Source organism: Streptomyces sp. SirexAA-E, from assembly GCF_000177195.2.
In the GTDB taxonomy this organism is placed as follows: Bacteria; Actinomycetota; Actinomycetes; order Streptomycetales; family Streptomycetaceae; genus Streptomyces; species Streptomyces flavovirens.
This window is the reverse complement of record NC_015953.1, coordinates 4,795,336-4,910,108: the sequence shown is the minus strand read 5'-3', so window position 1 is coordinate 4,910,108 and position 114,773 is coordinate 4,795,336. Positions and strand designations below refer to the sequence as shown.

Sequence of the window (114,773 nt, the reverse complement as noted above, 5' to 3'; positions counted from 1 at the left end):
CTCTGAGAGTCCCCCCACTTGTGAAATTGTGAATCGGCTCACGAAGAGCCGGTCCATGACTCGCGCCCCCGCAGGAGGTGGCTTCCTTCATGCTTGTCCGCGACGCCATGAGCACGGTGGTCCTCACCATCGGCCCCGCCCACACCCTCCGCCAGGCGGCCCGGCTGATGTCGGCCCGCCGCATCGGAGCCGCCGTCGTCCACGACCCGGACACCTGCGGCCTCGGGATCCTCACCGAGCGCGACATCCTCGTCGCGGTCGGCTGCGGGCAGGACCCGGACATCGAGACCGCCGGCGCCCACACCACCACCGACGTCGTCTTCGCCTCTCCCGTGTGGACCCTCGACGAGGCCGCCGGGGCCATGACGCACGGGGGCTTCCGGCACCTGATCGTGCTGGACGACGACGGCCCGGTGGGCATCGTCTCGGTACGCGACATCATCCGGTGCTGGACGCCCGCCCGGCAGAGGCCGGCCGAACTGGTCTGATCCGCCCGGCCTCCCGGGCCGGGGTCCGCACGCGACCGCGGGCCGGATCCCCCGGGAAGTCCCGGGGGATCCGGCCCGCCGCCTACGGCAAGCGCCCGTGTCAGCCGCGCAGGGCCTGGACCGCGACCTCCAGCCGCTTGCCGAAGTCCGCGTCGGCCTGACGGAAGTTGTTGATCGCGCGATCGGCGATGTCGTCGCGCGACACCTTCGCGATGAACCCGGCCAGGTTGTCGATCAGCCGGCCCTTCTCGTCCTCCGACATCAGCCGGTAGAGATTGCCGGCCTGCACGAAGTCGTTGTCCTCCGCGTGGACGGCGGCCTCGTGGTTGCCCGTACCGCCGGTGACGGAGACGGGCTGCCAGAGCGGCCTGTCGGTCTGGACCGGGCCGCCGAAGCTGTTCGGCTCGTAGTTCTTCGTGCCCTTGTGCCGGCCGTCGTACAGGTAGCCGTCACGGCTGTTGGTACGCGCCTCGGTGGCGTGCGGACGGTTCACCGGCAGGTGGTCGGCGTTGATGCCGACGCGGTAGCGGTGGGCGTCGCCGTACGCGAACAGGCGGCCCTGGAGCATCTTGTCCGGGGACGGGCCGATGCCGGGTACGAAGTGCGCCGGGCTGAAGATCGACTGCTCGACCTCGGCGAAGATGTTCTCCGGGTTGCGGTTGAGCTCCAGCTTGCCGATCTCGATCGGCGGGTAGTCCTCGTGCGGCCACACCTTGGTCAGGTCGAACGGGTTGAAGCGGTACGTGGCCGCCTCGGCCGCCGGCATGATCTGGACCTGCACCGTCCAGGTCGGGAAGTCACCGCGCTCGATGGACTCACGCAGATCGCGCTGGTGGCTGTCCGGGTCGACGCCGGAGAGGCGGACGGCCTCCTCGGTGGTGAGGTTCTTGATGCCCTGGTCGGTCTTGAAGTGGTACTTGACCCAGAAGACCTCGCCGGCCTCGTTGTTCCACTGGAACGTGTGCGAGCCGTAGCCGTTCATGTGACGGAACGAGGCCGGGATGCCGCGGTCACCGAAGAGCCAGGTCACCTGGTGGGTGGATTCCGGCGACAGGCCCCAGAAGTCCCAGACGTTGTCCGCCTCCTGGGAGCCCGTGTACGGGTCGCGCTTCTGGGTGTGGATGAAGTCGGGGAACTTGATGGCGTCCTTGATGAAGAACACCGGGGTGTTGTTGCCGACGAGGTCGTAGTTGCCCTCTTCGGTGTAGAACTTCAGCGCCCAGCCGCGCGGGTCACGCGCCGCGTCGGCCGAGCCGAGGTTGCCCGCGACGGTGGAGAAGCGCAGGAAGGTCTCGGTCTCCTTGCCGACCTCCGAGAGGAACTTCGCACGCGTCCACTGCGAGACGTCACGGGTCAGCGTGAACGTGCCGTACGCGCCGGCTCCCCGGGCATGCACGACGCGCTCCGGGATGCGCTCCCGGTTGAAGTGGGCCAGCTTCTCCAGAAGCGCCTGGTCCTGAACGAGAACCGGTCCACCGGGGCCTGCGGTCTCACTGTTCTGGTTGTCGGCTACCGGCGCGCCGGCCTCCGTGGTGAGCGGTCCCTGCGTCACGTGCGCCTCCTGCGTCATGTCCTGCGCGGTGGTGTCCTGCGCAGCCTGTCCCTTGGCCAATGCCGTTAACGATCCTACAATGGACTTTGTCCAAGTCAAGCGAACATCCAAAGTCACACCCATTCGGGACTCGGTCCCCTCACTGTTAGGCTGGATCCCATGAGTGACCTCCTTGAACGACTTCGCGGGCGCGGCTGGCGCATGACCGCACAGCGGCGCGTCGTCGCCGAGGTGCTCGACGGGGAGCATGTGCATCTGACCGCGGACGAGGTGCACGCGAGGGCCGTCGACCGGCTTCCGGAGATCTCCCGCGCCACCGTGTACAACACGCTGGGCGAGATGGTGTCCCTCGGCGAGGTCATCGAGGTCTCCACCGACCACCGGGCGAAGCGGTACGACCCGAACGCCCACCGGCCGCACCACCACCTGGTGTGCGCGCGCTGCGGCGCCATCCGCGACGTACACCCGTCGGGGAACCCGCTGGCGGACCTGCCGGCCGACGAGCGCTTCGGCTTCACCGTCTCCGACGTCGAGGTGACCTACCGGGGCATCTGTCCGAACTGCGCCGCGACCGCCTGACGCGCCCTCGCGGGGAAACCGGCCCGCCCGCGACGGCGGCCCTCCGCACGCCTCCCACGGGTCGCCGCATCACCGAGGGCATACGACAGAGGCCCGGATCCTTGGAAGGATCCGGGCCTCTGTCTTCAGTAGCGGGGACAGGATTTGAACCTGCGACCTCTGGGTTATGAGCCCAGCGAGCTACCGAGCTGCTCCACCCCGCGTCGTTGTGTTGGTAACTCTACGACACCCCGTGGACCAGCGCAAATTCATTCGGCGGACGTCTGAGCCCACCGGGAGAACGCCTCACGCGGTGAGCTCCTGGTGAAGCGCCTCCCGCAGCCGGGCGGCCCGCTCGGCCACCTCTTCCGGCCCGAGCTCGACGGCCCTCGCGCACCAGCGCTGCCCCTCCGTGAGCTCACCCCGGCGGGCGGCGAGCAGCGCGAGACGCAGGGCCGCCCGGCCATGGCCGTCGTTGGCGGCGCGACTCCACCACAGGGCGGCCTCCCGCTCGCTGCCCTCACGGGCGAGGAGCAGGCCGAGGTTGAACGCCCCGTTGCGGCTCCCCGACTCGGCGGCCTCGCGGTACCAGCGGGCGGCCTCGGCCAGGTCGCCCCGGGCGGCGGCGAGCATGCCGGCCCTGACCTGGGCGCGGCGGTGGCCCTGCTCGGCGGCCCGCTCGTACCACTCCTCGCACTCGGTCTTCTCGGGCATGGGCTCTCCCAGCGCGGGGCGGCCGGACGGCGGGCGGCGCAGGTCCAGCACCCCGGCCAGCCGGAAGGCCGCCTCGGCACTGCCACCTCCGGCGGCGCAGCGCAGGTGGCGCTCGGCCTCGTGCTCCTCACCGTCGCGGAGCAGGGCCATCCCGACCTGGAGGGCGGCGTCGGTGTGCCCGGCCGCCGCCGCACGCTGGTACCAGTCCAGCGCCGCGCCGTCCTCGTCCCGTCCCGCGTGCAGGATGCCGAGGTTGAAGGCGGCGTCCACGCTGCCCGCCTCGGCCGCCTTGGAGAACCACGGCTCGGCTCCGGAGGCGTCCCCGGCCTGGAGTAGCAGCACGGCGAGCGCGTTGGCCGCCTCGCGGTGTCCGGCGTAGGCGGCACGGCGGTACCACTGCTCGGCCTGGGCCACACGGTCCTGCGCCGCGCAGAGCAGCCCGAGGTTGTAGGCGCCGTTGACGTCGCCCGCGTCCATGGCCGTGCGGTACCAGCGCTCGGCCGTCTGCTGCTCGCCACGGGCCGCGTGGAGTGCGCCGAGCGCGTTGGCCGCGTTGCCGTCGCCGTCCTGGGCCGCCCGCAGCCACCACACGGCCGCGCTCTCCTCGTCCCCGGCGTCGCGCAGCAGGAAGCCGAGCGCGCACGCGGCGCGCGGCTCGCCCTCCTTGGCCGCCGTGAGGTACCAGCGGCCGGCCTCCTTGAGCTCTCCGCGCCGTTCCAGGATGGCGCCGAGGTGCAGGGCGGCACGCCGGTGACCGCGCGCGGCGGCCTGCCGGTACCACTGCTCGGCCTCGCCCCGGCCCGGCGCGGCCTCCTCCCGCTTCCTGGGCACGCCGGGACCGAGGTCGCCCAGCTCGGCCGCGTCGCCCTGGCCGGGCCTGCGGCCGGGTCCGAAGGCGTCGGAGGTGTCTCCGGTGGCACGGCGGTCCAAGGCGCGTGCCAGCCGGTACGCGGCCTCCCGGTGCCCCTGCTCGGCGGCGGCCCGCAGCCAGCGCTCGGCCCCGGCGTCACCTCGGTGCTCCAGCAGATCGGCCAGCGCGTACGCGCCGAGCGCGTGCCCCTGCTCCGCGGACTGGCGCAGCCAGTACTCGGCGCCGGGCTCGTCCCCGCGCTCCCGGAAGTGGCGCCCCAGGGCGTGCGCCGCCGCGGCGGATCCGGCGACGGCGGCGATGCGCCACCATCCGGCCGCCTCCTCGGCGTATCCGCGCTGATGGAGCAGGACGCCCAGGTTGTTGGCGGCCGCGCGGTCCCCCTCGGCAGTGGCCGCGCGCAGATAGGCCTCGGCGCCGTCCAGCTCGCCACGACGCAGCAGAAGGGCGCCCAGGACGCTCATGGAAGCGGTGTCACCGGCGTCCGCCGCCCGGCGGTGCCGCGCCTCGGCCTCGGCGTGGTCCGTGGGCTCCGTCGCGTCGGCGGTCCCGTCGCCGGACTCGGCTCCGGCGCGCGGCACCACGGCGCGCGAGCCCGTCACGTACGGATCCGGGGCGTCCGGCACTCCGGGACGCGACTCCCCGCCACCCGGTTCCTCCGCGGCCGACGGGGACCGCGGAGCGACCACGGACCGGCCGGTGGAGCCGGTGCGAGGTGCGTCGAGGCGGTTTCCGTCAAGGGTTACGGCCGCCTCCTCGACCTCGGCGACGGCAGCGGCGAACACCGCATCTGCCACGTTTTCCGCCGTCCGGCCGCGTCGCTGCACAAACCGCCCTGTCTCCAACAGAGTTGCCCTGTCCCCCATAAATACCATCGTCCCACCACCCGTGACCCGCGTACACCTGGTATACCGCGCCCAGTGAGGTCACTACAGCGTTTTGTCGACATGCCCACAGAGAGACAAGTGAAACACGTTCGGCCTGAACTCGTGCCCCGCGAACCGCACTTCACACCGACTACTTGAGAAAGCCGCGCCGCACACGACGAAGGCCCGGATCCGTGAAAGGATCCGGGCCTTCGTCTTCAGTAGCGGGGACAGGATTTGAACCTGCGACCTCTGGGTTATGAGCCCAGCGAGCTACCGAGCTGCTCCACCCCGCGTCGTTGTGTCCAAACCGTACCACGACGCGGGGTGGTGCTTTCTCAGTCGCCCTGGTCGCCGGCCTCCCCGTCGGCCTTGTCCGCCGGATCCGTCTTGGCCGGGGCGCCGGCCTTGTCCGCCGGATCGGCCTTGTCCGGCTTGTCGGCATCGGACGCACCCGGGCTGCCGCCACCTCCGCCGGACGCCTTGGGCTGGGCCGCCGCAGCACGCTGGAGCGCTTCCTCCAGGGCCGCCTGGGCCTCGCCGTAGGCCTTCCAGTCCTGCTCCTTGAGCGCCGTCTCACCGTCCGTGTACGCCTTCTGGGCGTCCGCGATGGCCTTCTTCAGCGCCGCGTCCCCGGTGGCCGGGGGCTCCGTGGTGTCGCCCGGTGGCTCGGTCGGCGGTGTCGTCGTATCGGACTCCTCGACCCCGAAGACCTCGTTGAGCGCCTCGCCGAGGCTGTTCTCGAAGACGATCTTCGATCCGTACGACGCGGCGACCTTGCGCAGCAGCGGGTAGTTCTGCGTGCCACCGCGCGTGTACACCGGTTCGATGTAGAGGAATCCTCCGTCGAGCGGCACCGTCAGCAGGTTGCCGTACTCGATGTCCGAGTCGGTGCCCTTGAGGTTTCTCACGAACTCGGCGACGTCGTCGTTGCCGTTGAGCTCACTCTGCACCTGGCCCGGGCCCTTGACCGTACTGGTGACTCTCAGCAGTCTGATCGTGCCGTAGTCCTTGCTGGCCGCGTCCGCGTCCACCGCCATGAACGCCCCCAGGTTGGGGCGCCCCTTCGGGGTGAAGGTCGTGGTCAGGGAGAACTTCTGCGAGTCCTGTCCCGGCATCTTCATGCTCAGGTAGTACGGCGGGACGGAGCCCGGTTCCTTGTTGGTCGGGTCGTCCGGCACCTGCCAGGCGTCACTGCCGCTGTAGAACTGGGCCGGGTTCTCGACGTGGTAGCGGGTCAGCAGCTCGCGCTGGACCTTGAACAGGTCCTGCGGGTAGCGCAGGTGGTCCATGAGCTGCTGCGGGATGTCCGCCCGGGACTTCACCGTGCCGGGGAACGCCTTGCGCCACGTCTTGAGCACCGGGTCCTCGGTGTCCCACTCGTAGAGCTTGACCTTGCCGTCGTACGCGTCGACGGTGGCCTTCACCGAGTTCCGGATGTAGTTGACCTGGTTCTGCTGGGCGACGACCGCGCGCTGGTTGGTGGTCAGCGAGTCGGCCGTGGTGTCCCCGAGCGTCGTACGCGAGGCGTACGGATAGCCGTTGGTCGTGGTGTACGCGTCGACGATCCACTGGATCCGGCCGTCGACGACCGCCGGATAGGCGTCGCCGTCGATGGTCAGCCAGGGCGCGACCGCCTCGACGCGCTCCTTCGGGGTGCGGTTGTAGAGGATCCGCGAACCGTCGCCGATGGCTCCGGAGTACAGGATCTGCGGCTCGCTGAACGACACCGCGTAGGCCGCCCGGTTGAAGGCGTTGGAGAGGCTGACGCCGCTGTCGCCCTGGTAACTGGTGGTCTTCTCGCCGTCCTCCTCGTAGTCGAGCTCCTTCTGGGGCCCGCCGACGATGGAGTACTGCTCGGTCTTCTCGCCGTAGTAGACGCGCTGCTCGTACTTGCCCAGGTCACCCGTGGTGGGCAGACCCGACTCCGTGAAGTCCGGGGAGCCCGTCGGGTTGGTGCCCGTCGTGGTGCCCCGGGCCGCGATGACACCGTAGCCATGGGTGTACGTGAAGTGGTCGTTGATCCAGTTCCGCTTGGGGAGGCCCTGGAGGTTCAGCTCGCGCAGGCCGATGACGGTGTCCTGCTCCTTGCCGTCGGCCCCCTTGTAGCGGTCGACGTCCAGCGTCTTGGGGAACTGGTAGTAGTTCCTCTTCTGCTGGAGCTGCTGGAACGCGGGCGAGACGACGTTCGGGTCCATCACGCGGTAGCTGGCGGCGGAGTCGGCGCTCGCCCTCAGCTTGCTGCTGTCATCGGTCGTGCTGGTGCCCGCGTAGTCGTCGACCTGTGCGTCGTCGATGTCGTAGGCGTCCCGCGTGGCGTCGATGTTCTTCTGGATGAACGGGGCTTCCTTGGCCTGCTCGTTCGGCTGGACCTGGAACTTCTGCACGATCGCCGGGTAGAGGCCGCCGATCAGGATCGCCGAGAGCACCATCAGGCCGAAGCCGATCACCGGCAGCTGCCAGGTGCGCCGCCAGAGCGTCGCGAAGAACAGCACGGCGCAGATCACGGCGATGCAGAAGAGGATCGTCTTCGCCGGAAGATAGGCGTTGGCGTCGACGTACCGCAGACCCGTCCAGTTGTCCGTGGCCTTGAAGTCACTGCTCTTCACGGCCAGGCCGTACCGGTCGAGCCAGTACGCCACCGCCTTCAGCGAGACGAAGACGCCGAGGAGCACGGAGAGGTGGCCGGTGGCCGCCCCCGTGGCCCGGGCGCCGGGACTGGTGACCCGCAGCCCGCCGTAGAGGTAGTGGGTCAGCGCCGCCGCGATCAGCGACAGCACCGTCGCGGCGAAGCCGAAGCCGAGCAGGAAGCGGTAGAACGGCAGGTCGAACGCGTAGAAGGAGACGTCCAGCTTGAACTGGGGGTCCTTCTGACCGAACGACACGCCGTTGACGTACATCAGCCACGTACGCCACTGACCCGACGCGGACGCGCCGGCGATCAGTCCGACGAGCGCGGTGATCGCGAGCAGCACCCACTTCTTGTAGGGGGCGACGCTCATCCGGTAGCGGTCCAGGCTCTGCTGCTCCAAGGACATCGCGCTCAGCGGCGGCCGGAGCCGGTGCGCGAGCCAGATGTTCAGACCGACGGCGAGCGCCATCAGCAGTCCGAAGACGAGGAACAGGCCGATCTTGGTCCACAGGGTGGTGGTGAAGACGGATGAATACGCGACCGACCTGTACCAGAGCCAGTCCGTCCAGAACCCGGCGAACATGACGAAGGCCATGGCGAGAACCACCAGGACGCCCAATGTCATGAGCAGGGTACGGACGCGCCGGGACGGGCGGCCGACTCTGATCCGTGGCCCGGTCGGGCCTCCGCCGCGGTCCGGCATCTGGAAAGCCAACGTGCGCACCTCGAAGTTCGCGGTCGTGTGAAGCGGGCCCAGCGATCGTAGAGCCCACCTATGCAACTTACTGAGGCTTTACCTAGTTCCCGTTCCCGGGGCGGAAGGAGGCAGGATATTGGGCATGCCCAATGTTTCCCCCTCAGGCCCCCCGATGGCGTCGAGTCCTCTGACCGTCGCCGTCCTCGAAATCGACGCCTACGCCGCGACCCTCGGCTGGGACCAGCCCGCTCGTCTGTTCGCCCTCGTCGACACCGCCCGGCTGCGTGCCCAGGAGCCGGGTCTCGCCGCCCAACTGGGGCTCGACGACCCGTCCTCGTCGGGCGCCGCCCTCACCCCCGTGGAGCAGGAGGAGCTTCCCGCCGGGACGGCGCTGGACGAGTTCCTCGCCACGATCGCCTGGCCCGACGCCGTGGCCGGCTGCGCGCTCACCGTGGAGCGGCTGATGCTGCCGCCGTCCGCGGAGGCCTCCGTGCCGGAGGGGCTGAGCGACGCCCGGCTGACCGAGTGGGTGGCCGCGCACCCCGACCGGCAGGAGGTGCGGATGACCGTGGCCGTGCTGCGGGACGGGGCACGCGACTCGGCGGTGCGGCTGCGCGAGAAGGACTCCCCGACCGAGGTACTGACCGGTTCCGGCCTCGTGCCGGGGCTGGCCGAGGCGCTCGCCGCGACGTTCGAGTCCTGATCCGCGGGTCCGGGCTGCCCGGCCGGGCTCAGCCCGCCGAGCAGCTCGGCAGGCCGGCCGGATCCCCGGAGCGGATCGTGTCCAGGGACTTCTTGGCGTCGGCGAGGGTCTTCACCCGGACCAGGGTGAGTCCGCTCGGGGTGTCGGCGGCCGCCGCGGCGCAGTTGTCGTCGGGGGTCAGGAAGTAGCGGGCGCCCGCGTTGCGGGCCCCGACCAGCTTCATGTTGATGCCGCCGATCGGCCCGACCTTCCCGGCGTCGTCGATGGTGCCCGTACCGGCGACGAACTCACCGCCCGTCAGGTCGCCGGGCGTCAGCTTGTCGATGATGCCCAGGGAGAACATCAGCCCGGCGCTCGGCCCCCCGACGTCGGCGAGCTTGATGTCGACCTCGAACGGGAAGGTGTGGTCGGTCCCCGCCTGGATGCCGACGATCGCCCGGTCCTCCGACGGGTTCGCCGGGTCCTCGGAGGGCGCCTTCCGTGTGGTGAGGGTGATCTCCTCGGAGCCCTGGGGCTCCTTGCCCGCCTTCGCGGCCGCGGCCGCCGTCTTCGCGGGCACGATCGTGAAGACGACGTTCTCACCGGGCTTGCGCAGGGTGACGAGCTTCGCGACGTCCTCGGGCTTCGTGACCGCGGTCCCGTCGACCGCCTCGATCACGTCGCCGGCGTGCAGCTTGCCCTGGGCGGCGCTGTCCTTGACCACCGTGGAGACCACGACCCGGGAGGTGACGGGGATCTTCAGCTCCTTCAGGGCGGCGACCTTGGCGCTCTCCTGGGACTGGCTGAACTCCTCGGCGTTCTCCTGGGTGGACTCCTCCTCCGTCTTGCCGTCCGGATAGAGGGTGTCGTGCGGCACGATCACGCTGTCGTGGGCCAGCCAGCCGTAGACGGCCTCGACGATGTTCATGTCGTAGTCGGCGCCGGTGACCCGGACGGTCGTCATGTTGAGGTGCCCGGACGTCGGGTAGGTCTTGTGACCCTTGATCTGCAGCACCGGCTCGCCACGCGCGTCACCGAGCGTGTTCACCGTGGGTCCCGGGGACATCTCCGAGTACGGCACGGGGATCAGCACGCCCGCGCAGAGCAGCGCGATCAGGATCAGTGTGGAGGCGAGCATCGTCGCGGTGCGGCGTGGCATGGAACGACAGTACGGGAAGGGCCTGTCCGTGCACCGTCGGGGCCGGTCCGAACGGAGCGGCGGGAGGGCCGCTCTGCGCGCGGAGAGCGCCGGGACAGAGCGGGCGAAACGCGGGATCGGCAACCGCTGAAAGCTGCCGCCGTCTCAGACAGCTTCGGAACCGGAGTGCGACTTCTCCATCGCTTCACGGAACCGGGCGTAGCCGGCGAGTTCGGTGACATCGCCTGTCGTGCGGTTACGGGCCGCCCACCCGCCCCATATCGCCGCGCCGAGAGCAGCGATAAGCGGAATCAGAAGCCATGCGAGTGCTGCCATTACGACCTCCCTGTCCATGAGCGACCGCAACTGACGATCAGAAGATTAACCAGGTGCAGGGACAACGCTCGTGGCAGGGGTGGGGTTACGCAAATCGGGGCTGATCTCGCCGCGGACGGTTTGCGATCAGCAGGCGCCGACCCATTCCTCCGTGCCGTCCGAGAAACGCTGGTGCTTCCAGATCGGCACCTCGCGCTTGAGGTCGTCGATGAGCGTGCGACAGGCCTCGAACGCCTCACCCCGATGGGCGCAGGACACCGCGACGACCACCGCCAGATCGCCTACCGCCAGCTCACCCACGCGGTGGACGGCGGCGAGACCCCGTACCGGGAAGTTCGCCACGACCTTCTCGGCCACGCGGCGCAGCTCCTCGACGGCCGTCGGATGGCAGGAGTAGCCGAGCGCGCCGACGTCCTGGCCGCCGTCGTGGTCACGCACCGTACCGACGAAGAGCGCGGTGCCCCCGGCCGCGTCGTCGCCCACCGCCCGGAAGACCTCGTCGACCGAGAGCGGTGTCTCCCGGATGTCCAGAAGCCGGATGGGGTCCGGGGCGGCCTGCTCGCCGGGATGGTCGTCGTGGGTGCGTGCCATGCACCCATCGTGCCGTACGGCACCGGCATCCCGGAATTGCGCTTTCGACCGGGGAGGCACCGGTCGCCTTGGAGCGTCCTACAGGAGCGCGCGGTCGGACCCCTGCGGAACCGGACGCTCAGAAGCGACGGCGTGCCTTGCGGGCCCGCCTGACCAGCGCGGCCGTGCCCAGCAGGGCGACGGTCGCCCCCGCCGCGCCCGCGGCTGTGGCGTCCTTGCGGCCGAGCCGTCGGCCGGCGACGGTGTGGCGCCCCTCGACCTCTTCCAGAAGTGCGGCGAGCACCTCTTCGTTGCTCCAGCGCGGCCGCCACCCCGCGTCGTGCAGCCGGCTCACGCTGACGACCCAGGGGTGCATCGTGTAGGCGAGGTCTCCGGCCGGGGACGGGGTGAGACCGATGCGGTGCAGCCGGGCCGCGGCCCCCAGGGCGACGGCGGACGGCAGCTCCATGCGGCGCACCCCGGAGAGCTCCTCCACCTCCTCCTGCTCGAGCCAGCCGTCGCAGCCCACCGCGAACTCCCCGTCGATCTTCCCCAGCGCGGCGTACTCCAGGGCCGTCACCAGGTCGTCCACGTGGCAGAACTGCCAGGCCGGGCGTGAGCCCGCCACGACCAGGAGCCTGGGCGACTCGAAGTAGCGGGTCAGGGCGGTGTCCGTGCCGCCGACCAGGACCGTGGGGCGTACGACCGTGACGTCGAGCCCGGGGTGGGCTCGGGGGGCGCGGCGGCCGAGCCGCTCGATCTCCAGGAGGTCGCCGACGCCGGTCGCCTCCGCGGTGGCCCGCAGCTCGGCGTCCTCCGCGAGTGGGATGTCGTTGTCGGGCAGGGCGCCGTAGACCATCGCCGAGGTGCAGAGCACGACCCGGTGCACCCCCACGGCAGCCGCGGCCGTGAGCACGGTCTGGGTGCCGCGTACGTTGTACGCCGTCCGTGCCGCAGGGTCGGTCTCCAGGTCGAGGTCGAGCGCCAGGTGCACGACGACGTCGGCGCCGCGCAGCTTCTCGGCGATGGCGGGGTCGCGGACGTCCAGGATGTGCCAGGTCGCCTCGGAGACGTCGCCGCGGCGCTCGTCGAGGGCGATGACGTGCTTGATCTCGTCACTGGCGGCGAGGTGCGCGGTGAGGAGGGCACCGACGCCGGTCGCGGCGCCGGTGACCGCGACGACGGGGCCCCGGTTCCCGGGGCGGTTTTTCTCGGGCGTGCTTTCGGCCGAGGGGTCGGTCAGGTTTCGCGCTGCGCGAACCTGCGGATCTGGGGAACTCACCGGGCGTCTCCAGCGGTTGTCTTCAGTACGTACCGGAAAGACGCGTACGTACCAGGTGGCGTCCATCCTGCCGCAGGCCGGGAGCCGGCGGAGCACTGAGGCCTCGAGCGGTCTCAGGTGTCTACGCTGGATGGTGATGTCGGGCAGCCGCCGTCGGTTCCAGCCGGCGGCCCTACGAGCCGAGGAAACCCGTGAGTGACACCCCATTCGGATTCGGCCTTCCGCCGGAGGAGCCGGAAGACGGCGACGAGGGCAAGAAGAAGGACCCCACCGGAGGTGGGCAGGGCTCGGGCGGGCCGGCGAACCCGTTCGGTATCGGGCCGGGGGCGGGCGGGGACAACCCGTTCGCCGCGATGTTCGGCTCGATGAACCCGAACGACCTGGGAGCGGCCTTCCAGCAGCTCGGCCAGATGCTGAGCTACGAGGGCGGCCCGGTCAACTGGGACATGGCCAAGCAGATCGCCCGCCAGACCGTGTCGCAGGGCACTCCGGACGGCAGCAAGGACGCCAGCGTCGGCCCGTCGGAGCGGTCCGCGGTCGACGAGGCGCTGCGTCTCGCGGATCTCTGGCTGGACGGCGTGACCTCGCTGCCCTCCGGTTCGGTCTCGACGGTGGCGTGGAGCCGTGCGGAGTGGGTCGAGGCGTCGCTGCCGGCCTGGCAGCAGTTGGTGGACCCGGTGGCGGAGCGCGTCGGCCTGGCCATGGGCGATGTGCTGCCCGAGGAGATGCAGGCCATGGCGGGCCCGCTGATCGGCATGATGCGGTCGATGGGCGGTGCCATGTTCGGTCAGCAGATCGGGCAGGCCGTGGGTGTGCTCGCCGGGGAGGTCGTGGGCTCGACCGACATCGGCCTTCCGCTGGGGCCGGCCGGCAAGGCCGCGCTGCTCCCGCTGAACGTCGAGCGGTTCGGCAAGGACCTGAGCGTGTCGCAGGACGAGGTGCGGCTGTACCTCGCGCTGCGTGAGGCGGCCCACCAGCGGCTCTTCGCCCATGTTCCCTGGCTGCGCTCGCACCTGTTCGGCGCGGTCGAGGCCTATGCGCGCGGCATCAAGGTCGACACGAGCAAGCTCGAGGACGTCGTCGGTCAGTTCGACCCGTCGCAGCCGGAGCAGTTGCAGGAGGCGCTCCAGCAGGGCATGTTCCAGCCGGAGGACACTCCGGAGCAGAAGGCGTCGCTGGCCCGTCTGGAGACGGCCCTCGCCCTCGTCGAGGGCTGGGTGGACGCGGTGGTGCACGAGGCCGCCAAGCCCCGGCTGACCTCGGCGGACGCGCTGCGAGAGACCATGCGCAGGCGCCGGGCGTCCGGTGGCCCCGCCGAGCAGACCTTCGCCACCCTGATCGGTCTCCAGCTCCGTCCGCGCCGGCTTCGCGACGCCTCCCGGCTGTGGGCCTCGCTCACGGACGCCCGGGGTGTGGACGGCCGGGACGGGCTCTGGGAGCACCCGGACATGCTGCCGACCGCGGCTGACCTGGACGACCCGGACGGTTTCGTGCACCACGAGCAGCTGGACTTCTCCGAGCTGGACAAGATGCTCGGGGAGGCGGCGAAGGGCCCCCAGAAGCCGCCCGCCGGGAAACCGGACGAGGACGGCCAGGACGGACCCGAGGACGAGGGCCCGCGTGACGAGGGCAAGGACGACACCGACCGGTGAGCCTGCACGACGACGCGCACACCGTCCTCGAGAAGTACGACGCGCACGACCCGGAGCAGTCCCCACTGCGGCAGGCGTATCTGGACCACCTCGCCGCCCACCCGGACGGCATGTGGAAGGCCTGCGGTGCCGGGCACCTCACCGCCAGCGCGCTGGTGATCGATCCGGACCGCGGCCGGGTGCTGCTGACCCTGCACAGGAAGCTGCGGATGTGGCTGCAGATGGGCGGGCACTGCGAACCGCGGGACGCCACCCTGGCGGCGGCCGCCCTGCGGGAGGCCACGGAGGAGTCGGGGATCACCGGGCTGGTCCTGCTGCCCGGTGGGCCGGTGCGGCTGGACCGCCATCCGATCCCCGCGCCCTGCCACTGGCATCTCGACGTGCAGTACGCGGCGACGGTGCCGTCCGGGGCCGTGGAGCGGATCAGCGACGAGTCACTGGACCTGCGCTGGTTCCGCTACGACGAGGTGGCCGCCGTGGCCGACGCCTCGGTCGTACGGCTGCTGAAGCACTCCCGCGCCCGGCTGGAGGGCCGCGGCTAGGGCGGTGCCCGAGGAGGTGGTCCCCGCCCGGGACCACCCCCCTCCCTCGTGTGTGGGCCCTGCCGCGTCAGTTCCAGGCGTTGTTCTGGTTCTGGCCGTGCGCGCCGTGCGGGCCCATGCCGAACTGAGCCGCCGCGCCCTGTCCGATCTGAGCGTTCTGCGGGGGCAGGACCTCGCTCGGCTGGACGAGGGCGAAGCCCTGGCCCAGGAAGCTCAGTTCCCAGCCCTCACCCGTGTCGCCACGGCGCCGGAAGACGCCCGAGGAGTGGGTCTGGGCCTGCATCTGCACCCGTAGCGCGCTCGACCAGGCGACGATCGCGTCGGCGTCGGCGCTGACGTACTTGTCCGGCGTGACCTGCATCATCAGCGGCCGGCCCGAGGTCATCAGGGCGACCTTGCCGTTCCCGGAGATGTTCAGCTGGTACTTCCCGGTGCCTGAGATCCCGTACTGGCTGTCCACCGCGATGACCTCGGTGTGCAGCGAGGAGTCCAGGGCGAGCACATAGGCGCTGTCGACCGTGATGCCCTCGTGGTCGACGTCGACCACGTGGACGTACTGGGCGAGGTTGGCCAGGAAGACCGTGCCCTGGCCCGAGCAGCGCATCAGGTCCAGCCCCTCGCCGGTGCGGCGCCGGGCGTTGCGCTGCCCGTGCGACTGGTACTCACCGTCGAACTCCATGAGCCCCTGGTAGGCGACCATGGCGCCCTTACGGGCGAGGACGTCGTCGTGACCGGTCAGCGAGACCCGCAGGAGCTGCGGGTTCTGGACCGTGTAGCGGTCCTGCGACTGCTGTTCCGTGTGGTTGAAAAGTGGGCTCTGCATGGTGCGTTCTCCCCCGCTCAGTTCCGGATCCGCAGGCGGTCGGTACTGTCCTCGCTCGGCTGGACGACGACGATGCCCTGGCCCGAGAAGGCCATCTGGTACGCCTCACCGCTCCCCCGCCCGATCAGGGAGCCCGCCTTGAAGCTGCGCTTGCCCTTCACCTTGAGGTTCGGGGACCAGGCGACGAGCGCGTCGGGGTCGACGTACGTCTCGTCCTCGCCCCGGCCGCAGTCGACGACGACCGGGGTGCCACGTGAGGTGATGGCCACCCAGCCGGTGCCCTGGACCGCGACGTTCCACAGCCCCTGCCCGGCGAACTTCGCCAGGCCCTTGACCCGCTCGACGCCCCAGGAGAGGTGGCTGTCGAACGCCAGGAGATTGGTTCCGTTGACCGACAGCGCCTCGTTGTCGAGGTGGATGACGACGACGTCCGCGCCGTAGTCGGCGAGGTAGAGGAGCCCGTCACCGGAGCACTTCATGAGGGGCGCGCCCTCGCCGGTGATCCACTGCGAGGCGATCTGCCGTACGGCGGGCGGGTTGGGCTCGTACTGGATGAAGCCCTCGTAGGCCACCATCGAACCGGTCCGTGCGTAGAGGTCCTGGCCGGTGGCCATGGCGACCTTGAGCATCGTGTGGCCGTGGTTCTCCATCCGGGCCGTGACGGGGGTCGGGGCGTAGCCCGCGAGTTGGTGCTGGTTCATGACGGGCTCCCTCAGACCTCGTAGGGCTGGACGACGATGAAGTTCCCGGGGGCGCCCCGGAACTGGAGGTTCACGGTCTCTCCGCTGTGCCCGGGATAGGCGTTGCGGCGGAGCCGGACCTGGCTGGAGACAATCACCTGGGAGGCGGACGACCACGCCACGACGGCGTTGCAGTCGGCGAAGGTGGTGGGGGTGACCGGCAGGACCACCGGGACCCCGTGCGTCTTGACGACGACGGTGCCGGTGCCTTGGAACTGCATGGTGAACAGGGCGCCGCCGGGGATCCCGTGCCCTTCGATCCTGCGGACCTCGTACTGCAGCGACTCGTCGAAGGCGAGGACGTTCTCCGCGGAGACGCAGATGCCGTCGCCCTGCAGCTCGATCGGGTGCAGATGTGATCCGTCCTCGGCGAAGAAGACCTGGCCGCGGCCGGTGCAGCGCATGAGCTGCATCTCCTGGCCCGTCGCGTTCCCGACCACGCGGCCGGCGAAGCCCGCACCCTTGTAGCCGAAGTCGACCTTGCCCTGGTACATCACCATGCTGCCCTGGCGTGCCAGGACGGGCATGTCGCCCAGGGTCAGGTCGGCCCGCATGAGCTGCTGGTTCTGCGACGTCCAACGCTGCCCGGTGGCCGCCTCCTTGTAGGGCTGGAGCGCGGCCTGGAGGCCTCCACCGGTCTGCGGCGCACCGCCCTGCGGTACGGGAGGCTGCTGGCCGAACGGGGCGGGCGGGTGCTGTCCGAACGGCGGAGCGGGTGGCGGGACGCCCTGCCCCGGGATGTGACCGGGGACCTGGCCGAACTGCGGCGGCTGGGGCGGCTGTCCGTAGGGGCCTGTGGCCTGGGGCGCCATGGGTGCCTGAGGCGGCATCGGCGCCTGAGGCGGCATCGGCGCCTGAGGGGGCTGAGGTGCGGTCGGTGCGTGCGGGGGCCGGGGCGCGAGCGGCGCCACTATGGTCGGTGCCGCGTGTACGGGCTGGTGCTGCGGGGCGGGAGCCGGCGGGGCGGGCGGGGCACCGAAGGCCGGTGCGGGCTGCGGGGCCTGGGGTGCGGCCGGAACACCGAAGGCCGGGGGCGCGGAGGTCTCGGCCGGCGGGGCGAAGCCCGGAGCGGCCCCCTGCGCCGGAGCGGGCGGTTCCTCTTCGGCGACCTCGCCGCCGAAGTTCCTCAGCAGTGCGTCCAGCCCGCCGTCGAACCCCTGGCCGACCGCGGCGAACCGCCAGACGTCCTTGAGGTAGAAGTCGCCGAGCATGACCGCGCGTTCGGTGGTGAACTCGGTCCCGTCGAAGGCGTATCTCACCACTTCCTCGCCGCCCGCGACGACCCGTATGTAGCCGGGCCCGATCTGCGACATCTGCCCCGCGCCGTCGATCGTGGCGGTGAAGGAAAGCTTGTGGATGTTCGCCGGAATACGGTCGAGGGTGACGCGGAAGGACTCGGTGTCACCGGCCTGGGCGCCAAGGAGCTGAATGGACTCCTCCGGCGACTTCGGTTGATTGAAGAAGATGAAATACCGGTCGTCCGAGAGCTGCTCATCGGCGTCGAGACCGAAGCAGCTGATGTCGAACGCCAGGCCTGGGGCCGCGATCCGCACACCTACGTACAGATCCGTCCCTGCTGTCAGATCACTGATCTTGGCCTTGTGGCCCCGTTGGAATTCCCTGGCCATGCGTAACGACCGTCCCCCATCCCGAAGGTGAATACGTCGCGTCAGGCTAGCCGCAAACCGCTCCATCGAGCCAAGCCGGTACAGACCCGGTACAGAACCGCCGAATGTCACGCCTCCCGCGCGGCGGGCAGGTGGGGCAGCCGCTCGGCCGCCACGACTCCTTCGAGGTAGCCGCGGGCCCGCTCGGTACGGGGGTACGCCTCCAGCAGGCGCCAGAACCGCGGGCCGTGGCCGGGCACCAGGAGATGGGCCAGTTCGTGGAGGAGGACGTAGTCGACGACGTACTCCGGCATGCCCTGCAGACGGTGGGAGAGACGGATGCTGCCCTCGGCCGGGGTGCAGGACCCCCAGCGGGTGTTCTGGTTGGTGACCCAGCGCACCGAGGCGGGCCGGGCCCTGCCGCCGAAGTACTGGCCGGACAGCCGCTCGGCCCGTTCCGACAACTCGCTGTCCCCGATCACCTTCTTGCTCTCCTGGGCGGCGAGCTTGTCGAGCATCACCCCGATCCACCGCCGCTCCTCGGCCTCGGACATCCGGGCGGGAATGAGCACGATGGTGCGGTCACCCTCGCGGTAGGCGGAAACCGTGCGGCTGCGCCGGGAGCTCCGGCGGACCTCCACCGCGCTCGTCACCGACGCGGGAGGCCGGCGGGCTGCCGCGCTGTGCTGTGGGCTTCCGGCACTGCGCGCGGGGGTCTCCCCGGCGGGGCCGAACGTGGAGTCGGCGGACACGCCACGACGTTACCCTCTGCGAGCACGGGAAGTCCCGTCCCACCTCCGGTTCGAGATGATCGTCTTCATGGCGCGCACCATTTGAACGACTAATACCGCGCCCTGTGGATAACTTTCGGCACGTATCTCCCCCACATTGCATTCTGACAACGGATCTGAAGTCCGACCGGGGAGAAGTCATGCATCCGATGTTGAAGCCCGCACTGCGCAGGGCCTGGCGTGGAAGGAACACCGTGCAATTCGGAGTGACTCCCGCACACGCGGTGATGCTGGGGCCGATGGATATCGCCACGGGAAGCTTTCTCGAACTGCTCGACGGGACACGGGGGCTTTCCATGCTGCGGGAAGAGGCCAGAGCACTGGACCTGTCCGACCGCCACGTGGACGTGCTGGTGGCCCGGCTGACGGCGGCCGGGCTGCTCGACGACCCCAAGGCGGGTGGCCCGGAGGCCGACGCGTTACGTCAGCGGGCCGAGACCCTGGACCGGCAGCGTCCCGACGCGGCGTCCCTGTCGGTCGTCCACCCGGCGCCGGGGAGCGGGCTGCGCAGGCTGGCGGCCCGGCAGGGGATGCGGGTCCAGGTGAGGGGAGCCGGCCGCGTGGGGGCCACGATCGCGGCCGTGCTCTCCGCCTCGGGTGTCGGCAGGGTCGATGTGCTCGACGGTGGCCGCGCCGAGCCGTGGGACGTGGCCCCCGGCGGCCTTCCGGCCGCGGCGGTCGGGGAGCGGAGGGACACGGCGGCCCGCCAGTTGGTCCGCCGGTCCGCCGTCGGCGGCGCGCCCCGGGCGCCCGAGCAGGACAGGGGCGCCGTGGGAGGCGGACCGGCGCTGTCCCTCGTTGTGGTGGCACCCCGGGACGGCCTCTCCGTGTACGCCCCCGACCCGGACACGGCGGCGTCCTGGATCGCCTCGGGCACACCGCATCTCTACGCGGGGGTGATCGAGGCCACCGGGGTGGTCGGCCCGCTGGTGCTGCCCGGGGGCACCGGATGCGCGGGGTGCCTGGCGCTTCACCGGACCGAGCGGGACCCGCAATGGCCCCGCATGCTCGCCCAGTGGAGGTCGGGGCGGCGGACCACGGTGCCCGCCTGCGACCTGGGGCTGGCGACGGCCGTGGCCGGGCTGGCGGCGGCCCACGCGCTGTCGTTCCTCGACGGCGAGTTGCCCGCCAGTACGGGCGCCCGGTGGGAGGCCGCCCTGCCGCTGCTGGACTGGCGCTCGGACCGGCTCGATCCGCACGCCGGCTGCTCCTGTGGTGCCGCCGGGCAGACTGAGGGGGAGCTCACCTCCGCGACAGGGGCGGCTCAGGACACAATGGCGGGGTGACCGCTGCCGGTGGAGCAGGGCCGACATGCTCACGCGGCACGGCAGTCTGTGAACTGGAGGGGCACATGTCTGATCTTCCCCGCAAGGCGGTCACCCGCACCGCGAAGCTGGCCGCGCTGCCGATCGGGTTCGCCGGCCGGGCCACCTGGGGCCTGGGCAAGCGGATCGGCGGGCGGTCCGCGGAGATCGTGGCCCGTGAGGTCCAGCAGCGCACCGCAGAGCAACTCTTCAAGGTTCTCGGTGAGTTGAAAGGAGGCGCGATGAAGCTCGGGCAAGCTCTGTCCGTCTTCGAGTCCGCTCTCCCCGAGGATGTCGCCGGCCCCTACCGGGCGGCGCTGACCAAGCTGCAGGAAGCCGCGCCCCCCATGCCCACCCGCACCGTGCACGCCGTGCTGGCGGAGCGGCTCGGGGAGCACTGGCAGGAGCTCTTCCTCACCTTCGAGGACCAGCCGGCCGCCGCCGCGTCGATCGGCCAGGTCCACCGCGCGGTGTGGCACGACGGACGCGATGTCGCCGTGAAGGTGCAGTACCCGGGGGCGGGTGAGGCACTGCTTTCCGACCTCACCCAACTCGGTCGCTTCGCCCGCCTGTTCGGCCCGCTCGTCCCCGGGATGGACATCAAGCCGCTCATCACGGAGCTGCGCGACCGGGTCTCCGAGGAGCTGGACTACGCGCTGGAGGCACAGGCGCAGCAGGAGCACGCGGCGGAGTTCGCGGACGACCCCGATGTGGTGATCCCCGGGGTGGTGCACCAGTCCGAGCAGGTGCTGGTGACGGAGTGGATCGGCGGAACGCCCCTGTCGGAGGTGATCGCCGACGGCACACCAGAGCAACGGGACCGGGCGGGCCAGCTGCTCGCGCGTTTCCTCTTCTCGGGTCCGGCGCGCACCGGCCTGCTCCACGCCGACCCGCACCCGGGCAACTTCCGGCTGCTTCCCCCGGACGAGTCCACCGGGGAGGTCGGGGAAGCCGTCGACGGGGAGGCCTCTCGATGGCGGCTGGGCGTCCTTGACTTCGGCACCGTGGACCGGCTGCCCGACGGGCTGCCCGGCACCATCGGTGACGCTCTCAGGATGACGCTGGACGGCGATGCGGAAGCGGTCTACGACATGCTCCGGGAGGAAGGCTTCGTCAAGGACTCGATCGATCTCCCCCCGGATGCCGTGCTCGACTATCTGCTTCCGATCATCGAGCCCGCACAGGTGGAGGAGTTCACGTTCACCCGGTCCTGGCTGCGGACCCAGGCCGCCCGGATCGCAGATCCCCGCTCACCCGCCCACCAGTTGGGCAAGCAGCTGAACCTCCCTCCCTCCTATCTGCTGATACACCGCGTCACGCTGAGCACGATCGGTGTGCTGTGCCAGCTGGGCGCGACCGTGCGCCTTCGGGACGAACTGGAGTCCTGGCTTCCGGGCTTCGTTCTCGACGACGCGTCCGAACCGGCGGAGGGCGCGGTGCACGAGGAGGGCGCGGTGGTCGAGGCCTGACCTCACGGGACGCCGTACTCCCGGCGTCGGACATGTGCCCGGGCCTGCGAACCCGTGAGTCGGGGCAGGCAGGGCAGGCGGGCCGTCACCACCGGTCGGAGTCGAGCCGGCCTTCGATCGCCCTGATGTGGGCGCGGGCGCAGCCCTCGCAGAGGTACTGACGTCTGCCGCCCTCGACGGAGCATACCCAGGTCGCGGGCGCGGTGTCGTTGTCGGCCGCCCTGCCGCAATGGACGCACAACGGGCGCTCGTCGTTCGCGCCACTGTCCGAGACGGCACTGCCCAGGACGCCGCTGTCCAGGACGTCGCTGTCCGCGTCGCCGTGCGCATCGCCGACGTCCGAGCCGGTGGGGTTCCGCGTCTGCTCGTCCACCCTGGTGACGATAGCCCTGGCGTCCCCGCGGGGCACGGCCGATTACACCGCACAACGCCCTGCGGGGCCGGGTCCGTCGGACCGGCCCCGCAGGGGTGGGTGGCCCGCGGGACGGAGCGGTCGCCCCGCGGACGGTGCTACATGTGCCGGCGGTGGTTCGGGTGCCGGTGGTGGTTCGGGTGCCGGTGGTGCCTCAGTGCATGACCGCCATGGCGAGCGCACGACGGGCACGCATCGAAGCGCGCTCCGCCCGGCGCTGCATCCGCCGGGCCGCCACCAGGCGCACGGCCTGGCGGTCCGCCTCGGCTTCCCTCAGGCGGTCGTGCATATGCGCACGGGCCAGGGCTTCTGGGATGAGTTGCATTTCGCGGGTCCTGTTCTGACGCGAGTCGTTCGCGCCGATGATGGTGACGTCCGGGGTCGCGGAGCCGACGGGCTCCCTCGTGGGCGTGGTCATGGGTGCTCGATTTCGGGGGTCATGAGTCTGGGGACGGTCGATCGTTCCGAGGCGCTTCATCGTTCCGAGGCGCTTGACAGCTGTGGGGGGCATGACGTCCAGGCCGGTGATCACGCTGCGACCGGGTTCTTGCGAGGACGGCCACGCGGCCGCTTGCGAGCGACGACGACGCCCTGGACGAAGAGCTCGCCACCCCAGACGCCCCACGGCTCACGCCGCTCCTTGGCGCCCGCGAGGCAGGCTTCGACGAGCGGGCAGGTCCGGCAGAGCGACTTGGCGTACTCGACGTCGGCCGGCGACTCGGCGAAGAAGACCTCCGGGTCGTAGGCACGGCAGGGTACGGGCACGCCGAGGTTCTCGATGGCGTCGTCGAGCGCGGTGAGCGCGGTGAGGGGGAGCAAGGTGGAGTCCTCCGTGAGGCCGGGCGGGGAGATCGTGTCGGAAGGCGGTACGGACGGGGCGTGCGTCTCGATGGGCACGGTGTTGTTGTCCTCGTCTGGTCGTGCCGGCCTGTTGGCCGGTTGGCGGCTGGTACCAGGTCCTGCTGTCCCGAGGCTCCTTCGTCTCGTCTCGTCCGTTCGGACAAAACAAAAGGGCCGCGGATCCCGAGTGGGGTTCCGCGGCCCTGAAGGCGCCGGCCTGATTCAGAATCAGGCTGGATCACTCCAGGGTTCAGGCCCACGGAAGGCCCACATCGTGTGGTGGTGCTGCGTCGTCTGCTTCTCGGCTCCGGCACCGGCTGCCGCAAAGGCATAGGCCTGGGCCTGTGCCTTCGCTACTGCTGCCGCCGGTGCCTCGGTCGGTCGCTCATTGCGCTCCCGCACGGGGAGGGAGGCCAGGGACAGCGGGCTGACGGCAGAGCTGCCGGACATACCGGTGCCACGGAGCGAGAGTTCCGAAGAGGCGATGACGCCGAGCGAGCAGGCGGAGACGACCGAGAGATCGGTCATTTTGATGGTGTTGATGATGCTGATCACTGCAATCGCCTCCTCTCGGCGTCTCGGGGGACCGGCCGGGGCCGGTCCTTCGGTATTCGGATAAGTACAGCACGGAGTCAGGGCTTCAGAGAAGTCGCTGTTCCCGTGGTTAAGAACCTATGGTGACGACTGCTGCGGGCGCAAACTATTTTTCCGACGAGTTTCGCTCACACACCCCAGCTGTCCTCGGCGGAGTCTTCCTCCACCGTCTGACCTGCGCAGATGGCCAGAACGTCGGCGCCGAACCTGGTCAACTTCCGGTTCCCGACACCGGCGATGACGACCAGCTCCGACTCGCTGCCCGGCACCGTCTCCGCGATCGCCATCAGCGTCTTGTCGGTGAAGACGCAGTAGGCGGGCTGGCTGATCTCCTTCGCCCGGGCCGCCCGCCACGCGCGGAGTCGCTCGTACAGGGCCTCGTCCATGTCCGACGGGCAGTCCTCGCAGCGCATCAGCTTCATCTCGCCGGCGTCCGTGAGGGTCCTGCCGCAGACACGGCACCGCACCGGCCCGCGACGCCGGGGGCGGACCTCGGCCTGGGTGCCGGTACGGGCCGCGCCCGCACCGGCACCGGAGCCGCGGTCGATGCCGGCTCCGCCTCCGGCGCCGCTCCGTACGCCGTGCGCGGTGGAGCCGGGCCGCAGTCCGTTGAGGAAGCGCGTCGGCCGGCGGCTCGCGCGTCCCCCGGGCGATCGGGCCAGGGCCCATGACAGCGAGAGGTGGAAACGCGCCCGGGTGACCCCGACGTACAGCAGCCGGCGCTCCTCCTCGACCTGTTCGTCGGTCTTGGCGTAGGCGATCGGCATCATGCCTTCGGTCATCCCGACGAGGAACGCCGCGTCCCATTCCAGGCCCTTCGCCGAGTGCAGGGAGGCCAGCGTGACGCCCTGGACCGTCGGGGCGTGCTGTGCGGCGGCCCGCTCGTCCAGCTCCGCGACCAGGTCGGAGAGGGTGGCACCCGGCCGGGCCTGCTCGAAGTCCTCGGCGAGCCGCACCAGCGCGGCCAGGGACTCCCAGCGGTCCCGCACGGCCCCGGAGCCGGCGGGCGGCGTGGTCGTCCAGCCCTTCGTGGACAGCACCGCCCGCACCTCGGCCGGCAGGTCGTCCGCTCCGTCGAGCAATGGGTCGTTGCCCCCGGCGCGGGCGGCGCCGCGCAGGGCGACACCGGCCTCGCGTACCTCGGCCCGGTCGAAGAAGCGCTCCGCGCCGCGCAGCTGGTAGGGCACGCCGGCGTCCGCGAGCGCCTGCTCGTAGACCTCGGACTGGGAGTTGACCCGGTAGAGCACGGCGATCTCCCCGGCCGGGACACCGGCCGCGATCAGATCACGGACCCTGCGCGCGGTGCCCTCCGCTTCCGCCGGCTCGTCCGGGTACTCCGTGAAGACGGGTTCGGGGCCCTTCTCGCGCTGGGACACCAGCTCCAGCCGGTGTTCGGCTGCCCTGCCGCGGGCCTGGCTCAGCAGGCCGTTCGCCAGATGGACCACCTGGGGCGTGGAGCGGTAGTCACGCACCAGCTTGACGACCGTCGCCTGCGGATGGCGGGTGCGGAAGTTCAGCAGGTGCTCGGGGGTGGCCCCGGTGAAGGAGTAGATCGTCTGGCTGGCGTCACCGACCACGCAGAGGTCGTCCCGGTCACCGAGCCAGAGGTCGAGAAGGCGCTGCTGGAGCGGGCTGACGTCCTGGTACTCGTCCACGACGAAGTGCTGGTACTGACGGCGCACGTGGTCGGCGATGTCGTGCCGGTCCTGGAGTATCCCGACGGTCAGCAGCAGCACGTCCTCGAAGTCGATCACCGACCGCTCGCGCTTCAGCTGCTCGTACGCCGAGTAGATCTGGGAGAGCTCCGCCGGGTCGCGCGGAGCGTCCCGCTGGGTCTTGGCGACGGCCGCCGGATAGTCGGCGGGCACGGTCTGGGTGACCTTGGCCCATTCGATCTCGCTCGTGGCGTCCCGCAGCTCGTTGCGGTCCAGGCGGATCCCGCAGCGGGCAGCGGCCTCGGCGACCAGCTGCACCTTGCGCTCCACCAGCCGTGGGAGTTCACCGCCGACCGCTTTCGGCCAGAAGTACTGGAGCTGGCGCAGGGCTGCGGAGTGGAACGTCCGCGCCTGCACACCGGTCGCCCCGAGCTGACGGAGACGGCCGCGCAGTTCGCCCGCCGCGCGGTTGGTGAAGGTGACGGCGAGCACGGTCGCGGGCTGGAGGATCCCGGACCGCACTCCGTACGCGATGCGGTGCGTGATCGCCCTCGTCTTGCCCGTCCCGGCTCCGGCCAGCACGCAGACGGGGCCGCCGAGGGCCAGCGCGACCTCGCGCTGCTCCGGGTCGAGCCCGTCGAGCACGGCGTCCGCGGACTCCGGGACCTGGGGGAAGAGGGTGGAATGCGTTGCTGCTGTCACCCCGCCATGCTGCCAGGTCCCGAGGGGCGGATGCGGAGGTTGTCCACAGGGGGTGCCGTTCGTCGTACCGGTGGGAGCGGCCTGAGCGGTGGCGGGAATGGCGGTCGGGTCCCGTACGTTCGTCGGAAGGGAGGCACCTCCCTCCCTCCACTCGGGGCGGCTTCCCTCCATGCGTGAACGCGACGGATGGTTCCGCTCACGGGCGGGACCGACGAGACAAGGAGCACCGACGACATGCCGGGCACTGTGACGATGTACAGCACCACGTGGTGCGGCTACTGCCGCCGGCTCAAGGGCCAGATGGACCGCGAAGGTATCGCGTACACCGAGGTCAACATCGAGCAGGACCCCGAGTCGGCGGCCTTCGTCGAGAAGGCCAACGGCGGAAACCAGACGGTTCCGACCGTGCTCTTCCCGGACGGTTCGACCCTGACGAACCCCTCGCTGGCGCAGGTGAAGCAGAAGATCGGCGCCTGACCCGTTCCGGCTCGGTGACAACGGCGAGGCCCCCCGCTCGAGCGGGGGGCCTCGCCGTTGTCACCGGGGTTCCTCAGGCCGCCGCGCCACGCGGCCTGGGCAGCGGCTTCCCGTACCAGAGCTCGATCAGCCGGGCGGCGATCGAGAGGCCGAACGGCGGCAGGATCTCCCCCGACTCGAAGGCGGCCGTCAGCTCCTCACGGGAGAACCAGCGGGCCTCCTCGATCTCCTCGCCGTCCACCTCGATCTCCGAGGACCCCGCCCGGGCCATGAAGCCCAGCATCAGGCTGGAGGGGAACGGCCAGGGCTGGCTGGCGACGTACTCGACCTCGGCGACGGTGATCCCCGCCTCCTCGAACACCTCGCGGGCCACGGCCTGCTCGATCGACTCGCCCGGCTCGACGAAGCCCGCGAGGGTCGAGAAGCGGCCCTCGGGCCAGTGCACCTGGCGCCCCAGCAGTGCGCGGTCCTGGTCGTCCGTGACCAGCATGATCACCGCCGGGTCGGTCCGCGGGTAGTGCTCCGCCCCGCAGGCCTGGCAGCGGCGGATGTGTCCCGCCGCCGCGATCACGGTGCGCTCACCGCAGCGCGAGCAGAAGCGGTGCAGTCGCTGCCAGTTCTCCAGGGCCACCGCGTGCGCCATCAGCGCGGCGTCCCTCGGACCGAGGAGCATTCCGGCCTCGCGCAGTCCGGCGGGGCGTGCCGACTGGTCCATGCGGCCCGGCAGCGAGTCCTTCTGGAGTGCGAAGTACCGCACTCCCTTCTCGTCGGTGCCCAGGAAGTAGCGGTGCGTCTCGGTGAGCGGCGCCTCGAAGGACGGCGTCATGACGAGTCCGGTGCCGCCTTCGGGGGTGTCGTCGATGAGCGCCTGGCCCCCGGAGACGACGAAGACTCTGGTCGTCGGGTGGCTCCAGGCCGCGGCGAGCCAGGCCTCGTCGAGCCGGTGGTGCGCGGCGCGGTCGATGCCGCTGGGCGCGGTGAGACCGATGGGTCGGTCCGCGGTGGCGTTGTCGAAGGTGCTCACAGGTGCTTCCTACTCCCCCGGGGGTGGATCGGGCGTTCAGAGATTCAGCGGAGGGCCGCGGCCAGCTCGCCCCAGAGGTGGGCGGTGGTCTCCGCACCTTTGAGGAGGAGGTCGAGCTCGACCTTCTCGTCAGGGCCGTGCCAGCCGTCGGACGGTACGGAGATGCCCAGGAAGAGGACAGGGGCACCGAGCACGTCCTGGAGATCGGCGGCGGGGCCGGAGCCGCCCTCACGGGTGAAGAGGATCTCCTTCCCGAAGGCGCGGCCCATGGCTCGGGAGACCGCTTGGAGGGCGGGGTGGTCCAGCGGGGTCAGACAGGGGCGGGTGGCGGGCGCGAAGGTGATCCGGTGGCGGATGCCCGCCGGGATCCGTGCCTCGGCCCAGGTCCGTACCGCGTCCTGGACGTGGTCGGGGTCCTGGCCGGCGACGAGCCGGAAGCTCAGCTTCACCATCGCCGACGCCGGGATGACGGTCTTGCTGCCCGCGCCCTGGTAGCCGCCGCCCATGCCGTTGACCTCGGCCGTGGGGCGGGCCCAGAGGCGTTCCAGGGTGGAGTAGCCGGCCTCGCCCGCGGTGGCCTGCGAGGCGGCGGTACGCAGCCACGTCGCCTCGTCGAAGGGCAGCTGGGCGAAGAGGGCCCGCTCGGTGTCGGTGAGCTCGGCCACGCCGTCGTAGAAGCCGGGGACGGCGACCCTGCCGTCCGGGTCGTGGAGCGCGGCGACCAGGCGGGCCAGGGCGGTCGCCGGATTGGGGACGGCTCCGCCGAACGATCCCGAGTGGATGTCCTGGGCGGGTCCGCGCAGCTCGATCTCGCACTCGGCGAGGCCGCGCATGCCGGTGCAGACGGTCGGGGTGTCCTCGTCCCACATGCCGGTGTCGGAGACGATCACGGCGTCGGCGGTGAGGCGGGCCGCAGACCGTTCGACCAGCTCACGGAAGTGCGGGGAGCCGGACTCCTCCTCGCCCTCGACGAGGAGCTTGAGGTGCACGGCGGGAGCGGTGCGGCCCGTGGCCGCGAGGTGGGCCCGGACGCCCAGGGTGTGGAAGAACACCTGGCCCTTGTCGTCGGCGGCGCCGCGCCCGTACATCCTGCCGTCGCGGACCTCCGGTTCGAAGGGGTCGCTGTGCCAGCCGTCCTCGCGGGCGGCCGGCTGCACGTCGTGGTGGCCGTAGACGAGGACGACGGGTGCGTCCGGGTCGTCGGCGGGCCATTCGGCGAAGACCGCCGGGGCGCCGGGGGTCTCCCAGATCTCGGTGACCGGGAATCCGGTCTCCTTCAGCTTGGCAGACAGCCATTCGGCACTGCGCCGTACGTCCCCGTCGTGCTCCGGCTGGGCGGATACGGAGGGGATGCGCAGCCACTCGGCGAGGTTGCCGAAGAAGGCTGTGCGGTGATGCCGGATGTACGTACGGACGGCGCTGTCCGGGGTGTCGCTCATGCTCTTGAGCCTATCGGCCCCGCGGAGGTGGCTCGTCCAGCAGCAGGCGTTCCAGCTCCGCCCTGCCCGGCAGCCCCGTGGGGCGGACGGTCTCGCCGGTGCGGACGTAGAGGAAGGTCGCGCCGACCGCTTCCGGGGCCAGTCCGTGCAGTTCGGCCCAGGCCAGGCGGTAGACGGCGAGCTGGAGCGGGTCGGCGGTGCGGTGCCGGGCCGTCTTCCAGTCCACGATCTCGTAGGTGTCACCCGTGCGGTACACCGCGTCGATCCGTCCCCGGATCACCCTGCCCGCCAGGACGATCTGGAAGGGGGTCTCGACGCGGTACGGGGTGCGGCGGGCGTACTCCGTGCGCTCGAAGGCCTCCTTGAGCTCGGCGAGGTCCCGTTCGTCGGCGATCTCCGCGTCGCCGTCGTCGCCTCCGGGGAGCTCGTCGGGGCCGAGCATGGGCAGCGGGAGCTCCTCGAACCGGGATTCCACCCAGGCGTGGAACCGGGTCCCCCGGCGGGCGGCGGGCTGCGGCGGCCTGGGCATGGGGCGGGCCAGCTCGCGTGCGAAGCCGTCGGGGTCGTCGGCGAGGTGCAGCAGCTGGGTGGCGGAGAGCGAGGCGGGCACCACGACGTCGTGGACGGTCGCGCGGGCCCGGCGCAGCTCACCCGCCAGGGCGTCGAGGTCGCGGTCCCAGGAGGCGAGGGTCCGGGCCTCCTCCGGGGTGAGGTCCGGAGGATCGGAGGGCACCCGGGCGGCGGGAAGGTGCGGTACCCGGCCGGGGGCGCGGTCCGCTCGGATGGGCCCCCCGTCCGGGAACAGCTGCTCGCCGGGGGGTTCCTCGTCGTACGGCGGTTCCTCGTCGTACGGCGGATCTTCGTCGTACGGGGGCTCCTCGGCGTCGTACGGAAACTCTTCGTCGTACAGGGGCTCCCCGTGTTCCGGGGGCCCGGCCTGTGCCTCCGCCTCCGCCTCCGGGTCGGGAGCCGCGGCCAAGGCGTCCAGGTGGGCCAGCACGGTGTCCCTGGCGGCGCGGCGGCGGGCCAGTGCGGTCTCGTCCAGCGGCAGGGGCCAGGCCTGTTCCGCCTCCCGCTCCCGGAGTACGGGATTCTCCTCGTCCGGCCCTGGCTCGTCGGCCCAGACCTCGATCTCACCGTGGCCGGCCGCGCAGTGGTCGTACAGCGCGTCCAGGAAGGCGGACGGACCGCGCGGCTTCTTCTGGGACGGACCCCACCAGTGCCCGGAACCGAGGAGCAGCCTGCGCGGACGCGTGAAGGTGACGTACCCCAGGCGCAGCTCCTCGGTGTGCTGGTGCGCCGTCATCTCGTCCTTGAACGCCTTGAGTCCCTTGGCGTCCCAGGAGCAGACGTCCGGGAGGGTGGCCGCGTCGCCGCGCAGTGCGTGCGGCAGGACCTTGGACTGCGCTGTCCATGCCTCCCGGGACCGGGTGCTGGGGAACTGGCCGGTGACGAGCCCGGGTACGGCGACGACGTCCCATTCCAGGCCCTTGGACTTGTGGGCGGTGAGGACCTTGACGGTGTTCTCGCCGCCGGGCAGTGCGTTGTCCAGACCCTTCTCGTACTGGGCGGCCGTTCGCAGGAAGCCGAGGAAGGCCAGCAGGGTGGCCTCCCCGTCGACCGCCGCGAAGCCGGCCGCGACGTCCAGGAAGTTGGCGAGGGTCTCGCGGCGCCGGGCGGCCAGGGCGTGCGGCGAGGCCGACAGCTCGACCTCCAGGCCGGTGGTGGAGAGGACCCGGTGCAGTACGTCCATGAGCGGGTCGGCCAGTGACCGGCGCAGCTCGCGCAGCTCGGTGGCGAGCCGGGCGTACCGGATGCGGGCCTCGGCCGAGAACGGAAGCTGGTCGTCCTGGTGGCCGCCGGAGTCCAGGAAGGTGTCAAGGGCGTCCGCGAGGGAGATGACCTCGGCGGGGTCGACGCCCTCGACGGCCTCCGCCAGCCGGCGGTCCGGGTCGGTGTCGTCGTCGGGCGAGGCGTGGTGCACCAGGAGACGGGCGCGGCGTCCCAGGAGGGCGAGGTCCCGGGGGCCGATCCGCCAGCGCGGACCGGTGAGCAGCCGGACCAGGGAGGCGTTGGCCCCCGGGTCCTGGAGGACCTCGCAGACGGCGACGAGGTCGGCGACCTCCGGGAGGTGCAGCAGGCCGGACAGGCCGACGACCTCGACCGGGACGTCCCGGTCGACGAGGGCGGCCTGGATGCGGGGGAAGTCGCCGGCGGTCCGGCACAGCACGGCGATCTCCCCGGGGGGCGTGCCGGTCCGGACGAGGTGGGCGAGGGAGTCGCCGAGCCAGTCGATCTCCTCGGCGTGCGTGCGCAGCAGGGCGCACCGGACGGTGCCGTCGCGCTCGGCTCCCGGTGCCGGCCGCAGGGCCTCGACGCCCTCGTGCATGGCGCGCAGGGGGTCGGCGAGACCGTTGGCGAGGTGGAGGAGGCGACCTCCGCTGCGCCGGTTCTCGCTGAGGGAGTAGCGCGTCGCGGGGGTGCCGTCGGCGTGCGGGAAGTGCTGGGGGAAGTCGTCGAGGTTGGCGACGGAGGCACCGCGCCAGCCGTAGATCGCCTGGCACGGGTCGCCGACGGCGGTGACGGCGTGTCCTGTGTCTCCCCCGGGGCCGCTGCCGAAGAGCGCCGAGAGCAGGAGGCGCTGGGCCACGGAGGTGTCCTGGTACTCGTCGAGCAGGACGACCCGGAACTCGTCGCGCAGGAGGGTGCCGACCTCGGGGCGGGTGAGGGCCAGCTCGGCGGAGAGGGCGATCTGGTCACCGAAGTCGAGCAGGTCCCGGCTGCGCTTGGCCTCGCGGTAGCGCCGGGTCAGCCCGAGCAGTTCACGGCGGGCCTCGACGGTCTCGGGGACCTTGCGCAGGTCCGCGTTGGTGAGCTTGGCCCCGGCGAGTGTTCCGAGCAGCTCGGTGTCGTGGCGGGCGAGCTCGTCGGGGCGTACGAGGTGTTCGGCGAGCTCGGCGTCCAGGGCCAGCAGGTCGCTGACGAGGGTGGGGAAGGACCTGGTCAGGGCGGGGTACGGGCCGGGGGCCTCGCGCAGTACCCGGGCGGCGAGCTGATAGCGGGTGGCGTCGGCGAGGAGGCGGGTGGTGGGTTCGAGCCCGATCCGCAGGCCGTGCTCGGTCAGCAGCCGTCCGGCGAAGGCGTGGTAGGTGGAGATGCTGGGTTCACCGGGGGGGTTGTCCGGGTCGATGACATCCGGGTCGGTGACCCCGGCCGCGACGAGGGCCTTGCGGACCCGTTCGGCCAGCTCCCCGGCCGCCTTGTTGGTGAAGGTGAGGCCCAGGACCTGCTCCGGGGCGACCTGGCCGGTGCCGACCAGCCACACCACCCGGGCGGCCATCACCGTCGTCTTGCCGGAGCCGGCTCCGGCCACGATCACCTGCGGGGCGGGCGGCGCGGTGATGCAGGCCGTCTGCTCCGGGGTGAAGGGGATCCCGAGGAGCTCCTTGAGCTGCTCCGGGTCGGTGAGGCGGGAGGACACTCCACAGAGGCTAACCGGCGGCACCGACAACGCCTCCGAGACCGCCGCGGGCGGAACACCGTGGAGCCCGGGGGCCGGCCGGCGGGCTCGGACGTCATTCGACGATGTGCCGGCCCTCGGGCTGCGCGCTGCACGAGGCCCGGAAGGCGCAGTGGGCGCAGTGCTGGCCGGTACTGGGGGTGAACCGTTCGTCCAGGACGCGGCCGGCGGCCGTGGCCAGCAGGTCGGGGACCCATTCCCCGGACAGCGGTTCCTGGCTCTGCACCTTGGGCAGGGCGTCGCCGCCTTCCTTCTTCGGGGCTCCTTGGCGCAGCTGTACGAGTTCGGCGCCACCCGACTCGGGACGGCGGCCGTCGAACACCTCGTCGACGGCGCCTTCCCGGATCGCGAGCTGGTAGACGGCGAGCTGGGGGTGGGCGGCCACCTCGTCCTTGGTGGGGGCCGCCTTGCCGGTCTTGAAGTCGACGACGTACGCACGGCCCTCGGTGTCCTGCTCGACACGGTCCATGGAGCCCCGGATCCGGACGGCGTACTCACCCGCCTCCAGGGTCACGTCGAACGCGTGCTCGCCCGCGACGGGAGTGCGGCCGGCGCGGTCCATGACGTGCCAGCGCAGGAAGCGTTCCAGGGCGTCCCGGGCCTGGTCCTTCTCCTGCTGCGACTTCCAGGGGGCGTCGAAGACGAGGCCGTTCCAGACGGAGTCGAGGCGTTCCATGAGGACGTCCAGGTCGGCGGGCGTGCGCCCGGACGCCACCTCGTCGGCGAGGACGTGGACGACGTTGCCGAAGCCCTGGGCCGCCGTCGCGGGAGCGTCGGCCTTCACCTCGCGGCCCAGGAACCACTGGAGGGCGCAGGTGTTGGCGAGCTGGTCGAGCGCGCTCCCGGAGAGGACCACCGGGTGGTCCCGGTCGCGCAGCGGGACCTCGGAACGCGTCGGTTCGTTCAGCCCCCACCAGCGGTACGGGTGGGCCGCGGGCACGAGGGGGTGGCCCTCGTCGTCGGTGAGCGCGGCGAGGCGGGCCAGCCGGTGGGCGGCGGCGTCGCGCAGGGCCTCGGAGGCGGCGGGGTCGACGGTGGTCGCTCGGAGTTCGGCGACGAGTGCGGCGACCGCGAGGGGGCGGCGGGGCCGGCCGGTGACGTCCCGGGGCTCGACGCCGAGCTCGGTGAGGAACCGGGACGGCTGGTCGCCGTCGTCGGCGGGGGCCTTGACGGCGGTGACGACGAGCCGTTCGCGGGCGCGGGTGGCGGCGACGTAGAAGAGGCGGCGCTCCTCGGCGAGAAGGGCTCCCGGGGTGAGCGGTTCCGCCAGGCCGTCGCGGCCGATGCGGTCCGCCTCCAGGAGCGACCCGCGGCGGCGCAGGTCGGGCCAGAGCCCTTCCTGCACCCCGGCGACGACCACCACACGCCATTCCAGGCCCTTGGACCGGTGTGCGGTCATCAGCCGTACGGCGTCGGGGCGTACGGAGCGCCGGGAGAGGGTGTCGGCGGCGATGTCCTGGGCGTCGACCTCCTCCAGGAAGTTGAGGGCGCCGCGTCCCCCGGTGCGTTCCTCGGCGCGGGCCGCCGCGTCGAACAGGGCGCAGACGGCGTCGAGGTCCCGGTCGGCGTTGCGGCCGGCGGCTCCGCCCCGCAGCGCGGCCCGCTCCAGCCTGCCCGGCCAGGGGGTGCCGTCCCACAGGGTCCACAGGGCTTCCTCGGCGGTGCCGCCGCCTTCGAGGAGCTCGCGGGCCTTGCGCAGGAGCGCGCCGAGGCGCTGGGCCCCGCGGGCGTACGCCGGGTCGTGGGTGACCAGGCGTTCGGGCTCGGCGAGCGCCCGGGCCAGCAGTTCCCCGGAGGGCGGCGGCAGCCGGTTGCCGGCCGCGCGCTCCTCGTCGCGCAGGGCCCGGCCCAGGCGGCGCAGGTCGGCGGCGTCCATGGAACCGAGGGGGGAGGCGAGCAGCGTGAGCGCGGTCTCGGTGTCGAGCGGGCGGGTGCCCTCGGCCGTGTCCGGCGCGGGTGCCTCTCCCGGGGCGGTCGTCCCGTCGCCGTCCCCGGGGGCCTCGGCCTCCAGAGCGTTCGCGCCGGGGGCCTCGTCCCCGGGACGGCGCAGGGCCGCCGTGGCGACCGTGCGCAGCGCGGTCAGCAACGGTGCGACGGCGGGCTCGTGGCGCAGGGCGAGATCGTCCCCGTCCACCTCCAGCGGCACCCCGGCCGAGGTCAGCGCGCGGCGCACGGAAGGCAGGGAACGGCCTCCGGCGCGTACGAGGACCGCCATGTCCCTCCAGGGCACGCCGTCCTCCAGGTGCGCGCGCCGCAGGAGGTCGGCGATGTTCTCCAGCTCGGTGGACGCGGTCGGGTAGGTGTACGTCTCGACCCGGCCGCCCTCCCGCGCGGCGGACAGCTCCCGGTGGGCTCGGACCTTGTCCGAGGGCAGCCGGGTGAGCGGCATCCGGCGGGTGAGCAGCCGGGTCGCGGCGAGCAGTTGGGCACCGGACCGGCGGGAGGTGGTGAGGACGCCGACGGGGGCGGGCGCGCCGTCGAAGCGGCGGAAGGTGTCCGGGAAGTCGAGGATGCCGTTCACGTCAGCGCCCCGGAACGCGTAGATCGACTGGTCCGGGTCACCGAAGGCGATCAGCGTACGGCCGCCTCCGGTCCCGGGGGCTGCCGTACGGTTGCCGGTCAGCGCGTGCAGCAGCCGTACCTGGGAGGGGTCGGTGTCCTGGTACTCGTCGACGAAGACCGCGTCGTAGCTCTCGGCGAGCCGGGACGCCACCTCGGGCCGCTCGGCGAGCAGCACGGCCCGGTGGACCAGCTCCGCGTAGTCCAGGACTCCTTGGGCGTCGAGGACGTCCAGGTACTCCGCGAGGAACTGTGCGGCCGCGCTCCAGTCCGGGCGGCCGGTGCGCCGGGCGAAGGCGGCGAGGGCGTCGGGGCCGAGGCCCAGTTCGCGGCTGCGGGCGAGCACCGCGCGCACCTCGTCGGCGAAGCCCCGGGTGGTCAGGCAGGCCCGCAGTTCGTCCGGCCAGCGCACATGGGCGAGCCCGGACCGTTCCAGGCCGACCTGTCCGGCGAGGAGTTCGCGCACGGCGACGTCCTGCTCCGGCCCGGACAGCAGGCGCAGCGGGTCGGCGAACAGATCGGCGTCCTGGTGGGCGCGGACCAGGGCGTAGCAGTACGAGTGGAAGGTCGTGGCCTGCGGGCCCCGGGCGCCGCCGAGCCGGGTGGCCATGCGGTCGCGCAGCTCCACCGCCGCCTTGCGGCTGAAGGTGAGGACCAGCATCCGGGCGGGATCGGTCCCCGCGGCGACCCGTGCGGCGACCGCCTCCACGAGCGTCGTCGTCTTGCCGGTGCCGGGCCCGGCCAGGACCAGCAGTGGCCCGTCCCGGTGGTCAACCACGGCGCGCTGCGCCGCGTCCAGGAGAGGGGGGGCCACGGAGCCCGGCGGCGTACGCACCAGCCGGTACGCGCCCGGGGCCCGCCGCCGTGCCTGACGGTGCGGGCTGTTCCGGGTGGTGGAGAAGGAGCTCACGTGGATCGCCGGTCCTGGTGGGTGTACTCGGTGTACTCGGTCTGCCCGGAGTCCGGGCACGGCGGGTACGGGAGGAAGGGGGCCCGGTGCCGCGCGCTGACGACGCTACGCGAGCCGCAGGACGGAAAGCGGCGTGCGGACTGCGTCGCTCGTCACGTGACCGCCCGTCCCGCAGGGGACACGCCGGTCCGGACGACGGCGGCCACCGGCCCGGCGCCCCGGTTCGTGCGGTGCGATGGCCGAAGCTGTCACCTGTGAGCTTTCTCGCCCCCGCCCGGGCGCCCGCCGTCGTCCGGACCGACGGCCCCGCCGTCCCATCGGGCACGTCTCATGTCGAGGCGCGGGAGGTGTCCGTCCGCGCCCCGGGATGCCTCGCGCAGCGGGGTGCCCTCCTCGCGGTAGTGGTCCAGGGCGCGCAGTTCGTGGCCGGGCAGCAGCGTGCCGTCGGAGCGCACGACACGCCACCAGGGCGCGGCGGCGCCGTAGAGCGCCATCACCCGTCCGACCTGCCGCGGTCCGCCCTCGCCGAGCCACTCCGCGACGTCGCCGTAGGTCATCACGCGGCCCGGCGGGATCAGGTCCGCGACGTCCAGGACCCGCTCCGCGTACACGGGCAGCTCGGGCGCCTCGGGGGCGTGCCCGGTGGAACCGCCGCTCGTCCGGTCTTCGCTCATCCGGTACATCCTGCCGCACCCCACCGACAACGGTGCGGGTTCGGTGTCACGCTGATCACACAGGGGACACGCGGAGGCAAAGGAGCGTATGTTGCGCTTCGCGCATCCGCGCAATGCACCCTGATGCCCCCGTCTGTCTGCAGGCCGTGCCACCATCGTGCGGGCGGTGACCGGTGATACGAGAACACGAAGAGCAATCCGAGGCGACGAAGGAGCGGGGCGTGCAGCCACCGAAGGCGGCGGACGCCTCAGACGCGGAGCCGCGCCCGGGCGGGGCCGGCACTCCCGGCGCACCGGAGTCCGACGGCACCGGGGAGCCCTCCGGGCGGCCCGCGGCCCCGGGTGACCCGGAGCACCGCCTCGCGGGTTCCACCCTCGCCTCGCCGGCGGCGGCCGCGGACCACGTGTCGGGCGACGAACCTCTGCTGCCCGCCCGCGTGCACCGCCCCTCCGATCTGCTGCGGCTCCTCATCGGCGTCGCCGCCGTCGTCCTGCTCCTCGCCGTCGCCGCGTTCGCCCAGAACACCACCACCGGCCTCGAGAACGACATCTCCAAGGGCACGGACCAGGCGCCCGACCTGCTGATCAAGATCGCCGGGCTGGTCTCCAGCATCGCCGTGCTGCTCGTACCGGTCGCCTTCGCGATCGAACGTCTGATCAAACGTGACGGGCTGCGCATCGCGGACGGCGTGCTCGCCGCGGTGCTCGCCCACGGGGTGACCCTGGCCACCGACCTCTGGGTGGCCAGGTCGGCCCCCGGGACGATCCGGGACGCCCTGACCCAGCCTCAGCCGGGTGACGCGCTCACCGATCCCGTGCACGGCTATCTCGCGCCCGTCATCGCCTATATGACGGCGGTCGGGATGGCCCGGCGACCACGCTGGCGGATCGTGCTCTGGGTCGTGCTGCTCCTGGACGCCTTCGCCATGCTCGTCGGCGGCTACACCACTCCGTTCTCGATCGTCCTGACGGTACTGATCGGCTGGACGGTGGCCTACGGCACGCTGTACGCGGTCGGCTCACCGAACGTACGCCCGACCGGCCAGCACCTCATGGCCGGTCTGCGGCACGTCGGCTTCCGTCCGGTGGCGGCGATGCGCACCGAGGAGGGCCCCGAGAGCATCGACCAGAACGACCGGGGCCGCCGCTACCTCGTCACCCTGGAGGACGGCCCGCCCCTGGACGTGACGGTCGTCGACCGGGAGCAGCAGGCCCAGGGGTTCTTCTACCGGCTGTGGCGCCGGCTCACCCTGCGCAGCATCACCCAGCGCCGCTCCATCCAGTCGCTGCGGCAGGCCCTGGAGCAGGAGGCCCTGCTGGCGTACGCGGCGATCGCCGCCGGGGCCAACGCCCCCAAGCTGATCGCCACGTCCGAGCTCGGCCCGGACGCCGTGATGCTCGTCTACGAGCACATCGGTGGACGCTCGCTGGACGCGATGGAGGACGAGGAGATCACGGACGAGCTGCTGCGCGGCGCCTGGCAGCAGGTGCGGGCGCTCCAGTCGCGGCGGATCGCCCACCGCAGGCTCACCGGGGACGCGATCCTGGTGGACCGCTCCGGGGCGGTGTTCGTGACGGACCTGCGGGGCGGAGAGATCGCGGCCGGTGACCTGATCCTGCGCATGGACGTCGCCCAGCTGCTCACGACGACAGGGCTGCGGGTCGGTGCCGAGCGCGCGGTCGCCGGGGCACTGGCCGTCCTCGGACCGGACGCCGTGGCCGACTGCCTCCCGCTGCTCCAGCCGATCGCGCTCAGCCGCTCGACCAGGGCGACCCTGCGCAGGCTGGCCCGGGAGCGTTCGCAGCGCGAGCGCGACGCGGTGCTGGAGGCCTCGCAGGCGGCCAAGCAGGCCAGGACGCAGGAACAGGGCGCCACGGCGGTCGGCGACCGCAAGGCGGTACGCAAGTCGCTGCGCACGGAGAAGCAGGCCGAGAAACGGGCGATAGACGACGCCCTGGAAGAAGCCCGCGAAGAGGACATGCTGGCCCAGATCCGCCGCCAGGTGCTGCTGATCCGGCCGCAGGCGCCCGTCGAGCCGGTCCGGCTCGAACGCATCAAACCCCGCACCCTCATCAGCTTCATCGCCGGCTCCATCGCCGCGTACTTCCTGATCTCGCAGGTCACCGAGGCGGACTTCGGCGCGGTCGTGGAGCAGGCCGAGTGGGGCTGGGTGGCGGCCGCCCTGGGCTTCTCCGCGCTGAGCTACGTCGCGGCGGCCATGAGCCTGCTGGGCTTCGTGCCCGAGCGGGTCGGGTTCGGCAAGACCGTGCTGGCCCAGGTGGCCGGTTCGTTCGTGAAGATCGTCGCCCCGGCGGCGGTCGGCGGCGTAGCGCTGAACACACGCTTCCTGCAACGCGCCGGAGTGCGCCCGGGGCTCGCCGTGGCGAGCGTCGGCGCCTCCCAGCTGTTCGGACTCGGCTGCCACATCCTGCTGCTCGCCCTGTTCGGCTATCTGACGGGCACGGAACGCACACCCGACTCGCTCACACCCTCCAGGACGGTGATCGCGGGGCTGCTCACGGTCGCCGTGCTGGTGCTCGTGGTGACCGCCATCCCGCTGCTGCGGAAGTTCGTGGTGACGCGGGTCCGGTCGCTGTTCGCCGGGGTCGTGCCGCGCATGCTCGACGTCGTGCAGCGCCCGCAGAAGCTCGTCACCGGCATCGGCGGCATGCTCCTGCTGACCGGCCTGTTCGTGCTCTGCCTGGACGCCTCCATCCGCGCCTTCAGCGGTCCCGACGTCCCCCAGCTCAGCTACGCCAGCATCGCGGTGGTCTTCCTCGCGGGCAACGCCCTGGGCTCCGCCGCCCCCACCCCGGGTGGCATGGGAGCGGTCGAGGGCGCGCTGACCCTGGGTCTGATCGCGGTCGGTCTGCCGAAGGAGGTCGCCGCGCCCGCGGTGCTCCTGTACCGCGTGCTGACGCTGTGGCTGCCGGTGCTGCCCGGCTGGATCTGCTTCAACCAGCTGACCCGGAAGGGCGAACTGTAGGGCGCGTCGCCCGGGAGGCTCGCGGGACACCCGCATGGACCGCGGTTCCGCGCGACCCCGGGCGCTCCGCCCCACGATGGGTCCATGAGGACTACCCCCGCCCTGCGTGCCACCGCCCTTGCCGCCACCGCCACCGTGCTGCTGCCCCTGGCAGCCTGTTCGGACGACAGCGGGGGCGCGGACCGGGCAGGGCCGTCCGTCGCCTCGACGGCGTCCCCCACGAAGACGCCCAAGGATCTGGCGTCCCAGAAGCTCGACTGGAAGCGCTGTCCGGCCCCGAACAACGCCCAGGGCAGCGGCACGGCCCCCTCGCCCCTGCCCGGCGGCACGGCCTGGGAGTGCTCCTTCATGGACGTCCCCCTGGACTACGGCGACCCGGACGGACGGACCATCGAGCTGGCGCTCGTCCGCGCCAAGGCCAAGGACCGGGACCGCCGGCTCGGCTCCCTGGTCTTCAACTTCGGCGGGCCGGGTGCCTCGGGCGTCGCGACCCTGCCCGCCTTCGGCACGGCGTACGACGCCCTGCGCACCCGCTACGACCTGGTGAGTTTCGACCCGCGCGGGGTCGGGCGAAGCGAGGGCGTCCGGTGTTCGGACGACAAGGCGCTCGACGCCCGCTACGAGATGGACGGCACCCCGGACGACGCCAAGGAGCAGAAGGCGTTCGTCGACGACCTGAAGTCCTTCGTCGCGGACTGCGAGAAGAACTCCGGGGAGGAGCTGCCCTACGTCGGCACGACCAACGCCGCCCGGGACATGGACCTCCTGCGCTCGGTCCTCGGCGACGACAGGCTGAACTACTTCGGCATCTCCTACGGGACCGAGCTGGGCGGCGTCTACGCGCACCTGTTCCCCAAGAAGGTCGGCCGTGCCGTCCTGGACGCTGTGGTGGACCCCACCGAGGACGCCGAGAAGTCCGCCCTCGGCCAGGCCGAGGGCTTCCAGCTCGCCCTGGACAACTTCACCGCGGACTGCGCGAAGCGGGACGACTGCAAGCTCCCCGGGTCGACCTCCCAGGAGGTACAGGACTGGATCGCCGACATGCTGCAGAAGCTGGAGCTCAGGCCCGTCCCGGGGCTCGGCGAGCGCGAACTGACGCAGACCCAGGCCACCACGGGCATCGCGTCCGCCCTGTACTCCAAGGAGACCTGGCCCCTGCTCGAACAGGGTCTCGACGAGGCGGACGGCAAGAACGGCGGGCTGCTGCTCGCGCTCGCCGACTCGCTGAACGGCCGCACCGAGGACGGCCACTACGACAACTCCGGCGCCGCCAACACGGCCATCAGCTGCGCCGACTCCGAGCAGCGGTTCACCGTCGAGCAGACGAAGGCGGCGCTCCCCGCGTTCCGCAAGGCGTCCCCCGTCTTCGGCGACTACCTGGGGTGGGGCCTGATGTCCTGCACGGGATGGCCCGTCGCGGGCACCTGGGACACCCCGGACGTCAGCGCCCCGGGCGCGGCCCCCATCCTGGTCATCGGCAACACCGGTGACCCGGCGACCCCGTACGCGGGCGCGAAGGCGATGGCCACCGAGCTGGGCAAGGGGGTGGGCGTCGAGCTCACCTACAAGGGCGAGGGGCACGGCGCGTACAACGGCGGCAGCACCTGTGTGCAGAAGGCCGTGGACGGCTATCTGCTCGACGGCAAGGTCCCGGCCGCGGGAACGGTCTGCGACTGACCGCCGGACGGGTCGCTGTCGGTGGCGCCGATTAGCATGGCCGCACATCGGCCGGTGCGCGCCGGCCGGCTGCGGACGGCCGTGGGCTGCCGCCTTCGGGCCTCGGGGGAGGGACGCGCGTGCGAGCACACGAACGCGCCCGGCGGGCCGTGGCCCTGGCCGTGGCGGGTCTGCTGACGACGGGACTGCTCGCGGGCTGCGACGCCCCGGGCCCCTCGTCCTCCGGTTCTTCGGGCTCCTCCCCGTCCGGCCCGCAGGGCACGGCGTCCGCGCAGCCGGTCTGGGAGCGCTGCCAGGCGCCCGAAGGCGGCAGCGCACCCGGCTCCGCATGGCGCTGCGCCACCGTCGACGTCCCCCTGGACTACGCGAAGCCGGACGGCGCCACCCTCTCCGTCGCCCTGATCCGCAAGCAGGCCACGGACAAGAGCCGGCGGCTCGGGTCGATGCTCTTCAACTTCGGCGGCCCCGGGGGCTCGGGCGTCGGGATACTGCCGCGCGCGGCGGTCGCGTACGGCCGGCTCAACACCCGTTACGACCTGGTGGGCTTCGACCCGCGCGGGGTGGCGGCCAGCTCGGGGGTGCGCTGCCGCGGTGACGCCGAGCAGGAGAAGGCCTACCGCGAGGTCGACATGACGCCCGACACGCCGGCGGAAGAGGCCGCCTTCATGGACGACGGCGCGGACTTCGGGGCCGGCTGCGCCCGCCTGTCCGGCCCGGTCCTCGCCCACGTCGGCACGGCGAACGCCGCCCGGGACATGGACGCGATCCGCCGTGCCCTCGGCGACCGGACGCTGTCGTACTTCGGCGTCTCCTACGGTACGGAGCTCGGCGGGACGTACGCACACCTCTTCCCGGAGCACGTGGGGCGGATCGTGCTGGACGCGGTCGTCGACCCGACGGCGGACGCGGTGGGCCACGCACGCAACCAGGCGATCGGCTTCCAGCGGGCGCTGGACAACTACTTCACGGACCGCGGGGAGGCCCCGGAGGCGGGGACGCGGCGGCTGGAGGAGCTGCTGCGGCGGATCGACGAGGAGCCCTTGCCGACCTCGTCCGGGCGTGAGCTCAACGAGTCGCTCGCCGTCACCGGCATCGTCGCCCCGCTCTACTCGAAGCGGAACTGGCCCTCCCTGACGGCGGCGCTCGCCGAGATCGGGGCCGAGGGCACGGGCGACCGGCTGCTCGCCCTGGCCGACTCGTACAACGGCCGCGACGCGAAGGGCCGTTACGACACCCAGAGCCACTCGCAGCGGGCCATATCCTGCGCCGACACCAAGGCCCGGCCGACGGCCGAGGAGGCCAGGGCCCTGCTCCCGGAGTTCCGGGAACTGTCCCCGGTCTTCGGGCCGTTCCTGGCCTGGGACACCGCCGGATGGTGTGCCGGCTGGCCGGTCGACGGTGAGCGCGACACCCCGGAGGCGAGCGCCCCGGGTTCCCCGCCGGTGCTGGTCGTCGGCACGACCGGTGACCCGGCGACGCCGTACGAGGGGGCGCGCGCGTCGGATGGCGGACGAGCTGGGCGAGGACGTCGGCGTCCTGCTCACCAACAAGGGTGAGGGGCACGGGGCGTACGGCGAGAGCCGGTGTGTGACCTCGCTGGTCGACGCCTACTTCCTGGACGGAGAGGTCCCCGCGGACGGCCGCACCTGCCCCTGAGGCCCGGCGTACGCGAGGGGGCCGGCTCCACGGTGGTGGAGCCGGCCCCCTCGCGTACGACCCGGTACCTCTAGTAGACCGGCTTCTCGGGCTCGATCTGGTTGACCCAGCCGATGACCCCGCCGCCGACGTGCACGGCGTCGGAGAAGCCCGCGGACTTGAGCACCGCGAGGACCTCGGCGCTGCGGACACCGGTCTTGCAGTGCAGGACGATGCGCTTGTCCTGCGGGAGGTCCTGCAGGGCGTTGCCCAGGAGGAACTGGTCCTTCGGGATCAGCTTGGCGCCCGGGATCGAGACGATCTCGTACTCGTTCGGCTCGCGGACGTCGATGATCTCGATCTTCTGGTCCTCGTCGATCCACTCCTTGAGCTGCTTGGGAGTGATCGTGGAACCGGCCGCCGCCTCCTGGGCCTCCTCGGACACGACGCCGCAGAAGGCCTCGTAGTCGATGAGCTCGGTGACGGTGGGGTTCTCACCGCAGACCGCGCAGTTCGGGTCCTTGCGGACCTTCACCTGGCGGTACTGCATCTCCAGGGCGTCGTAGATCATCAGACGGCCGACCAGCGGGTCGCCGATGCCGGCGAGCAGCTTGATGGCCTCGTTGACCTGGATGGAGCCGATGGACGCGCAGAGCACGCCCAGGACCCCGCCCTCGGCGCAGGAGGGGACCATGCCGGGGGGCGGCGGCTCCGGGTAGAGGCAGCGGTAGCAGGGACCGTGCTCGGACCAGAAGACGGACGCCTGGCCGTCGAAGCGGTAGATCGAGCCCCAGACGTAGGGCTTGTTCAGCAGGACCGCGGCGTCGTTGACGAGATAGCGGGTGGCGAAGTTGTCCGTGCCGTCCACGATCAGGTCGTACTGGGCGAAGATGTCCATCACGTTCTCGGCTTCGAGCCGTTCCTCGTGAAGGACCACGTTCACCAGGGGGTTGATCCCCTGCACGGTCTCCTTGGCCGACTGGGCCTTGGACTTGCCGATGTCCGCCTGGCTGTGGATGACCTGGCGCTGCAGGTTCGACTCGTCGACCTCGTCGAACTCCACGATACCGAGCGTGCCGACACCGGCCGCGGCCATGTACATCAGGGCCGGCGAGCCGAGGCCGCCGGCGCCGACACAGAGCACCTTCGCGTTCTTCAGCCGCTTCTGCCCGTCCATCCCGACATCCGGGATGATCAGGTGGCGGGAGTACCTGCGGACCTCGTCGACGGTGAGCTCAGCAGCTGGCTCGACCAAGGGTGGCAGCGACACAGGAACCTCAACAATGCAGGTGGTCGGTTTCTACGTACTTCATCTACGTACGGTTGTTCTCCCGCAACACTGCCACGGGCCTCCTCATTCCGAGATACCGGGTCCGATCCGCGAGACGAATTCGTCCCAGTAGCTGGGCAGCGCCGCGAATGGGTCGGTTTGCCCCTCGGTGCCGTGCCGGTCCGTGAAGAAGATCGTGCCCGCGCCGTGCCAGCGGGCGATGCGCATGGCCTCTTCGAGGTGGGTGCGGGGCACCCCGTGGACGAAGTGTGCGAAGCGGCTCGGCCGGTAGGCGGCGGTCCACTCGGCGACCTGGGACCAGCGGTAGTCGGTCCACCGCCCCCGGAAGGTGACCAGTTGATCGGCGGCCTCGGCGTATCCCGGGTAGGGGTGGGTGCCGTGGCCCAGGACGATCCGCCCGCCGCCGGAGGGGCCCGGGTGATCGTCCAGGAGGGCCGCGAGCGTGCTGGTGAGCCGGCGGACGGCGGGCAGGCCGGGGCGGCCGGCGGGACAGCGGTCGAGGTAGAAGCCGCCGACCTGGTACCAGTCGAGATAGGACCGGGCGTCCGCGATCAGCTTCTTGAAGGGACGGCTCCCGAAGGCCAGGTCCAGGTGGCCCAGCAGTCTGCCCCCGGCGGCCCGGACGGCGTCGAGCGGTGTCTCGTCGCCGAGGGCGCGTTCGCGGGCGTTGCGCAGGCGTCCGGCGGCCTCCAGGCAGTGCGGGTCGGGCCGGGCACCCGGGCCGTTGTCGATGTTGAGCACGGCCCAGTGCAGCGGCGTCCCGGGGCGGTTGAGCTCGGCCCATTCGGTGGGGGCGAGCAGCGGGTGGGCGTAGCCGGGGACGCCGACGCCGACCTGTTCGGCGCCGCCGGCCCGCAGCTCGGTGCCGGTACTGGTCAGATGCGGCACGCCGCCTCCATCCAGATGTCGGCGAGGGACTCCTCCAGGTTGATCCGCGGGCGCCAGCCGAGCCGGTCGCGCGCGGTCCGCACATCCGCCTGCTGCCAGGCTCCGCAGCCGTCGGGGTACGGGGACGGGGTGGCCGAGAGGTGCTCGACGACGGATTCGGCGGAGGCGCGGGGGGCGCCGATGGGGAGCCGGCCGGGCGGCGTGTCCAGCTCGTGGAGCGCCCCGCCGTACCCGGCGACCCTGGCGAGGACGGCCGCGGCGTCGCGGAGGCGTACGGCGCGTCCGGTGCCGATGTTGACGACGCCCTGGGCGGCGGAGAGCGAGGCGGCGTGCACGGCCCGCGCCACGTCCCGTACGTCGACGAAGTCGCGCTGCACACCGAGGCCGCTGAGCCGCAGTTCCGGATCCCCGGACTGGATGGCGCGGCGCATCGTCTCGGCGAGCCTGCCGAGCGGGGACCCCGCCGGGGTGCCCGGCCCGACCGGCGAGAAGACCCGGAGCACGACGGCGTCCAGCCCGGATCCCAGGACGAGTTCGGTCGCGGCGAGCTTGCTGACGCCGTACGGGCCGCCGGGGCGGGGCACGGCGTCCTCGGCGGTGGAGGAGCCGGGCTGCGAGGGCCCGTACTCGGAGGCGCAGCCGACCTGGACGAGGCGGGCGCTGCATCCGCTGCGGCGCATGGCCTCGCAGACGGTGGCCACGGCGACGGTGTTGTGGCGGGTCAGTTCCCGGGCGCCGCCCCGGGTGGCGCCCGCGCAGTTGACCACGACCCCGGGGTGTACGGCGTCCAGGAAGCGGGTGAGCGCCCCCGGGCTGCCTCCGGCGAGGTCGAAGCGCACGTCCGCGTCGTCGCCGCGGCCCAGCGCGGTGAGGTGCACGGCGGGGTCGGCGAGCAGGCGGTCGGCGACGAAGCGGCCGAGGAATCCGTTGGCTCCGAGCAGCAGAACCCTCATCACGCGCCCCCTCGCTGCCGACGGCGGGCTGCCGGTACTGGGGTTTGGGGGGTCATGTCCGGTGTCTCCTTTGAAGAAGGTGTGCGATACGGAAGGTCCGCGGCGTCGGCTCCGCGGCGTGGGAGGGGGCGGTCCGGCTACACGGTGGCGTGGGCGGACGCCCGGGTGAGGGTGACGGAGGCGTGGATCAGCAGCCCGAGGGCGGCGACGCCGCAGGCCAGGGCGGGTACTCCGGCGGTGCCGACGGTGCCGACGAGGAGGTCGACGGGCCGGGCCAGGAAGCCGAGCCCGGGCAGCCGCCCGGCCAGGACCAGGAAGGTGCCGGCCACTTCTACGGTGCAGGCGGCGGCGAGTCCGGTGGCCGCGGGTTCCGGGAAGCCGTGGACGGCCAGCAGCCGGGCCAGGAAGAGCAGGACGCCGAGGGCAGCCGGGGCCGTCAGGGGGCCGCCCCCGTGGCCGAGGCCGGCGAGGCGGAGCAGGACGGTCACCGCGCACAGATGCAGCGCGACGACACCGAACAGCAGGGGGCGCACGCCGGCGCCGAACTCGGCCAGGGCATGGCTCCCGGCCAGCCTGTGACGGGCGCGGACGGCGAAGAGGTGCGCGCACCAGGCGGCGGGCAGTACGGCCAGGGCCAGCCCGAGCAGCGGGGCCGGTGCGGCGGTCCAGTCGCCGTCGGGGCCTCCGCTGATGACCTGGGCGAGCAGGTCGTCGCCGTACACGGCGTAGCCGAGGAGCCAGCAGACGTACAGAGTGACACCCCCCGCGCCGTCCGGTGCCCGCAGGGGGCCGCCGCGCAGGCAGAGCCGGAGCCCGACGAGGACGAGGAGCGCGCCGGCCACCGTGAGGGCGATCCGTGCCTGACCGCCGAGCACCCCTTGGGTGGCCCTGAGCGCACCCGCCGTGGCGAGGCAGGCGGCACCGGGCAGCATGGCGAGCAGCGTCCATCCGGCTCGCCCCTCGGTGCCGGAGCCCGGGCGAGGGGGGCGCGCGGGAGCGGGCCGGGCCGCGCCGGGTACGCGGGCGTAGAGCTCCTCGGCGAGCGAGAAGACGTCGCGGTGCCGGTAGCGGGCGGCGGTACGGTCGGTCAGCCCGTGGGCCTCCAGGCCGGCCGCGATCTCCAGCGGGTCGACGGCCCGTTCGCACAGGTCGCGGTGCCGGTGCATGAGCACCTTCACCGGGTCGACGGGACCGCGCCTGGCACCGGCTCTGCGGCCGGGGTGGTACGCGATCTCGGGCGCCCGCACGGCGGTGCGCACCGCCCCGGGGACGGCGCTGTCCGGTCCCCAGGGGCGCGCGGCGACCTCGCCCGCGCGTCCGTCCAGATCCGGGGTGACGCCTTTCCCGGGCTCGCCCCGGGGCACCCGGCCGGCGAAGCGGGCTCCCTGGGGCGCCCTGTCCGGGCGCGCTCCCTGGGCGGCGCCCGTGGAGCCGCCGTCGGGCGGGAGGCCGCCAGGCACACCGCCCGCCCCCGTCTCCTCCTCCGTCGCGGGGGCGGTTCCGGCGACCGCACCGCGCTCCTGGCCGGTCCCGGGCCCCGGACGGCCGCCGCGGGGGCGGGAGCCGCCCCGGGCCACGTCAGGTCCCTCCAGGCCGTCGGCCGCCGACGGCGCCCCGTCTCTCGGCGCCCGCCCGGCCCATTCCGGTACCCGCGTGCCGGCGGTCCGGGCGGGCGCCTTCGCGTCGGCGGCCGCGTCGACCGCCGGTGCGGCGAGCGGCCCCGGGGCCGTCTCGCCGGACCGGGCGGGTCCCGGGGCAGGGGTGTCGGCCGGTCGGCCCATGGGACGTCCTCCGTGGTCATGCATGGCTGTTCCCCGTGCCGGGTGCGCCCGCGCACACGCCCTCCGCCTCCGCGCCGGCGGCCCAACTGGGCACCCGTGAAGCCCCGGGGGCCACCGGGGCCGGTGGCAACTGCCCCAGCACATGGGCCTCCGGGGGCGTGGCGAACGGCCGTGGCGGGCCGGTGAGCTGCGCCCGTTCCGCCTCCGCCGCCCAACGCGCCGGGGCGTGCGCCACCAGGTCCAGGTAAATGCCGCGGAAGGCGGCGAGGTTCTGTTCGACGGTGAAGAGTTCGAGCGCCCGGGCGCGCGCCGCCGCACCGAGACGTGCACGGCGCTCGCGGTCGCGCAGCAGCGCGATGCAGGCGTCGGCGAGCGCCCTCGGGTTACGCGGGGGCACCACCAGCCCCGTACCGCCCACGACTTCCACCACGGCGCCGACGTCCGTCGAGACGGTGGCCCGTCCGCAGAACATCGCCTCGACCAGGCTGACGGGGAAGCCCTCGACCACGCTGGACAGGACGACGACTCCGCCCGCCGCATAGGCCTCCGCGAGGTCGGGCACCTCCGGTCCGCCGATCTCCTCGAAGGTGACGGGGCTGTCGCCGACGGCGTGGGCGTCGGTGGCCTCGTCCGGGAAGAGCTGGGCGGCGAGCGCCGTGCAGTGGGCCAGGTACGCGTCGCCCTCGTCCCCTGGGGCCGGGGCGCCGAAGATGCGCAGCCGGGCGTCCGGCTCGGCACGGCGCACCTCGGCGAAGGCGTGCAGCAGGCCGATCAGGTCCTTGGCCGGCTCCATCCGTCCGATCCACACCAGCGTGCGCGGGCCGCCGTGGTCGTCGGCCTCCCCCACGCCTCGGAACCGCTCCGCCTCCATCCCCGGGTAGACCGTGCGCAGAGCGGCGCGGTCGGCCCCGCAGCGCTCCTGCCAGCGGCGGACGTGGGTGTTGCCGGGCGTGATGACGGAGGCCTGCCGGTACACCTCGCAGGCCAGCCGGCCGTGGAAGGCGGCCAGCAGGGCGCGCACCGGAGCACGGAACGGGGCATCGGGCGCCGCCAGGTAGTGGGCCCGCAGCGGCACCTGGTGCTCCGTCACGAGCAGCGGCACCCCGAAGAAGCGTTTGGCCAGCAGCCCGGGAAGGGATGCGGCACCGCCGGAGGCCGCGTGGCACAGGTCGACCGCACCGAGGCTCTCCTCGCCGTACCAGTCGAGGGAGAGGGGGCGGAGGGCGCGTTCCAGCTCCACCGCGAAGGCGAGGTAGTCGGGGACGGTGGCGCCCTGGACCGTCCGCCCGGCTCCAGGGGCCCGGCAGGCCGACTCGACGATGCGTACGGTCGCCTCGGAGCGCAGGGCCGTGGACAGTCCGCCACGCTCCCTGGCCAGTTCGGCGAGGCCGTAGAGGCCTTCGGTGAAGGCGTCCGCCGCCGGGCCACCCGGCTCCCCCGTCTCCGCCCCGGCGCGGAGCGAACCGACGAGCGCCGTCACGTGCGCCGTGAAGCGCCGTCGGTCACGGCGGCCGTACGCGCGCCCCAGGCCGGTGGCGAGCCTCCCCGTCAGTCCTCGCGGCGGCCCCGTCCGGCGGGTGCCGGTGCCGGAGGTCCACAGCGGAGCCGTCCGGACGCGGCCGATCCCGTCGGGAAGCCTGACCCATCCCTGCTGTTCCTGACGGGCGGAGCGGCTGAGCGCGTAGAGGTCGAACTCGTGCTGGGGCAGGCCGCGTACGAGACGGTCGCACCAGAGCCTGGACTCACCCGTCGCATACGGATAACCACCGTCCGTGAGGAGTCCGATCCGCACGAGTACACCCCCGATCTCCCTTGTGGACGGCCGACGTTGATCGGCGGCCGGCAGCGGGACGACCGTAAGCGGATACGCCGGTGGTGCGACGGACGGTTGTCCGTCGCACCACCGAAAGGGGTGAACCGGCGTAACTTTCCCGCCCTCGTCGCGTTCAGTCGCGAGAGGAGGTGCCTTGGTCACACGGAGTCAGGCAGCGGCCAACTCTTCGCGGGCCGCGGCACCGGGAGTCATTTCCCGGGGTACACCCAGGGGTTGGGCAGGCACTTGATGCCTTCGAGGTCCAGCGTCTTGGTCTGCTGCTGCATCACGGGGGCGAGGGCACCCGGGGTCCGACAGCTCTCGTGGTTGTGTCCGAGCCGGTGGCCGACCTCGTGGTTGATCAGCATCTGTCGGTACGTCAGGAGCTTGTCCGGACCGAACGTCGAGGCGCCCTGCGCCCAGCGGTACGCGTTGATCATCACGCGGTCGGTGGCGGCGGAGTCGCAGGAGACGTTGTCCTCGGTGGTGTCCAGACCGGACTTCTCGCACCAGAGGGCGGTGGTGCCCGGACTGGCGAGGGTGATGACGAAGTCCGGCTCCCCCGAGGAGATGCGCTCGAAGGTCATGGCACCGTTGTGCGCCCAGCTCCGGTCGTCGTTGAGCGTCTGCTGCACGGCCTCGGCGAAGAGCCCGGCGTCGAGACCGAGACCCTTCTCGACATCGATGCGGTACCGGTGTTTGTGCCCCTTGCCGGGCGCCTTCGCGAGCCCCGGGACCGCTTCGAACGCCCCGGAGGCCGTCAGGTCCGGGGCGAGCGGGTAGGGCTCGGCCATCTTCTGGGCGTACGAGAGGGGCTTGACCCCCGCCCGCTGCGCCTGCGGGGCCGGCCGTTCGTCGTGGCGGGAGACGTCCTGGGACGCGTCCCGGTCGACCTCCGAGGCACCGGGGCCGCCGGAGGCGCTCCCGGAGTCCTGCGCCACCTGCCCGGCCACCACGACCGCGAGCACCGTGGTGACGGCCGCGGCCGCGATACCCGTGAAGGCGCGCCCCTTGCCGCCCTTGGAGTCCCGGGGGGTGCCACTGCCGTCCTCGGCACCGTCCGGCTCGGTGGCGGCCCCGGGGGCCTCCTCGGACGCCTCGGACGCGTCTTCGCGACGGGGGGCCTGCCCGGAGGGGGACGGGCCGGTGTCGAACGCCTCGACGAACTCCCTGCGCGGGCCCGGTATGAGCGGGGCACCGGCCGCGGGATCGGACGCCGCGGTGCGCCGGGTGGCGGCGCGCTGCGCGGCCTGCTGGGCGGTCAGCTGACGGGCCACCGCCTGCCGGGCGTAGGCGTCCTGGCTCCGTCCGGCCCGCCCCTGCGTCCCGTCGTGCCGGGGCTGCGGGCCGGTCCCCCAGCCGCCGCCCGGCTCACGCTGTTCGGGGTGCCCGCCGCGCACGGGCGGTGCGTCGTGGAACGGGGTGTGGCCGTCCCCCGCGGGCGGGGTGGCGGTGTCCCGCCTGCGCCTGCCACGGCCCGGCCCGACGCCGTCCGCACCCCCCTCGCCGCCTGCTGCGGCCTCGCGCCCCGTGGCCTCAAGGCCCTTACGGCTGTGTCGTCCCACGCCCCGGATCAGCTCCCGCCGCGTTCGTCGAGCAGTTCCCGGAACGCCTGGGCGATCGCCTCCGGGTACTCCATCATCGCCACGTGCCCCGCGTCGGGCAGTGTCAGCAACCGCGAGTCCCGAAAGGCCGCGGACGCCCTGCGCGCCATCCGGTACGAGACGAGCTGGTCCCTACCGCCGTACACGAGCAGGGTCGGTGCCAGCACCCGCTCCGCCTGGCGCCACAGTCCGTGCTGTCCGCCCAGGGTGTAGGCATCGACGATGCCCCGGGCCGAGCGCGTCATGGCGTCCCAGAAGTACGGCAGTTCCAGTCGCCGCTCCATCTCTGCCACCGCATGACGGAAGGCTTCCTCGGAGACACGTGCCGGATCGCCGTAACAGAGTGCCATGACACCACGGGTGCGCTGCTCCGCCGTCCACTCACGGGTGAGCCGGGCGAACAGGGAAGCGACGCCCGGGAGTGCGAGAAGTCCGGTGGGTACGGCGGGCCGCTGCACCCGGATCTCCGGCAGGGCCGGGGAGACGAGCGTCAGCGTGCGCACCAGGTCGGGCCGCGCGGCCGCGACCCGGGTGGCGACGGCGCCCCCCAGGGAGTTGCCGAACAGGTGGACGGGGCCGCGCCGTTCCGCGTCGAGCAGCCGGATCACGGCCCTGGCGTGCCCCGCGATCGAGTAGTTGCCGTCGTCCGGCGGCGGGGAGTCGCCGAAGCCGGGCAGGTCGACGGCCTCGCCGTCCACCACGTCGGCCAGCAGGGGCATGAGCGCGGACCAGTTCTGCGAGGAACCGCCGAGCCCGTGCACGTAGAGCGCCGGGGCGAGCCCTTCCTCCGCGCCGGGGCGGGAACGGACGGCCAGGGTGAGGCCGGGCAGTTCCACGTTGCCCAGTTCCTCCCCCTCCGCGACCCTGACGGCGCTGACCGTGGGGGCCACGGCGGCAGCGGCGGCGGCACGGGCCCCGGACAGCTCGGTCGAAGACATGCGGCAATGTTACGAGACGATCACGTGCCGATTCATGTGTTCGCGGTCACAGGCCGCATAGCATCTCCCCGGTGTTGCTCCTAGGCTGCAAGAGAAGGAAGGGAGCACATATGACGGTCGACCCCACCGATCCGGAGACCTTCGAGGACACCCCGTCCGAGGACGAGCCGGACCAGGAGGCCCCCGAGGCCGACACCGCGGAGCAGCGCACCGACGTCCGCCCCGAGCGCGACGAACCGCTCACGGACATCGACCCGAACGCCGCCGACGAGGCGGATGCGGCGGAACAGGCTCGCGTCGTCCCACAGGATGAGGACGATTACCGGTAGTACGTTCCGCTTTGTCGCATCATCCGACGGATACACGGCTGTCGCAGCCGTCCGGTCCGTGAAATTCTGCGTCCGCGCCGCGCGCACCCGGGTTACTCAAAAGTACGATGTCCCCATGGCGCGGCGTGCACGGAACGGCTGTGTCGGACCACGAATTTGGGAGGCGGCGTGACAGCCATCGAGCAGACCGAGGCGGCGCGCCCGCGGGGCACCCGGCTGCCCCGCCGCGCCCGACGCAATCAGCTGCTGGGCGCCGCGCAGGAGGTCTTCGTCGCGCAGGGTTACCACTCGGCGGCGATGGACGACATCGCGGAGCGGGCCGGGGTGAGCAAGCCGGTGCTCTACCAGCACTTCCCCGGCAAACTGGAGCTCTATCTCGCCCTGCTCGACCAGCACTGCGAGTCGCTGCTGCAGGCGGTCCGTACCGCCCTGGCCTCGACGACCGACAACAAGCTGCGCGTCGAGGCGACGATGGACGCCTATTTCGCGTACGTCGAGGACGAGGGAGGGGCCTTCCGCCTGGTCTTCGAGTCGGACCTGACCAACGAGCCCGCCGTGCGCGAGCGGGTCGACCGGGTCTCGCTCCAGTGCGCGGAGGCCATCTCCGACGTCATCGCGGGCGACACCGGGCTGTCCAAGGAGGAGTCCATGCTCCTCGCGGTCGGTCTCGGCGGTGTCTCCCAGGTGGTGGCGCGCTACTGGCTGTCCAGCCGGTCGGGCATCCCCCGGGACACCGCGGTGCAGCTGCTGACCTCGCTGGCCTGGCGCGGTATCGCGGGGTTCCCCCTGCACGGCACCGACCAGAGCTGATCCGGACTCCCGGCAGGGCGAGGATTCGCACGCGCCGTCCTCGCCCCGGCACTCACCGCGTCGTCGACGGGTGCCGGTGTTCGCTCCCGGCGTTGCCGGTCGACCCGTGGTCCGTCCCTTGACCGGGCTAATGTGTGCTGCGTACGGCGCGGTTCACCGCGCAGAGACGGACCGTCGGAGGGACATAGCCGTGGAGGTCAAGATCGGGGTCCAGCACACGCCCCGGGAGATCGTTCTGGAGAGCGGACTTTCCGCCGAAGAGGTCGAGAGTGCGGTCGGCGAAGCGCTCAGCGGCAAGGCGCGGCTGCTCAGCCTCACGGACGAGAAGGGCCGCAAGGTCCTGGTGCCGGCCGACCGGATCGCGTACGTGGAGATCGGCGAGCCCGCCACCCGGCGGGTGGGGTTCGGCGCGCTGTAGACCGCGCGCCCGAGCGGACAGCGGCAGAAGAGGAAGAGGCCTGGCGGCTGTCCGCCAGGCCTCTTCCCGGTTTCGTCCCGGCCGTCGCTCGGTGGGGTTCGGATGGCTCCGTGGAGGGTTGTGTTCCGCAGGCCAGGGGTAGGACGGCCTACGACCGACATGCCCGTCACGCCATCAAGCGAGGTGACCTCAGTGCTCTGGGAACCCATCAGCTCCGTCGTGCTCGGCCTCGTCCTGTCCTGGGTCGCGCTGCGCTCGCTGCCCGGCCGGCTTCCGTCCGCCAGGGCGGTGTTCGTCACCGGTGCGCTGGGCTCCCTCTTCGGCGCCTACCTCACGCACTCCACGGTGGGGCCGGGCCACGTCCTGGCGATCCCGGTCGGCGCCGTGCTCGTCGGGGCGGTGACCGTGTCCCTGCTGATCCGCCCGCGCGGCCGCCGGCCGGTGCGGTCGGTGACGGCGCAGTAGCCGGCGGGCGGGCGGCAGGTCAGGCCGCGAGTCCGAGCGCGGCCATCCGCTTGGTGTGCGCCTCGGTGATCCGGGAGAACATCCGTCCGACCTCGGCGAGGTCGAAGCCGTCCGCCACACCGCCCACCAGCATCGTCGACAGCGCGTCGCGGTCGGCGACGACCCGCTGGGCCTGCGAGAGCGCCTCCCCCATCAGCCTCCGCGCCCACAGGGCGAGCCTGCCGCCCACCCGGGGCTCCGCCTCGATGGCACCGCGGACCTTCTCGACGGCGAAGTTCCCGTGGCCGGTGTCGTCGAGCACCGCGAGGACGAGGGAGCGGGTGTCCGTGTCGAGGCGGGCCGCGATCTCACGGTAGAAGTCACTCGCGATGGAGTCCCCGACGTACGCCTTGACCAGGCCTTCCAGCCAGTCCGAGGGCGCTGTCTGGCGGTGGAACTCGTCCAGCGCCTTGCCGAACGGCTCCATGGCGGCGGCCGGGACCTCGTCGATCGCGGTGAGCCGGTCGGTCAGCTGCTCGAAGTGGTGGAACTCGGCGGACGCCATCCGCGCCAGCGCCGCCTTGTCACCGAGGCTCGGGGCGAGTTTCGCGTCCTCGGCGAGCCGCTCGAAGGCCGCCAGCTCCCCGTAGGCGAGCGCGCCGAGCAGGTCCACCACCGCGGCGCGGTACTGGGGGTCGGCGGAGGCGGTTGCCCAGTCCTGGGCGGCGATCCCGGTGGGTGAGGGGGCTCCGTCGATTGCTTCCGTGGCGTTGTCTGGCGTCTCCATGGAGCGCAGAATAGCCCGCTCGTGCGGGGGCGGAAGGCCGCGGTCAGCCGGATACATCACACCGTTCCCATGAATTCGCCCAACACACATGCGCGAATCCGGGGTACAGTGGTATTGCGCTTACTGAGCATTTTCCTGTGCCCGGAGCGCGACCTTGAATGAGGATGCCCGGTCGGTGGCCCGATCGGCTCCGACCCGACAGCCCTCCACGCGGGGCGTACGACACGTACGACCGCAGATGAGGGGCCCCCTCAGCGGCACGAGCGCTCGAGCGACGGCAGTGGTCCCGCGCCACCCGGCCCATCCACGGCCGGATGACCAACCCAGGCACGGTTGGACCCCCAGCGTTCGCCTCGGGCCGCGTCTCACAGAAGAGGCAGCACCCTGACTACGTTCCGCGACCTCGGAATCCTTACCGAGACGGCCGAAGCCCTCGAGGCGGTCGGCATCACGTCCCCCTTCCCCATCCAGGAGATGACGCTCCCCGTAGCGCTCTCCGGCTCCGACGTCATCGGCCAGGCCAAGACCGGCACCGGCAAGACGCTCGGCTTCGGCCTCCCGCTCCTGGAGCGGGTGACCGTCCCCGCCGACGTCGAGGCGGGCCGGGCCACGCCCGACCGGCTGACGGACGCGCCGCAGGCGCTGATCGTCGTCCCCACCCGCGAGCTGTGCCAGCAGGTCACCAACGACCTGCTCACCGCCGGCAAGGTCCGTAACGTCCGCGTCCTCGCGATCTACGGCGGCCGGGCCTACGAGCCGCAGGTCGAGGCCCTCAAGAAGGGCGTCGACGTGGTCGTCGGCACGCCGGGCCGACTGCTCGACCTGGCGGGCCAGCGCAAGCTCGACCTCTCGCACATCCGCGTCCTGGTCCTCGACGAGGCCGACGAGATGCTGGACCTGGGCTTCCTGCCCGACGTCGAGCGCATCATCACCATGCTTCCGGCGAAGCGCCAGACCATGCTGTTCTCGGCGACCATGCCGGGCGCGGTGATCTCGCTCGCGCGCCGCTACATGTCCCAGCCGACACACATCAACGCCACGTCGCCCGACGACGAGGGCACGACCGTCAAGAACACGACGCAGTTCGTGTACCGGGCCCACTCGATGGACAAGCCCGAGATGGTCTCCCGCATCCTCCAGGCCGAGAGCCGCGGGCTCGCGATGATCTTCTGCCGGACCAAGCGGACGGCCGCCGACATCGCCGAGCAGCTGGAGCGGCGCGGCTTCGCCTCCGGCGCGGTCCACGGCGACCTCGGCCAGGGCGCCCGTGAGCAGGCGCTGCGCGCCTTCCGCAACGGCAAGGTGGACGTCCTCGTCTGCACCGACGTCGCCGCTCGCGGCATCGACGTCGAGGGTGTGACGCATGTCATCAACTACCAGTCGCCCGAGGAGGAGAAGACCTACCTCCACCGCATCGGCCGCACCGGCCGCGCGGGCGCCAAGGGCACCGCGATCACGCTGGTCGACTGGGACGACATCCCGCGCTGGCAGCTGATCAACAAGGCGCTGGGCCTGAACTTCCCGGACCCGGTCGAGACGTACTCCACGTCCCCGCACCTGTACGAGGACCTCGGCATCCCGGCGGGCACCAAGGGTGTGCTGCCGCGTGCCGAGCGGACCCGGGCGGGTCTGGGCGCGGAGGAGATCGAGGACCTCGGCGAGACCGGTGGCCGCGGCCGCAAGTCCGCCGCGACGGCCCCCGCCCCCCGCGAGGAGCGGGCTCCGCGCACGCCGCGCCAGCGTCGTCGTACGCGGGGCGGCTCCACCGTGGCCGAGGACGCCGCGTCCGTACCGGCGCCTTCCGTCGAGGCGGACGGCGACGACACGGCGCAGCCGCGCACCCCGCGTCGCCGCCGCCGTACCCGCGTCTCCCTGGCCGAGGGTGTGGCCGAGGCGGGCGTGGCGGTGGCGGAGGCTCCGGCCGAGGCGGAGGCCCCTGCCGCACCCGCGGTGGAGGACGAGCAGGCCGAGGCCAAGCCGCGTCGCCGCCGTACCCGCGCCGCCGCCCCCGAGGCGGTGGCCGAGGCACCGGTCGCGGCCGAGCCCGCGCCGCGTCGCCGCCGTACCCGCGCCGCCGCCCCCGAGGTCGTCGAGGAGGCGCCGGTGGCCGAGGCGAAGCCGCGTCGTCGTACCCGTGCGGCGGCGCAGCCCGCCGCCGAGGCGGTTGTCGACTTCCAGACCGTGGCCGTCGCCGCGGCCGTGGCGGAGCCCGTGGCCACCCGGCCGCGTCGCCGCCCGCGCGTCGTCAAGCCCGTTGTCGACGAGGTCGACTTCCAGATCGCCCCGGTCTCCGAGCCGGTGACCGAGACCCGTCCGCGCCGCCGCAGCCGCGCGGCGGCCAAGCCGAAGACCGAGGCGGTGGCTTCGGTCTCCGCCGTGGCCGAGGACGCGGCGGCCCCGGCGAAGCCGCGGCGCCGCCGGGCGACCACCGCGGCGAAGGCCGAGAGCGCGCCGGTGTCCGAGGCGGTCGTCGGCGAGGACGCGGCGCCCGCGAAGCCGCGCCGCCGCCGTGCCCGCGCGACGGCGTCCGCCGACTCGGCCGAGAGCTGATCCCACCGCATCCCCTCCAGGGCCCCGGCCCCGCACATCGCGGGTCCGGGGCCCTGTGCGTGCCGCCGCGCACCCCGCCGGTTTCGAGCGGCCTCTGCCCCCGTCCGTCGGCGGCGCGCTGGGCCCGGCGATAGCCTCGGTCCATGAGTCGGCCGCCCACCTTCACCCCGCCCCCCTGCGCCCGAGCCCGCGTGCTGCGCACCTCGCGCGGCGATTTCGCCGTGCTGGACTCGGCGCCGCGCTCCCCGGCTCACGCCACCGCCCTCCTGCTGCCGGGGTACACCGGCAGCAAGGAGGACTTCATCGCATTGCTCGAACCCCTGGCGGACGCCGGGTTCCGGGTGGTCTCGGTGGACGGCCGCGGGCAGTACGAGACCGCCGGTCCGGACCGCCAGGAGGCCTACGCGCAGGCGGAGTTGGCCCGTGACGTGCTGGCGCAGGCCGAGGCCCTCGGCGAGGCCGGCGGCGTCCATCTGCTGGGGCACTCCCTCGGCGGGCAGATCGCCCGTGCCGCGGTACTGCTCGACGCCGCGCCGTTCCGCTCGCTGACCCTGATGTCGTCCGGGCCCGCCGAGATCGTCCCGGCCCAGCAGAAGAAGGCGCGGATGCTGAGCGACGCGCTGGCGGGGCTGACCATGGACGAGGTCTGGACGGCGATGCGCGCCCTGGACCCGCCCGAGGACGCCGACACGGGAGGCGGCGAGGACCTCCGCCGCCGCTGGCTGCGCCACCATCCGGCGCAGCTGATCGCCACCGGCGCCCAGCTCTCGGCCGAGCCCGACCGGGTGGACGAGCTCGCCGCGCTGGGGCTCCCGGTCCACGTGGTCTCGGGCGAGCGCGACGACGTCTGGCCCGTGCCGTCGCTGGACGCGATGGCACGGCGGCTGGGGGCCCGGCGCACCGTGATCGAGGGTGCCGAGCACTCCCCGAACACGGCCAGGCCCGGCCCGACGGCGGCCGCGCTCGCCGCGTTCTGGAACTCCCTCTGACCGACCCCGGGTCCGGGGCCCCGGGTCCGGGTCAGTACTGCGCCTGGAGGTGCTGCCAGAAACCGTCGCGCAGGGCGCGCCGTAGGTGGGCGTGGCCGCGGAGCGAGTGCTGGAGCAGCCGTTCGGCTTCGACCAGCAGGTCCTGGTCGACGGACCCGGGGAGGTAGGGATGGCCCGGCAGCAGATCGGCCAGGGACTCCCTGCCGCGTGCGGAGAGCCAGCCTGCGGCGATCTGCGCACCGACGAAGCGCACGTCCTCGCGCCCGGGGGCGGGGCTGTCGTCCTCGTACATCGTGACGGGGCGCCGGGTGACGTACGGGCGGCAGAAGTCGAGGTCGAAGGTGCGCTGGCTGTCGACCTCCCAGAGCAGCGGCTCCGCCTGGTTGCGCCCCTCCCCCGCCTCGATGCCCCAGAGGTGGACGCGGGCGCCGTAGCCCTGCGCCGCTTCCACCGCGGAGACCAGGTCCTCGTCCCCGCCCACCAGGGCCGCGTCGCTGATCGCGCGGTGCCGGGCGAGCGATTCGAGGTCGGAGCGGATGAGTGAGTCGACGCCCTTCTGCTGGTTGTTCGCGTTGAGGTTGCCGAGTCTGACCTTCACGTCGGGGAGTTCGGCGATGGACTGCTGCTCGACGGTGTGGATCCGGCGTCTGGCCCCGTCGTACCAGTAGACGCGCAGCAGCCTGCTGTCCGCGAAGATGGTGCGGGCCTTGTCGATGAAGGCCTCGATCAGCCCTTCCGCGTCGAGGTCGAAGGACCGGCGGTCCTCCGTGCCGGTGACGAGCAGTCCGGCGGCCGCGTAGACGTAACCCGCGTCCACGAAGATCGCGTGGGTGGAGGGTGTCTTGGACACCTCGGCGAGTACGCGCTGGAGCAGTTCGTTGGTGCGGTCCAGCCGCTCCCGGATGCCGGTGTCCGCGTCCGGCTGCGGGTCCGTGGGATTCATGCGGCCCTCATCGGCTGCACATGGTTCATTACCGACGGGTACTTAGGCATCCAAAAAATTTCCTTAGCATAGGGAATGTTTGCAGTCAGCAAGCCGTTGTACCCCTTGTGGAGCGCGAGCCGGAGACGGCTTGTGCTCCCATCCTTGCGGACGGCCCACCCGTCCGATACAGCAGTTCTCCAGCAGGAGGATCAGACGAAGGGAAGCCATATGCGCTTCGAGATCACGCGACTCGACGACGTCGACGGTACCGCCGTGGACAGCACCGTCGTGGACGCCGCCTCCGTCAACCGGATCGTGCAGCAGGCCGCCGCCATAGGCCAGCGCATCCTGATCCGGCCGGCCGACACGCCGGCTTCGTAACACCGTGCGCCGCCCCGCGCGGTCGAGTTGAACGACGCGCCCCCGTCCGGAAGGATTCCGGACGGGGGCGCAGTGGTGTCCGGGGTCAGGAGTTCTGGATGACCTGGGTGACGCCGTTGATGATCTGCTGGACGGCGATGGCGGAGAGCATCATCCCGGCCAGCCGTGTCACGAGCACGACCCCGCCGTCCTTGATCACGCGGATGATGAGCAGCGAGTAGCGCATCGCCAGCCAGAGGACCACGTGCATGGCGACGATCGCCGACCACACGGACAACTGGCCGCCGACACCGTCCGCGTGCTGCACGGCGAGGATCACGGAGACGATCGCGCCGGGCCCGGCGAGCAGCGGCATCCCCAGCGGTACGAGGGCCACGTTGACGTCCTTGGTCTGCGTCGGCTCGTCCGTCTTGCCGGTGAGCAGGTCCAGCGCGATCAGCAGCAGGAGCAGTCCGCCCGCGATCATCAGCGCCGGCACGGAGACGTGGAGGTAGTCGAGGATCTGCTGGCCGAGCACGCCGAACACGGCGATCACGCCGAAGGCCACGGCGACGGCCTGGAGGGCCATCTTGCGCTGCACCTTGGCAGGCCGCCCAGCGGTGAGGGCCAGGAAGATCGGGGTGATTCCGGGCGGATCCATAATCACAAAAAGGGTGAGAAAAAGGGATCCGAAGACAGCGACGTCGAACACGGTGAGCCTTGCGAGAGGAGGAGGGAGGAGCGGGTCGGGACGGGAGGCGCACACGCCGGGGCCGCAGGACGCGACCGGGCGCACAGAAGTGCGGCAAGAGGTGACGCGGAGGAACGGGGTGCGCGGGGAGCGCGTTACGCCTGGCGGTCTCCGCCGGCGCCCGGCACCGGGAAGGCTCCCGTGGCACGCCGGGTGATCTCCCCGTAGATCTCCGGGTCGGTCGTGTACTCGCCGATCCGGACGGTCTTGCGGGTGCCGTGGTAGTCGCTGGACCCCGTGGGCAGCAGCTCCAGCTCGGCGGCGAGGGCGCGCAGCCGGGCCCGGGTGGGCGCGTCGTGGTCCATGTGGTCGACCTCGATGCCGTCCAGCCCGGCGGCCGCCAGGTCCGCGATCACGGATTCGGGCACCACCGCGCCGCGCTTGACGGCGAGCGGGTGGGCGAAGACGGTGACGCCGCCCGCGGCCTTGACCAGCCGGACCGCGTCGAAGGGGTCGAGCTCGTGCTTCTCGGCGTAGGCGCGGCCGCCGTTGCCGAGCCAGGCCGGGGTGAACGCGTCGGAGACCGAGTCCACCACGCCGAGCTCGACGAGGGCGCTGGCGACGTGCGGGCGGCCGACCGAACCGTCCCCCGCGATCCGCGCGACCTGCTCCCAGGTGACCGGGACGCCGATCTCCTGGAGCTTGCGCACCATGGCCTTGGCCCGGGGCACCCGGTCGTCCCGCACCAGCTCGCGCTCGCGGGCCAGTTCGGGTTCGGCGGGGTCGAAGAGGTACGCCAGCATGTGCAGGCCGACGCCGTCGACGCGGCAGGAGAGCTCGGCACCCGGGACGAGCGTGAGCCCTTCGGGGAGGGCGGCGGCCGCCTCCGCGTGACCGCCCACCGTGTCGTGGTCGGTGAGGGCGACGACGTCGAGGCCCGCGGCGGCGGCCCGGGCCACCAGCTCGGCGGGGGTGTCCGTACCGTCCGACGCGGTGGAGTGGGTGTGCAGATCGATGCGCACGACGCGGACTCCGGTGCTGGTGGACGGACAGGGGGACGCTCAAGGATAACCGGCGCGCGCCCCCGCCCGGGCCCTCCGGGCCGCCTTCCGCATCACACCCCGGGCCCGGAACCCGGGCGCCGCGGGCCGGCCCGACGGCGTCCGGTTCCCCGGGGCCCGGCCGCGGTCAGGGGCGGTCGAGCAGCCGGGGGGTGAGCGCCCCGCAGGGCACGAGGTCCACCTCGGCGCCCGCGTCGCGCAGATCGGTGAGCACCAGTTCGTCGTACATCAGGAGTCCGGACTGCTCGGGCCAGACGATCGCCCAGAGCCAGAGGCCGCAGGCCTCGCCGGCGAAGACCGCGCGGTCGGCCGGGGCGTTCCTGACGTGCCAGAGCGGGGTGGGCCGTCCGGCTGCGAGCACCTTGGCGTCCGGGGGCCCGTCGACGCGGAGCCCCGCGCCCGGATCGGGGCCGTCGACACCGGCGTAGCGCGCGCCCAGCCCGACTCCGAGCTCCTCCGCGACCAGCACCAGCTCGCCCATGCCACCGAGCGGTCCGGGCCCGGTGCAGGCGACGGCGGTGGCCCGGCCCCCGCTGCGGTCGTCCCCCGCGTACGCGGCACCCGTGAGCAGCCAGCCCACCGGGAGCGGCCAGGGCATCCACACCGGCACCTCGGACCGGTGCACGACGACGCCGAGCGATTCCACGCTGGGCGGGATCACCGGCTGCATCGGGTGGACCTGGCCGTGTGCGTCACACTGCCAGGAGTCGGCGAAGAGACCGGGCGGCCTGACCCGCCCTCCGCACTTCGGACAACTGGGTTCGCCCCTCATACCGTCCAACGGTCCTCTCCGGTCGCCGCCGCGTCAAGGACGATCACCCGTCCGCAGTGCGGCGACCGGTGTCCGCTCAGTCGAGCGGGACGGAGGCGCGCAGCGGGTCGCGCAGGTCGGTGCCCTGGGCGAGCCAGCGCTCCTGGAGTTCCTGCCCGCCCCGGACCCGTTTCCAGGCGGCCTCGTTGTGCGTCATCGGCAGCAGCGGCAGGAAGCGCACCGGGTCCATCGGGGCGTCCAGCTCCAGGTCCTCCACGAGGCCGCCCGGTTCGGCGACCAGGACGGAGCTGAACGGCGCGCCGGGCCACAGCTCCTGACCCAGGTCCAGCGACGCCCCGGGGGTCACGATCAGCCCCTCGACCTGCGGGGAGGCGGCCAGGACCGCGAGCGGCCGGAGCACCTGGTCGGTGTCGGCGAGCCCCATCCGGACGGAGAGGATCAGTTCGGCGCGCGGGCCCTTCACCGGGTCGGCGAGGGGAGAGGTGGGATCGGCCATGGGCTGCCCGGACATGCCGAGGGTCGCGTAGCGCACGACGTCGCCGTCGACGAAACGGAGCACCTCGATCCGGTCCGTGCCGATGAACGTGACGTCGGCCCGTGCGTCCGGTTCCCCCAGAGCCGTACGGAGCCGGGCCTCGACCAGATCAAGAATTTCTCCCATGCGGCGAGCATAGAACGCGTCGGTGACGGGCAAAGGATCAGATTGGCCCCGAGACGGCTGATAGCCTGGGCCGTCGGTCGGGACAGCACGCAGAAGCGGCTCTCAGTCCTGACTACACGTGATCCCCCACGGGGGACCGGCCGGAGGAGGTGGGGCTGCGGTGGATCCAAGTCGACCGTGCAGTACCGACCGCTCTCCCGTACGACGCCTCCCTTCCTCGGTCTGACGTTCTCCGCAGACCGGCTCGCGGCAGTTCGCGCCCCGGGAGAGCCCCCCGTTTTTGCCTGTCTGTAGCGAACGCCGTCATCGCGCCGCGCGCGGTGCCGCCCGCTTTGCGGACGTGAGCGCACGTCCTCATTCCGGGCAGTTCCACGCCCCCGCCCGACGGCCCTCCGTGTAGAGGAGCCAGCCATGTCGATGATCCGCGACCTGCGCGCAGCCGTGCGCCCGTCCCGTAAGAGCCCCGCCCCGCACAACGGCTACGACGCCACCCGTGACCCGTCCGCCTCCAGCGCGGTGGTCGACTGCGCGGTCTACCGCGACGGCCGCCGGCTGACCGAGGCCCCGTCCCTGACCCCGCACGAGGCGATGCTGCGGGTCAGGGAGGACGGCGGCTTCGCGTGGATCGGCCTGCACGAGCCGACCGAGGAGGAATTCGCCGGTATCGCACGGGAGTTCGGGCTTCACCCGCTCGCCGTGGAGGACGCGGTCCACGCCCACCAGCGGCCCAAGCTGGAGCGGTACGACGACACCCTCTTCACCGTCTTCAAGACCATCCACTACGTCGAGCACGCCGAACTGACCGCGACCAGCGAGGTCGTGGAGACCGGTGAGGTGATGTGCTTCACCGGGCCGGACTTCGTCATCACCGTCCGGCACGGCGGCCACGGTTCGCTGCGCGCCCTGCGCCACCGTCTCCAGGACGACCCGGCACTGCTCGCCAAAGGGCCGTCGGCCGTGCTGCACGCCATCGCCGACCATGTCGTCGACGGTTACATCGCCGTGGCCGCGTCGGTGCAGGACGACATCGACGAGGTGGAGATCGACGTGTTCTCCACCCCGGCCAAAGGCGGCCGGCGCGGATCGGACGCGGGACGGATCTACCAGCTGAAGCGTGAGGTGCTGGAGTTCAAGCGCGCGGTGTCGCCGCTGCTGCGGCCGATGCAGCTGCTCAGCGAGCGCCCGATGCGGCTCATCGACCCGGACATCCAGAAGTACTTCCGTGACGTGGCCGACCACCTGGCCCGGGTCCACGAGGAGGTCATCGGCTTCGACGAACTGCTGAACTCCATCCTCCAGGCCAATCTGGCCCAGGCCACGGTCACGCAGAACGAGGACATGCGCAAGATCACCTCGTGGGCCGCCATCATCGCGGTGCCGACGATGATCTGCGGTGTGTACGGCATGAACTTCGACATGCCCGAACTCCGGTGGACCTACGGCTACCCGATGGTGCTGGGCCTCATCGTCACCGTCTGCTTCTCGATCCACCGCATCCTCAAGCGCAACGGCTGGCTCTAATAGAGTGCGGACATGACTGCTGCTGACGTGTTGCTGGACCGGGCTCTCGTCGAGGAGGCCACCAAGAAGTCAGGCCTCGTCTGGGTGCGCGGCTCCGGCCCCGCCAGGGCGCTGTGGCACGTGTGGCACGAGGGCGCGGCGGTGCTCGTCGGGGACGGGCCCGGGGAGCAGCCGCTGCCCGCCGGGCTGGAGGCGGGCGCCGCCGCGGAAGTGACCGTGCGCAGCAAGGACAAGGGCGGCCGGATCGTGGCCTGGACGGCCGAGGTGGCCGTGCTCGCGCCGCACTCCGAGGAGTGGGAGGCCGCCGTGGGCGAGCTCAAGGGCAAGCGGCTGAACGCGCCGGACGCCGAGCGGCTGACCGAGCGCTGGGCACGTGAGTGCCGGGTCGTACGGCTGACGCCCGGCGCGGCGGACATCGAGCTGCCGCGGACGTCGCTGGCGGCGGTGCCGCTGCCCACCACGGCCACCACGCGGCGGCCCGTCCCCGCCGCGCTCCCCCGGCTGCTGCTCAAGCGCCGCCGGAAGAGCTGACGGACGGGCCCGGACGCCGCGTCAGCCGGAGGACTTGGGGAGCTGGCCGCCGTAGTCGACGGTGTCCCCCTCGGCCGGCGCCTCCAGCGCGAAGTCCTCGCCCCAGTCGGCGAGCTTGACGGACCCTCCGCCGCCGCCCCGGGCGACCCGCAGCGGATACGGCGTGCCCTCCAGGGAGACGTCGAGTGTGCCGCCCTCACCTTTTCCGCCCATGATCTGCACGGTCCGGGTCCCGCCGATCGTGTCGCGGTCGCCCTTGTTGACCTTCCCGTGCAGCGTGAGCATGCCGTCCAGCAGGGTCTTCTTCTCGGTGAACCCGCGCAGCTGCTGGTAGGTCGGATCGTCCTCGGGCACCTTCACGTACTTGCCCTGGAGCTTGCCGGCGGCCTCCGTGCTGCCGTCGTCGCCCTTGTCGTCCGCCCAGAAGCCCGCGTCGGCCTTGAGGAAGAGCTCGTCCCCGACCCGCAGCAGCGCGAAGGTGTTCTTCTTCGAGGTGACCGACCCGGTGCCCCCGTCCGCGCTGAGCTGCATGTTCAACGTGTACGTGCCGCCCTTGCCGACCAGTTTGCCGGTCAGCCGCACCGCGTCGGCCGCGTCGGCGGCCGCCCGGGTCTTCTTCTCGATCTGTTCCGCCGTCAGTTTGCCCAGCCCGTTGGTCCCCTTGTCCGGGTCCTCCGCCGCACAGGCCGTCAGCGCGGCGGTCATCCCCGCGCAGAGCACCACGGCGAGGGCTGTCCGGCGGCGGGCCCGGGCTGCCGGGGCGGAAGAGGTCACGGCGCACTGCCTCTCATCTGTGTGTCTGGGTGGCAGACGGCAGCGTACCCGTGCGCCGTACGCCTTTCGGCCCGGCTCCGTACGGACGGTCCGCCGAAGCGGCGGGAACGGGTACGGGCTAGCCTGATCACGGCAGACGAGGACGCGGAGGCGGAGGGAGACGCACAGGATGGCGGCAGGCACCCCCCGGGTTTTCGTCTCGCACCTCTCCGGCGTACCGGTGTTCGACCCCAACGGCGACCAGGTCGGCCGGGTCCGCGACCTGGTGGCGATGCTCCGGGTCGGCGGCAGGCCTCCGCGGCTCCTGGGCATGGTCGTCGAGGTCGTGAGCCGGCGTCGCATCTTCCTGCCGATGACCCGGGTGACGGGCGTCGAGTCCGGCCAGGTCATCACCACCGGCGTGGTCAACATGCGGCGCTTCGAGCAGCGCCCGACCGAGCGACTCGTCCTCGGTGAGTTCCTTGACCGGCGGGTGCGCCTGGTGGAGACGGACGAGGAGGTCACGGTCCTGGACGTGGCCATCCAGCAGCTCCCGGCCCGCCGTGACTGGGAGATCGACAAGTTCTTCGTCCGCAAGGGCCGCGGCGGCGCGCTGCGCCGCAAGGGCGAGACCCTGACCGTGGAGTGGTCGGCGATCAGCGGGTTCTCGCTGGAGCAGCACGGGGGCGCCGAGAGCCTGGTGGCCACCTTCGAGCGGCTGCGCCCCACCGACGTCGCCAACGCGATGCACCATCTGACGCCGAAGCGCCGGGCCGAGGTCGCGGCCGCCCTGGACGACGACCGGCTCGCGGACGTGCTGGAGGAGCTCCCCGGCGACGACCAGGTGGAGATCATCGGCAAGCTGAAGGAGGACCGCGCCGCGGACGTCCTGGAGGCGATGGACCCGGACGACGCGGCCGACCTGCTCTCCTGGCTGCCGGAGGCCGACAAGGAACGGCTGCTGGCCCTGATGCGGCCGGACGACGCGGCCGACGTGCGGCGCCTGCTGTCGTACGAGGAGCGGACGGCGGGCGGTCTGATGACGACCGAGCCGATCATCCTGCGGCCGGACGCGACGGTCGCCGACGCGTTGGCCCGGGTCCGGCAGCAGGACCTCTCCCCCGCGCTGGCCGCCCAGGTGTACGTCTGCCGGTCGCCGGACGAAACACCGACCGGCAAGTACCTGGGCACCGTGCACTTCCAGCGGCTGCTGCGCGATCCCCCGTTCACCCTGGTCAGCGCGCTGGTCGACAGCAATCTCGTCCCGCTCGCCCCGGACACCCCGCTGCCCGCCGTGACCAGTTACCTGGCCGCGTACAACCTCGTCTCGGCGCCCGTGGTGGACGAGAGCGGGTCGCTGCTGGGCGCGGTCACCGTCGACGACGTGCTGGACCACCTGCTCCCCGAGGACTGGCGGGAGACCGACTTCGAGAGCGGGGAGGGGGTCTCCGGTGGCCGCTGAGGACCGTACGAAAAGCACACCGTCGGGCGCGTCGGGTATCGCGCGCCCCCCGCGGCCCCGGCTCGACCAGCCGAAGGCGCCGCGGCGCCGGCTGCTGCCGGAGTACGACCCCGAGGCGTTCGGCCGGTTCTCCGAGCGCATCGCCCGCTTCCTGGGCACCGGGCGGTTCATCGTCTGGATGACGCTGATCATCATCCTGTGGGTGCTGTGGAACATCGTCGCGCCGGCCGGACTGCGGTTCGACGAGTACCCGTTCATCTTCCTGACCCTGGCGCTCTCCCTCCAGGCCTCGTACGCGGCCCCGCTGATCCTGCTCGCGCAGAACCGCCAGGACGACCGCGACCGGGTCACCCACGAGCAGGACCGCAAGCAGAACGAGCGCTCGATCGCCGACACCGAGTACCTCACCCGGGAGATCGCGGCGCTCCGGATGGGGCTCGGCGAGGTCGCCACCCGGGACTGGATCCGCTCCGAGCTGGAGGCCATGGTCAGGGACATGGAGGAGCGCCGGGTGCTGCATCCCGCGGAGGGTGACGAAGCCGACCGCTGAGGGGCTACCCGCGGGTAGGCACCGGCGTGTACCGCCCTCCCGTCGCCACCACACCCTTTCAGGGAAGCGCCGCGCGCACCCGTACTATCGGGGGTATGGCTACGGAAGACGCGGTGCGTGAAGCGCTGGCGACAGTGAACGACCCGGAGATCCACCGACCGATCACCGAGCTGGGCATGGTGAAATCGGTCGCCATCGATCCTGACGGTGTGGTCGCTGTCACCGTGTACCTCACGGTCTCCGGCTGCCCGATGCGGGAGACGATCACCACGAACGTGACCGACGCGGTGGCCCGGGTCGAGGGCGTGTCGCGGGTCGAGGTCACGCTCGACGTGATGAGCGACGAGCAGCGCAAGGAGCTCGCCTCCTCGCTGCGCGGGGGCACCGCGGAGCGTGAGGTCCCGTTCGCCAAGCCCGGTTCGCTGACCCGGGTCTACGCGGTCGCGTCCGGCAAGGGCGGTGTCGGCAAGTCTTCGGTGACGGTGAACCTCGCGGCGGCGCTGGCGGACGACGGGCTCAAGGTCGGCGTGGTGGACGCGGACATCTACGGGCACAGCGTGCCCCGGATGCTCGGCGCGGACGGCAAGCCCACCCAGGTCGAGAACATGATCATGCCGCCGTCCGCGCACGGCGTGAAGGTCATCTCCATCGGCATGTTCACCCCGGGCAACGCCCCCGTGGTCTGGCGCGGCCCGATGCTGCACCGCGCCCTGCAGCAGTTCCTCGCCGATGTGTACTGGGGCGACCTGGACGTCCTGCTGCTCGACCTGCCGCCGGGCACGGGCGACATCGCGATCTCGGTGGCGCAGCTCGTGCCGAACGCCGAGATCCTGGTCGTCACGACCCCCCAGCAGGCGGCGGCCGAGGTCGCCGAGCGTGCGGGTTCCATCGCCGTGCAGACGCACCAGAAGATCGTGGGTGTCGTCGAGAACATGTCCGGCATGCCGTGCCCGCACTGCGACGAGATGGTCGACGTGTTCGGCTCCGGCGGCGGTCAGCGGGTCGCCGACGGGCTGACGAAGACGGTCGGCGCCGAGGTGCCGGTGCTGGGCTCGATCCCGATCGACGTACGGCTGCGTGAGGGCGGCGACGAGGGCAAGCCCGTCGTCCTGTCCGACCCGGACTCCCCGGCCGGTGCGGCACTGCGGTCGATCGCGCAGAAGCTGGGGGGCCGTCAGCGCGGCCTGTCCGGCATGTCGTTGGGGCTGACCCCGCGCAACAAGTTCTGAGCCGTACGGCTCCCGCGGGCGCGGGGCGGTCCTCGTCGAGGGCCGCCCCGCGGTTGTGCGGGGCGCTCAGGCCTCGTACGTCCTGATGTCGCCGATCACCGCGAAGCCGAGGCCGTAGGCGCTCATCCCGCGACCGTACGCGCCGATGTGCACGCCGTCGGGGGCCGATCCGGCGAGGATCCAGCCGAACTCGGACTCGCGGTAGTGGAAGTCCACCGGTACGCCGTCCACCGGAAGGGACAGCGTCGACCAGGGTGCCTGGCCCACCTCGTCGGCGAGCGCGAACGCCGCCTCGGTCTGCTGGCTCAGCCATTCGGTGCGCAGGACGTGGTCCATCTGCGCCGGCCAGGTGTACGTGAGCAGGCCGGAGCCCGCCAGCCAGGCCGCCGAGGAGACCGTGGTGGCCTCCAGTACGCCCGTACCGTCGCCGCTGCCTCGCGTCGGGCTGCTGGCGACGGTCACGACCACCGCGAAGCGCGCCTTCTCGTCGCCCTCGGCGACCCGCAGGACCGGTTCTTCACCGTGTCCGGTGCAGCCGTGCTGGACCGTCCCGTCCGCCGCGGCGGTGACCTGCATCAGCCAGCGCGGACCGGTGAACGCCTCGTCCAGGCCGTACCAGGGGAACGGCGCCTTCAGATAGCCGTCGACAGTGCGCCGGGTCGCCGGCATCCCCTCTGCGGTACCGGTGCCCGGGGCACCGTCCGCCTCTGCCCGACTCGTCGTCTCCATCTGCCCGGCCGCCTCCTCGATCTGTCAGTGATCCGGAGCGGCCCTCCCTCTCGGGCGTGGGCGACCTCGCAACCGGACAGATGGAGAATAGCCATACCGGTCCGGCGAGCCGGGATTGACGGGTCTCAGGTGGCGTCTGCGTCGAAGGGCGGGCGCTCGTCCTTCGCGGGCTGCGCGGTCTTCCGCAGGGGATCGGACGCGGTCTCCTTCTTCAGGAGGTCGGGCGTCGACTCCTTCTTGAGGAGGTCGGGCGTGCCGGCCGCCGCGGAGGCGGTGGACGAGGCGCTCTCGCGGCCGTTGACCGCGTCGGTGACCTCGGCCATCTCCTTGCGCAGGTCGAAGCTCTCGCGGATCTCCTTGAGCCCCAGGTCGTCCCCGCCCTCCGAGAGCTGCTTGCGGAGGAACGTCTTGGGGTTGAGGTCCTCGAACTCGAAGTCCTTGAACTGCGGGCCGAGCTCCGTGCGGATGTCTTCCTTCGCGCTGTCCGAGAACTCACGGATCTTGCGGATGGTGCGCGTGATGTCCTGGATGACCTTCGGCAGCTTCTCCGGACCGAAGACGAGCACGGCGATAACCACGAGCGTCAGCAGCTCAAGTGCGCCTATGTCATTGAACACCTTGCTGCTCCTCGTGTTCTCTGCGTGGTCCCAGCGGTTGCCTGCTCGCCGGGTCGCCGTGGCCCGGACCGGCTCCACGGTACCCGGCGAAGCTGTCCACGCGGTACCTGCCGACGGCCGTCAGGTGCCGCTCGCGGAACCCAGGGTCAACGTCTTGGACAGCTCTTTACCCCCGCGGGTCAGCCGCAGGTCCAGCCGGTCGCCCGGGCGGTGGGCGCGGATCTTGATGATCAGCTCCTCGCCGCTGTGCACGCGCTGGCCCTGCACCTGGGTGATGACGTCGCCCGCCTCGATGCCCGCCTCGGCGGCCGGGCCTCCCGGGGTCACCGAGGATCCGCCGTCGGCTCCCTTCCCGCCGACCTTGGCGCCGTCGCCGGTGAACTGCATGTCCAGCGTGACACCGATCACGGGGTGGGAGGCCTTGCCGGTGTTGATCAGCTCCTCGGCGACGCGCTTGGCCTGGTTGATGGGTATGGCGAACCCGAGGCCGATCGAGCCGGACTGTCCGCCGTCGAGCCCGGAGCCGCTGTCGGCCGCGCGGATGGCGCTGTTGATGCCGATGACCCGGCCCTGGGCGTCGACGAGCGGGCCGCCCGAGTTGCCGGGGTTGATGGGGGCGTCGGTCTGGAGCGCGTCGACGTAGCTGACGTCGCTGCCGTCGCCTTTCTCACCGCCCGCGGTGATGGGCCGCTGCTTGGCGCTGATGATGCCGGAGGTGACCGTGTTCGAGAGGTCGAAGGGCGCGCCGATGGCCACCACCGGGTCGCCGACCTGCACGTTGTCGGAGTTGCCGAGGGGCAGGGGCTTGAGGCCCGAGACGCCGCCGACCTTCACCACCGCCAGGTCGTAGCCGCTGTCCTTGCCGACGACCTTCGCCGAGGCGGTCTCGCCGCCGCTGAAGGTGACCGTGATGTCGCCGTTGGATCCGGCGGGGGCCACGACGTGGTTGTTGGTGAGGATGTGGCCCTTGCCGTCGAGCACGAAGCCGGTTCCGGTGCCGGACTCGGCGGCTCCGCTGACGTGCAGGGTCACCACGCCGGGCAGGGAGCGTGCGGCGATCCCGGCGACGCTGTCCGGGGCCCTGCCCCCGCTGTCGGGCCCGGCCTGGGGCAGCTCGACGGTGGTCAGGCCGCCGTTGCGCTCGACGTAGGAGCCGATCCCGCCGCCGATCCCGCCCGCCACGAGGGCGAGCAGCACGGCACCGGCCAGGACCGGTCCACGGCGGCCCGTGCGGGCCTTGCCGCTCCCGGCCCCGGCGTCGGGACGGCTCAGGGGTTGCTGGGGGGCGCCCCAGGGGTCGTAGCGCAGCCACTGGGTGGCCTGCGGCTGGTGCGGCGGCTGCGGAGGCGGTACGGGCGCCTGGGGGTGAGCCGGGGCCGGGGGCTGAGGCGCGGTCACGGCGGCCCGGTGCGGGTTCTGGTGGGGCACGTGCGGGGCGTACGCATCGCCGGACGGCGTCGGGTACGCCTCGCCCGGTGCCTGGCCGCCCGGGGCGGGGGTCACCGGTGCCTGGCCGTCCCCGGACGACGCGTAGGGCGGCGGCACGGGGGTGCCCTGGGCCGGGGTCGGTACCGGACGCTGGACGGGCGGAGCCGGCGCCCAGGGTCCCGGACCGCCGTAGGGCGGGGTGCTGTACTCGTCGGGCGCGTGCAGCGGCTGCGTCCGGGGGGCGGGGGCCACCGCCTCCCGGGCCGTCTCTCCGGCCGGCGGCTCGGAGGCGCCGGAAGCCGGGGGCCGGTGGGCGCCGGCGTCGTCGGCCGGTGCGGGTGAGCCGGTGTCCGTGGCCGGGGGCGCCAGCGTGAACGAATCGTCCGCCCCCTGCGCCGCCTCGGCCCGGGAGCCGGTGGGCTCCGCCGCCGGAGACACGGGGCGGTCCGCGGGGGCCCCGGGAACCGTCGCCGTCACGTCGCGGACCGCCGTGCCGGCCGGCGCTCCCGAGGCCGCGTCATCCGCCTCGGCGGGGCGGACCCGTACCGCCGAAGGACGGCTCCACCACTTCGCCTTGGGCCCGCTGGTGGGCTTCCCGTCGTCCATGCTCTCCCCGCCACTGGCCTGTGCGCGCCCCCACAAGGGCGTCCCTCCTGGAATTCAACCAGGTTTGCGAATCCGCGCGCAGGGAACCGGTCAGCGCAGCGGCGAAAGCGGCAGCGCGTGATCGGTGAGCGGCGGTGACACGGAAGCAGACACGGGCGGCGTGGCCTTGGGGTCGGTCGCCCCGCCCGGCGGGGCCGACAGCAGGGGGCCCGCGTCGGTCGGGCGTATCAGCGGCGGCACGCTCACGTTGAGCACCGGATAAGCCAGGGTCTGGCCGCCGAGCGTGGCCGTGCCGAGCAGCAGGGACGGCGCCGACGCGAGCACGGGCCGGGCGGACGCGGAGACGGCCGGGGCCGACGCGGGCGACCGGGCGGGCCGGTCCCCGAAGGCGAGTGCGCCGCCGCCGCCGCGACTGGCCGCGGAACCGGCGCCGTCCGTCCGCGCCTCGGCGTCGAGCGGGGTGGCGCTGCTCCCGGCGCCCTCGGCGGTGAGCGGCGTGTCGGAGCCGTACTCCAACGGCAGCGTGCCGCCGAGCGCGATGGCCGCCAGGGACACGGCACTGGCGGCGGCGAACGCGAAGCGGCGCCCGCGCCAGGGGGAGGAGCGGTCCGCCTCGCGGCCCACCTCGTGCACCGGGAACGCGGAACGCCCGCGTCCGCCCGGCAGCACCGCGGTGGAACCGTGGGCCGTCGGCAGGTACCCGAAACCGTCCAGCGGCGCGGGGCCCGCGGTCGACCGCGCGTGCCCACGGGGGTGGTGGGGCGCAGGGAAGACACCCTCGCCGAAGCGCCGGCCGCGGCCGAAGGGTTCGTCGGGGGCGTCGCCGTCGCCGCCGGGGCCCCCCGGCAGGCCCTGGAGACGGGCCAGGAACCCCTCGGAAGGGGGTGGCGGGGTGGCGGTGGCGAAGGCGCTCTTCAGCCGCCGCTGCGCGTCCGCCTCTGCCTTGCACCGGGAACAGGTCGCCAGGTGGGCCAGGACGCGCTCGCGCGCGTCGTGTTTGAGCTCACCGTCGACGAGCGCGGCGAGCCTGTCCCCCAGGTGCTGCTCGGCGGGTGTCGGACCTGTGAGACTCACGCCGATCCGCCCTCCCCCGCCACGAGCGCGTCCGCCAGGGACCGCTGCTCGGCACGGGCCTCGGGCGAACGGTGCTTCAGCGCCTTGCGCAGGTGGGAACGGCCACGGTGGATACGGCTGCGCACGGTACCGAGCTTCACGCCGAGCGTGGCGGCGATCTCCTCGTACGACAGGCCCTCGATGTCGCAGAGCACGACCGCGGCACGGAATTCGGGCGCGAGGGTGTCCAGCGCCTGCTGGACGTCCGCGTCGAAGTGTGTGTCGTTGAACACCTGCTGGGGCGACGGCTCGCGGCTCGGCAGCCGCTCGGCGGCGTCGTCGCCGAGCGAGTCGAAGCGGATGCGCTGCTTGCGGCGGACCATGTCCAGGAAGAGATTGGTCGTGATCCGGTGCAGCCAGCCCTCGAAGGTGCCGGGTGTATAGGTCGACAGCGACCGGAAGACCCGGACGAAGACCTCCTGCGTGAGGTCCTCGGCGTCGTGCTGGTTACCCGTCAGCCGGTAGGCGAGGCGGTACACGCGACCGCTGTGCGTGCTGACGATCTCTTCCCATGTGGGCGGGGTCCACGCCTGAGATTCCGCATCTGCGGCGAAGGTCGCGGTCGGTGCGGAAACGTCGGAAGAACGGTCAGCGATGTCGGTCACGGATTTCGGCTCACCCGCCGACCTGAGAAAGCGCCGCAGCACTCCTCCCCGATCCACAGGCGCAGCCGCACCTCCCCTATCGGCTCTGGTGGTGTCCAGTGGAGCCCCTACCATAGCCACCTCGCCCGTTAGCTCCGGATAAGCCTTATTCCCTGATGGGGCCCAGGGTGTCCCCGGGCGCAAGGGAACATTCCGGGCCCGGCCACGGGGCCGGTCCCGGCGTTTTCCCCTGCCTCTTCCTAACGCCCGGTCCCATCTGCGGGTTCCCGGCTCCAGCGGATACAGTCACCGTTGCGTCAACTACGGGGACAGGAGAGGGTCATTACCGCCAACCGGCAGACGAGCTGGGCGTTCGCCGACGCCTTTGTCGCCGAGGACGAAGCTCTGCTCTGGGCCCGGGACCGGGCCCACGAGTCGGGGCTCCGCTCGGTGTCCCCGGGCACCGGCGCCGCGCTGCGCCTGCTCGCTGCCACCGCCGACGCCAAAGCCGTGGCGGAGATCGGCACCGGGACGGGCGTGTCCGGCATCTACCTGCTCCAGGGGATGCGGCCGGACGGTGTGCTGACCACCGTCGACCCCGAGCCGGAGCGCCAGCAGTTCGCGCGCGAGGCGTTCCGGGCGGCCGGCTTCGCCACCAACCGGGCGCGCTTCATCCCCGGCCGCGCCCTCGACGTGCTGCCACGGCTCGCGGACGGCGGTTACGACCTCGTGTTCTGCGACGGCGACCGGCTGGAGAGCATGGACTGTCTCGCTGAATCGTTGCGCCTGCTGCGACCCGGCGGCCTGGTCTGTTTCGAGGGCGTCTTCGCGGACGGCCGCACGATCGACTCCGCCGCACAGCCGGCCGAGGTGCTGCGCCTGCGCGAGCTGCTGCGGGCCGTGCGGGAGAGCCAGGAGCTCATGGCCACACTGCTGCCGGTGGGCGACGGACTGCTGTGCGCGGTCCGCCGCGGCTGACCACCCGCGTCCCGGCCCCCGGCCGACGCCCGGCGGGCGGCTCGCCCCGGTCGAGCCCGTGCCCGGGGCCTCCGCGCGGCCCCGGACGCACCCCTGCCCCGGCACGGGAGACGTGCCGGGGCAGGGGTGAAGTGTGGGCGCCTCTTCCGCTCAGCCGACGACCTTCTTCAGGGCGTCGCCGAGTGCATCGGCCTCGTCCGGAGTCAGCTCGACGACAAGCCGACCGCCGCCTTCGAGCGGAACGCGCATGACAATGCCCCGCCCCTCCTTTGTCACCTCGAGCGGGCCGTCGCCCGTCCGCGGCTTCATGGCCGCCATGCTCGTTCCCCTTCCTGAAACCAGCTCATCGCAACCGGCGGCCCCATGACAGGCGCTGCCTCACCGGCGTCGAACACAATGCTTCCTCCGCATTATCCCGCATCGAAGACCCCGATGACCAACATCGGTCGGCATCGCTTGCGCAACGCGCTCTCTCAAAACCACCCAATTCGGCGATCCGGCTGCGATACTGCGCCGCTGCCACCCCTCAGCGGGTGGCCAATTGTTAGACGTGGGTCACATTTCCGGTCCGGCCGGAGTCGGCCATGCTTGCCTGGACAGCACGAAGTCCGAGCCTTAAGGGGACCCAGGAATGTCCGACACCGTGGCCGACACCGTGCTCGTGGACGTGAGCGACGGGCTCGCGACGATCACGCTCAACCGCCCCGACGCGATGAACGCCATGAACACGGCGGCCAAGGTCGCGCTCCGCGACGCCTTGCGGGCCGTCGCGGACGACACCGCCGTACGCGCGGTACTGCTCACCGCCACCGGGCGCGCCTTCTGCGTGGGCCAGGACCTCAAGGAGCACGTGTCCAAGCTCACCGAGGCCCGTGAGCACGGGGGTGGCAACGCGCTGAGCACCGTCAAGGAGCACTACAACCCGATCGTGCGCGCGATCACCGAGATGGCCAAGCCCGTGGTCGCGGGCGTCAACGGGGTGGCGGCGGGGGCGGGCTTCGGCTTCGCGCTGGCCGCGGACTACCGCGTGGCCGCCGACACGGCCTCCTTCAACACGTCCTTCGCGGGCGTGGCACTCACCGCCGACTCGGGCGTCTCGTGGACGCTGCCCCGGCTGATCGGTGCGAGCCGCGCCGCGGACCTGCTGCTCTTCCCGCGCTCGGTCCCGGCCCGGGAGGCGTACGAGCTGGGTCTCGTCAACAAGCTCGTCCCGGCCGCCGATCTGGCCGCCCAGGCGCTGGCGGTGGCCCGTGCCCTCGCCGACGGGCCGACGGTGGCGTACGCGGCGCTCAAGGCGTCCGTGGCCTACGGCGCGGGTCACACCCTCGCCGAGACGCTGGAGAAGGAGGACGAACTGCAGACGCGGGCGGGCGCGTCCGAGGACCACACCATCGCGGTCGAGGCGTTCCTCGCCAAGCAGCCGCCGACGTACCTCGGCCGGTAGCGGCGGCGGTCAGCTCCCGCCCCGGGACACGCAGTCGGCCAGGTGGTCGTCGACCAGACCGCATGCCTGCATCAGGGCGTAGGCGGTGGTGGGTCCGACGAACCGGATGGAGCGCTTCTTGAGCTCCTTGGCCAGGGCCGTGGATGCGGGGGTGACCGCCGGGACGTCGCCGAGGGTGCGCGGGGCCGGACGGGAGGCGGGATCGGGGGCGTACGACCAGATGAGGGCGTCCAGCTCCCCTTCCTCCCAGTCGGCCAGCACCTTGGCGTTGGCCAGGGTGGCGTCGATCTTCGCGCGGTTGCGGATGATGCCCGGATCGGCGAGGAGGCGCTCCCGGTCGGCGTCCGTGAACCGGGCCACCGCCGGGATGTCGAACCCGGCGAACGCGTGGCGGAACCCCTCGCGCCGACGCAGGATCGTCAGCCAGGAGAGGCCGGACTGGAACGCCTCCAGGCACAGCCGCTCGAAGAGGGCCTGGTCGCCGTGGACGGGGCGGCCCCACTCGGTGTCGTGGTAGACGAGGTAGTCCTCGGTGGACAGACCCCACGGGCAGCGCGGGCGGCCGTCGGCCGCGGGCAGGGCGGCGCTCATCGCCCCTCCTCCTCGTCCGCCGGCCTGGTCTCCTGGCCGGACGGCGGCTGCCCGTTCAGCGGTTCCCCGGGCCGCTTGAACAGGTCGGGGCCGCCCGCAGCGGTCGCCTGGGCCCCGGCGAGCGCCGTCTCCAGCTCCGCGATCCGGGCGTCCCGCTCGGCGAGCTCGGCGCCGAGCCGGCCCAGCGCCTCGTCCACGTCCGTCATGCGGTAGCCGCGCACCGTCATCGGCAGCCGCAGGGCCTCGATGTCGGCCCGGCCGACCGGGCGGTTCGCCGGCAGCGGGTCGGTGAGCCGCTCGGGCTCGACGTCCTGCAGGACCGCGGAGCCGCCCCCGCCGACCACCGCCAGCGTCACCGCCGCGACCACCACGGCCATTGTGAGCAGCAAGAACCAGAACACGCGCATCTCCCCGGAAGCCGAAACCCGTCCGGGTCAGATCGTGCCATGCGCCACTGACAGTTAAGGTCTTTCGTTCGGATCGGACCGGATCGGGGAGCGGGTTCCGGTGCCGTGGATCGCGAGGCGGAGCATCGGTGCCTGCCCTGCTCGCGCGGAGCCGGGAGTCCGGGGAAGTGCGACGACGACGCGGCGATGTGCGGCACCAGGGCATGCGAGCCCGCTTGATCCGGACGAGAGGCCTTAGGGTCGCAGGCGACCCATGGAGGAGGAACCAGGCATGCGAAGCGGTGCGCTCAGGCTGGGGCGGCGGGAGTTCGGCGCGCGGGAACCGGTGGTCATGGCGATCGTGAACCGGACGCCCGACTCCTTCTACGACCAGGGCGCGACGTTCCGCGACGAGCCCGCGCTCTCCCGGGTCGAGCAGGCCGTCGCGGAGGGCGCCGCGATCATCGACATCGGCGGGGTGAAGGCCGGCCCCGGCGAGGAGGTGACGGCCGAGGAGGAGGCGCGCCGCACGGTCGGCTTCGTCCGCGAGGTCCGCCGGCGCCACCCGGACGTGGTGATCAGCGTGGACACCTGGCGGCACGACGTGGGCGAGGCCGTCTGCGAGGCCGGGGCGGACGTGCTGAACGACGCGTGGGGCGGGGTGGACCCCAGGCTCGCGGAGGTGGCCGCGCGGTACGGGGCGGGGCTGGTCTGCACCCACGCGGGCGGGGCACGGCCGCGTACGAGGCCGCACCGGGTGGAGTACGAGGACGTGATGGCGGACATCCTGCGGGTGACCGTCGGCCTCGCCGAGCGGGCCGTCGGGCTCGGCGTCCGCCCGGACGGGATCATGATCGACCCGGGCCACGACTTCGGGAAGAACACCCGGCACTCGCTGGAGGCGACGCGCCGGCTGGACGAGATGACGGCCACCGGGTGGCCGGTGCTGGTCTCGCTGTCCAACAAGGACTTCGTCGGGGAGACGCTCGACAAGCCGGTCAAGGAACGGGTCCTGGGGACGCTCGCGACGACCGCGGTGTCGGCGTGGCTGGGGGCCCAGGTCTACCGGGTCCACGAGGTGGCGGAGACCCGGCAGGTGCTGGAGATGGTGGCGTCCATCGCGGGCCACCGGCCTCCGGCGGTGGCCCGCCGCGGGCTGGCCTAGGGCTTGTTTCGAAAGTCCCGCCTGTCCGGCGGCGTCTGGCACGCACGCTCGCTGCGTTGTCGGGATCGCCCCGATACATCCAGTATCGGGGCGACCCTCCGCCTTGCGATCGCACGCACCAGACGCCGCCGGACCCGCCCTCCGGGCGGACGGCGCTACTTTCGAAACAAGCCCTAGGTGTATTGCCCCGCGGCGTCGTTCACGCGGTGGACGGGCCGGAGTCCGTGGGGGCTCCGGCCCGGCCTCGGGCGGACCTACCGCCCGACCTCCTTCGTCACCAGCCGCACCGCCTCGTCCACGTCGTCCGTGACGTGGAAGAGCAGCAGGTCGCGCTCGGACGCCTTGCCCTGGGCCACCACCGTGTCCCGCAGCCAGTCCACGAGCCCGCCCCAGTAGGCCGAGCCGAACAGCACGATCGGGAAGCGCGTCACCTTGCCCGTCTGCACCAGGGTCAGCGCCTCGAACAGCTCGTCCAGCGTGCCCAGGCCGCCCGGCAGGACGACGAACCCCTGGGCGTACTTCACGAACATGGTCTTGCGGACGAAGAAGTAACGGAAGTTGACGCCGATGTCGACGTGCGCGTTCAGCCCCGACTCGAAGGGCAGCTCGATGCCCAGCCCGACGGAGACTCCCTTGGCCTCGCGCGCGCCCTTGTTCGCCGCCTCCATCGCCCCGGGCCCGCCGCCCGTGATCACCGCGAAGCCGGCCTCGACCAGTGCCTTGCCGATCCGGACGCCCGCCTCGTACTCCGCCGAACCGGCCGGGGTGCGGGCCGAGCCGAAGACGCTGATGGCGCTCGGCAGTTCGGCGAGCGCGCCGAAGCCCTCGACGAACTCCGACTGGATGCGCATGACCCGCCAGGGATCGGTGTGCACCCACTCGGAGTCGCCCTCGGAGTCGAGCAGCCGCTGATCGGTCGTGCCCGGCTGTACCTGGTCCCTGCGGCGCAGCACCGGACCCAGCCGCTGTTCCTCGGGCTTCACCGCGCCCTCGGGAATCTCCGCGCCCTCGGGGATCCGTGCGTCCTCCGGGTTGCCCATGTCCTGCTCCCTCCGCCGACCTGCGATGTACGTACGTCGCTGTACGTACGTCGCTTCAGCGTAGATCGGCGGAGGTTACACGCAGGGGAATGCCGTGGGTCAGCTGGTGAGCCAGGAGCGCAGCCGCTCCTCGCAGTGGGTGATCAGCTCGGTGCGGACGTGCTCGTCGCGCTTGTGCGCGAAGAGCGGGTCGCCGGGGCCGTAGTTCACCGCGGGGACGCCGAGTGACCCGAAGCGCGACACGTCCGTCCAGCCGAACTTGGGCCTGGCCGTGCCGCCGACCGCCGCCATGAACGCCACGGCCGCCGGGTGCGAGAGGCCCGGCATCGCCGCGCCGGAGTGGTCGTCGACCGTGAACGCGGCGACGCCGCAGTCCGCGAACACCTCGTGCACGTGCGCCTCGGCCTGCTCGGGCGTGAGGTCGGGGGCGTAGCGGTAGTTGACCACCACGGTGCACGCGTCGGGGATCACGTTGGTGGCGACACCGCCCTCGATCCCGACCGCGTTGAGGCCCTCGCGGTACTCCAGCCCGTCGATGACCGGCCGGCGCGGTTCGTACGACGCCAGCTTCGCCAGCACCGGCGCGGCGGCGTGGACGGCGTTGGAACCCATCCAGCTGCGTGCCGAGTGGGACCGCTCGCCGTCCAGTCGCAGGTGCATCCGGAGCGTGCCCTGGCAGCCGCCCTCGACCTCGCCGTCGGACGGCTCCAGGAGGACGGCGAAGTCCCCCTCCAGCCACTCGGGGTGGGCCTCGGCCACCTTCCCCAGGCCGTTGAGGTGGGCGGCGACCTCCTCGTTGTCGTAGAAGACGAACGTCAGGTCGCGGTTGGGCTCCGGCACGGTCGCCGCGATGCGCAGCTGCACGGCGACGCCCGCCTTCATGTCGGAGGTGCCGCACCCCCACAGCACACCGTCGTCGTCGAGCCGTGAGGGCACGTTGTCGGCGATCGGCACGGTGTCGATGTGTCCGGCCAGGACGACACGCTCGGCGCGGCCCAACTGCGTCCTGGCGACGACGTTGTTCCCGTACCGGTCGACCTTCAGGTGCGCCAGCGGGCGCAGGGCCCCCTCGATCGCGTCGGCCAGGTCCTTCTCCTGCCCGCTGACCGACGGGAGGTCGACGAGCCGGGCGGTGAGCGCCGGACCGTCGAGGGCGAGGTCAAGGGTGTGTCCGTCCATGGCCACGACTCTAGGGGACTTCGTTCCCGGCCCCGCCCGTACCCTCCAGTACGGTGGGCCCGTGCCCCGGACCGCAGCCCCCCGCCACCGCCTCCTCCGCGTCGCGGCCGCCTTCGCCGTGCTCACGGCCCTGGCCGGATATCTGGTCGTGCAGTACGTCACCGGGCACCAGGGGTCGTCCCGGTGCGTCGTGCGCGCCGCCGGGGCGGACGACGGGAGCAGCTACGAACTGAGCCCCGAGATGGCCGCCAACGCCGCGACGATCTCCGCCGTGGGGACCACCCGGGGGATGCCGGAGCGCGCGGTGACGATCGCCCTGGCGACCGCGCTCCAGGAGTCCACGCTCCGCAATCTCGACCACGGCGACCGGGACTCGCTCGGCCTCTTCCAGCAACGGCCCTCGCAGGGCTGGGGGACGCCTCAGCAGATCATGGACCCGGTCTACTCCGCCGGGGAGTTCTACACGCACCTGGCGAAGGTGCCGGGCTATTCCCGGCTGCCGCTCACCGAGGCCGCGCAGCGGGTGCAGAAGAGCGCCTTCCCGCAGGCCTACGCCAAGCACGAGCCGGACGCGACGCTGCTGGCCGCCGCGCTGACCGGCCGCGCCCCCGCCTCCCTGACCTGCTCGCTGCGGGAGGTGGCCGACAGCCTTCCGGGGGACGCGGACGAGGTGCGGGCGGATCTGATCCGCTCGTTCGGCAAGGACGTGCTGCCGGCCGCCGGGGCCGCGGGGGCCGCCGCCACCACCACGGTCTCGGTGCCGGTGCGCGCGCAGGTGAGCGCCGCGGACGGGGCCGAGTCCCGGCGCGGCTGGGAGATCGCCCACTGGGCCGTCGCCCGGGCCGGGACCCTCCGGATCGCCGAGGTCTCCTACGAGGGCCGGGTGTGGCGCCCCGACACGGGCTGGCGGACGGGCGACAAGGAGTCGGGCGCCACGTCGGTCCGGATGCGGCTCGCTCAGTAGTCCGGGCCGTCATCCGTACGGGCTCCACTGGCCCTTTCTGTGACGGATTATCCGACGCATTACCCAGTCTTTACCTCGGGGCCCCGCAACCTTCCCCGCCCTCCGAGCGGTTGTCAGTGCGTCCGATCACCGGACAGGTGGATCCCGCATCTGCCGTGACCCGTTGACGTCCCGTCGAAGGAGCATCATGTCCCTCCCCCTGACCCGTCGGATCGCCCGTACCGCGCTGCTCATCGCCGCAGGTGCGGCCCCCGTGGTCGGTGCGGCCGGTGCCGCGGGTGCCGCGGGGCTTCCGCAGACCCCCGCCCTCGGCGGCCTGACCTCGCTGGACGGGGCCGGCGTGAGCAACACGCTGGACTCCACCTCGAAGCAGGGCGCCCAGGTGGCCGGCGAGACCGGCGGCAAGCTCGTCGGTACGACGCTCCCGGCCGCCGGCAAGACCCTCAAGAAGGCCGGCAGCGTGACCGACGGCGAGCTGACCGGCGACACCCTGCCCACCAAGGGCCTGCCGCTCGGCTGAGCCACACACGCCGAAGGGGCCCCGGGAGTGCGCACTCCCGGGGCCCCTTCGGCGTGTGTTCGCGCCAGGCGTCGCCCGGACAGGCGGGACTTTCGGAACACGCGCTAGGACAGCCGCTTGACCGCCGCGTCCACCCGCTCGTCCGTCGCCGTCAGCGCGACCCGTACGAAGCGGTCCCCGGCCGGCCCGTAGAAGTCGCCCGGGGCCACCAGGATGCCGAGCTCCGCCAGATGCGCGACGGTCTCCCAGCACGGCTCGTCGCGGGTGGCCCACAGGTAGAGGCTCGCCTCGCTGTGCTCGATGCGGAAGCCGTGGCGCTCCAGCGCCGCCCGCAGGACGGTGCGCCGGCGCGCGTACCGGGCCCGCTGCTCGGCGACGTGCGTGTCGTCGCCCAGCGCCGCGACGGTCGCCGCCTGGACCGGGGCCGGGATCATCATCCCGCCGTGCTTGCGGATCTGGAGCAGCTCGCCGAGGACCACCGCGTCGCCCACGACGAACGCCGCGCGGTATCCCGCGAGGTTGGACCGCTTGGAGAGCGAGTGGACGGCGACCAGGCCCTCGTACGTCCCGCCGCAGACGTCGGGGTGCAGCACGGAGACCGGCTCGGCCTCCCAGCCCAGCTCCAGGTAGCACTCGTCGCTGAAGACCAGCACGCCGTGCTCACGCGCCCACGCGACGGTACGGGTCAGCTCCTCCTGGGAGAGGACCCGCCCGGTCGGGTTGGACGGCGAGTTGAGCCAGAGCAGCCGGAGTCCGGCCGGGTCCAGCTCGGTCGGGTCGTCGTAGGCGACCGGCTCGGCGCCGCAGAGCCGCGCGCCGACCTCGTACGTCGGGTAGGCGAGCCGCGGGTAGGCGACCTTGTCGCCCGGGCCCAGGCCGAGCTGGGTCGGCAGCCAGGCCACCAGCTCCTTGGAGCCCACGACCGGCAGGACGTTCTCGTGCGCCAGGCCGGTCGCGCCCAGCCGGCGCCCCGCCCAGCCGGTCAGTGCGTCCCGCAGGGCCTCGGTCCCCCACACCGTCGGATAGCCCGGGCTGTCGGCGGCCGAGACCAGCGCCTGCCGGATCAGCGCGGGCACCGGGTCGACGGGGGTGCCGACGGACAGGTCCACCACACCGTCCGGGTGGGCAGCGGCCGTCGACTTGTAGGGCGCGAGCTTGTCCCAGGGGAAGACCGGGAGGCGTGAGGAGACGGGTGCTGCGGGCACGGAATTCTGCTTTCTCGTACGTGGACGTGGGCGTTTCTCGTACGTGGACGTGGGCGCGGCGCGCGCACGGACGCCGGAAAACGCTGCGGTCCCGCACGGTGACGAGCCGTACGGGACCGGGCGGCGCTCGTGAGGCCGCCGTTACTGGTTCTGCGGCGGCAGCGCGGCGACGAACGGGTGGTCGCGCTCGATGAGACCCAGCTTCGAGGCACCACCCGGCGAGCCGAGGTCGTCGAAGAACTCGACGTTCGCCTTGTAGTAGTCCTTCCACTCCTCCGGGGTGTCGTCCTCGTAGAAGATGGCCTCCACCGGGCAGACCGGCTCACAGGCTCCGCAGTCGACACACTCGTCCGGGTGGATGTACAAGGACCGCTGGCCCTCGTAGATGCAGTCGACGGGGCACTCTTCGATGCAGGCCTTGTCCTTCACGTCGACACAAGGCTGCGCGATGACGTAGGTCACGCTGTCGTTCCTCCTCGGTAGGGCGTTGGCTCTCGCGCGGGAGCGCGGCGTCGTCGATGCCCGCACCTAGTATCTCCGTTCCGGGGCACGATCCGAACAGGAGGGGCGGACTGAGCTGTGGAATTCACCATCGGCGGACGGTTCGAGGTCCGTATGACAGCGGATGACGTGGGCAAACGCGTCTCGGTGCGGCAGGTGGTGCACGGAGGCGGCGAGGGCGCGAAGTTCACCGATACGGTCGGGGTTCTCACATCGTGGGACGACGGTGTGGTGTCGATCACGCCCCGGTCCGGCGAGAGCGTCCGGATCCCGGAGTCCTCGCTGGTGGCGGGCAAGGTGGTGCCTCCCGCCCCGGCACGCCGGCGCGGCCCCGCCGCCTCGTTCGAGGAGCTCACCCGGGTCGCCGCGCGCGCCTGGGAGCCGGTGGAGAGCGAGGCGCTGGGCGACTGGCGGCTGCGCGCCTCCGCCGGGTTCACCCGGCGCGCCAACTCCGTACTGCCGCTCGGCGATCCCGGGATGCCGGTCGGTGAGGCGCTGGGGCGTGTTGTGCGGTGGTACGAGGAGCGGGGGCTGCCCGCCTACGTGCAGGCGGGCACCGGCGCCGAGGGGGCGCAGGAGCGGCTCTGCGCCGAGCTGGAGGACCACGGGTGGCGGCGCGAGGTGACGGCCGAGACCCGGATCGCCGCGCTGGCGCCCGTCGCGGACCTGCCGGCCGACGTCTCCGGGGTGCGGCTGTCCCGGGGGACGGACGACGCGTGGCTGTCCCGGTACCAGCGTTTCGACACCCCGGGGCTGAGGCCGGGCGCACACGTCCTGAAGGTGCTGGGCAGCGGCCCCTCGGTGTGGTTCGCGTCGGTCCCCGGCGAGAGCGCGGACGGGGTCCCGGCCGCGATCGGGCGCTGTGTGGTGGACGGCCGCTGGGCCGGGTTCATGGCCGTGGAGGTGGGTGCGGAGCACCGGCGCCGCGGCCTGGGCACGTCCGTGATGGCGGCGCTGGCCCGCCGCGCGCTCGACGAGGGCGCGTCGGCCGCCTGGCTCCAGGTGGAGACGGACAACACGCCGGCCCGGGCGATGTACGACGGCATGGGCTTCGCCGCCCACCACCTGTACCACCACTTCCGGCCCGCATAGCGGGCGACAGCCCAGGAGTACATGTCGTATGAGCGCTCAAGACCCCGGTCAGGCCGGACGCAGGAGGCGGTTCGCCGACGAGGCGCGCGCCGAACGGCCGGATCTCGCCCTGCTCTGCCTCCTGCTGGGCGCGGAGGGTGAACCGGCCGATCCCGCCGCCCCCGCCGACCCGTGCGGCATCGACGCCGCGCAGGTCGAGCTGGACCGGCTGGCGGGCCTCCTGCCGTACGGGGCGCGGTCCGCCCGCGCGTGGGCGTCGGCCCTGGCGGAACTGCTGGGCGGGCGGTGCGGATTCGTCGGCGGGCCCGCCGACTACCAGCGGCTGGACTCCTCGCTGCTCCAGCGGGTCCTGCGCCGTCGCAGGGGGCTGCCGATCCTGCTCTCGGTGGTGTGGACGGAGGTCGCGCGGCGGGCCGGGGCGCCGGTGTACGGGGTGGCGCTGCCCGGCCACTACGTGGTGGGTTTCGGTGATCCGGCGGAGCAGGTGCTGGCCGATCCGTTCGCCGGCGGTGTCCCGTTGAGCGGCGAGGACGCCGCGCTCATGGTGGCGGGGACGAGCGGGGGGCGGCTGGATGCGTCGATGCTGGTACCGGCCGGGCCGCTGGAGACCGTGCTGCGCGTCCTGAACAACATCAGGGCCTGGGCCACGGCCCGGCCCGAGCGCACCGATGTGGCTCTCTGGGCGCTGGAGTTGTCGCTGCTGCTGCCCTCGCACCCGGCCAGGCTCCGCTACGAGCGGGCCCAGCTCCTCGTGCAGCGCGGGGAGTTCCTGCGGGGGGCCGCGGAGATGGAGGAGTACGCGGAGGTCGTCGACGGCGTGGAGCCGACCGCGGCCGCCGAGATCCGCCGGCGCGCCCAGGCCGCCCGGGCCCTGCTGAACTGAGAGCGGTCCGGCGCCCGCCCGGCCCCCGCCCCCTCCGGGGACATCATCCTGTGAAGTCAGCACCCCTCCGGTTCAGGCTGATACCAGGTCAATTGCCGTTCGCGAGACGTTATTTGTTGCGCACACCGCATCCACACGCACCTCTTGATGCACACCTCTTGACGTGTCCCGGACCATAGCGGTTACATCGGCGAAACACGTGAGAGCGCTCTCTCGCCTCTCTCGCCCGACCGTCGTGCCCCCCGCAACCACGACTCAGGAGACGTACTTCATGCACGTTCCCCCCACGGATCCCGCGCGTTCCGCGCCCCCCGCGTCCCCCCACCGGCGGCGCCGTCCGAAGGCGCTCGGCCTCACCGCGCTCGCCGCCGCGATGCTCATGGCCGTCCCCACGACCCAGGCCGCCTTCGGCAGCGACGTCCGGCCGGCCGCCGCCCAGGAGGTGGTCGGCGGCGGCGACCTCGGCCCCAACGTGCTGGTCTTCGATCCGTCGACCCCCGACATCCAGGGCAAGGTCGACGAGGTCTTCCGGAAGCAGGAGTCGAACCAGTTCGGCACCGACCGCTACGCGCTGATGTTCAAGCCGGGCACGTACAACGACATCAACGCGCAGATCGGCTTCTACACCTCGATCGCGGGCCTCGGGCTCAACCCCGACGACACCACCTTCAACGGCGACGTGACCGTCGACGCGGGCTGGTTCGACGGCAACGCCACCCAGAACTTCTGGCGTTCGGCCGAGAACCTGGCGCTCAACCCGGTCAACGGCACCAACCGCTGGGCCGTCTCGCAGGCCGCGCCCTTCCGCCGGATGCACGTCAAGGGCGGCCTCAACCTCGCCCCCGACGGCTACGGCTGGGCCAGCGGCGGCTACATCGCCGACAGCAAGATCGACGGCGAGGTCGGTCCGTACTCGCAGCAGCAGTGGTACACCCGCGACAGCTCCGTCGGCGGCTGGGGCAACGGCGTCTGGAACATGACGTTCTCCGGCGTCGAGGGCGCCCCCGCGCAGAGCTTCCCGGAGCCTCCGTACACCACCCTGGAGACCACCCCGGTCTCCCGGGAGAAGCCCTTCCTCTACCTGGACGGGGACGACTACAAGGTCTTCGTCCCCGCCAAGCGCACGAACGCGCGCGGCACCTCGTGGGGCAACGGCACCCCGGAGGGCGAGTCCCTCCCCCTCGACCAGTTCTACGTGGTCAAGCCCGGCGCCACCGCCGAGACCATCAACGCCGCCGTGGACCAGGGGCTGCACCTGCTGTTCACGCCCGGCGTCTACCACGTCGACCAGCCGATCGAGATCGACCGCGCGAACACGGTGGCGCTCGGTCTCGGCCTCGCCACGATCATCCCGGACAACGGGGTGACCGCGCTCAAGGTCGGTGACGTCGACGGCGTCAAGGTCGCGGGTCTGCTGGTCGACGCGGGTCCGGTCAACTCCGAGACGCTCGTCGAGGTCGGCTCCGACGGCGCCTCCGGCGACCACGCGGCCAACCCGACCTCCCTCCAGGACGTGTTCGTCCGCATCGGCGGCGCCGGCCCCGGCAAGGCGACCACCAGCATCGTCGTCAACAGCAACGACACGATCATCGACCACACCTGGGTGTGGCGCGCCGACCACGGCGAGGGCGTCGGCTGGGAGACCAACCGGGCCGACTACGGCGTCCACGTGAAGGGCGACAACGTGCTGGCCACCGGCCTGTTCGTCGAGCACTTCAACAAGTACGACGTCCAGTGGTCCGGTGAGAACGGGAAGACGATCTTCTACCAGAACGAGAAGGCGTACGACGCCCCCGACCAGGCCGCCATCCAGAACGGCGACATCAAGGGCTACGCCGCCTACAAGGTCGACGACTCGGTCACCACCCACGAGGGCTGGGGCATGGGCAGCTACTGCTACTTCAACGTGAACCCGGACATCCGGCAGCAGCACGGCTTCCAGGCCCCGGTGAAGCCCGGTGTGAAGTTCCACGACCTGCTCGTGGTCTCCCTGGGCGGCAAGGGCCAGTACGAGCACGTCATCAACGACATCGGAGACCCCACCTCCGGTGACACCACCATCCCGTCGCAGGTGGTCTCCTTCCCGTAGGAAGGCAGGCGGTGGAGCGGGGCCCGGTCGCTGCTGCGGCCGGGCCCCCTTCGTACCTCAGAGCCAGCCCTTCTCGCCGGCGACCCGGACGGCCTCGGTGCGGTTGCGTGCGGCCGTCTTCTGGATCGCCGTGGAGAGGTAGTTGCGCACCGTGCCCGGGGAGAGGTGCATCGCACCGGCGATCTCCACGTTGGTCGCGCCGTCCGCCGCCGCGCGCAGGACCTCGCGCTCACGGTCCGTCAGCGGGTTCGCCCCCTCCGCGAGGGCGGCCGCCGCCAGCGCCGGATCGATGACCCGTTCGCCCCCGAGCACCCTGCGTACGGCGTCGGCGAGCTGCGCCGACGGGGCGTCCTTGACCAGGAAGGCGTCCGCGCCCGATTCCATGGCGCGGCGCAGGTATCCGGGACGGCCGAAGGTGGTGACGACGACGATCTTGATGTCCGGGAGCTCGCGGCGCAGTTCCGCGGCGGCCTCGATGCCGTTCATGCCCGGCATCTCGATGTCGAGGAGGGCGACGTCGACGGCGTGCTCGCGCGCCGCGGCGAGCACCTCGTCGCCGCGGGCGGCCTGGGCCACCACCTCGATGTCCGGTTCCAGGCCGAGCAGCGCCGCGAGCGCCTCGCGCACCATGGACTGATCCTCGGCCAGGAGAAGTCTGATCATGCTCATTCCCCGGATCCTAGGCCGGGACCGACCGGGACACGGAGGGTGAGGGCGAAACCCTTGGCCGGGCCCGCCGTCGTGGTGGCGAGGGTGCCGTCGACCGTGGCGAGGCGTTCGGCGATGCCGGTGAGACCGTTGCCCGCCTTCGTCCCCGCCGCGCCCCGCCCGTCATCACTGACGCTGAGCTCCACGACCGGCCCCCCCAGGGTCTGGCGCGAGGTGAGGGCGACCGAGCAGCGCCGGGCGCCACTGTGGCGTACGACGTTGGTGACGGCCTCCCGCAGTCCCCAGGCGAGCACCTCCTCCTGCTCCTCCGGGACGTCGTCGGGGGCCTCGGTCGGGACGTCCGCGATGATGCCCGCGGCGGCGAGTGCGGTGCGGGCGCCCGCCAGTTCGCCGGGGAGGGTCGGGCGGCGGTAGCCGGTGACCGCGCTGCGCACGTCCGCCAGGGCCTGCCGGCTCACCCGCTCGATGTCGGCCACCTGCTCCGCCGCCCGGTCCGGACGGCCGGGGAGCATCCGGCCCGCCAGCTCGCTCTTGAGCGTGATCAGCGAGAGCGAGTGGCCCAGCAGGTCGTGCAGGTCGCGGGCCAGCCGCAGGCGTTCCTCGTTGGCGGCGAGCTGGGCGACGGTGGCGCGGGCCTCGCGCAGCTCGATCGTCGTACGGATCATCTGCTGCACCCCGGACATCGCGAAGCCGCCCAGCAGCGCGGGGAAGACCAGCGCGGTGACGATCTCCCGGGCATGGCCGGCGGACAGGCCGATCAGCACCATCACCGCGGTGGCCGCCGGGATCAGCCGGCCGGCGGTCCGCAGCGGCAGGGTCGCGCCGGCGGACACCGCGACGTAGACGAACAGCACCAGCCAGGAGATGCCGAGGGTCAGGGAGAGGACGACGGCGAGGACCGCGAGGACCGCGATCGACCGCAGGGCCTGACGGCGGGCGGGCGCCCTCGACGTGTGCCGGAAGACGAGGACCAGGTACACGGCGACGAAGACCAGCAGGCCGGCTCCGCCGAGCACCCGTGCCGTCACGGTGTGGTCACCGCTCACCACGTCCCGGACGGGAGCGCTCATGAACGCCAGCCAGATGCCGATCCACAGCAGCTTGACGAGGAACTGGCGGCGGCTGTGGGGCGCCTGCCCGATGCCGATGGACATCTCGTCGTCGCTCACGCCTTCAGGGTGTCCTTCCGGTAGAGCCAGGCCGCACCGCCCGCGAAGAGCACGAAGTAGGCGCAGAGGATCGCGATGTCCTTGGCGTGCGGCGAGCCGCCCATCTCGACGGCCTGGCCGAGAGCAGCGTACGCGTGGGTCGGCAGCCACTCGGAGATCGACCGGAGCCATTGCGGGAAGACCGTGGTGGGCATCCACAGGCCGCCCAGGATGGAGAGTCCGAAGTAGATGATCATGGTGACCGGCCGGACCGCGTCACCGCTGGCGACGTACCCGATGGCGACGCCGAGCGCGGCGAACACCAGGGAACCCGCCCAGATGAGGCCGGTCAGCGCCAGCCACTGCCAGGCGTCGAGCCGTACGCCCTTGACGCCCGCGGCGACGAGGAACACGACGACGATGCAGGGCAGGGTGACGATGCCGGCGCCCGCGATCTTCGACAGGACGTAACCCCGGCCGGGCAGGGCGGTGAGGCGGAGCTGGCGGACCCAGCCCTTCTCGCGCTCCTTGGCGATGCGTTCGCTGTTGCCCATCAGGACGGCGGTCAGGGCGCCGAAGGAGGCCATCGAGACCATGAAGAAGGCCTGGAGGGTCAGATCGGTGTCCGGGACCGTGTCGGTGGTGTTCTGGGTGCCGGAGATCAGCAGGTAGATCACCGACGGGTAGATGACGGAGAAGAACATGAACTTCTTGTTCCGCAGCGTGCGGAGCACTTCGAGCCTGGTCAGGCTCCAGGAGAAGTAGTGCGTCATGCGGTCCTGGCCTCCTCGGCCTCGGTAAGGGCGACGAAGGCCTGTTCCAGGCCGAGTCCGGCGACTTCGAGCGCGCGCGGGTAGAGGCCGAGGCCGTAGAGCGCGTGGACGGTCGCGTCCGCGTCGTGCGACTGGGCGCGGACCCGGTGGCCGTTGATGTCGAGCGCGGACAGGAACGGCAGCGAGCGCAGGGCCGGTTCGTCGACCGGTCCCTCCAGCTCGAAGGAGATCCGGCGGGCCCCCGCCTTCGCCTTGATCTCGGCGGCGGTGCCGTCGGCGAGGAGGCGGCCCTTGTGGAGCACGAGCACCCGGTCCGCGATCGCGTCGGCCTCTTCGAGGTAGTGGGTGGCGAACAGCACCGTACGGCCCGCGTCGGCCTGTTCGCGCATGGTGGCCCAGAAGGCCTGCCGTGCGGTGACGTCCATGCCGGTGGTCGGCTCGTCGAGCACGATCAGGTCGTTGGCGCCGGCGGTGGCGAGCGCGAAGCGCACGCGCTGCTCCTGGCCGCCCGAGAGCTTGTTGACCATGCGGCCGGCGATCTGGGTGAGGCCCGCGCGGTCCAGCACCTCACCGACCGGGTGGGCCCGCGGGTGGAGGTCGCAGACGAGCCGGACCAGCTCCTCGACGGTGACGTCCTCCATCAGGCCGCCGGTCTGGAGCATCGCGCCGACGCGGCCCGCCGCGATGGCGGCCTGCGGGGAGGTGCCGAGGATCCGGACCGTGCCGGAGTCGGCGGTGCGCAGCCCGAGGAGCAGGTCGAGGGTGGAGGACTTGCCGGCGCCGTTGGGGCCGAGCAGCGCCACGGTCTCGCCGGGGCGCAGGTCGAGGGTCAGTCCGTCCACGGCCCGTACGTCCCCGTAGGCCTTGCTGACGTGTTCGAAGCTCACCACGGGGGCTCTGGCCGTGGTGGGTGCGGCGGCTGTCGTTGTCATGCGTCCAGCCTGGCGGAACCAGGTGCCCGCCCGGCAGGGCCACGGATCGTGGATCCGGCATGACAGATGTCATGCCTGGGGCGTGCGACGCCGCCCCCGGCCGGAGGTCCGGCCGGGGGCGGCGGGTGCGCGGGTGACTCGGGCGGTCAGCCCTCGCCCCCCAGGTCGATGGCGACCGTACGCTCGGCGGGCGTCTTGCCGAGGAGCGCGGTCTGCATGGCGTGGGCCACGTCGTCGGCGCCGACCTCGTGCTGCTGACCGTCGCCCTTGGTGATCATGATGCCGTCGAAGACACCGTCCAGCAGGGTGTCGATCGCCTTCTTGTCGTAGACCTCGACCAGGCGGCCGTCGACCGGCTTCATGGAGAGGATCTTCGGCAGCGACCGCGCCGGCCCGAAGTCGATCTGCTTGGCTCCGGCCTTGATGGTGATCAGCCCCGACATCGCGGGCTCCGCGAACTCCTTCATCGCCCGGTCCAGTTCGGCCTGGTCGATGGTGGGTTCGGTGGTGGCGACCGGCAGTTCGACGACGGCGGGCTTGCCCGTCTCGACCTGCGCGCGGTAGGCGTCGCGGACGGAGATCATCGACCGGTTGACGTCGAGCGCCTGGCCGGACCTGCCCGGGACCGGCACGGCCTTGTTCGGCTCGAACCTGATGGTTCCGTCGTTGGCGGAGCCCGAGACGCCCGCGAGCTCGGTCAGCGCGAGGCCGAGCTTCTCCTCGTCGACCGGGATCACCGGGTCGGCCGGGCGTGCCCCGCCGAACAGCGAACCGATCACGGAGACCGGGTTGTAGTCGCTGCCCGCGGCGCCCCGTACGGTCTCCTGGCTGTTCAGGGTGAGACCCGCCTTCTCCGGGTCCAGCTTCTGCTCCTTGCCGTCCACGGACAGCGTCAGGGGCGCCTGGGCCCGCTTGCCGAAGGCGGCCTCGAGCTTGGTGACCGCCTCCTCCTTCGTGCCGCCGCCGATGTCCGCACCGAGGACGGTGGTGCCCTTGGGCACCTCGGAGTGGTTCATCAGCAGTCCGGCGCCGTAGGCGATGCCGAACAGCACGAAGACGCCGACGCACAGGAGGACCAGCTTGGAGCGGCCCTTCTTGGCGGGCGGGGCGGGCTTCGGCGCGGGCGCGGGCGCCGCCGCGGCGGGCCCGGCAGGACCGCCCGGGCCGTCGCCGGGCCGCTTGCCCAGGTCTCCGGGGCCGCCCGGGAACCCGGAACGGGACTCCGGGGGTACGACGGGGATGCCGCTGGTGAGGGTGTCACCGGAGACGTTGCCGGCGGGCCCGCGACCGGGCGCGGGCACCTGCGGCGTGAGGATCGCCGTGTCGTCGGACAACCGCGGCGGTACGGAACCGGAGCCCGCGGGACCGCCCGGGCCGGACGCGCCGCCGGGCCGGGCCCCGCCGGAGCCCGCCGGGCCCGAACCGCCGGTCCGGCCGGTGAGCTTGTCGAGGTCCGGGGTCAGGGACGAACTCCCGGTCATCGGGCCCGTGGTGGGACCGGACGGCGCCTGGCCGCGGCCACCGGACGCCGCGGCACCCGGGCCGCCGGGACCGTCCGCGCCGAACGCGTCCAGGGAGCTGCGATCCGGCCCGGATGTGCCCCCTTCGGGGCGGAACGGCAGATCGGCGCGGGGCGGCACCGAGGCCGAACCGGAGCCGGAGCCGGCGGCCGGGCCGCCCGAAGCGGAACCGGCCCCCGCGCTCAGCCCCGCACCGAAGCCCCCGCCGGACCCGGTACCCGTACCCGGACCGAAGGCCGGACCGGAACCGGAGCCCGGGCCGCCGCCGGAACCGGACCCGCTGCCACCGCCCGCGGCGGCGGGCGCCGCAGGCCCGGGTGCCACCGGCTTGCGCGGGGCGAACCAGTCGCTGCCGCTCTTCTCCTTGGCCGGCTTCTCGGCGGGGGCGTCGCCGTCCCGCGCCTTGGGCTCCTGACCGCCCCGCTCGTCGCCGGCCGGCGACTCGCCGTCGGCGGACGTGCCCGGCCTCGGGGTGCTGCCGGTGCGCTCGGTGTCCGGACGGCCGCCGGAGGTGTCGGTGTCGCTCATGGGCGTACGCATGACGACAGGCGGGATCGGACGCGAACCCGGGATGTTGATCCGGATACGGGTCGTCAGCGTCGTCTCCGTCCTGGGCTCGTCGGGCCGGGGCGGGTCCGCAGGTTCCGGAGCCTCTCCCGGCCCGCCCTCGGACGGGTGCAGCGACGGATACTGGCGTGATCCGTACGGCGGCGTACCCGACGGGTACGCGGCTCCGCCGCGCCCCTGGGGCCCGGAGGACGAACTGTCAGTTTCACGACTCAAAGCAGGTTCTCCCGATTGGCTCCGCCGCCCGTACTTCCCCCATGCCGCAGGCCAGGGGACGGCTCGGCGCGCGCACCAGCTTACTGGCCGCCGCCGTAGGACTCGCCGCTCCCTGGGGTGACAAGGACACGACCGCTCCCGCCCGGAGCGGCGGTCCGGGAGCGGAGACAGCACATCACGTCCCAGGTGGACGGGTGTCGTTGGCCGGATAAGGCAGGCGGGACATGGTGGCACACATCACAGCGACGGCCATCGTCCCGAGCATGAAGAGCGCCAGGCCGACCGCGTCACCGAAGACGTAGTCGCCCTCGGGGCGCCCGCCGAGCAGGAGAACCACCACGACGAACCAGCCCACCGCCGGGGCCAGCGCGCCGAGCTGGGTCCCGGTGAGCACCCTGCCGCCGTAGAACAGTCCGGCCGACGCCACCAGCGCGAGGACCAATCCGCCCGGGAACAGGGCCGCTTGCACCAGGGTGCCGGCGACCCCCAGGGCCGCCCCCAGGAGCACGAGACCGGCGTACACGGCGATCCTGGCGGGGTTCGGGCGGGCGGCGAGCCCGGTGGGTTCCGGGGCCCTGGGCGGGGCGTTGGTGCGCGGCGCCCGCGACGAGGCGCGCTCCCGCTGCTGCCTGCTGCTCATGTCCCCGCTCCCGGTGCCGCCGCGTCCGGCACGCCCGCGAAGAGGTCGTGCTCCCTGGCACCATCGTCCCCGCCCGCGGCCCCTCGTACCAACTCGTAGTACTCGGCGGTGAAGACGGGCTGCCCCAGGTCGTTCGAAAGAGCGAAGTACGGGCCGTCCACCGCGATCTGGGTGGCGTGCGCCCGCATCGCGGCGGTCTTCGCCGCCGCGTGGGCCGAGCCGTCGATCTCCGCGGTGATCCGGTCGTCGTCCACCACCCCCGGGACGTCACCGACGGCGGCGATCCCTCCGAAGGCGTCCGGGGCGCTCTCCCGCAGCCGGGCGAAGGCCTCCTCGGCCACCGACCGGGGCACCCGGTTCCAGTAGGTCTTCGCGATCGTGTGCGGCTCGCCGGTGCCGTACGCCGGGTCCGCGGCCAGCTCGGCGGCGCGCATCGCGACCCGGTGCGCCTGGATGTGGTCCGGGTGGCCGTAGCCCCCGTCCGGGTCGTAGGTGACGAGGACCTGGGGGCGCACCGAGCGGATCACCTCGGCCAGGTGTCCGGCCGCCTCGTCCAGGTCGGCGTCCCAGAAGGCACCGGGCCGGTGGTTCTGCTCGGTGCCCATCATCCCGGAGTCCCTGTACCGCCCGGGGCCGCCCAGGAAGCGGTGGTCGGTGACGCCCAGCTCCCTCATCGCGGCGGCGAGTTCACCGACGCGGTGGGAACCGAGGGTGTCGTCCCGGTCGGCGGCGAGGTGGGCCAGGTCCGGTGGGATGACCTCGCCCTCTTCGCCGAGTGTGCACGTCACCAGGGTGACGTGGGCGCCCTCGGCCGCGTACCTGGCCATGGTGGCGCCGTTGTTGATCGACTCGTCGTCGGGGTGCGCGTGCACCAGGAGCAGACGGCGGGCGGGAAGGTCCTTCATGGGACCAGCCTACGAGCCGCCCGCCCCTCGGTCCGACCGCCCCACGGGGCCGACGGGCATGAAGAGGCCCGGTGCGGGTATCCGGATCAGAACTTGATCCCGCCGATCATGCCCGCCACGTTCGAAGTCACCTCCGAGATGGTCGGGCCGATCGACGAGCTCGCGAGATAGAACCCGAGCAACATGCAGACCACCGCGTGTCCGCCCTTCAGTCCGGATTTCCGGATCAGCAGGAAGACGACGATCGCCAGCAGCACCACCGCCGAAATCGAGAGTGCCACGGCGGTTCACCTCCATCAGTACGGTCGGGACGGGCAGCACACATGGAGCCAGCAGGTTCATACCCACCGAGCGCTACGGATCATAACTATCCGTGCCGACGCATTGATCGGGGCACAGCAGCACGAGGGGCGCACGGACCGGCACTCCACGGCTAGGTTCGGTGCCATGACCTCGCAGAAGCTGTCCTTTCCACGCCAGCACGCCCGGACCCAGCGGTTCACTCTCGGCGCACCCCGGTCCTTCACCGTCTCACCGGATGGGACGAGGGTGGTCTTCCTCCGGTCCTCCTCCGGCACGGACCGGACGAACCGCCTCATGGTGCTGGACACCCGCACCGGCGAGGAGAGCGTCGCCGCCGATCCCGGGGCTCTGCTGGACGGTTCGGCGGAGAGGCTGTCGCCGCAGGAGCGCGCCCGCCGGGAACGGACGCGGGAGGGTTCCGCGGGCATCGTCGGCTACGCGGTGGACGCCGCCGCCGAGTTGGCCGCGTTCGCCCTCTCCGGCACGGTGTACGTGGCCGAGTTGGGGGCGGGCACGGCGCGGGCGCTCCCGGTGACCGGCCCGGTGCTCGACCCCCGGCCCTCCCCCGACGGCCGGCACATCGCCTACGTCGCCGGGGGCGCGCTGCGGATCGTGGGGGTGGACGGCGAGGGGGACCGCGCGATCGCGGAGCCGGAGGACGAGCACACCACGTACGGGCTGGCGGAGTTCGTCGCGGCCGAGGAGATGGGCCGCCACCGCGGCTTCTGGTGGTCGCCGGATTCGGACCGGCTGCTGGTCGCCCGGGCCGACGACGGCGCCGTGCGGCGGTGGTGGATCGCCGATCCGGCCAACCCGGGCAGCAGGCCCGCCGAGATCGCCTACCCGGCCGCCGGCACGCCCGACGCCGAAGTGCGGCTGTTCCTGACGGACCTCGGCGGGGCCCGTACGGAAGTTGTCTGGGATCGGACCCGCTTCCCGTATCTGGCACGTGTCCACTGGTCATCGGCCGGCACCCCGCTGTTGCTGGTGCAGGCTCGTGACCAGCGCGGTCAGCTGTATCTGGCCGTGGACACGGAGACCGGCGCGACCCGTACGGTCCATGTCGACGAGGATCCGGTGTGGCTGGAACTTTTCGCCGGAGTGCCCGCCTGGGCCCCCGACGGAAGGCTCGTCCGCGTCGCCGACGAAGGTGGCGCACGGGTGCTCTCGGTCGGCGACCGGCCGCTGACCGGCGACCGGTTGCACATCCAGGCGGTGCTGGACGTCGGTGAGTCGGACATCCTGGTGTCCGCCACCGCCGGCGAGGGCGCCACGGACCCGGAGACCGGCCAGAGCCACGTGTACCGGGTCGACGAGCTGGGCGTCGAGCGCGTCAGCGAGGGCCCCGGGGTGCACACGGCGGTGCGCGCGGGAGGGGTGACGGTCATGGTCTCCTCCTCCCTGGAGCGCCCGGGAACGGCCGTACGGGTCCTGCGGGACGGCGAGCGGATCGCCACGATCGCCAACCACGCCCAGGAACCCGTCCTGTCTGCCGGAGTGCGGCTGACCGAAGGGGGCGCACGGCGAATTCCGTGCGCCGTGCTGCTCCCCACCGGCTACACGGAAGACGACGGTCCGCTTCCTGTCCTGATGGACCCCTACGGCGGACCGCACGGCCGCCGGGTCGTCGCCTCGCACAACGCGCACCTCACGTCCCAGTGGTTCGCCGACCAGGGCTTCGCCGTGATCACCGCGGACGGCCGGGGCACACCGGGACGTTCACCCGGCTGGGAGAAGGCCGTGCGGGACGACTTCACCCTCTCCCTCGACGACCAGGTGGAGGCCCTGCACGCGCTGGCCGGACGCTTCCCGCTGGACCTGACGAAGGTCGCCATGCGCGGCTGGTCGTACGGCGGTTACCTCTCCGCCCTCGCGGTGCTGCGCCGCCCCGACGTCTTCCACGCGGCCGTGGTGGGCGCCCCGGTGACGGACTGGCGGCTGTACGACACGCACTACACGGAGCGCTACCTCGGCGACCCGGCGGAGCAGCCCGAGGTGTACGCGGCCAACTCCCTGGTGACGGACGAGGGGCTCTCGCGACCCGCCGACGAGGTACGGCCGATGATGATCGTCCACGGCCTCGCCGACGACAACGTGGTGGTCGCCCACGCCCTGCGGCTGTCCTCGGCACTGCTGGCGGCGGGACGCCCGCACGAGGTGCTGCCGCTGAGCGGGGTCACGCACATGACGCCGCAGGAGCAGGTGGCGGAGAACCTGCTGCTGCTCCAGGTGGACTTCCTCAGGCGGTCGCTGGGGCTCCCCCGGTAGGGCCGCCGGGTTTCACCAGCCGGGCGGCGGCGGGCCGGGCGGCGGCGGGCCGTCACCCGGTCCGCCCGGCTGCGGACGGCCGTACCCGGGCGGACCGGCGTATCCGGGCCCGGCCGACGGGTACCCGTACCCGGAGGAACCGGCGGGCGGGTAGCCGTAGCCGCCGGGTACCGGGTCGGGGCCGCCCGGGTCCGCGAGGCCCTCACGGGACAGCGCGAGCAGCGCGACGGCCCCGGCAAGGGCCTGGAAGAACGAGGTGGCCACCACGAGTCGGTACTCGATCTGCAACTCGCCGAAGTGCACCAGCAGTTCGTGGTGGACCGCCCGGGCCGCACCGAAGCTCCCCTGGAGCAGCAGGAAGCCGCCCGCGATCATCCCCAGCGGCCGGGAGTGGACGGCTCCCAGGAGCGCGGTCCACGCCACCACCAGACAGACGGCCGCGAGCGCCAGGGCGCCCCAGCCGGGCGGCCCGTCGGTCAGCCCCGTCAGGACGGCCCGCCCGCCGACGAGCCGGTCGGGATACACGCCGGAGGGCAGCGTGACGAACTGCCGGACCTCCCAGGCGACGAGCACGGCCGCCGAGGCGCCGAGCGCCACGAAGGCGGCGGCCCGGGCCCCCCGGCCGGGCCGGGTGGGCAGCGGCTCGTAGGCGTCCACGGGCGGCCTGCGGCCGGCGGCGCCGGTGACGATCAGCGCGAGGGCCGCGGCCAGGACCACGAAGGTGCCGACCAGTGCCCGGGTACGCAGGACGTCGCTGTACCGCCCGTCCGTCCAGGAGGCGCCCACCGTCCAGACGGAGGGCAGCCGCAGGGCCAGCGTGACCACTCCGGTGGACACCAGCGCGGCCGCCGCGACCGGGGAGCGCGCCACGGTGAAGAGTACGGCGGCGTAGACGACGAGCAGCACCGCGTCGGTCTGTGTGGTGACGGGCGGTGCGGCGGGCCGGGCGTCCGCGTAACCGGCCCAGTGGCGCACCAGGTCGACCGGGTCCCCCATCGCCCTCAGGTCCCGCACGATCCAGCAGGCGACGACGATCCCGAGCACGGCGCAGAGCACCGCGCCCGTGGTTCTCGCTCCCCGGGTGAGTATCACCCCAGCGATACTCCACCGCGGTACGGGGACGGACAAGAGGGCCTCGGGCGGCGGGCAGGACACGGGTAACCGGCCGGGGCGACGTGATGCGCGCCCCGGCCGGTCCACGGCACCCGCACGGCCGTACGTTCTCCATGGTGGGACGTCCGTATATCGGTGTGGCGACGGCCGAGTTGCGTGCGCGTTAACGACGCCGGCCGCGTCGTCAGGCCGGCCCGCCCCGGTCGTCCCGGTCGTCCTCCTCCGGCGGCGCGTCCGCCGGCTCGGGCGTCTCCAGCAGCCCCTCCGGCGGCACCACCCGCTTCTCCTCGGCGAAGTGGCAGGCGGAGTCGTGCCGGGCCGGCGTCGAGGTGTCCCGGAAGACCGCCGGGACCGCCAGCAGCGGCACCTCCAGCGCACACCGCTCCTGTGCCTTCCAGCAGCGGGTGCGGAAGCGGCAGCCCGACGGGATGTTCGCCGGTGAGGGCACGTCTCCGTGCAGGATGATCCGCTCACGGTGGTCACGGGCCGTCGGATCCGGTACGGGGACGGCCGACAGCAGCGCCTGGGTGTAGGGGTGCGTCGGGTGGTCGTAGATCTCCTGGTCGGTACCGATCTCGACGATGCGGCCGAGGTACATGACACCCACCCGGTCCGAGATGTGACGGACGATCGACAGGTCGTGCGCGATGAACACGAAACTCAGGTCGAACTCCGCCTGCAGCCGGTCCAGCAGGTTCACCACCTGCGCCTGCACGGAGACGTCGAGGGCCGAGACCGGCTCGTCCGCGACGATGATCTCCGGGTTGAGGGCGAGCCCCCGCGCGATCCCGATGCGCTGGCGCTGGCCACCGGAGAACTGGTGCGGGTACCGGTTGATGTACTCCGGGTTCAGCCCGACGACGTCCAGGAGGTCCTGCACCCTCTTCCGCCGGCTCCCCCGGGGCGCGACCTCGGGGTGGATCTCGTACGGCTCCCCGATGATGTCGCCGACCGTCATGCGCGGGTTCAGCGAGGTGTACGGGTCCTGGAACACCATCTGGATGTTGCGGCGCACGGCCTTCAGCGCACGGCCGGACAGCTTGGTGATGTCCTCGCCCTTGTACCGGATGGAGCCCCCCGTCACGGGCTCCAGGTGGACCAGCATCCTGGCGACGGTCGACTTCCCGCAGCCGGACTCCCCCACGATGCCGAGCGTCTCACCCGCCGAGAGGTCGAAGTCGACGCCGTCGACGGCCTTCACCGCGCCGACCTGCTTCTTGAAGAGGATGCCCTGGGTCAGCGGGTAGTGCTTGACCAGGCCGCGCACCTGGAGGATCGGCTCGCCCTCGGCGTACGCGGCCCCGGGCGCCCCGGCCTGGAGGAGGGAGCCGCCGCCCCCGCGGCCCGTCTCGTCAGCGTGCATCGAGCGTCTCCTTCCAGAAGTGGCAGGCGCTCCTGCGGTTCTCGTCCACGGTGTAGAGCGGCGGGACGTCCGTACGGCACACCGGCTGGGCCATCGGGCAGCGCGGGTGGAAGGCGCAGCCGGGCGGGATGTGCAGCAGGTTGGGCGGCAGCCCCTTGATCGCGTACAGCTCCTGGCCCTTCTGGTCCAGCCGCGGGATCGACCGGAGCAGGCCCTTGGTGTAGGGGTGGGCGGGGGCCCGGTAGATGTCGTGGACGGGTGAGGTCTCGACGATGCGCCCGGCGTACATGACCGCGATCTTGTCGGCGACGTCGGCCACCACCCCGAGGTCGTGGGTGATGAGGATGAGCCCCATGTTGAGCTCGCGCTGGAGCTCCGCGAGCAGGTCCATGACCTGGGCCTGGACCGTCACGTCGAGCGCCGTGGTGGGCTCGTCCGCGATGATCAGGTCGGGCTCCAGGGCCAGCGCCATGGCGATCATGATGCGCTGGCGCATACCGCCGGAGAACTGGTGCGGGAAGTTGCCGACCCGCTCACGGGCCGCCGGAATGCGTACCCGGTCCATCAGCTCGATGGCCTTGACCTTGGCGTCGGACCGGGACATCCCCCGGTGCACGACGAACATCTCGCCGAGCTGCTCGCCCACGCTGAGCACGGGGTTCAGCGAGGACAGCGCGTCCTGGAAGATCATGGCCATCTCCTGGCCGCGGATCCTCCGCCGCTCCTCCGTCCTGAGCTTCAGCAGGTCGCGGTCCTTGAAGACGATCTCGCCGCCGCTGATCTTCCCGGGCGGCATGTCGAGGATGCCCATGATCGCCTGGGCGGTGACCGACTTGCCCGAGCCGGACTCACCGAGGACGGCCAGCGTCTCCCCGGCGTCCACGCTGTAGTTGACCCCGTTGACGGCCTTGGCGACGCCCTCGCGGGTGTGGAACTCCACGTGCAGATCGCGCACTTCGAGCAACATGGCAGCGGGCTCCTCAGCGCAGTTTGGGGTCGAGGGCGTCGCGCACCGCGTCGCCGAGCATGATGAAGGCGAGCACCGTGATCGCCAGGGCCCCGGCGGGCCAGAGCAGCATGTGCGGCGCGTTGCGGATGTACTGGGAGGCGGCGGAGATGTCGATCCCCCAGGAGACCGCCGGCGGCTTCAGCCCGACCCCGAGGAACGACAGCGTCGCCTCCAGCGAGATGTACGTCCCCAGGGCGATGGTCGCGACGACGATCACCGGGGCGACCGCGTTGGGCGTGATGTGCCGCAGCATCATCCGGGTGTTGGAGGCCCCGAGCGCCCGGGCCGCCTGGACGTAGTCGTTCTGCTTGGCGGTGATGACGGAGCCCCGGGCGATACGGGCGATCTGCGGCCAGCCCAGCAGCACGATGAAGCCGATCACCGGCCAGACGGTGGAGCTGGTGACCACCGAGAGGAACACCAGGCCGCCGAGGACCACCGGGATGCCGAAGAAGACGTCCGTGATGCGGGAGAGGACCGCGTCCCAGACGCCCCCGAAGAAGCCGGCCAGTCCGCCCAGCACGCCGCCGAGCAGCGAGACGCCGAGCGTGGCGCAGACGCCGACGGTGACCGAGGTCCGCGCGCCGTACACGGTCCGGGTGTAGACGTCGCAGCCCTGCCCGTCGAAGCCGAAGGGGTGTCCGGGCTGGGAGCCCTCCTGCGCCTTGCCCAGGTCGCAGCTGAGCGGGTCCCGGTCCGCGATCAGCGAGGGCCAGATCGAGATGACGACCAGGAACAGGATGATCAGGGCGGAGATGATGAAGACCGGGTTGCGGCGCAGGTCGCGCCAGGCGTCGGACCAGAGGCTGCGGGGCTTGCCGGCGGGACCGGTGCCGTCGGGGCCGGGTGACTTCTCCAGGCTGCCGCCCTCCTCCATCGCGAGGTCCGTGGCCCCGCCGGCCCCGGTGCCCGAGATCGCCCCGCTCGGGTCTTCCCACGGCTGCTGCTCAGGCATAGCGGATCCTCGGGTCGAGTACGGCGTACAGGAGGTCGACGATCAGGTTCGCCGCCAGGAAGACGAGGACCAGGACGGTGACGAACCCGACGACGGTCTGGGAGTTCTGGCGCAGGATGCCCTGGTAGAGCTGGTAGCCGACCCCGTGGATGTTGAAGATCCGCTCGGTGACGATCGCCCCGCCCATCAGGGCGCCCACGTCGGTCCCGATGAAGGTGACGACGGGGATGAGCGAGTTGCGCAGCAGGTGCCGCACGACCACGCGGCGCCGGGGCAGTCCCTTGGCCACGGCGGTACGGACGTAGTCGGCGCGGGCGTTCTCCGCGATCGACGTCCGGGTGAGCCGGGTGACGTAGGCGAGCGAGACGGAGGCGAGGACGAGTCCCGGGACGATGAGTTCGTCGACGGGCGCCTCCGAGGAGACGGAGGGCTTGATGACACCCCACTCCACGCCCAGCAGGAGCTGGAGCAGCAGGCCGGTGACGAACGTCGGTACGGAGATCACGACGAGGGTCAGGATCAGCACGGTGGTGTCGATGGGCCGGCCGCGGCGCAGCCCGGTGAGGACACCGAGGGTGATGCCGATGACGATCTCGAACACGATCGCGACGATGGTGAGCCGGATGGTGATGGGGAAGGCGGTGCCCATCAGCTCGGTGACCTTCTGCCCGTTGAACGCGGTGCCGAAGTCGCCGGTGAAGACATTGCCCATGTAGGTCGCGTACTGCTGCCAGACGGGCTTGTCGAGGCCGAACTCGGCCCGCAGCCGGGCGGCGGTCGCGGGGTCGCACTGGCGGTCGCCGCAGAGGCCCGCGATGGGGTCACCCATCACGTTCACCATGAGGAAGATCAGCAGCGTGGTGCCGAAGAAGACGGGGATCATCTGCAGCAGCCGCCGGATCACATAACGTCCCATGAAGGGCTCCGGAGGTCGGGGCGAACAGGCGGGGCGGGGATGCGTGAGGCCGGGTGGCCGGTGCGCGGACGGCGCACCGGCCACCCGGCCTCAACGGGTCACTTGACCTTGATCCGGTCGTAGACGGGGACGCTGAACGGGTTCAGCGAGACGTTCTCCACCCGGTCCGAGTAGCCGGCGCTGCCGTTCTGGTACCAGAGCGGGATGACCGGCATCTGCTGGACGAGGACCTTCTCGGCGTCCTGGAAGGTGGTGACGGCCTTGGCCTTGTCGGTCTCGGCGTTCGCCTTGTCGACCAGGTCGTCGAACTTCTGGTTGCTCCACTTGCCGTCGTTGGACGAGGCGTTGGTGTAGTAGAGCGGCTGCAGGAAGTTCTGGATCAGCGGGTAGTCCATCTGCCAGCCGGCCCGCCAGGCGCCGGTGAGCTTCTGGGTGGAGACCTGGCTGCGGAAGTCGGCGAAGGTGCCGACGGGGGCACCGACACAGGCCTTGTTGTTGCCCATGACGTTGTTGATGCTGTTGCAGAGGGCGTCGACCCACTCCTTGTGGGAGCCGGTGTCCGCGTTGTACGAGACCTTGAGCTGGCCGCCGGGGATGCCGCCGCCCTCCTCGATCAGCTTCTTGGCCCGCGCCTTGTCGTACTCGCACGCGGTGCCGCACAGGCCCTTCTTGAAGCCGCCGTCCTTCCCGAGGACCGGCGAGGTCCAGTCGCTGGCCGGGGTGCGCGTCTTCTGGAAGATCTGGTTGGTGATCTGCTCGCGGTTGATCGCCATCGACAGGCCCTGGCGCACCTTGGCCGCGTCGGGGGTGTCCCACGCCTTCACGTAGAACGGGAAGGCGAGCGTCTGGATGATGCCGGCCGGGGTGTTGATGTAGCGGTCGCCCAGGTCCGCCTTGACGTTCTTGAGCTGGGAGGCCGGCACGTCGTCGACGAGGTCGAGGTTGCCGGCCGTCAGGTCGGTGTAGGCGGTGTTGTTGTCCGTGTAGACCTTGAGGTCGATGCCGCCGTTCTGCGCCTTGTCCGCGCCGGGGTAGTCGTCCCACCTGCGCAGGTTCATCGAGGAGCCCTTGGCGTACTTCTGGACGGTGTAGGGCCCGTTGCCGATCGGCTTGGAGAGCCAGGCGTCGTGGTCGGTGTAGAAGGCCTTGGGCAGCGGCACGAAGGCGGCGTAGCCGAGCGTGTCGGGCCAGAGCGAGAACTTCTGCGCGAGCTTGACCGTGAAGGTCGTGTCGTCGACCACCTTGAGGCCGGAGAGAGTGTCGGCGGACGCGTCGCCCGACTCGGGGTGGACCTTGTCGTAGCCGTCGATGTACTGGAAGAAGTACGCGTTCTTCTGGTTGTTCTTGAGCGCGGCGCCGTAGTTCCAGGCGTCCACGAAGGACTTCGCGGTGACCTTCTCGCCGTTGCTGAAGGTCCAGTTGTCCTTGATCTTCACCGTGAAGTTCTGCGAGTCCTTCGAGTCGATCGACCGGGCGATCTCGTTCTTGGCCTCGCCGGTCTTGGAGTCGTACCGGACGAGACCGCGGAAGACCATGTCGAGGACCTTGCCGCCCTGCACCTCGTTGGTGTTCGCGGGCTCCAGCGGGTTCTGCGGGTCACCCCAGGAAGAGCTGACGATCCCGTCGGCGCCACTGCCGCCCCCGTCGTCCCCGCCGCCGCAGGCCGTGGCCGCCAGGGCGACGGCGACGGCGCAGGCGGCCCACCTGACCTGTGTGGCTCCGCGCATGGAGTGCCTCCTAGGGTTCCCGTGAGTAGCTCAATGCCTCATATCACTCCATATGACGGTATGACGCATGTTCACATCGGCCGTACGGGCGCCCCGGGCACACGAAGGCGCCCGGCCCCCTGAGAGGGCCGGGCGCCTTTCGTTTCGGCGTGTCGCCGGGTTACGCCGCGTGCACGACGTCCTTGTCCTCGGCGAAGTGGCAGGCCGACTCGTGCGAGGCGGGCGTCGAGCCGCCGACGAACCGCTCCGGTATCGCCAGCAGCGGCACCTCGGTGGCGCACTTGTCCTGCGCCTTCCAGCACCGCGTACGGAAGCGGCAGCCGGACGGCGGGTTGGCCGGCGAGGGGACGTCCCCGGAGAGGATGATCCGCTCGCGCCGGTCACGGGCCGTCGGGTCCGGAACCGGGACCGCCGACAGCAGCGCCTGGGTGTAGGGGTGCGTCGGGTGGTCGTAGATCTGGGTGTCCGTACCGATCTCGGCCATCTTGCCGAGGTACATGACACCGACCCGGTCCGAGATGTGCCGGACGATCGACAGGTCGTGCGCGATGAAGAGGTAGGACAGGTTGAACTCGTCCTGGAGCTTCCCCATCAGGTTGATGACCTGCGCCTGCACCGACACGTCGAGCGCGGAGACCGGCTCGTCGCAGATGATGATCTCCGGGTTGAGCGCGAGGCCGCGGGCGATGCCGATGCGCTGGCGCTGGCCACCGGAGAACTGGTGCGGGTACCGGTTGATGTACTCCGGGTTCAGCCCGACGACGTCCAGGAGGTCCTGCACCTTGCGGCGCCGGTCGCCCTTCGGGGCCACCTCGGGGTGGATCTCGAAGGTCTCCCCGATGATGTCGCCGACCGTCATGCGCGGGTTCAGCGAGGTGTACGGGTCCTGGAACACCATCTGGATGTTGCGGCGCACGGCCTTCAGCGCGCGGCCGGACAGCTTGGTGATGTCCTGGCCCTTGTAGAAGACCTCACCGGCCGTGGCCCGCTCCAGGGTCATCAGAAGCTTGGCGACCGTGGACTTGCCGCAGCCGGACTCGCCGACGATGCCGAGGGTCTCGCCCGCGTACAGGTCGAACGAGATGCCGTCGACCGCCTTGACCGCGCCGACCTGCTTCTTGAACAGGATGCCCTGGGTCAGGGGGAAGTGCTTGACCAGGTTGCGCACCTGGAGGATCGGCTCCCCCTGGGACACCGGGGCGTCGATGGCGGCGACCGCCGCCTCCTCGGTGGGCGCGTCGACCGTGGCCACCTCGGTGACGTTGGGGGTGGCGTCCGCGGGCTCCTTGCGGATGTCAGCCATGGAGCGTCTCCTTCCAGAAATGGCAGGCGCTGTGGCGTCCGACCAGTTCGGTGCCGTCCGTACCCGTCACCGGCAGCAGCGGCGGGATGTCCGAACGGCAGATGTCCTGCGCCATCGTGCAGCGCGGGTTGAAGGCGCAGCCGGAGGGCACGTGGAGCAGGTTGGGCGGCAGCCCCTTGATCGCGAAGAGCTCCTGGCCCTTCTGGTCCAGGCGCGGGATCGACGCCAGCAGGCCCTTGGTGTAGGGGTGGGCGGGCGCCTTGTAGATCTCGTGGACGGGGGACGTCTCGACGATCCGCCCCGCGTACATCACCGCGATCTTGTCGGCCACGTCCGCGACGACACCGAGGTCGTGCGTGATCAGGATCAGCCCCATGTTGTACTCGCGCTGGAGCTCCGCGAGCAGGTCCATGACCTGGGCCTGCACCGTCACGTCGAGCGCCGTGGTGGGCTCGTCCGCGATGATCAGGTCGGGCTCCAGGGCCAGCGCCATGGCGATCATGATGCGCTGGCGCATACCGCCGGAGAACTGGTGCGGGTAGTCCGAGATGCGGGCCGCGGCGGCCGGGATCTTCACCTGGTCCATCAGGCCGATGGCCTTGGCCTTGGCGTCCTTCTTGGACAGCCCCTGGTGCACCCGGAACATCTCGCCGAGCTGGTAGCCGACGGTGAGGACCGGGTTCAGCGAGGACAGCGCGTCCTGGAAGATCATCGCGATCTTCCGGCCGCGGATGTTACGGCGCTCCTCGGCCGACATCTTGAGCATGTCCTGGCCGCGGAAGAGGATCTCGCCCTGCGGGATCCTGCCCGGCGGCATGTCGAGGATGCCCATGATCGCCTGGGCGGTCACGGACTTGCCCGAGCCGGACTCACCGAGGACGGCCAGCGTCTCCCCGGCGTCCACGCTGTAGTTGACGCCGTTGACGGCCTTGACGACGCCGTCGCGGGTGTGGAACTCCACGTGCAGGTCGCGGACTTCGAGCAGCGGGCCGACGTGGTCGTCTCCCGAGCGCGCGGACGGGACTGTTGCGGTCTTGTCGATGGTGGTCACGTGCGCCCTCCTTATCGCGTCTTCGGGTCGAGGGCGTTACGGACGGCTTCGCCGAGCATGATGAACGCCAGAACGGTGATGCTGAGCATGATCGAGGGGTAGATCAGGATGTGCTGGGCCACCCGGATCTGGCTCGCTCCACCGGAGATGTCCATACCCCAGGAGACGGTCGGCGAGGCCAGGCCGAGACCGAGGTAGGACAGGGTGGCCTCGGCCGAGATGTACACGCCGAGCGAGATGGTCGCGACGACGATCACCGGGGCCAGGACGTTCGGCAGGATGTGCCGGAAGAGGATCCGGTTCGTACCGGCTCCCAGCGCCCGGGCGGCCTGGACGAAGTCGGCCTGCTTGACGGTGATCACGGCGCCGCGTGTGACACGCGCGATCTGCGTCCAGCCGAGGAAGGCCAGGGCGAAGATCACGACCAGGACCGTGCGCTCGGTGAAGGCCTGGAGCACGACCATGGCGCCGAGCAGGAAGGGCAGCCCGAGGAAGATGTTGGTGAAGCCGGAGAGCAGCGCGTCGACCCAGCCGCCGAAGTAGCCGGCCACCATGCCGATCAGGCCGCCGAACACCGTCACCAGGAGGGTCACCGAGATACCGACGATCACCGAGGCCCGGGTGCCGTAGATGACACGCGCGTAGACGCTGCGGCCCTGGCCGTCGTAGCCGAGCCACTCGGGCGAACCGACCTTGCTCAGCTCGGGCTTGCCCAGGAAGTGGTGCGCCAGGTCGCCGACGGTGGGCGAGGCGCTGGTGAACAGGCTCGGGACGATCGCGATCACGAGCAGCAGGACGATCAGCGCGGCCGAGATGATGAAGTACCAGTTCCGGCGCAGCTCCAGCCAGGCATCGCCCCAGAGGCTGCGGGCCTTCTCCGCCTTGACGTCGACCGAGGGTCCGACGAGAGGTGCTTCGGCGTCCTCGGGGGCGGGGGCGGTCTTGGTGGCGTCAGGCATACCGGATCCTCGGGTCCAGGACCGCGTACAGCAGGTCGACGATAAGGCTCATGAAGAGGTAGACGATCACCAGGACGGTGACCAGTCCGACGAGGGTCGTGCCCTCACGCCGGACGATCGACTCGAAGATGGTGCCGCCGACGCCCTTCACGTTGAACAGGCCCTCGGTCACGATCGCGCCGCCCATCAGGGCGCCGAGGTCGGTGCCGAGGAACGTGATGACCGGGATCAGCGAGTTGCGCATCAGGTGCACACCCACGATGCGGCGCTTGGGAAGTCCCTTGGCCACAGCTGTACGCATGTAGTCCGCGCGCAGGTTCTCCGCCATGGTCGTCCGGGTCAGCCGGGCGACGTACGCGAGCGACAGGGACCCGAGCACGACGGCCGGGGCGATCAGCTCGCTCCACGTGGCGTCGTTCGAGACGTTGGGCGAGATCCAGTCGAGCTGGAAGGCGAAGACCGACTTGACGATGAAGCCGAGGACGAACACCGGGATGGAGATGATCAGCAGGGTGAAGATCAGGACGGCGTTGTCGGTCAGCCGGCCGGCACGCAGACCGGCCCACACGCCCAGGCCGATACCGAGGACGATCTCGAGCACGAAAGCCATGCCCGCGAGCCGCAGGGTGACCGGGAACGCGTCGCCGAGCACGTCGGTGACGGGGCGTCCACTGGCTATCTGGGTACCGAAGTCGAAGTGGACGACGATCCCCTTCATGTACTCCCAGTACTGCACCAGGATCGGCTGGTCCAGGCCGAGTTTGTGCCGCATAGCTTCCAGAGTGGCCGGGTCGGCACCCTTGTCCCCGAAGAGCCCCCGCACGGGGTCACCGGGCAGCGCATAGACCATCAGGAAGATCAGCAGAGTTGTCCCGAGGAAGACCGGGATCATCTGGAGCAGTCGTCGTACGACATAGCGCCCCATCATGCCTCCATGTAATAGGCAAGCAGCAGCCGACGGGCCCTCCCCCGCCGTCGACGTCCCTCAGGACGGTCGACGGCGTGGAAGGGCCCCCCGGCCACAGCTGCGGACTGGTGCGGACCGATGTGAGTGTCGGTCCCGCACCGGCCCACGGACTACGTCGGTCTTACTTGATGACCTGGACTTCGGTCAGGATCGGGTCGCCGTCCTGCGCGTAGTCCACGTTCTTGACGTTCTCCGAGTAGCCGGCGTTGACCTTGTAGTACCAGAGCGGGATGCTGGGCATGTAGTTGACCAGCTCCTTCTCGATCTCCTGGTAGGCCTTGACCGAATCGTCGAGGCTCGCGGCGGAGTCCGCGGCCTTGATCTTCGCGTCGAGGTCCTTGTTGGAGAAGAAGCCGTTGTTGCCGGCCGCACCGGTGCGGAACAGGTCGCTGATGAAGTTGGCGTTGACCGGGTAGTCGAGGACCCAGCCACTGCGGTAGAACGACTTCACCTGCTTGGCGTCGCGGGCGTTCAGGTCGGCCTGGAAGTCGGCCTTCGAGTCGCCGGTGCACTTGACGCCGGTGGCCTGCGTGATGCTGTTGCAGACCGCCTCGATCCACTCCTTGTGGCCGCCGTCGGCGTTGAACTGGATGAAGATCTCGTTGCCCGGAACACCGCCACCCTCCTTGATGAGGGCCTTGGCCTTCGCCGGGTCGTACTTGGTGACGTCACCGGCGACGTTCTCCTGGTAACCGAGGACGCCCTTGGCGACCCAGCCCGTGGCCGGCTCGCGGGTGCCCTGGAGCACCGTCTTGGTGATCGTGTCCCGGTCGATGGCCATCGACAGGCCCTGGAGGACCTTCGGGTCCGTGTTCTTCCACTGGTCGGTGTACATGGCGACACCGAGCGTCTGAACCGCGGAGTAGGCCTTGTCCACGGCGCGGTCCTCGAGGTCGGCACGGTAGACCGGGAGGTCCTTCGGGCCGATCTGGCGGAGCACGTCGACGTTGCCGGACTTGAGGTCCTCGTAGGCGGTCTCGAGGGTGGTGTAGTTCTTGAAGATCACACCACCGTTCTTCGCCTTGTCGGGGCCCTTGTAGTCGTCGTTGCGGACGACCTTGATCTGCTTCTTGTGGTCCCAGCTGACGAACTTGTACGCGCCGTTGCCGACCGGCTTCTCACCGGCGGCCTTCGGGTCCGCGTAGAAGGACTCGGGCAGCGGCGAGAAGACCGTGTAGCCGAGCTTGTACGAGAAGTACGGGACGGCCGAGTTGAGCTCGATGGTGAAGGTGTAGTCGTCCACCTTCTTCAGGCCGGACATGGCGTCGGACTTCGGCTTGGCGCCCTCGCCGTCGGGGTGGACGTCGGCGTAGCCCTTGATGTCGGCGAACCAGGAGGCGTTCGTCTGCGCGTTCTCGATGTTCGCGGCCCAGTTCCAGGCCTTGACGTAGGAGTCGGCGGTGACGGGGGTGCCGTCGTGGAACTTCCAGTCCTTCTTGAGCTTGACCGTCCACAGCTTGCTGTCGGTCGTCTCGACGGACTCGGCGTTGATCATCTCGAGCTTGCCGTCGGGGTCGTAGTCGACGAGCTGCGAGAAGATGGCGTCGGTGACGATGCTGCCGTTCGACTCCATCGTGTTGGCCGGCTGCAGCGGGTTCTGCGGCTCACCGACCTCGACGGAGAATATGCCGTCCGCGTCGACGGCGCCCTTGGCACCGTTGTCGCTGTCGCTGTCGCCGCCACCACAGGCGGTCGCGGCCAGGGCGATGATTGCCGCTCCCGCGACCCACTTGGCGCTCTTGGCACCGCGCATGGGTTTCCTCCTCATGAGTCCACTTTTGACTACAAGAGGGGCACTGGAGAGATCAACCGACACCCCTGACGGCGATCGTTTCAGTGCCCCGAGTGTGCTCGTGAGTCGGCACTCCCCACAGTGCGCTGACCCATTGACCCGAGCTCAATGAGCCAACTATTAAGGAACACCGGGCTGTAAACCACACTTAAAGGGTCTCGGTTTGACAACATCAGAAACCCCGACCGGCCCGAAATCCGGACAAAGTGATCCCAGACAGACACCCCCGAAACGGACTGTTAACACATGTTCCGGAGAGCAATGGTCGATTAACGAACACCTCGTCCACGAAATCCTCTTGACCTCGGGACTTCGGAGGACCTCACCGCACCGGCCACCGCAACCGCTTTCCGGGCCCCCGGGCCACGTCGGCGGCCGACGGGGAACGGGGCCCGCCTCCGGGAGGGCGGGCCCGGTCCGGGAAGGCGGGTGCGGCCCGGACGGGCCGGCGAGGGACCTCCACGAGAACTCCCCGTCCGAAAGAGGAAGTGCCTCTTCCGAACGGGGAGTTGTCACTCGACGCCGGGCGGTGCCGGCGGCGGGGTCAGCCGTTCTTGGCGCGCGAAGCCGTACGGCCGCGCTGCTTCTGGTCCAGGACGACCTTGCGGATGCGGACCGTCTCCGGGGTCACCTCGATGCACTCGTCGTCGCGGCAGAACTCCAGGGACTGCTCCAGCGAGAGCTTGCGGGCGGGCACCACGTTCTCGGTGGTGTCCGCGGAAGCCGCACGCATGTTGGTGAGCTTCTTCTCCTTGGTGATGTTCACGTCCATGTCGTCGGCGCGGGAGTTCTCGCCGATGATCATGCCCTCGTAGACCTCGGTACCGGCCTCGGTGAAGATCACACCGCGCTCCTGGAGGTTGACCATCGCGAACGGCGTCACCGTGCCCGCGCGGTCGGCGACCAGGGAGCCGTTGTGACGGGTGCGCAGCTCGCCGAACCAGGGCTCGTGGCCCTCGAAGATGGAGTGCGCGATGCCCGTACCGCGGGTCTGGGTCAGGAACTCCGTACGGAAGCCGATGAGGCCGCGGGAGGGCACGATCCACTCCATGCGGACCCAGCCCGAACCGTGGTTCGTCATCGTCTCCATGCGGCCCTTGCGGGTCGCCATCAGCTGCGTGATGGCACCGAGGTGCTCCTCGGGCGAGTCGATCGTCATGCGCTCGACGGGCTCGTGCGTCTTGCCGTCGATCTGCTTGGTGACGACCTCCGGCTTGCCGACGGTCAGCTCGAAGCCCTCACGGCGCATCTGCTCGACGAGGATCGCCAGCGCGAGCTCACCGCGGCCCTGGACCTCCCAGGCGTCGGGACGCTCGGTGTCCAGGACGCGGAGCGAGACGTTACCGATCAGCTCGCGGTCCAGACGGTCCTTCACCTGACGGGCGGTGACCTTGTGGCCCTTGCCGCCCTTGCCGACGAGCGGCGAGGTGTTGGTGCCGATGGTCATCGAGATGGCCGGCTCGTCGACCGTGATCAGCGGCAGCGCGATCGGGTTCTCGGGGTCGGCGAGGGTCTCGCCGATCATGATGTCCGGGAATCCGGCGACGGCGCAGATGTCGCCCGGGCCCGCCTTCTCGGCCGGCTGGCGGGTGAGCGCCTCGGTCATCAGGAGCTCGGTGATGCGCACGTTGGACATGGTGCCGTCGCGCTTGATCCAGGTGACCGTCTGGCCCTTGCGCAGCTCGCCCTGCTCGACGCGGCAGAGCGCGATGCGGCCGAGGAAGTTGTCGGCGTCGAGGTTGGTGACGTGCGCCTGGAGCGGGGCCTCGGCGTCGTACTCGGGGGCCGGGACCGTGGAGAGGATGGTGGAGAAGAAGGGCTCCAGGTTGTCGCTGTCGGCCGGGACGGTTCCGTCCTCGGGCTTCGTCAGCGAGGCGACGCCGTCACGGGCGCAGGCGTAGACGATCGGGAACTCGATCTGGTCCTCGTCGGCGTCCAGGTCCAGGAAGAGGTCGTACGTCTCGTCGATGACCTCGGAGATACGCGAGTCCGGGCGGTCCGTCTTGTTGATGCAGAGGATCACCGGGAGCTTGGCGTCGAGCGCCTTGCGCAGCACGAACCTGGTCTGCGGGAGCGGGCCCTCGGAGGCGTCGACGAGCAGGACGACCGCGTCGACCATCGACAGACCGCGCTCGACCTCGCCGCCGAAGTCGGCGTGGCCGGGGGTGTCGATGATGTTGATCGTGATGGGGTCCCCGCCGTCCTTGGGGTGGTACTTCACCGCCGTGTTCTTGGCGAGGATCGTGATGCCCTTCTCACGCTCCAGGTCGTTCGAGTCCATCATGCGTTCGTCGAGGTTCTCGGCGGCGTGGGCGGCGAAGGCACCCGCCTGCTTGAGCATGGCGTCGACCAGGGTGGTCTTGCCGTGGTCGACGTGGGCAACAATGGCTACGTTACGGATGTCGTGGCGCGTGGGCATGGGTGGCTTGAGCTTCTCTCGATCGTGGGATCAGGCGTCTTTGTCGGTCTCGAGTCCTCGTACGCCCGCCGGGCGGACACGCCACGGCTGGTCCCATGGTACGGGCACGACGCGCCTGAGACGTCCCGGCCCGGTCCGCGGAGGCATCCGCCGGGTGTTGTTCAACCCGTGTTCAACCGTCGTCGCGGCATGGTCCGGCGGCTGCGGGGGCCGGACGGCAAGGGGTGTGGGGAGAGGGAGAAGCCCGGGTCCAGGCAGACGCAACCTTGCCCGCCGGCGATGCCGACGGGCAAGGGAATTGAGCTGGTTCTGAGCTTCGATCAGCCCCTTGACCTGCTACTTCGTACGATTCGCGGGGGAACCTGCCGCTTGGCCCCCGACGAAGCCGATGTCCTGGTAACGGGGGGTGGCGAAGCCGAAGGCGCCGATGTTGCGGAGCCTCTTGTCGACCGCGACCAGCTGCGGCCGCTGGTACAGCGGGATCGATCCCGCGGCCGCCCAGATCCGTGCGTCCGCCTGCTTCAGGAGGTCCCTGGAGGTCTTGTCGTCGAGTTCGGAGACCGCCCGGTCGAAGAGCTGGTCGATGTGGTCGGAGCCGACCCGGGTGTAGTTCTGCTCGACCAGCAGCGATCCGTCGGTGGCCGGTTCCGGCTTGGCGAAGATGGGGCGCCCGTCGGTCGCCGGGTAGGCGGTGGCGGGCCAGGAGTAGAGCGCCATGTCGTAGTCGCCCGACGCGACGTGGTCCTTGAAGTAGTCCGCGTCGTCGACCTTGGTGATCTGGGCCCCGATGCCGACCGCGTCCAGCATCTCCACGATCTTGGCTCCCACGCCGCGCAGCGACTGCGATCCGGGGCCGGACGGGAGGACGAAGCGCAGGGTCAACGGCTTGCCGTCCTTGCCGAGCCGGTTGCTGACGGGGGCGGGGGCGGGGGCCGCCGTGCCCTTGGGGGCGTAGGCGCCGGGCGCTCCCCCGGGCGGCTGCTTGTCCTGGGCGCTGACCCGGCCGGCCTCGTCGCCGGTGACGGCCGCGACCTGGCGCATCACGGCCGCGCTCTGGGCGGCGGCGGCCGGTGCGGTGGCGAGGGCCTGGGGGACGGCGGTGCGGGTGGGACGGCCTCCCGGCTTGTCGTCGCCGACGATGTACAGCCCCTCGTCGCGGGAGGCCTTGTCGTCCTCCTCCTCGGTGGCGGATGCCTTGTCCGCGTCCGCGCCGGAGGGCTTGTCGCTCGCCTCGGCGGACGCCTTCTTGTCGGCCTCCGCGTCCGTCTTCTTGTCGGCCTCGCTGCCGGCCTCGGTGTCCTTGGGCTTCTCGGCGGCTCCGCCGAGCGTCCAGCCCGCGTCCGCCAGCAGTGCCCGCGCCTCCTTGGTGTCCTGGTCGCCGAGCGCCCCGCTGGCGTCCTTGTACGCGGGCTGCCCGGCCAGGGCCAGGTGGCTGCCGGGCGGCTTCGCGGGCAGGCCGAGCGGCTTGAGCACGGTGTCGGCGAGCTCCTGGCGGTTCAGGGCGCGGGCGACCGCGCGGCGCACCCGCTCGTCGGAGAGGGGCCCGGACTCGCCGTTCAGCGCCAGCTGCGTGTAGGCGGGCTCCAGCGACTTGCGCACGGCGAAGCCGTTCAGCGC

Annotated in this window: 99 protein-coding genes, 2 tRNA genes and 1 pseudogene (1 of these 102 running past the window's edge); 32 read left to right on the top strand and 70 right to left on the bottom strand. The window is 71.8% G+C overall.

The genetic code is table 11. The annotated features are described in order from the left end of the window. Positions 1–89: 89 nt before the first annotated feature. Entirely contained in the window at positions 90–488 is a 399-nt protein-coding gene (locus tag SACTE_RS22060) for a CBS domain-containing protein (RefSeq protein WP_014048231.1), read from the top strand. Between the two features lie 100 nt (positions 489–588). Here the strand turns inward: SACTE_RS22060 and SACTE_RS22055 are convergent, their stop codons facing one another. After that, positions 589–2,058: a catalase gene (locus tag SACTE_RS22055; RefSeq protein WP_026358940.1), complete on the bottom strand. Its 1,470-nt coding sequence runs from the start codon at positions 2,056–2,058 to the stop codon at positions 589–591. 141 nt (positions 2,059–2,199) lie between these two features. Here SACTE_RS22055 and SACTE_RS22050 point away from each other — a divergent pair, with 141 nt between their 5' ends. Next, the gene (locus SACTE_RS22050) at positions 2,200–2,619 is read left to right on the top strand and encodes a Fur family transcriptional regulator (protein ID WP_014048229.1); all 420 of its coding nucleotides are present in this window, start codon (positions 2,200–2,202) and stop codon (positions 2,617–2,619) included. 129 nt (positions 2,620–2,748) lie between these two features. On the opposite strand, the gene SACTE_RS22045 is transcribed toward SACTE_RS22050, so the two are convergent. From SACTE_RS22045 to SACTE_RS22030, 4 genes are all read right to left on the bottom strand, one after another. After that, positions 2,749–2,822: transfer RNA gene (locus SACTE_RS22045), tRNA-Met, on the bottom strand. Between the two features lie 82 nt (positions 2,823–2,904). Next, positions 2,905–5,055 carry a tetratricopeptide repeat protein gene (locus SACTE_RS22040; protein WP_051122635.1) on the bottom strand — a complete coding sequence of 717 codons (2,151 nt, stop codon included), beginning with the start codon at positions 5,053–5,055 and terminating at the stop codon, positions 2,905–2,907. A 213-nt stretch (positions 5,056–5,268) separates the two neighbouring features. Continuing rightward, positions 5,269–5,342 (bottom strand) — tRNA-Met (locus SACTE_RS22035). A gap of 42 nt (positions 5,343–5,384) precedes the next feature. Further along, a complete protein-coding gene (locus tag SACTE_RS22030; RefSeq protein ID WP_014048227.1) occupies positions 5,385–8,381 on the bottom strand; it encodes a UPF0182 family protein in 2,997 nt (998 codons plus the stop codon). A gap of 136 nt (positions 8,382–8,517) precedes the next feature. On the opposite strand from SACTE_RS22030, the gene SACTE_RS22025 reads away from it, so the two are divergent. Then, positions 8,518–9,078 carry a PPA1309 family protein gene (locus SACTE_RS22025; protein WP_014048226.1) on the top strand — a complete coding sequence of 187 codons (561 nt, stop codon included), beginning with the start codon at positions 8,518–8,520 and terminating at the stop codon, positions 9,076–9,078. Positions 9,079–9,106: 28 nt separating this feature from the next. On the opposite strand, the gene SACTE_RS22020 is transcribed toward SACTE_RS22025, so the two are convergent. The 4 genes from SACTE_RS22020 to SACTE_RS22010 all read right to left on the bottom strand — a co-directional run bounded on the left by SACTE_RS22020 (position 9,107) and on the right by SACTE_RS22010 (position 12,383). Further along, positions 9,107–10,216: a PDZ domain-containing protein gene (locus tag SACTE_RS22020; RefSeq protein ID WP_014048225.1), complete on the bottom strand. Its 1,110-nt coding sequence runs from the start codon at positions 10,214–10,216 to the stop codon at positions 9,107–9,109. A gap of 144 nt (positions 10,217–10,360) precedes the next feature. After that, positions 10,361–10,531, bottom strand: a complete 171-nt coding sequence (locus SACTE_RS34665; protein ID WP_014048224.1) for a hypothetical protein — start codon at positions 10,529–10,531, stop codon at positions 10,361–10,363. 126 nt (positions 10,532–10,657) lie between these two features. After that, a complete protein-coding gene (locus tag SACTE_RS22015; RefSeq protein ID WP_014048223.1) occupies positions 10,658–11,122 on the bottom strand; it encodes a molybdenum cofactor biosynthesis protein MoaE in 465 nt (154 codons plus the stop codon). 118 nt (positions 11,123–11,240) lie between these two features. Then, positions 11,241–12,383: an SDR family oxidoreductase gene (locus SACTE_RS22010; RefSeq protein WP_014048222.1), complete on the bottom strand. Its 1,143-nt coding sequence runs from the start codon at positions 12,381–12,383 to the stop codon at positions 11,241–11,243. 191 nt (positions 12,384–12,574) lie between these two features. Here SACTE_RS22010 and SACTE_RS22005 point away from each other — a divergent pair, with 191 nt between their 5' ends. Continuing rightward, positions 12,575–14,035 (top strand): zinc-dependent metalloprotease, encoded by a 1,461-nt coding sequence (locus SACTE_RS22005; protein ID WP_014048221.1) that lies wholly within the window; start codon positions 12,575–12,577, stop codon positions 14,033–14,035. After that, the gene (locus SACTE_RS22000; RefSeq protein WP_014048220.1) at positions 14,032–14,577 is read left to right on the top strand and encodes an NUDIX hydrolase; all 546 of its coding nucleotides are present in this window, start codon (positions 14,032–14,034) and stop codon (positions 14,575–14,577) included. The genes SACTE_RS22005 and SACTE_RS22000 overlap by 4 nt, the downstream gene beginning before the upstream one ends. A gap of 67 nt (positions 14,578–14,644) precedes the next feature. Here the strand turns inward: SACTE_RS22000 and SACTE_RS21995 are convergent, their stop codons facing one another. From SACTE_RS21995 to SACTE_RS21980, 4 genes are all read right to left on the bottom strand, one after another. After that, a complete protein-coding gene (locus SACTE_RS21995; RefSeq protein ID WP_014048219.1) occupies positions 14,645–15,400 on the bottom strand; it encodes an AIM24 family protein in 756 nt (251 codons plus the stop codon). 17 nt (positions 15,401–15,417) lie between these two features. Then, on the bottom strand, positions 15,418–16,101 hold the full coding sequence (locus tag SACTE_RS21990) for an AIM24 family protein (RefSeq protein ID WP_014048218.1): 684 nt from the start codon (positions 16,099–16,101) through the stop codon (positions 15,418–15,420). 11 nt (positions 16,102–16,112) lie between these two features. Then, a complete protein-coding gene (locus SACTE_RS21985) occupies positions 16,113–17,768 on the bottom strand; it encodes a TerD family protein (protein ID WP_014048217.1) in 1,656 nt (551 codons plus the stop codon). Between the two features lie 107 nt (positions 17,769–17,875). Then, on the bottom strand, positions 17,876–18,499 hold the full coding sequence (locus SACTE_RS21980; RefSeq protein ID WP_026358941.1) for a M48 family metallopeptidase: 624 nt from the start codon (positions 18,497–18,499) through the stop codon (positions 17,876–17,878). 179 nt (positions 18,500–18,678) lie between these two features. Here SACTE_RS21980 and SACTE_RS21975 point away from each other — a divergent pair, with 179 nt between their 5' ends. Together SACTE_RS21975 and SACTE_RS21970 are read left to right on the top strand one after the other, a co-directional pair. Continuing rightward, on the top strand, positions 18,679–19,824 hold the full coding sequence (locus tag SACTE_RS21975) for a ThiF family adenylyltransferase (RefSeq protein ID WP_014048215.1): 1,146 nt from the start codon (positions 18,679–18,681) through the stop codon (positions 19,822–19,824). 65 nt (positions 19,825–19,889) lie between these two features. Continuing rightward, positions 19,890–21,311, top strand: coding sequence for an AarF/ABC1/UbiB kinase family protein (locus SACTE_RS21970; protein ID WP_014048214.1), 1,422 nt, complete (start codon positions 19,890–19,892; stop codon positions 21,309–21,311). Between the two features lie 85 nt (positions 21,312–21,396). On the opposite strand, the gene SACTE_RS21965 is transcribed toward SACTE_RS21970, so the two are convergent. From SACTE_RS21965 to SACTE_RS21945, 5 genes are all read right to left on the bottom strand, one after another. Beyond that, positions 21,397–21,684 (bottom strand): hypothetical protein, encoded by a 288-nt coding sequence (locus SACTE_RS21965; RefSeq protein ID WP_202434535.1) that lies wholly within the window; start codon positions 21,682–21,684, stop codon positions 21,397–21,399. Positions 21,685–21,877: 193 nt separating this feature from the next. Then, a complete protein-coding gene (locus tag SACTE_RS21960) occupies positions 21,878–22,201 on the bottom strand; it encodes a hypothetical protein (RefSeq protein WP_014048212.1) in 324 nt (107 codons plus the stop codon). A 50-nt stretch (positions 22,202–22,251) separates the two neighbouring features. Further along, positions 22,252–22,620 carry a WhiB family transcriptional regulator gene (locus tag SACTE_RS21955; RefSeq protein ID WP_014048211.1) on the bottom strand — a complete coding sequence of 123 codons (369 nt, stop codon included), beginning with the start codon at positions 22,618–22,620 and terminating at the stop codon, positions 22,252–22,254. Between the two features lie 171 nt (positions 22,621–22,791). Continuing rightward, positions 22,792–23,118: a hypothetical protein gene (locus SACTE_RS21950; protein ID WP_014048210.1), complete on the bottom strand. Its 327-nt coding sequence runs from the start codon at positions 23,116–23,118 to the stop codon at positions 22,792–22,794. Between the two features lie 167 nt (positions 23,119–23,285). After that, positions 23,286–25,514, bottom strand: coding sequence for an ATP-dependent DNA helicase UvrD2 (locus tag SACTE_RS21945; RefSeq protein ID WP_026358942.1), 2,229 nt, complete (start codon positions 25,512–25,514; stop codon positions 23,286–23,288). A 234-nt stretch (positions 25,515–25,748) separates the two neighbouring features. On the opposite strand from SACTE_RS21945, the gene SACTE_RS21940 reads away from it, so the two are divergent. Continuing rightward, the gene (locus SACTE_RS21940; protein WP_014048208.1) at positions 25,749–25,991 is read left to right on the top strand and encodes a mycoredoxin; all 243 of its coding nucleotides are present in this window, start codon (positions 25,749–25,751) and stop codon (positions 25,989–25,991) included. A gap of 73 nt (positions 25,992–26,064) precedes the next feature. Here SACTE_RS21940 and nudC read toward each other — a convergent pair whose 3' ends face one another. The 5 genes from nudC to SACTE_RS21915 form a co-directional block, all read right to left on the bottom strand. Continuing rightward, complete coding sequence (nudC, locus tag SACTE_RS21935) at positions 26,065–27,015, bottom strand: NAD(+) diphosphatase (RefSeq protein ID WP_014048207.1); 951 nt, start codon at positions 27,013–27,015, stop codon at positions 26,065–26,067. 44 nt (positions 27,016–27,059) lie between these two features. Further along, on the bottom strand, positions 27,060–28,454 hold the full coding sequence (locus tag SACTE_RS21930; protein ID WP_014048206.1) for a dipeptidase: 1,395 nt from the start codon (positions 28,452–28,454) through the stop codon (positions 27,060–27,062). A 10-nt stretch (positions 28,455–28,464) separates the two neighbouring features. Further along, positions 28,465–31,935: an ATP-dependent DNA helicase gene (locus tag SACTE_RS21925; RefSeq protein ID WP_019992389.1), complete on the bottom strand. Its 3,471-nt coding sequence runs from the start codon at positions 31,933–31,935 to the stop codon at positions 28,465–28,467. A gap of 94 nt (positions 31,936–32,029) precedes the next feature. Further along, positions 32,030–35,443 carry an ATP-dependent DNA helicase gene (locus SACTE_RS21920; RefSeq protein WP_014048204.1) on the bottom strand — a complete coding sequence of 1,138 codons (3,414 nt, stop codon included), beginning with the start codon at positions 35,441–35,443 and terminating at the stop codon, positions 32,030–32,032. 248 nt (positions 35,444–35,691) lie between these two features. Beyond that, the gene (locus SACTE_RS21915) at positions 35,692–36,117 is read right to left on the bottom strand and encodes an MGMT family protein (RefSeq protein WP_014048203.1); all 426 of its coding nucleotides are present in this window, start codon (positions 36,115–36,117) and stop codon (positions 35,692–35,694) included. A 221-nt stretch (positions 36,118–36,338) separates the two neighbouring features. Between SACTE_RS21915 and SACTE_RS21910 the strand changes: the two genes are divergently transcribed. The 3 genes and pseudogenes from SACTE_RS21910 (at position 36,339) to SACTE_RS21900 (ending at position 42,437) form a co-directional block, all read left to right on the top strand. Continuing rightward, a complete protein-coding gene (locus SACTE_RS21910; protein ID WP_014048202.1) occupies positions 36,339–39,104 on the top strand; it encodes a lysylphosphatidylglycerol synthase domain-containing protein in 2,766 nt (921 codons plus the stop codon). A gap of 84 nt (positions 39,105–39,188) precedes the next feature. Then, entirely contained in the window at positions 39,189–40,781 is a 1,593-nt protein-coding gene (locus SACTE_RS21905) for an alpha/beta hydrolase (RefSeq protein WP_014048201.1), read from the top strand. A gap of 149 nt (positions 40,782–40,930) precedes the next feature. Next, positions 40,931–42,437 (top strand): annotated as a pseudogene (locus SACTE_RS21900) (alpha/beta hydrolase). A 70-nt stretch (positions 42,438–42,507) separates the two neighbouring features. Here SACTE_RS21900 and moeZ read toward each other — a convergent pair. The 7 genes from moeZ to SACTE_RS21865 form a co-directional block, all read right to left on the bottom strand. Then, entirely contained in the window at positions 42,508–43,686 is a 1,179-nt protein-coding gene (moeZ, locus tag SACTE_RS21895) for an adenylyltransferase/sulfurtransferase MoeZ (protein ID WP_014048200.1), read from the bottom strand. Positions 43,687–43,770: 84 nt separating this feature from the next. Beyond that, complete coding sequence (locus SACTE_RS21890) at positions 43,771–44,595, bottom strand: spherulation-specific family 4 protein (RefSeq protein ID WP_014048199.1); 825 nt, start codon at positions 44,593–44,595, stop codon at positions 43,771–43,773. Continuing rightward, positions 44,583–45,548, bottom strand: coding sequence for an NAD-dependent epimerase/dehydratase family protein (locus tag SACTE_RS21885; RefSeq protein ID WP_014048198.1), 966 nt, complete (start codon positions 45,546–45,548; stop codon positions 44,583–44,585). Before SACTE_RS21885 ends, SACTE_RS21890 begins: the two co-directional genes overlap by 13 nt. Before the next feature lie 137 nt (positions 45,549–45,685). Further along, the gene (locus SACTE_RS21880; RefSeq protein ID WP_014048197.1) at positions 45,686–47,329 is read right to left on the bottom strand and encodes a hypothetical protein; all 1,644 of its coding nucleotides are present in this window, start codon (positions 47,327–47,329) and stop codon (positions 45,686–45,688) included. Between the two features lie 16 nt (positions 47,330–47,345). Then, a complete protein-coding gene (locus SACTE_RS21875; RefSeq protein ID WP_014048196.1) occupies positions 47,346–49,121 on the bottom strand; it encodes a DUF3492 domain-containing protein in 1,776 nt (591 codons plus the stop codon). A 230-nt stretch (positions 49,122–49,351) separates the two neighbouring features. Further along, positions 49,352–50,707: a DUF3152 domain-containing protein gene (locus tag SACTE_RS21870; RefSeq protein WP_014048195.1), complete on the bottom strand. Its 1,356-nt coding sequence runs from the start codon at positions 50,705–50,707 to the stop codon at positions 49,352–49,354. Between the two features lie 8 nt (positions 50,708–50,715). Further along, entirely contained in the window at positions 50,716–51,684 is a 969-nt protein-coding gene (locus tag SACTE_RS21865) for an alpha/beta hydrolase (RefSeq protein WP_014048194.1), read from the bottom strand. 110 nt (positions 51,685–51,794) lie between these two features. Between SACTE_RS21865 and SACTE_RS21860 the strand changes: the two genes are divergently transcribed. The 4 genes from SACTE_RS21860 (at position 51,795) to SACTE_RS21845 (ending at position 53,706) form a co-directional block, all read left to right on the top strand. After that, a complete protein-coding gene (locus tag SACTE_RS21860) occupies positions 51,795–52,013 on the top strand; it encodes a hypothetical protein (protein ID WP_014048193.1) in 219 nt (72 codons plus the stop codon). Between the two features lie 168 nt (positions 52,014–52,181). After that, positions 52,182–52,823, top strand: a complete 642-nt coding sequence (locus SACTE_RS21855; RefSeq protein ID WP_014048192.1) for a TetR/AcrR family transcriptional regulator — start codon at positions 52,182–52,184, stop codon at positions 52,821–52,823. A gap of 190 nt (positions 52,824–53,013) precedes the next feature. Then, complete coding sequence (locus SACTE_RS21850; RefSeq protein WP_014048191.1) at positions 53,014–53,241, top strand: DUF3107 domain-containing protein; 228 nt, start codon at positions 53,014–53,016, stop codon at positions 53,239–53,241. Positions 53,242–53,433: 192 nt separating this feature from the next. Then, positions 53,434–53,706 (top strand): hypothetical protein, encoded by a 273-nt coding sequence (locus SACTE_RS21845; protein WP_014048190.1) that lies wholly within the window; start codon positions 53,434–53,436, stop codon positions 53,704–53,706. A 19-nt stretch (positions 53,707–53,725) separates the two neighbouring features. Here SACTE_RS21845 and SACTE_RS21840 read toward each other — a convergent pair whose 3' ends face one another. Beyond that, positions 53,726–54,472 (bottom strand): ferritin-like fold-containing protein, encoded by a 747-nt coding sequence (locus SACTE_RS21840; RefSeq protein ID WP_019992392.1) that lies wholly within the window; start codon positions 54,470–54,472, stop codon positions 53,726–53,728. Positions 54,473–54,946: 474 nt separating this feature from the next. Between SACTE_RS21840 and SACTE_RS21835 the strand changes: the two genes are divergently transcribed. After that, the gene (locus SACTE_RS21835) at positions 54,947–57,022 is read left to right on the top strand and encodes a DEAD/DEAH box helicase (protein ID WP_019992393.1); all 2,076 of its coding nucleotides are present in this window, start codon (positions 54,947–54,949) and stop codon (positions 57,020–57,022) included. A gap of 143 nt (positions 57,023–57,165) precedes the next feature. After that, positions 57,166–58,011 carry an alpha/beta fold hydrolase gene (locus SACTE_RS21830; protein ID WP_026358944.1) on the top strand — a complete coding sequence of 282 codons (846 nt, stop codon included), beginning with the start codon at positions 57,166–57,168 and terminating at the stop codon, positions 58,009–58,011. A 31-nt stretch (positions 58,012–58,042) separates the two neighbouring features. On the opposite strand, the gene SACTE_RS21825 is transcribed toward SACTE_RS21830, so the two are convergent. Next, the gene (locus SACTE_RS21825; protein WP_014048186.1) at positions 58,043–58,954 is read right to left on the bottom strand and encodes an NYN domain-containing protein; all 912 of its coding nucleotides are present in this window, start codon (positions 58,952–58,954) and stop codon (positions 58,043–58,045) included. Between the two features lie 210 nt (positions 58,955–59,164). Between SACTE_RS21825 and SACTE_RS34660 the strand changes: the two genes are divergently transcribed. Next, positions 59,165–59,317: a hypothetical protein gene (locus SACTE_RS34660; RefSeq protein ID WP_014048185.1), complete on the top strand. Its 153-nt coding sequence runs from the start codon at positions 59,165–59,167 to the stop codon at positions 59,315–59,317. 85 nt (positions 59,318–59,402) lie between these two features. Here SACTE_RS34660 and SACTE_RS21820 read toward each other — a convergent pair whose 3' ends face one another. The 4 genes from SACTE_RS21820 to SACTE_RS21805 all read right to left on the bottom strand — a co-directional run bounded on the left by SACTE_RS21820 (position 59,403) and on the right by SACTE_RS21805 (position 62,481). Further along, positions 59,403–60,008, bottom strand: a complete 606-nt coding sequence (locus SACTE_RS21820) for a MarC family protein (protein WP_014048184.1) — start codon at positions 60,006–60,008, stop codon at positions 59,403–59,405. A 134-nt stretch (positions 60,009–60,142) separates the two neighbouring features. Continuing rightward, the gene (locus SACTE_RS21815) at positions 60,143–61,009 is read right to left on the bottom strand and encodes a PHP domain-containing protein (RefSeq protein ID WP_014048183.1); all 867 of its coding nucleotides are present in this window, start codon (positions 61,007–61,009) and stop codon (positions 60,143–60,145) included. 166 nt (positions 61,010–61,175) lie between these two features. After that, positions 61,176–61,820, bottom strand: coding sequence for a DUF6758 family protein (locus SACTE_RS21810; RefSeq protein WP_014048182.1), 645 nt, complete (start codon positions 61,818–61,820; stop codon positions 61,176–61,178). Positions 61,821–61,896: 76 nt separating this feature from the next. Beyond that, positions 61,897–62,481, bottom strand: a complete 585-nt coding sequence (locus SACTE_RS21805) for a suppressor of fused domain protein (protein WP_014048181.1) — start codon at positions 62,479–62,481, stop codon at positions 61,897–61,899. Positions 62,482–62,892: 411 nt separating this feature from the next. On the opposite strand from SACTE_RS21805, the gene SACTE_RS21800 reads away from it, so the two are divergent. Both SACTE_RS21800 and SACTE_RS21795 read left to right on the top strand, forming a co-directional pair. Beyond that, entirely contained in the window at positions 62,893–64,002 is a 1,110-nt protein-coding gene (locus SACTE_RS21800) for a magnesium and cobalt transport protein CorA (RefSeq protein WP_014048180.1), read from the top strand. A gap of 12 nt (positions 64,003–64,014) precedes the next feature. Then, positions 64,015–64,533, top strand: a complete 519-nt coding sequence (locus SACTE_RS21795) for a hypothetical protein (protein ID WP_014048179.1) — start codon at positions 64,015–64,017, stop codon at positions 64,531–64,533. 21 nt (positions 64,534–64,554) lie between these two features. Here SACTE_RS21795 and SACTE_RS21790 read toward each other — a convergent pair whose 3' ends face one another. Continuing rightward, positions 64,555–65,307 (bottom strand): hypothetical protein, encoded by a 753-nt coding sequence (locus SACTE_RS21790; RefSeq protein ID WP_014048178.1) that lies wholly within the window; start codon positions 65,305–65,307, stop codon positions 64,555–64,557. Between the two features lie 169 nt (positions 65,308–65,476). Here SACTE_RS21790 and SACTE_RS21785 point away from each other — a divergent pair, with 169 nt between their 5' ends. From SACTE_RS21785 to SACTE_RS21775, 3 genes are all read left to right on the top strand, one after another. Continuing rightward, positions 65,477–66,748: a CBS domain-containing protein gene (locus SACTE_RS21785; RefSeq protein ID WP_014048177.1), complete on the top strand. Its 1,272-nt coding sequence runs from the start codon at positions 65,477–65,479 to the stop codon at positions 66,746–66,748. Further along, the gene (locus SACTE_RS21780) at positions 66,738–67,298 is read left to right on the top strand and encodes a DUF1003 domain-containing protein (RefSeq protein ID WP_014048176.1); all 561 of its coding nucleotides are present in this window, start codon (positions 66,738–66,740) and stop codon (positions 67,296–67,298) included. Before SACTE_RS21785 ends, SACTE_RS21780 begins: the two co-directional genes overlap by 11 nt. A gap of 95 nt (positions 67,299–67,393) precedes the next feature. Beyond that, a complete protein-coding gene (locus SACTE_RS21775) occupies positions 67,394–68,527 on the top strand; it encodes an Mrp/NBP35 family ATP-binding protein (protein ID WP_014048175.1) in 1,134 nt (377 codons plus the stop codon). A 66-nt stretch (positions 68,528–68,593) separates the two neighbouring features. Here the strand turns inward: SACTE_RS21775 and SACTE_RS21770 are convergent, their stop codons facing one another. The 5 genes from SACTE_RS21770 to sigE form a co-directional block, all read right to left on the bottom strand. After that, positions 68,594–69,256 (bottom strand): hypothetical protein, encoded by a 663-nt coding sequence (locus SACTE_RS21770; protein ID WP_014048174.1) that lies wholly within the window; start codon positions 69,254–69,256, stop codon positions 68,594–68,596. 125 nt (positions 69,257–69,381) lie between these two features. Next, a complete protein-coding gene (locus tag SACTE_RS21765) occupies positions 69,382–69,873 on the bottom strand; it encodes a sec-independent translocase (RefSeq protein ID WP_014048173.1) in 492 nt (163 codons plus the stop codon). 120 nt (positions 69,874–69,993) lie between these two features. Then, complete coding sequence (locus SACTE_RS21760) at positions 69,994–71,907, bottom strand: trypsin-like peptidase domain-containing protein (RefSeq protein ID WP_019992399.1); 1,914 nt, start codon at positions 71,905–71,907, stop codon at positions 69,994–69,996. Positions 71,908–71,997: 90 nt separating this feature from the next. Then, entirely contained in the window at positions 71,998–72,981 is a 984-nt protein-coding gene (locus SACTE_RS21755; RefSeq protein WP_014048171.1) for a zf-HC2 domain-containing protein, read from the bottom strand. Next, positions 72,978–73,739: an RNA polymerase sigma factor SigE gene (gene sigE, locus SACTE_RS21750; protein WP_176724330.1), complete on the bottom strand. Its 762-nt coding sequence runs from the start codon at positions 73,737–73,739 to the stop codon at positions 72,978–72,980. Before sigE ends, SACTE_RS21755 begins: the two co-directional genes overlap by 4 nt. Before the next feature lie 177 nt (positions 73,740–73,916). Between sigE and SACTE_RS21745 the strand changes: the two genes are divergently transcribed. Beyond that, positions 73,917–74,582 (top strand): O-methyltransferase, encoded by a 666-nt coding sequence (locus SACTE_RS21745; protein WP_014048169.1) that lies wholly within the window; start codon positions 73,917–73,919, stop codon positions 74,580–74,582. A 150-nt stretch (positions 74,583–74,732) separates the two neighbouring features. Here the strand turns inward: SACTE_RS21745 and SACTE_RS33400 are convergent, their stop codons facing one another. Next, positions 74,733–74,900 carry a DUF3117 domain-containing protein gene (locus SACTE_RS33400; protein WP_003966491.1) on the bottom strand — a complete coding sequence of 56 codons (168 nt, stop codon included), beginning with the start codon at positions 74,898–74,900 and terminating at the stop codon, positions 74,733–74,735. A 313-nt stretch (positions 74,901–75,213) separates the two neighbouring features. Between SACTE_RS33400 and SACTE_RS21740 the strand changes: the two genes are divergently transcribed. Further along, positions 75,214–76,026 (top strand): enoyl-CoA hydratase-related protein, encoded by an 813-nt coding sequence (locus SACTE_RS21740; RefSeq protein ID WP_014048168.1) that lies wholly within the window; start codon positions 75,214–75,216, stop codon positions 76,024–76,026. Positions 76,027–76,035: 9 nt separating this feature from the next. On the opposite strand, the gene SACTE_RS21735 is transcribed toward SACTE_RS21740, so the two are convergent. Continuing rightward, the gene (locus SACTE_RS21735; RefSeq protein ID WP_014048167.1) at positions 76,036–76,617 is read right to left on the bottom strand and encodes a DNA-3-methyladenine glycosylase I; all 582 of its coding nucleotides are present in this window, start codon (positions 76,615–76,617) and stop codon (positions 76,036–76,038) included. Further along, positions 76,614–77,024: a DivIVA domain-containing protein gene (locus SACTE_RS21730; RefSeq protein WP_019992401.1), complete on the bottom strand. Its 411-nt coding sequence runs from the start codon at positions 77,022–77,024 to the stop codon at positions 76,614–76,616. Before SACTE_RS21730 ends, SACTE_RS21735 begins: the two co-directional genes overlap by 4 nt. A gap of 271 nt (positions 77,025–77,295) precedes the next feature. On the opposite strand from SACTE_RS21730, the gene folP reads away from it, so the two are divergent. Beyond that, on the top strand, positions 77,296–78,168 hold the full coding sequence (gene folP / locus SACTE_RS21725; RefSeq protein WP_014048165.1) for a dihydropteroate synthase: 873 nt from the start codon (positions 77,296–77,298) through the stop codon (positions 78,166–78,168). A 254-nt stretch (positions 78,169–78,422) separates the two neighbouring features. On the opposite strand, the gene SACTE_RS21720 is transcribed toward folP, so the two are convergent. Beyond that, on the bottom strand, positions 78,423–79,208 hold the full coding sequence (locus SACTE_RS21720) for a TIGR00730 family Rossman fold protein (protein ID WP_014048164.1): 786 nt from the start codon (positions 79,206–79,208) through the stop codon (positions 78,423–78,425). A gap of 99 nt (positions 79,209–79,307) precedes the next feature. Continuing rightward, positions 79,308–80,387 carry a succinyl-diaminopimelate desuccinylase gene (dapE, locus tag SACTE_RS21715; protein ID WP_014048163.1) on the bottom strand — a complete coding sequence of 360 codons (1,080 nt, stop codon included), beginning with the start codon at positions 80,385–80,387 and terminating at the stop codon, positions 79,308–79,310. Positions 80,388–80,448: 61 nt separating this feature from the next. Between dapE and SACTE_RS21710 the strand changes: the two genes are divergently transcribed. Together SACTE_RS21710 and SACTE_RS21705 are read left to right on the top strand one after the other, a co-directional pair. Next, positions 80,449–81,351 carry a hypothetical protein gene (locus SACTE_RS21710; protein ID WP_014048162.1) on the top strand — a complete coding sequence of 301 codons (903 nt, stop codon included), beginning with the start codon at positions 80,449–80,451 and terminating at the stop codon, positions 81,349–81,351. 187 nt (positions 81,352–81,538) lie between these two features. After that, positions 81,539–81,871, top strand: coding sequence for a hypothetical protein (locus SACTE_RS21705; RefSeq protein WP_014048161.1), 333 nt, complete (start codon positions 81,539–81,541; stop codon positions 81,869–81,871). A 104-nt stretch (positions 81,872–81,975) separates the two neighbouring features. Here SACTE_RS21705 and dapC read toward each other — a convergent pair whose 3' ends face one another. Continuing rightward, positions 81,976–83,076 (bottom strand): succinyldiaminopimelate transaminase, encoded by a 1,101-nt coding sequence (dapC, locus tag SACTE_RS21700; RefSeq protein WP_014048160.1) that lies wholly within the window; start codon positions 83,074–83,076, stop codon positions 81,976–81,978. A 141-nt stretch (positions 83,077–83,217) separates the two neighbouring features. Continuing rightward, positions 83,218–83,538 (bottom strand): ferredoxin, encoded by a 321-nt coding sequence (gene fdxA / locus SACTE_RS21695; protein ID WP_014048159.1) that lies wholly within the window; start codon positions 83,536–83,538, stop codon positions 83,218–83,220. 117 nt (positions 83,539–83,655) lie between these two features. Between fdxA and SACTE_RS21690 the strand changes: the two genes are divergently transcribed. From SACTE_RS21690 to SACTE_RS21680, 3 genes are all read left to right on the top strand, one after another. After that, positions 83,656–84,669 carry a GNAT family N-acetyltransferase gene (locus SACTE_RS21690; protein WP_014048158.1) on the top strand — a complete coding sequence of 338 codons (1,014 nt, stop codon included), beginning with the start codon at positions 83,656–83,658 and terminating at the stop codon, positions 84,667–84,669. Positions 84,670–84,697: 28 nt separating this feature from the next. Next, the gene (locus SACTE_RS21685) at positions 84,698–85,552 is read left to right on the top strand and encodes a tetratricopeptide repeat protein (protein ID WP_014048157.1); all 855 of its coding nucleotides are present in this window, start codon (positions 84,698–84,700) and stop codon (positions 85,550–85,552) included. A 271-nt stretch (positions 85,553–85,823) separates the two neighbouring features. Beyond that, the gene (locus SACTE_RS21680) at positions 85,824–87,641 is read left to right on the top strand and encodes a hypothetical protein (protein WP_014048156.1); all 1,818 of its coding nucleotides are present in this window, start codon (positions 85,824–85,826) and stop codon (positions 87,639–87,641) included. 57 nt (positions 87,642–87,698) lie between these two features. Here SACTE_RS21680 and SACTE_RS21675 read toward each other — a convergent pair whose 3' ends face one another. The 8 genes from SACTE_RS21675 to SACTE_RS21640 form a co-directional block, all read right to left on the bottom strand. Continuing rightward, the gene (locus tag SACTE_RS21675) at positions 87,699–88,310 is read right to left on the bottom strand and encodes a response regulator transcription factor (protein ID WP_014048155.1); all 612 of its coding nucleotides are present in this window, start codon (positions 88,308–88,310) and stop codon (positions 87,699–87,701) included. Then, positions 88,307–89,479 (bottom strand): histidine kinase, encoded by a 1,173-nt coding sequence (locus SACTE_RS21670; protein ID WP_019992402.1) that lies wholly within the window; start codon positions 89,477–89,479, stop codon positions 88,307–88,309. The genes SACTE_RS21675 and SACTE_RS21670 overlap by 4 nt, the downstream gene beginning before the upstream one ends. Further along, on the bottom strand, positions 89,476–90,231 hold the full coding sequence (locus SACTE_RS21665; protein WP_014048153.1) for an ABC transporter permease: 756 nt from the start codon (positions 90,229–90,231) through the stop codon (positions 89,476–89,478). The genes SACTE_RS21670 and SACTE_RS21665 overlap by 4 nt, the downstream gene beginning before the upstream one ends. After that, complete coding sequence (locus SACTE_RS21660) at positions 90,228–91,163, bottom strand: ABC transporter ATP-binding protein (protein WP_014048152.1); 936 nt, start codon at positions 91,161–91,163, stop codon at positions 90,228–90,230. The genes SACTE_RS21665 and SACTE_RS21660 overlap by 4 nt, the downstream gene beginning before the upstream one ends. Positions 91,164–91,309: 146 nt before the next feature. Then, on the bottom strand, positions 91,310–93,466 hold the full coding sequence (locus SACTE_RS21655; RefSeq protein WP_176724318.1) for a hypothetical protein: 2,157 nt from the start codon (positions 93,464–93,466) through the stop codon (positions 91,310–91,312). A gap of 175 nt (positions 93,467–93,641) precedes the next feature. Further along, positions 93,642–94,106: a DUF6113 family protein gene (locus tag SACTE_RS21650; protein ID WP_014048150.1), complete on the bottom strand. Its 465-nt coding sequence runs from the start codon at positions 94,104–94,106 to the stop codon at positions 93,642–93,644. Then, positions 94,103–95,011: an N-acetyl-1-D-myo-inositol-2-amino-2-deoxy-alpha-D-glucopyranoside deacetylase gene (gene mshB / locus SACTE_RS21645; RefSeq protein WP_014048149.1), complete on the bottom strand. Its 909-nt coding sequence runs from the start codon at positions 95,009–95,011 to the stop codon at positions 94,103–94,105. The genes SACTE_RS21650 and mshB overlap by 4 nt, the downstream gene beginning before the upstream one ends. An 86-nt stretch (positions 95,012–95,097) precedes the next feature. Then, complete coding sequence (locus tag SACTE_RS21640; protein ID WP_014048148.1) at positions 95,098–95,292, bottom strand: hypothetical protein; 195 nt, start codon at positions 95,290–95,292, stop codon at positions 95,098–95,100. A 166-nt stretch (positions 95,293–95,458) separates the two neighbouring features. On the opposite strand from SACTE_RS21640, the gene SACTE_RS21635 reads away from it, so the two are divergent. After that, positions 95,459–97,582 carry an alpha/beta fold hydrolase gene (locus SACTE_RS21635; RefSeq protein WP_014048147.1) on the top strand — a complete coding sequence of 708 codons (2,124 nt, stop codon included), beginning with the start codon at positions 95,459–95,461 and terminating at the stop codon, positions 97,580–97,582. A gap of 12 nt (positions 97,583–97,594) precedes the next feature. On the opposite strand, the gene SACTE_RS21630 is transcribed toward SACTE_RS21635, so the two are convergent. The 13 genes from SACTE_RS21630 to SACTE_RS21570 all read right to left on the bottom strand — a co-directional run. Further along, positions 97,595–98,674: a hypothetical protein gene (locus SACTE_RS21630; RefSeq protein WP_014048146.1), complete on the bottom strand. Its 1,080-nt coding sequence runs from the start codon at positions 98,672–98,674 to the stop codon at positions 97,595–97,597. Between the two features lie 205 nt (positions 98,675–98,879). Further along, the gene (locus SACTE_RS21625) at positions 98,880–100,058 is read right to left on the bottom strand and encodes a dipeptide ABC transporter ATP-binding protein (RefSeq protein ID WP_014048145.1); all 1,179 of its coding nucleotides are present in this window, start codon (positions 100,056–100,058) and stop codon (positions 98,880–98,882) included. Further along, a complete protein-coding gene (locus SACTE_RS21620) occupies positions 100,048–101,025 on the bottom strand; it encodes an ABC transporter ATP-binding protein (RefSeq protein ID WP_014048144.1) in 978 nt (325 codons plus the stop codon). The genes SACTE_RS21625 and SACTE_RS21620 overlap by 11 nt, the downstream gene beginning before the upstream one ends. A gap of 13 nt (positions 101,026–101,038) precedes the next feature. Beyond that, the gene (locus SACTE_RS21615; protein ID WP_014048143.1) at positions 101,039–102,022 is read right to left on the bottom strand and encodes an ABC transporter permease; all 984 of its coding nucleotides are present in this window, start codon (positions 102,020–102,022) and stop codon (positions 101,039–101,041) included. After that, positions 102,015–102,938, bottom strand: coding sequence for an ABC transporter permease (locus tag SACTE_RS21610; protein ID WP_014048142.1), 924 nt, complete (start codon positions 102,936–102,938; stop codon positions 102,015–102,017). The genes SACTE_RS21615 and SACTE_RS21610 overlap by 8 nt, the downstream gene beginning before the upstream one ends. A 98-nt stretch (positions 102,939–103,036) precedes the next feature. Further along, positions 103,037–104,665, bottom strand: coding sequence for an ABC transporter substrate-binding protein (locus SACTE_RS21605; RefSeq protein WP_014048141.1), 1,629 nt, complete (start codon positions 104,663–104,665; stop codon positions 103,037–103,039). A 160-nt stretch (positions 104,666–104,825) separates the two neighbouring features. Next, complete coding sequence (locus tag SACTE_RS21600; protein ID WP_014048140.1) at positions 104,826–105,968, bottom strand: dipeptide ABC transporter ATP-binding protein; 1,143 nt, start codon at positions 105,966–105,968, stop codon at positions 104,826–104,828. Then, complete coding sequence (locus SACTE_RS21595; RefSeq protein ID WP_014048139.1) at positions 105,961–107,019, bottom strand: ABC transporter ATP-binding protein; 1,059 nt, start codon at positions 107,017–107,019, stop codon at positions 105,961–105,963. The genes SACTE_RS21600 and SACTE_RS21595 overlap by 8 nt, the downstream gene beginning before the upstream one ends. 11 nt (positions 107,020–107,030) lie before the next feature. After that, positions 107,031–107,978, bottom strand: a complete 948-nt coding sequence (locus SACTE_RS21590) for an ABC transporter permease (protein WP_014048138.1) — start codon at positions 107,976–107,978, stop codon at positions 107,031–107,033. Then, the gene (locus SACTE_RS21585) at positions 107,971–108,903 is read right to left on the bottom strand and encodes an ABC transporter permease (protein ID WP_014048137.1); all 933 of its coding nucleotides are present in this window, start codon (positions 108,901–108,903) and stop codon (positions 107,971–107,973) included. Before SACTE_RS21585 ends, SACTE_RS21590 begins: the two co-directional genes overlap by 8 nt. Before the next feature lie 163 nt (positions 108,904–109,066). Further along, positions 109,067–110,698: an ABC transporter substrate-binding protein gene (locus SACTE_RS21580; RefSeq protein WP_014048136.1), complete on the bottom strand. Its 1,632-nt coding sequence runs from the start codon at positions 110,696–110,698 to the stop codon at positions 109,067–109,069. 583 nt (positions 110,699–111,281) lie between these two features. Then, positions 111,282–113,156 (bottom strand): translational GTPase TypA, encoded by a 1,875-nt coding sequence (typA, locus tag SACTE_RS21575; RefSeq protein WP_014048135.1) that lies wholly within the window; start codon positions 113,154–113,156, stop codon positions 111,282–111,284. A gap of 336 nt (positions 113,157–113,492) precedes the next feature. Further along, positions 113,493–114,773 carry the 3' portion of an ABC transporter family substrate-binding protein gene (locus SACTE_RS21570; protein ID WP_014048134.1) on the bottom strand. Its footprint extends 1,065 nt past the window's final position, so only the last 1,281 of its 2,346 coding nucleotides appear in the window; its start codon lies off the right edge, out of view; its stop codon occupies positions 113,493–113,495.

Bases quoted from the DNA above. Each gene is read 5' to 3' on its own strand.
- SACTE_RS34660 (WP_014048185.1), top strand. From the start codon at position 59,165: ATGCGCTTCGAGATCACGCGACTCGACGACGTCGACGGTACCGCCGTG.
- SACTE_RS21650 (WP_014048150.1), bottom strand. From the start codon at position 94,106: ATGAGCAGCAGGCAGCAGCGGGAGCGCGCCTCGTCGCGGGCGCCGCGC.
- SACTE_RS21880 (WP_014048197.1), bottom strand. From the start codon at position 47,329: ATGGGCCGACCGGCCGACACCCCTGCCCCGGGACCCGCCCGGTCCGGC.
- SACTE_RS21805 (WP_014048181.1), bottom strand. From the start codon at position 62,481: ATGGGAGAAATTCTTGATCTGGTCGAGGCCCGGCTCCGTACGGCTCTG.
- SACTE_RS34665 (WP_014048224.1), bottom strand. From the start codon at position 10,531: ATGGCAGCACTCGCATGGCTTCTGATTCCGCTTATCGCTGCTCTCGGC.
- SACTE_RS21985 (WP_014048217.1), bottom strand. From the start codon at position 17,768: ATGGCCAGGGAATTCCAACGGGGCCACAAGGCCAAGATCAGTGATCTG.
- SACTE_RS21615 (WP_014048143.1), bottom strand. From the start codon at position 102,022: ATGCCTGAGCAGCAGCCGTGGGAAGACCCGAGCGGGGCGATCTCGGGC.
- SACTE_RS21600 (WP_014048140.1), bottom strand. From the start codon at position 105,968: ATGGCTGACATCCGCAAGGAGCCCGCGGACGCCACCCCCAACGTCACC.
- SACTE_RS21840 (WP_019992392.1), bottom strand. From the start codon at position 54,472: ATGGAGACGCCAGACAACGCCACGGAAGCAATCGACGGAGCCCCCTCA.
- SACTE_RS22025 (WP_014048226.1), top strand. From the start codon at position 8,518: ATGCCCAATGTTTCCCCCTCAGGCCCCCCGATGGCGTCGAGTCCTCTG.
- SACTE_RS21905 (WP_014048201.1), top strand. From the start codon at position 39,189: ATGAGGACTACCCCCGCCCTGCGTGCCACCGCCCTTGCCGCCACCGCC.
- SACTE_RS21795 (WP_014048179.1), top strand. From the start codon at position 64,015: ATGACTGCTGCTGACGTGTTGCTGGACCGGGCTCTCGTCGAGGAGGCC.
- sigE (WP_176724330.1), bottom strand. From the start codon at position 73,739: ATGGTAGGGGCTCCACTGGACACCACCAGAGCCGATAGGGGAGGTGCG.
- SACTE_RS21625 (WP_014048145.1), bottom strand. From the start codon at position 100,058: ATGCACGCTGACGAGACGGGCCGCGGGGGCGGCGGCTCCCTCCTCCAG.
- SACTE_RS21740 (WP_014048168.1), top strand. From the start codon at position 75,214: ATGTCCGACACCGTGGCCGACACCGTGCTCGTGGACGTGAGCGACGGG.
- SACTE_RS21610 (WP_014048142.1), bottom strand. From the start codon at position 102,938: ATGGGACGTTATGTGATCCGGCGGCTGCTGCAGATGATCCCCGTCTTC.
- SACTE_RS21620 (WP_014048144.1), bottom strand. From the start codon at position 101,025: ATGTTGCTCGAAGTGCGCGATCTGCACGTGGAGTTCCACACCCGCGAG.
- SACTE_RS21585 (WP_014048137.1), bottom strand. From the start codon at position 108,903: ATGGGGCGCTATGTCGTACGACGACTGCTCCAGATGATCCCGGTCTTC.
- typA (WP_014048135.1), bottom strand. From the start codon at position 113,156: ATGCCCACGCGCCACGACATCCGTAACGTAGCCATTGTTGCCCACGTC.
- SACTE_RS21665 (WP_014048153.1), bottom strand. From the start codon at position 90,231: ATGACGCACTACTTCTCCTGGAGCCTGACCAGGCTCGAAGTGCTCCGC.
- SACTE_RS21860 (WP_014048193.1), top strand. From the start codon at position 51,795: ATGACGGTCGACCCCACCGATCCGGAGACCTTCGAGGACACCCCGTCC.
- SACTE_RS21730 (WP_019992401.1), bottom strand. From the start codon at position 77,024: ATGCGCGTGTTCTGGTTCTTGCTGCTCACAATGGCCGTGGTGGTCGCG.
- SACTE_RS21810 (WP_014048182.1), bottom strand. From the start codon at position 61,820: ATGAGGGGCGAACCCAGTTGTCCGAAGTGCGGAGGGCGGGTCAGGCCG.
- SACTE_RS21830 (WP_026358944.1), top strand. From the start codon at position 57,166: ATGAGTCGGCCGCCCACCTTCACCCCGCCCCCCTGCGCCCGAGCCCGC.
- SACTE_RS21660 (WP_014048152.1), bottom strand. From the start codon at position 91,163: ATGACAACGACAGCCGCCGCACCCACCACGGCCAGAGCCCCCGTGGTG.
- SACTE_RS21635 (WP_014048147.1), top strand. From the start codon at position 95,459: ATGACCTCGCAGAAGCTGTCCTTTCCACGCCAGCACGCCCGGACCCAG.
- SACTE_RS22050 (WP_014048229.1), top strand. From the start codon at position 2,200: ATGAGTGACCTCCTTGAACGACTTCGCGGGCGCGGCTGGCGCATGACC.
- SACTE_RS21775 (WP_014048175.1), top strand. From the start codon at position 67,394: ATGGCTACGGAAGACGCGGTGCGTGAAGCGCTGGCGACAGTGAACGAC.
- SACTE_RS21975 (WP_014048215.1), top strand. From the start codon at position 18,679: ATGCATCCGATGTTGAAGCCCGCACTGCGCAGGGCCTGGCGTGGAAGG.
- SACTE_RS21800 (WP_014048180.1), top strand. From the start codon at position 62,893: ATGTCGATGATCCGCGACCTGCGCGCAGCCGTGCGCCCGTCCCGTAAG.
- SACTE_RS22020 (WP_014048225.1), bottom strand. From the start codon at position 10,216: ATGCCACGCCGCACCGCGACGATGCTCGCCTCCACACTGATCCTGATC.
- SACTE_RS21685 (WP_014048157.1), top strand. From the start codon at position 84,698: ATGAGCGCTCAAGACCCCGGTCAGGCCGGACGCAGGAGGCGGTTCGCC.
- SACTE_RS22040 (WP_051122635.1), bottom strand. From the start codon at position 5,055: ATGGTATTTATGGGGGACAGGGCAACTCTGTTGGAGACAGGGCGGTTT.
- SACTE_RS22055 (WP_026358940.1), bottom strand. From the start codon at position 2,058: ATGACGCAGGAGGCGCACGTGACGCAGGGACCGCTCACCACGGAGGCC.
- SACTE_RS21580 (WP_014048136.1), bottom strand. From the start codon at position 110,698: ATGCGCGGTGCCAAGAGCGCCAAGTGGGTCGCGGGAGCGGCAATCATC.
- SACTE_RS21865 (WP_014048194.1), bottom strand. From the start codon at position 51,684: ATGTCTTCGACCGAGCTGTCCGGGGCCCGTGCCGCCGCCGCTGCCGCC.
- SACTE_RS21680 (WP_014048156.1), top strand. From the start codon at position 85,824: ATGCACGTTCCCCCCACGGATCCCGCGCGTTCCGCGCCCCCCGCGTCC.
- SACTE_RS22030 (WP_014048227.1), bottom strand. From the start codon at position 8,381: ATGCCGGACCGCGGCGGAGGCCCGACCGGGCCACGGATCAGAGTCGGC.
- SACTE_RS21835 (WP_019992393.1), top strand. From the start codon at position 54,947: ATGACGCTCCCCGTAGCGCTCTCCGGCTCCGACGTCATCGGCCAGGCC.
- SACTE_RS22060 (WP_014048231.1), top strand. From the start codon at position 90: ATGCTTGTCCGCGACGCCATGAGCACGGTGGTCCTCACCATCGGCCCC.
- SACTE_RS21990 (WP_014048218.1), bottom strand. From the start codon at position 16,101: ATGAACCAGCACCAACTCGCGGGCTACGCCCCGACCCCCGTCACGGCC.
- SACTE_RS21915 (WP_014048203.1), bottom strand. From the start codon at position 36,117: ATGAGCGAAGACCGGACGAGCGGCGGTTCCACCGGGCACGCCCCCGAG.
- SACTE_RS21605 (WP_014048141.1), bottom strand. From the start codon at position 104,665: ATGCGCGGAGCCACACAGGTCAGGTGGGCCGCCTGCGCCGTCGCCGTC.
- SACTE_RS21785 (WP_014048177.1), top strand. From the start codon at position 65,477: ATGGCGGCAGGCACCCCCCGGGTTTTCGTCTCGCACCTCTCCGGCGTA.
- SACTE_RS21995 (WP_014048219.1), bottom strand. From the start codon at position 15,400: ATGCAGAGCCCACTTTTCAACCACACGGAACAGCAGTCGCAGGACCGC.
- SACTE_RS21590 (WP_014048138.1), bottom strand. From the start codon at position 107,978: ATGCCTGACGCCACCAAGACCGCCCCCGCCCCCGAGGACGCCGAAGCA.
- SACTE_RS33400 (WP_003966491.1), bottom strand. From the start codon at position 74,900: ATGGCGGCCATGAAGCCGCGGACGGGCGACGGCCCGCTCGAGGTGACA.
- SACTE_RS22015 (WP_014048223.1), bottom strand. From the start codon at position 11,122: ATGGCACGCACCCACGACGACCATCCCGGCGAGCAGGCCGCCCCGGAC.
- SACTE_RS21970 (WP_014048214.1), top strand. From the start codon at position 19,890: ATGTCTGATCTTCCCCGCAAGGCGGTCACCCGCACCGCGAAGCTGGCC.
- SACTE_RS21770 (WP_014048174.1), bottom strand. From the start codon at position 69,256: ATGGAGACGACGAGTCGGGCAGAGGCGGACGGTGCCCCGGGCACCGGT.
- SACTE_RS21940 (WP_014048208.1), top strand. From the start codon at position 25,749: ATGCCGGGCACTGTGACGATGTACAGCACCACGTGGTGCGGCTACTGC.
- SACTE_RS21825 (WP_014048186.1), bottom strand. From the start codon at position 58,954: ATGAATCCCACGGACCCGCAGCCGGACGCGGACACCGGCATCCGGGAG.
- folP (WP_014048165.1), top strand. From the start codon at position 77,296: ATGCGAAGCGGTGCGCTCAGGCTGGGGCGGCGGGAGTTCGGCGCGCGG.
- SACTE_RS21885 (WP_014048198.1), bottom strand. From the start codon at position 45,548: ATGAGGGTTCTGCTGCTCGGAGCCAACGGATTCCTCGGCCGCTTCGTC.
- SACTE_RS21735 (WP_014048167.1), bottom strand. From the start codon at position 76,617: ATGAGCGCCGCCCTGCCCGCGGCCGACGGCCGCCCGCGCTGCCCGTGG.
- SACTE_RS21930 (WP_014048206.1), bottom strand. From the start codon at position 28,454: ATGAGCGACACCCCGGACAGCGCCGTCCGTACGTACATCCGGCATCAC.
- mshB (WP_014048149.1), bottom strand. From the start codon at position 95,011: ATGAAGGACCTTCCCGCCCGCCGTCTGCTCCTGGTGCACGCGCACCCC.
- SACTE_RS21960 (WP_014048212.1), bottom strand. From the start codon at position 22,201: ATGAAGCGCCTCGGAACGATCGACCGTCCCCAGACTCATGACCCCCGA.
- SACTE_RS21760 (WP_019992399.1), bottom strand. From the start codon at position 71,907: ATGGACGACGGGAAGCCCACCAGCGGGCCCAAGGCGAAGTGGTGGAGC.
- dapE (WP_014048163.1), bottom strand. From the start codon at position 80,387: ATGGACGGACACACCCTTGACCTCGCCCTCGACGGTCCGGCGCTCACC.
- SACTE_RS21675 (WP_014048155.1), bottom strand. From the start codon at position 88,310: ATGAGCATGATCAGACTTCTCCTGGCCGAGGATCAGTCCATGGTGCGC.
- SACTE_RS21720 (WP_014048164.1), bottom strand. From the start codon at position 79,208: ATGGGCAACCCGGAGGACGCACGGATCCCCGAGGGCGCGGAGATTCCC.
- SACTE_RS21705 (WP_014048161.1), top strand. From the start codon at position 81,539: ATGTCCCTCCCCCTGACCCGTCGGATCGCCCGTACCGCGCTGCTCATC.